The sequence below is a fragment of the Tardiphaga sp. 862_B3_N4_1 genome (assembly GCF_051811085.1).
Classification (GTDB): Bacteria; Pseudomonadota; Alphaproteobacteria; order Rhizobiales; family Xanthobacteraceae; genus Tardiphaga; species Tardiphaga robiniae.
On sequence record NZ_JBPWQB010000001.1, the window covers coordinates 115,344 to 230,686 of the forward strand.

109 protein-coding genes and 1 other RNA gene (1 of these 110 only partly in view) are annotated in these 115,343 nt (G+C 61.3%); 50 read left to right on the forward strand and 60 right to left on the reverse strand.

Features of this window, described 5'->3' with window-relative positions; translation table 11 throughout:
* The 6 genes in view from phnL to phnG are tightly spaced (at most 7 nt apart) and all read right to left on the reverse strand, a layout consistent with a single transcriptional unit that may run on beyond the window.
* Positions 1-472, reverse strand: the 5' portion of a protein-coding gene (gene phnL, locus AB8B02_RS00510) for a phosphonate C-P lyase system protein PhnL (RefSeq protein ID WP_320445165.1). It extends 230 nt beyond the left edge of the window; 472 of the gene's 702 nt are visible here — the first part of the coding sequence; the start codon lies at positions 470-472; the stop codon falls past the left edge of the window.
* Positions 473-479: 7 nt separating this feature from the next.
* Positions 480-1,304: a phosphonate C-P lyase system protein PhnK gene (gene phnK / locus AB8B02_RS00515; RefSeq protein ID WP_439062820.1), complete on the reverse strand. Its 825-nt coding sequence runs from the start codon at positions 1,302-1,304 to the stop codon at positions 480-482.
* Entirely contained in the window at positions 1,297-2,181 is an 885-nt protein-coding gene (locus tag AB8B02_RS00520) for an alpha-D-ribose 1-methylphosphonate 5-phosphate C-P-lyase PhnJ (RefSeq protein WP_439062821.1), read from the reverse strand. The genes phnK and AB8B02_RS00520 overlap by 8 nt, the downstream gene beginning before the upstream one ends.
* Positions 2,178-3,284, reverse strand: coding sequence for a carbon-phosphorus lyase complex subunit PhnI (locus AB8B02_RS00525; RefSeq protein ID WP_439062822.1), 1,107 nt, complete (start codon positions 3,282-3,284; stop codon positions 2,178-2,180). Before AB8B02_RS00525 ends, AB8B02_RS00520 begins: the two co-directional genes overlap by 4 nt.
* A gap of 2 nt (positions 3,285-3,286) precedes the next feature.
* Positions 3,287-3,895, reverse strand: coding sequence for a phosphonate C-P lyase system protein PhnH (phnH, locus tag AB8B02_RS00530; protein ID WP_439062823.1), 609 nt, complete (start codon positions 3,893-3,895; stop codon positions 3,287-3,289).
* Positions 3,896-3,897: 2 nt separating this feature from the next.
* Positions 3,898-4,359, reverse strand: coding sequence for a phosphonate C-P lyase system protein PhnG (phnG, locus tag AB8B02_RS00535; RefSeq protein WP_439062824.1), 462 nt, complete (start codon positions 4,357-4,359; stop codon positions 3,898-3,900).
* 125 nt (positions 4,360-4,484) lie between these two features.
* On the opposite strand from phnG, the gene phnF reads away from it, so the two are divergent.
* Positions 4,485-5,219: a phosphonate metabolism transcriptional regulator PhnF gene (gene phnF, locus AB8B02_RS00540; protein ID WP_068735417.1), complete on the forward strand. Its 735-nt coding sequence runs from the start codon at positions 4,485-4,487 to the stop codon at positions 5,217-5,219.
* Here the strand turns inward: phnF and AB8B02_RS00545 are convergent, their stop codons facing one another.
* The 3 genes from AB8B02_RS00545 to AB8B02_RS00555 all read right to left on the reverse strand — a co-directional run bounded on the left by AB8B02_RS00545 (position 5,220) and on the right by AB8B02_RS00555 (position 9,164).
* Positions 5,220-5,687: a DUF1348 family protein gene (locus AB8B02_RS00545; protein ID WP_439062825.1), complete on the reverse strand. Its 468-nt coding sequence runs from the start codon at positions 5,685-5,687 to the stop codon at positions 5,220-5,222.
* A gap of 81 nt (positions 5,688-5,768) precedes the next feature.
* Positions 5,769-6,215 (reverse strand): tol-pal system-associated acyl-CoA thioesterase, encoded by a 447-nt coding sequence (gene ybgC / locus AB8B02_RS00550; RefSeq protein WP_439062826.1) that lies wholly within the window; start codon positions 6,213-6,215, stop codon positions 5,769-5,771.
* A gap of 165 nt (positions 6,216-6,380) precedes the next feature.
* Entirely contained in the window at positions 6,381-9,164 is a 2,784-nt protein-coding gene (locus tag AB8B02_RS00555) for a UPF0182 family membrane protein (RefSeq protein WP_439062827.1), read from the reverse strand.
* Positions 9,165-9,403: 239 nt separating this feature from the next.
* On the opposite strand from AB8B02_RS00555, the gene rocD reads away from it, so the two are divergent.
* A complete protein-coding gene (gene rocD / locus AB8B02_RS00560) occupies positions 9,404-10,621 on the forward strand; it encodes an ornithine--oxo-acid transaminase (RefSeq protein WP_439062828.1) in 1,218 nt (405 codons plus the stop codon).
* Between the two features lie 204 nt (positions 10,622-10,825).
* Here rocD and AB8B02_RS00565 read toward each other — a convergent pair whose 3' ends face one another.
* The 7 genes from AB8B02_RS00565 to AB8B02_RS00595 all read right to left on the reverse strand — a co-directional run bounded on the left by AB8B02_RS00565 (position 10,826) and on the right by AB8B02_RS00595 (position 14,933).
* Positions 10,826-11,236, reverse strand: coding sequence for an NUDIX hydrolase (locus AB8B02_RS00565; RefSeq protein WP_439062829.1), 411 nt, complete (start codon positions 11,234-11,236; stop codon positions 10,826-10,828).
* 6 nt (positions 11,237-11,242) lie between these two features.
* The gene (gene ruvB / locus AB8B02_RS00570; RefSeq protein WP_439062830.1) at positions 11,243-12,292 is read right to left on the reverse strand and encodes a Holliday junction branch migration DNA helicase RuvB; all 1,050 of its coding nucleotides are present in this window, start codon (positions 12,290-12,292) and stop codon (positions 11,243-11,245) included.
* Positions 12,289-12,789, reverse strand: a complete 501-nt coding sequence (locus AB8B02_RS00575) for a hypothetical protein (protein ID WP_068735190.1) — start codon at positions 12,787-12,789, stop codon at positions 12,289-12,291. Before AB8B02_RS00575 ends, ruvB begins: the two co-directional genes overlap by 4 nt.
* Positions 12,786-13,403, reverse strand: a complete 618-nt coding sequence (gene ruvA, locus AB8B02_RS00580; RefSeq protein WP_089265378.1) for a Holliday junction branch migration protein RuvA — start codon at positions 13,401-13,403, stop codon at positions 12,786-12,788. The genes AB8B02_RS00575 and ruvA overlap by 4 nt, the downstream gene beginning before the upstream one ends.
* Positions 13,400-13,927, reverse strand: a complete 528-nt coding sequence (ruvC, locus tag AB8B02_RS00585; RefSeq protein ID WP_184519190.1) for a crossover junction endodeoxyribonuclease RuvC — start codon at positions 13,925-13,927, stop codon at positions 13,400-13,402. The genes ruvA and ruvC overlap by 4 nt, the downstream gene beginning before the upstream one ends.
* 85 nt (positions 13,928-14,012) lie before the next feature.
* Complete coding sequence (locus tag AB8B02_RS00590; RefSeq protein ID WP_439062831.1) at positions 14,013-14,759, reverse strand: YebC/PmpR family DNA-binding transcriptional regulator; 747 nt, start codon at positions 14,757-14,759, stop codon at positions 14,013-14,015.
* 27 nt (positions 14,760-14,786) lie between these two features.
* Positions 14,787-14,933: a hypothetical protein gene (locus AB8B02_RS00595; RefSeq protein ID WP_158596842.1), complete on the reverse strand. Its 147-nt coding sequence runs from the start codon at positions 14,931-14,933 to the stop codon at positions 14,787-14,789.
* 62 nt (positions 14,934-14,995) lie between these two features.
* On the opposite strand from AB8B02_RS00595, the gene AB8B02_RS00600 reads away from it, so the two are divergent.
* The gene (locus AB8B02_RS00600) at positions 14,996-16,696 is read left to right on the forward strand and encodes a methyl-accepting chemotaxis protein (protein WP_439064564.1); all 1,701 of its coding nucleotides are present in this window, start codon (positions 14,996-14,998) and stop codon (positions 16,694-16,696) included.
* A 94-nt stretch (positions 16,697-16,790) separates the two neighbouring features.
* On the opposite strand, the gene AB8B02_RS00605 is transcribed toward AB8B02_RS00600, so the two are convergent.
* Entirely contained in the window at positions 16,791-17,057 is a 267-nt protein-coding gene (locus tag AB8B02_RS00605) for a hypothetical protein (RefSeq protein WP_089265382.1), read from the reverse strand.
* Between the two features lie 237 nt (positions 17,058-17,294).
* Between AB8B02_RS00605 and ppk2 the strand changes: the two genes are divergently transcribed.
* The 4 genes from ppk2 to AB8B02_RS00625 all read left to right on the forward strand — a co-directional run bounded on the left by ppk2 (position 17,295) and on the right by AB8B02_RS00625 (position 22,535).
* Entirely contained in the window at positions 17,295-18,221 is a 927-nt protein-coding gene (gene ppk2 / locus AB8B02_RS00610) for a polyphosphate kinase 2 (protein ID WP_092144861.1), read from the forward strand.
* 295 nt (positions 18,222-18,516) lie between these two features.
* Positions 18,517-18,978, forward strand: coding sequence for a (2Fe-2S)-binding protein (locus tag AB8B02_RS00615; protein ID WP_439062832.1), 462 nt, complete (start codon positions 18,517-18,519; stop codon positions 18,976-18,978).
* A 9-nt stretch (positions 18,979-18,987) separates the two neighbouring features.
* On the forward strand, positions 18,988-21,192 hold the full coding sequence (locus AB8B02_RS00620) for a molybdopterin cofactor-binding domain-containing protein (RefSeq protein WP_439062833.1): 2,205 nt from the start codon (positions 18,988-18,990) through the stop codon (positions 21,190-21,192).
* Positions 21,189-22,535: a c-type cytochrome gene (locus AB8B02_RS00625; RefSeq protein WP_439062834.1), complete on the forward strand. Its 1,347-nt coding sequence runs from the start codon at positions 21,189-21,191 to the stop codon at positions 22,533-22,535. The genes AB8B02_RS00620 and AB8B02_RS00625 overlap by 4 nt, the downstream gene beginning before the upstream one ends.
* Before the next feature lie 6 nt (positions 22,536-22,541).
* Here AB8B02_RS00625 and AB8B02_RS00630 read toward each other — a convergent pair whose 3' ends face one another.
* The 5 genes from AB8B02_RS00630 to AB8B02_RS00650 all read right to left on the reverse strand — a co-directional run bounded on the left by AB8B02_RS00630 (position 22,542) and on the right by AB8B02_RS00650 (position 25,026).
* The gene (locus AB8B02_RS00630) at positions 22,542-23,366 is read right to left on the reverse strand and encodes a TIGR00282 family metallophosphoesterase (RefSeq protein WP_439062835.1); all 825 of its coding nucleotides are present in this window, start codon (positions 23,364-23,366) and stop codon (positions 22,542-22,544) included.
* Between the two features lies 1 nt (position 23,367).
* A complete protein-coding gene (locus tag AB8B02_RS00635; protein WP_439062836.1) occupies positions 23,368-23,955 on the reverse strand; it encodes a 5-formyltetrahydrofolate cyclo-ligase in 588 nt (195 codons plus the stop codon).
* 130 nt (positions 23,956-24,085) lie between these two features.
* Positions 24,086-24,245, reverse strand: a non-coding RNA gene (ssrS, locus tag AB8B02_RS00640) — 6S RNA.
* Between the two features lie 61 nt (positions 24,246-24,306).
* Positions 24,307-24,690 carry a cell division protein ZapA gene (locus AB8B02_RS00645; RefSeq protein WP_068735170.1) on the reverse strand — a complete coding sequence of 128 codons (384 nt, stop codon included), beginning with the start codon at positions 24,688-24,690 and terminating at the stop codon, positions 24,307-24,309.
* Positions 24,691-24,696: 6 nt separating this feature from the next.
* Entirely contained in the window at positions 24,697-25,026 is a 330-nt protein-coding gene (locus AB8B02_RS00650; RefSeq protein WP_120291703.1) for a DUF4164 domain-containing protein, read from the reverse strand.
* Between the two features lie 308 nt (positions 25,027-25,334).
* Here AB8B02_RS00650 and tkt point away from each other — a divergent pair, with 308 nt between their 5' ends.
* The 10 genes from tkt (at position 25,335) to AB8B02_RS00700 (ending at position 35,260) form a co-directional block, all read left to right on the forward strand.
* A complete protein-coding gene (gene tkt / locus AB8B02_RS00655) occupies positions 25,335-27,320 on the forward strand; it encodes a transketolase (RefSeq protein WP_439062837.1) in 1,986 nt (661 codons plus the stop codon).
* A 128-nt stretch (positions 27,321-27,448) separates the two neighbouring features.
* Complete coding sequence (gene gap, locus AB8B02_RS00660) at positions 27,449-28,459, forward strand: type I glyceraldehyde-3-phosphate dehydrogenase (RefSeq protein WP_068735164.1); 1,011 nt, start codon at positions 27,449-27,451, stop codon at positions 28,457-28,459.
* 30 nt (positions 28,460-28,489) lie between these two features.
* Entirely contained in the window at positions 28,490-28,627 is a 138-nt protein-coding gene (locus AB8B02_RS00665) for a hypothetical protein (protein WP_439062838.1), read from the forward strand.
* A 24-nt stretch (positions 28,628-28,651) separates the two neighbouring features.
* Positions 28,652-29,842: a phosphoglycerate kinase gene (locus tag AB8B02_RS00670; RefSeq protein WP_439062839.1), complete on the forward strand. Its 1,191-nt coding sequence runs from the start codon at positions 28,652-28,654 to the stop codon at positions 29,840-29,842.
* A gap of 62 nt (positions 29,843-29,904) precedes the next feature.
* Positions 29,905-30,162, forward strand: coding sequence for a hypothetical protein (locus AB8B02_RS00675; RefSeq protein ID WP_439062840.1), 258 nt, complete (start codon positions 29,905-29,907; stop codon positions 30,160-30,162).
* Between the two features lie 180 nt (positions 30,163-30,342).
* Positions 30,343-31,410, forward strand: coding sequence for a class II fructose-bisphosphate aldolase (fba, locus tag AB8B02_RS00680; protein ID WP_315843266.1), 1,068 nt, complete (start codon positions 30,343-30,345; stop codon positions 31,408-31,410).
* A 166-nt stretch (positions 31,411-31,576) separates the two neighbouring features.
* Positions 31,577-32,602, forward strand: a complete 1,026-nt coding sequence (locus AB8B02_RS00685; protein WP_231079729.1) for a class I fructose-bisphosphate aldolase — start codon at positions 31,577-31,579, stop codon at positions 32,600-32,602.
* Positions 32,603-32,604: 2 nt separating this feature from the next.
* A complete protein-coding gene (locus AB8B02_RS00690; RefSeq protein ID WP_231079728.1) occupies positions 32,605-33,288 on the forward strand; it encodes a thiamine phosphate synthase in 684 nt (227 codons plus the stop codon).
* A 7-nt stretch (positions 33,289-33,295) separates the two neighbouring features.
* Complete coding sequence (locus AB8B02_RS00695) at positions 33,296-34,366, forward strand: tetratricopeptide repeat protein (RefSeq protein ID WP_175368321.1); 1,071 nt, start codon at positions 33,296-33,298, stop codon at positions 34,364-34,366.
* 102 nt (positions 34,367-34,468) lie between these two features.
* Positions 34,469-35,260, forward strand: a complete 792-nt coding sequence (locus AB8B02_RS00700) for an inositol monophosphatase family protein (RefSeq protein ID WP_231079726.1) — start codon at positions 34,469-34,471, stop codon at positions 35,258-35,260.
* A gap of 66 nt (positions 35,261-35,326) precedes the next feature.
* On the opposite strand, the gene AB8B02_RS00705 is transcribed toward AB8B02_RS00700, so the two are convergent.
* Together AB8B02_RS00705 and AB8B02_RS00710 are read right to left on the reverse strand one after the other, a co-directional pair.
* Positions 35,327-38,482: a multidrug efflux RND transporter permease subunit gene (locus AB8B02_RS00705; protein ID WP_439062841.1), complete on the reverse strand. Its 3,156-nt coding sequence runs from the start codon at positions 38,480-38,482 to the stop codon at positions 35,327-35,329.
* Positions 38,483-38,492: 10 nt separating this feature from the next.
* A complete protein-coding gene (locus AB8B02_RS00710; protein ID WP_089265398.1) occupies positions 38,493-39,707 on the reverse strand; it encodes an efflux RND transporter periplasmic adaptor subunit in 1,215 nt (404 codons plus the stop codon).
* Between the two features lie 361 nt (positions 39,708-40,068).
* Here AB8B02_RS00710 and AB8B02_RS00715 point away from each other — a divergent pair, with 361 nt between their 5' ends.
* The 4 genes from AB8B02_RS00715 to AB8B02_RS00730 are packed head-to-tail and all read left to right on the forward strand — an operon-like array spanning position 40,069 to position 42,845.
* On the forward strand, positions 40,069-40,341 hold the full coding sequence (locus AB8B02_RS00715; protein WP_439062842.1) for a hypothetical protein: 273 nt from the start codon (positions 40,069-40,071) through the stop codon (positions 40,339-40,341).
* Positions 40,342-40,348: 7 nt separating this feature from the next.
* Positions 40,349-41,359: a flagellar motor protein MotA gene (locus tag AB8B02_RS00720; protein WP_089265399.1), complete on the forward strand. Its 1,011-nt coding sequence runs from the start codon at positions 40,349-40,351 to the stop codon at positions 41,357-41,359.
* A 3-nt stretch (positions 41,360-41,362) separates the two neighbouring features.
* A complete protein-coding gene (locus AB8B02_RS00725) occupies positions 41,363-42,394 on the forward strand; it encodes a peptidoglycan -binding protein (protein WP_089265400.1) in 1,032 nt (343 codons plus the stop codon).
* A gap of 4 nt (positions 42,395-42,398) precedes the next feature.
* Entirely contained in the window at positions 42,399-42,845 is a 447-nt protein-coding gene (locus tag AB8B02_RS00730; protein ID WP_439062843.1) for a GNAT family N-acetyltransferase, read from the forward strand.
* 21 nt (positions 42,846-42,866) lie between these two features.
* Here the strand turns inward: AB8B02_RS00730 and AB8B02_RS00735 are convergent, their stop codons facing one another.
* Complete coding sequence (locus AB8B02_RS00735; RefSeq protein WP_439062844.1) at positions 42,867-44,729, reverse strand: ABC transporter ATP-binding protein/permease; 1,863 nt, start codon at positions 44,727-44,729, stop codon at positions 42,867-42,869.
* A 192-nt stretch (positions 44,730-44,921) separates the two neighbouring features.
* On the opposite strand from AB8B02_RS00735, the gene rpmE reads away from it, so the two are divergent.
* Together rpmE and AB8B02_RS00745 are read left to right on the forward strand one after the other, a co-directional pair.
* A complete protein-coding gene (gene rpmE, locus AB8B02_RS00740) occupies positions 44,922-45,152 on the forward strand; it encodes a 50S ribosomal protein L31 (RefSeq protein WP_089265403.1) in 231 nt (76 codons plus the stop codon).
* A 179-nt stretch (positions 45,153-45,331) separates the two neighbouring features.
* Positions 45,332-45,955: a TetR/AcrR family transcriptional regulator gene (locus AB8B02_RS00745; protein WP_175368316.1), complete on the forward strand. Its 624-nt coding sequence runs from the start codon at positions 45,332-45,334 to the stop codon at positions 45,953-45,955.
* Positions 45,956-46,005: 50 nt separating this feature from the next.
* Here the strand turns inward: AB8B02_RS00745 and AB8B02_RS00750 are convergent, their stop codons facing one another.
* The 4 genes from AB8B02_RS00750 to AB8B02_RS00765 form a co-directional block, all read right to left on the reverse strand.
* Positions 46,006-46,839 carry a MipA/OmpV family protein gene (locus AB8B02_RS00750; protein WP_089265405.1) on the reverse strand — a complete coding sequence of 278 codons (834 nt, stop codon included), beginning with the start codon at positions 46,837-46,839 and terminating at the stop codon, positions 46,006-46,008.
* A 324-nt stretch (positions 46,840-47,163) separates the two neighbouring features.
* Positions 47,164-48,249 carry an acyltransferase family protein gene (locus AB8B02_RS00755; RefSeq protein ID WP_439062845.1) on the reverse strand — a complete coding sequence of 362 codons (1,086 nt, stop codon included), beginning with the start codon at positions 48,247-48,249 and terminating at the stop codon, positions 47,164-47,166.
* Positions 48,250-48,335: 86 nt separating this feature from the next.
* Positions 48,336-48,848 carry a protease adaptor protein RcdA gene (gene rcdA / locus AB8B02_RS00760; RefSeq protein WP_089265407.1) on the reverse strand — a complete coding sequence of 171 codons (513 nt, stop codon included), beginning with the start codon at positions 48,846-48,848 and terminating at the stop codon, positions 48,336-48,338.
* Positions 48,849-49,409: 561 nt separating this feature from the next.
* Complete coding sequence (locus AB8B02_RS00765; protein ID WP_089265408.1) at positions 49,410-49,601, reverse strand: DUF1192 domain-containing protein; 192 nt, start codon at positions 49,599-49,601, stop codon at positions 49,410-49,412.
* Positions 49,602-49,710: 109 nt separating this feature from the next.
* Between AB8B02_RS00765 and AB8B02_RS00770 the strand changes: the two genes are divergently transcribed.
* Complete coding sequence (locus AB8B02_RS00770) at positions 49,711-50,706, forward strand: NAD(P)H-quinone oxidoreductase (protein ID WP_120291731.1); 996 nt, start codon at positions 49,711-49,713, stop codon at positions 50,704-50,706.
* Between the two features lie 123 nt (positions 50,707-50,829).
* Positions 50,830-53,706, forward strand: coding sequence for an EAL domain-containing protein (locus tag AB8B02_RS00775; protein ID WP_309948672.1), 2,877 nt, complete (start codon positions 50,830-50,832; stop codon positions 53,704-53,706).
* Between the two features lie 38 nt (positions 53,707-53,744).
* Here the strand turns inward: AB8B02_RS00775 and AB8B02_RS00780 are convergent, their stop codons facing one another.
* Positions 53,745-54,383: a YqgE/AlgH family protein gene (locus AB8B02_RS00780; protein WP_439062846.1), complete on the reverse strand. Its 639-nt coding sequence runs from the start codon at positions 54,381-54,383 to the stop codon at positions 53,745-53,747.
* A 154-nt stretch (positions 54,384-54,537) separates the two neighbouring features.
* On the opposite strand from AB8B02_RS00780, the gene AB8B02_RS00785 reads away from it, so the two are divergent.
* Together AB8B02_RS00785 and AB8B02_RS00790 are read left to right on the forward strand one after the other, a co-directional pair.
* Complete coding sequence (locus AB8B02_RS00785) at positions 54,538-55,365, forward strand: protein-disulfide reductase DsbD domain-containing protein (RefSeq protein WP_089265411.1); 828 nt, start codon at positions 54,538-54,540, stop codon at positions 55,363-55,365.
* Between the two features lie 114 nt (positions 55,366-55,479).
* Positions 55,480-56,853, forward strand: coding sequence for a flippase (locus tag AB8B02_RS00790; RefSeq protein ID WP_439062847.1), 1,374 nt, complete (start codon positions 55,480-55,482; stop codon positions 56,851-56,853).
* Between the two features lie 41 nt (positions 56,854-56,894).
* Here the strand turns inward: AB8B02_RS00790 and AB8B02_RS00795 are convergent, their stop codons facing one another.
* The 11 genes from AB8B02_RS00795 to cysG form a co-directional block, all read right to left on the reverse strand.
* Positions 56,895-57,683: a 3-hydroxybutyrate dehydrogenase gene (locus AB8B02_RS00795; RefSeq protein WP_089265413.1), complete on the reverse strand. Its 789-nt coding sequence runs from the start codon at positions 57,681-57,683 to the stop codon at positions 56,895-56,897.
* Entirely contained in the window at positions 57,683-58,879 is a 1,197-nt protein-coding gene (locus tag AB8B02_RS00800) for a DUF3734 domain-containing protein (RefSeq protein ID WP_093756813.1), read from the reverse strand. Before AB8B02_RS00800 ends, AB8B02_RS00795 begins: the two co-directional genes overlap by 1 nt.
* Before the next feature lie 110 nt (positions 58,880-58,989).
* Positions 58,990-59,499 (reverse strand): CAP domain-containing protein, encoded by a 510-nt coding sequence (locus tag AB8B02_RS00805; RefSeq protein WP_439062848.1) that lies wholly within the window; start codon positions 59,497-59,499, stop codon positions 58,990-58,992.
* An 82-nt stretch (positions 59,500-59,581) separates the two neighbouring features.
* On the reverse strand, positions 59,582-60,622 hold the full coding sequence (locus AB8B02_RS00810) for a sulfate/molybdate ABC transporter ATP-binding protein (protein ID WP_089265416.1): 1,041 nt from the start codon (positions 60,620-60,622) through the stop codon (positions 59,582-59,584).
* Complete coding sequence (gene cysW, locus AB8B02_RS00815; RefSeq protein ID WP_089265417.1) at positions 60,612-61,505, reverse strand: sulfate ABC transporter permease subunit CysW; 894 nt, start codon at positions 61,503-61,505, stop codon at positions 60,612-60,614. The genes AB8B02_RS00810 and cysW (AB8B02_RS00815) overlap by 11 nt, the downstream gene beginning before the upstream one ends.
* Before the next feature lie 6 nt (positions 61,506-61,511).
* Positions 61,512-62,348: a sulfate ABC transporter permease subunit CysT gene (gene cysT, locus AB8B02_RS00820; protein WP_439062849.1), complete on the reverse strand. Its 837-nt coding sequence runs from the start codon at positions 62,346-62,348 to the stop codon at positions 61,512-61,514.
* A gap of 66 nt (positions 62,349-62,414) precedes the next feature.
* Entirely contained in the window at positions 62,415-63,404 is a 990-nt protein-coding gene (locus AB8B02_RS00825; RefSeq protein WP_089265721.1) for a sulfate ABC transporter substrate-binding protein, read from the reverse strand.
* A gap of 207 nt (positions 63,405-63,611) precedes the next feature.
* Complete coding sequence (locus tag AB8B02_RS00830) at positions 63,612-64,124, reverse strand: DUF934 domain-containing protein (RefSeq protein WP_439062850.1); 513 nt, start codon at positions 64,122-64,124, stop codon at positions 63,612-63,614.
* Entirely contained in the window at positions 64,111-65,766 is a 1,656-nt protein-coding gene (locus tag AB8B02_RS00835) for a nitrite/sulfite reductase (protein WP_439062851.1), read from the reverse strand. Before AB8B02_RS00835 ends, AB8B02_RS00830 begins: the two co-directional genes overlap by 14 nt.
* A 12-nt stretch (positions 65,767-65,778) precedes the next feature.
* Positions 65,779-66,093, reverse strand: a complete 315-nt coding sequence (locus tag AB8B02_RS00840) for a DUF2849 domain-containing protein (protein WP_089265421.1) — start codon at positions 66,091-66,093, stop codon at positions 65,779-65,781.
* Positions 66,090-67,526: a siroheme synthase CysG gene (gene cysG, locus AB8B02_RS00845; RefSeq protein WP_439062852.1), complete on the reverse strand. Its 1,437-nt coding sequence runs from the start codon at positions 67,524-67,526 to the stop codon at positions 66,090-66,092. The genes AB8B02_RS00840 and cysG overlap by 4 nt, the downstream gene beginning before the upstream one ends.
* A gap of 301 nt (positions 67,527-67,827) precedes the next feature.
* Between cysG and cysP the strand changes: the two genes are divergently transcribed.
* The 4 genes from cysP to AB8B02_RS00865 all read left to right on the forward strand — a co-directional run bounded on the left by cysP (position 67,828) and on the right by AB8B02_RS00865 (position 73,075).
* Complete coding sequence (gene cysP, locus AB8B02_RS00850) at positions 67,828-68,844, forward strand: thiosulfate ABC transporter substrate-binding protein CysP (RefSeq protein ID WP_089265423.1); 1,017 nt, start codon at positions 67,828-67,830, stop codon at positions 68,842-68,844.
* Between the two features lie 225 nt (positions 68,845-69,069).
* On the forward strand, positions 69,070-69,897 hold the full coding sequence (cysT, locus tag AB8B02_RS00855; protein WP_439062853.1) for a sulfate ABC transporter permease subunit CysT: 828 nt from the start codon (positions 69,070-69,072) through the stop codon (positions 69,895-69,897).
* On the forward strand, positions 69,897-70,784 hold the full coding sequence (gene cysW / locus AB8B02_RS00860) for a sulfate ABC transporter permease subunit CysW (RefSeq protein WP_439062854.1): 888 nt from the start codon (positions 69,897-69,899) through the stop codon (positions 70,782-70,784). The genes cysT (AB8B02_RS00855) and cysW (AB8B02_RS00860) overlap by 1 nt, the downstream gene beginning before the upstream one ends.
* Before the next feature lie 131 nt (positions 70,785-70,915).
* A complete protein-coding gene (locus AB8B02_RS00865) occupies positions 70,916-73,075 on the forward strand; it encodes a malate synthase G (RefSeq protein ID WP_439062855.1) in 2,160 nt (719 codons plus the stop codon).
* A gap of 69 nt (positions 73,076-73,144) precedes the next feature.
* On the opposite strand, the gene AB8B02_RS00870 is transcribed toward AB8B02_RS00865, so the two are convergent.
* Positions 73,145-73,300, reverse strand: a complete 156-nt coding sequence (locus AB8B02_RS00870; RefSeq protein WP_086937086.1) for a Thivi_2564 family membrane protein — start codon at positions 73,298-73,300, stop codon at positions 73,145-73,147.
* Between the two features lie 349 nt (positions 73,301-73,649).
* Here AB8B02_RS00870 and AB8B02_RS00875 point away from each other — a divergent pair, with 349 nt between their 5' ends.
* Together AB8B02_RS00875 and AB8B02_RS00880 are read left to right on the forward strand one after the other, a co-directional pair.
* Entirely contained in the window at positions 73,650-75,743 is a 2,094-nt protein-coding gene (locus AB8B02_RS00875; RefSeq protein WP_184511507.1) for a methyl-accepting chemotaxis protein, read from the forward strand.
* A gap of 207 nt (positions 75,744-75,950) precedes the next feature.
* Positions 75,951-78,044: a methyl-accepting chemotaxis protein gene (locus tag AB8B02_RS00880; RefSeq protein WP_439062856.1), complete on the forward strand. Its 2,094-nt coding sequence runs from the start codon at positions 75,951-75,953 to the stop codon at positions 78,042-78,044.
* Positions 78,045-78,068: 24 nt separating this feature from the next.
* Here the strand turns inward: AB8B02_RS00880 and AB8B02_RS00885 are convergent, their stop codons facing one another.
* Positions 78,069-78,701, reverse strand: coding sequence for a DUF2865 domain-containing protein (locus tag AB8B02_RS00885; RefSeq protein ID WP_439062857.1), 633 nt, complete (start codon positions 78,699-78,701; stop codon positions 78,069-78,071).
* Positions 78,702-78,738: 37 nt separating this feature from the next.
* Positions 78,739-79,530, reverse strand: a complete 792-nt coding sequence (locus AB8B02_RS00890) for a L,D-transpeptidase (RefSeq protein ID WP_439062858.1) — start codon at positions 79,528-79,530, stop codon at positions 78,739-78,741.
* A gap of 234 nt (positions 79,531-79,764) precedes the next feature.
* On the opposite strand from AB8B02_RS00890, the gene AB8B02_RS00895 reads away from it, so the two are divergent.
* From AB8B02_RS00895 to AB8B02_RS00905, 3 genes are all read left to right on the forward strand, one after another.
* A complete protein-coding gene (locus AB8B02_RS00895; RefSeq protein ID WP_439062859.1) occupies positions 79,765-80,877 on the forward strand; it encodes an AI-2E family transporter in 1,113 nt (370 codons plus the stop codon).
* A 75-nt stretch (positions 80,878-80,952) separates the two neighbouring features.
* Entirely contained in the window at positions 80,953-81,324 is a 372-nt protein-coding gene (locus AB8B02_RS00900) for a DUF883 family protein (RefSeq protein ID WP_175368300.1), read from the forward strand.
* 92 nt (positions 81,325-81,416) lie between these two features.
* Complete coding sequence (locus tag AB8B02_RS00905; RefSeq protein ID WP_439062860.1) at positions 81,417-81,896, forward strand: hypothetical protein; 480 nt, start codon at positions 81,417-81,419, stop codon at positions 81,894-81,896.
* Between the two features lie 21 nt (positions 81,897-81,917).
* Here the strand turns inward: AB8B02_RS00905 and AB8B02_RS00910 are convergent, their stop codons facing one another.
* The 4 genes from AB8B02_RS00910 to AB8B02_RS00925 form a co-directional block, all read right to left on the reverse strand.
* On the reverse strand, positions 81,918-82,277 hold the full coding sequence (locus AB8B02_RS00910; protein WP_244527934.1) for a hypothetical protein: 360 nt from the start codon (positions 82,275-82,277) through the stop codon (positions 81,918-81,920).
* Between the two features lie 376 nt (positions 82,278-82,653).
* Positions 82,654-83,880: an ABC transporter substrate-binding protein gene (locus tag AB8B02_RS00915; protein ID WP_089265434.1), complete on the reverse strand. Its 1,227-nt coding sequence runs from the start codon at positions 83,878-83,880 to the stop codon at positions 82,654-82,656.
* Between the two features lie 62 nt (positions 83,881-83,942).
* Positions 83,943-84,272 carry an AtuA-related protein gene (locus tag AB8B02_RS00920; protein ID WP_231079706.1) on the reverse strand — a complete coding sequence of 110 codons (330 nt, stop codon included), beginning with the start codon at positions 84,270-84,272 and terminating at the stop codon, positions 83,943-83,945.
* A gap of 2 nt (positions 84,273-84,274) precedes the next feature.
* Positions 84,275-85,609, reverse strand: coding sequence for an acyclic terpene utilization AtuA family protein (locus AB8B02_RS00925; protein WP_439062861.1), 1,335 nt, complete (start codon positions 85,607-85,609; stop codon positions 84,275-84,277).
* A gap of 202 nt (positions 85,610-85,811) precedes the next feature.
* Between AB8B02_RS00925 and AB8B02_RS00930 the strand changes: the two genes are divergently transcribed.
* Complete coding sequence (locus tag AB8B02_RS00930; protein ID WP_439062862.1) at positions 85,812-86,723, forward strand: LysR family transcriptional regulator; 912 nt, start codon at positions 85,812-85,814, stop codon at positions 86,721-86,723.
* Positions 86,724-86,730: 7 nt separating this feature from the next.
* Here the strand turns inward: AB8B02_RS00930 and AB8B02_RS00935 are convergent, their stop codons facing one another.
* From AB8B02_RS00935 to AB8B02_RS00955, 5 genes are all read right to left on the reverse strand, one after another.
* Positions 86,731-87,711, reverse strand: coding sequence for an ABC transporter substrate-binding protein (locus tag AB8B02_RS00935; RefSeq protein WP_439062863.1), 981 nt, complete (start codon positions 87,709-87,711; stop codon positions 86,731-86,733).
* A 31-nt stretch (positions 87,712-87,742) separates the two neighbouring features.
* Positions 87,743-88,873 (reverse strand): ABC transporter permease, encoded by a 1,131-nt coding sequence (locus AB8B02_RS00940; protein ID WP_439062864.1) that lies wholly within the window; start codon positions 88,871-88,873, stop codon positions 87,743-87,745.
* Positions 88,870-89,781, reverse strand: a complete 912-nt coding sequence (locus tag AB8B02_RS00945) for an ABC transporter permease (protein WP_439062865.1) — start codon at positions 89,779-89,781, stop codon at positions 88,870-88,872. Before AB8B02_RS00945 ends, AB8B02_RS00940 begins: the two co-directional genes overlap by 4 nt.
* Before the next feature lie 4 nt (positions 89,782-89,785).
* Entirely contained in the window at positions 89,786-90,616 is an 831-nt protein-coding gene (locus tag AB8B02_RS00950; RefSeq protein WP_120291931.1) for an ABC transporter ATP-binding protein, read from the reverse strand.
* A gap of 309 nt (positions 90,617-90,925) precedes the next feature.
* A complete protein-coding gene (locus AB8B02_RS00955) occupies positions 90,926-91,726 on the reverse strand; it encodes a response regulator (RefSeq protein WP_068735059.1) in 801 nt (266 codons plus the stop codon).
* Positions 91,727-91,963: 237 nt separating this feature from the next.
* On the opposite strand from AB8B02_RS00955, the gene AB8B02_RS00960 reads away from it, so the two are divergent.
* The 8 genes from AB8B02_RS00960 to AB8B02_RS00995 all read left to right on the forward strand — a co-directional run bounded on the left by AB8B02_RS00960 (position 91,964) and on the right by AB8B02_RS00995 (position 101,305).
* Positions 91,964-92,161, forward strand: coding sequence for a NepR family anti-sigma factor (locus AB8B02_RS00960; protein ID WP_068735402.1), 198 nt, complete (start codon positions 91,964-91,966; stop codon positions 92,159-92,161).
* The gene (locus AB8B02_RS00965) at positions 92,161-92,709 is read left to right on the forward strand and encodes a sigma-70 family RNA polymerase sigma factor (RefSeq protein ID WP_068735058.1); all 549 of its coding nucleotides are present in this window, start codon (positions 92,161-92,163) and stop codon (positions 92,707-92,709) included. The genes AB8B02_RS00960 and AB8B02_RS00965 overlap by 1 nt, the downstream gene beginning before the upstream one ends.
* 231 nt (positions 92,710-92,940) lie before the next feature.
* On the forward strand, positions 92,941-94,164 hold the full coding sequence (locus AB8B02_RS00970; RefSeq protein ID WP_439062866.1) for an ABC transporter substrate-binding protein: 1,224 nt from the start codon (positions 92,941-92,943) through the stop codon (positions 94,162-94,164).
* A 160-nt stretch (positions 94,165-94,324) separates the two neighbouring features.
* Positions 94,325-95,560 carry an ABC transporter substrate-binding protein gene (locus AB8B02_RS00975; protein ID WP_439059526.1) on the forward strand — a complete coding sequence of 412 codons (1,236 nt, stop codon included), beginning with the start codon at positions 94,325-94,327 and terminating at the stop codon, positions 95,558-95,560.
* Positions 95,561-95,716: 156 nt separating this feature from the next.
* Positions 95,717-96,952, forward strand: coding sequence for an ABC transporter substrate-binding protein (locus AB8B02_RS00980; protein WP_184511518.1), 1,236 nt, complete (start codon positions 95,717-95,719; stop codon positions 96,950-96,952).
* Positions 96,953-97,128: 176 nt separating this feature from the next.
* Positions 97,129-98,370, forward strand: a complete 1,242-nt coding sequence (locus AB8B02_RS00985; protein WP_439062867.1) for an ABC transporter substrate-binding protein — start codon at positions 97,129-97,131, stop codon at positions 98,368-98,370.
* Between the two features lie 182 nt (positions 98,371-98,552).
* Entirely contained in the window at positions 98,553-99,794 is a 1,242-nt protein-coding gene (locus tag AB8B02_RS00990; protein WP_439062868.1) for an ABC transporter substrate-binding protein, read from the forward strand.
* Positions 99,795-100,024: 230 nt separating this feature from the next.
* A complete protein-coding gene (locus AB8B02_RS00995; RefSeq protein ID WP_439062869.1) occupies positions 100,025-101,305 on the forward strand; it encodes a glycerate kinase type-2 family protein in 1,281 nt (426 codons plus the stop codon).
* 141 nt (positions 101,306-101,446) lie between these two features.
* Here AB8B02_RS00995 and AB8B02_RS01000 read toward each other — a convergent pair whose 3' ends face one another.
* Positions 101,447-101,953 carry a MarR family winged helix-turn-helix transcriptional regulator gene (locus tag AB8B02_RS01000; RefSeq protein WP_120291784.1) on the reverse strand — a complete coding sequence of 169 codons (507 nt, stop codon included), beginning with the start codon at positions 101,951-101,953 and terminating at the stop codon, positions 101,447-101,449.
* A 185-nt stretch (positions 101,954-102,138) separates the two neighbouring features.
* Here AB8B02_RS01000 and AB8B02_RS01005 point away from each other — a divergent pair, with 185 nt between their 5' ends.
* Genes AB8B02_RS01005 through AB8B02_RS01015 form a run of 3 tightly spaced genes read left to right on the forward strand, consistent with a single transcriptional unit; the run spans position 102,139 to position 105,688 of the window.
* Positions 102,139-103,179 (forward strand): branched-chain amino acid ABC transporter permease, encoded by a 1,041-nt coding sequence (locus AB8B02_RS01005; RefSeq protein WP_175368285.1) that lies wholly within the window; start codon positions 102,139-102,141, stop codon positions 103,177-103,179.
* A gap of 5 nt (positions 103,180-103,184) precedes the next feature.
* Positions 103,185-104,960: a branched-chain amino acid ABC transporter ATP-binding protein/permease gene (locus AB8B02_RS01010; RefSeq protein WP_439062870.1), complete on the forward strand. Its 1,776-nt coding sequence runs from the start codon at positions 103,185-103,187 to the stop codon at positions 104,958-104,960.
* Positions 104,957-105,688 (forward strand): ABC transporter ATP-binding protein, encoded by a 732-nt coding sequence (locus tag AB8B02_RS01015; RefSeq protein ID WP_439062871.1) that lies wholly within the window; start codon positions 104,957-104,959, stop codon positions 105,686-105,688. Before AB8B02_RS01010 ends, AB8B02_RS01015 begins: the two co-directional genes overlap by 4 nt.
* Before the next feature lie 18 nt (positions 105,689-105,706).
* Here the strand turns inward: AB8B02_RS01015 and AB8B02_RS01020 are convergent, their stop codons facing one another.
* A complete protein-coding gene (locus AB8B02_RS01020) occupies positions 105,707-106,462 on the reverse strand; it encodes a TetR/AcrR family transcriptional regulator (protein ID WP_439062872.1) in 756 nt (251 codons plus the stop codon).
* Positions 106,463-106,640: 178 nt separating this feature from the next.
* Between AB8B02_RS01020 and AB8B02_RS01025 the strand changes: the two genes are divergently transcribed.
* Complete coding sequence (locus AB8B02_RS01025) at positions 106,641-107,717, forward strand: aromatic ring-hydroxylating dioxygenase subunit alpha (protein ID WP_439062873.1); 1,077 nt, start codon at positions 106,641-106,643, stop codon at positions 107,715-107,717.
* A 64-nt stretch (positions 107,718-107,781) separates the two neighbouring features.
* Positions 107,782-108,981, forward strand: coding sequence for an ABC transporter substrate-binding protein (locus tag AB8B02_RS01030; RefSeq protein WP_439062874.1), 1,200 nt, complete (start codon positions 107,782-107,784; stop codon positions 108,979-108,981).
* 70 nt (positions 108,982-109,051) lie between these two features.
* Here the strand turns inward: AB8B02_RS01030 and AB8B02_RS01035 are convergent, their stop codons facing one another.
* From AB8B02_RS01035 to AB8B02_RS01055, 5 genes are all read right to left on the reverse strand, one after another.
* Positions 109,052-110,200 (reverse strand): ABC transporter substrate-binding protein, encoded by a 1,149-nt coding sequence (locus AB8B02_RS01035; protein ID WP_439062875.1) that lies wholly within the window; start codon positions 110,198-110,200, stop codon positions 109,052-109,054.
* 192 nt (positions 110,201-110,392) lie between these two features.
* Positions 110,393-111,541, reverse strand: a complete 1,149-nt coding sequence (locus AB8B02_RS01040) for an ABC transporter substrate-binding protein (RefSeq protein ID WP_093756840.1) — start codon at positions 111,539-111,541, stop codon at positions 110,393-110,395.
* A gap of 129 nt (positions 111,542-111,670) precedes the next feature.
* Positions 111,671-112,432, reverse strand: coding sequence for an SDR family NAD(P)-dependent oxidoreductase (locus tag AB8B02_RS01045; RefSeq protein ID WP_439062876.1), 762 nt, complete (start codon positions 112,430-112,432; stop codon positions 111,671-111,673).
* A 48-nt stretch (positions 112,433-112,480) separates the two neighbouring features.
* Positions 112,481-114,364, reverse strand: a complete 1,884-nt coding sequence (locus AB8B02_RS01050; RefSeq protein ID WP_439062877.1) for a feruloyl-CoA synthase — start codon at positions 114,362-114,364, stop codon at positions 112,481-112,483.
* Positions 114,365-114,427: 63 nt separating this feature from the next.
* On the reverse strand, positions 114,428-115,219 hold the full coding sequence (locus AB8B02_RS01055; RefSeq protein ID WP_439062878.1) for a crotonase/enoyl-CoA hydratase family protein: 792 nt from the start codon (positions 115,217-115,219) through the stop codon (positions 114,428-114,430).
* Positions 115,220-115,343 lie beyond the last annotated feature (124 nt).

Genomic DNA, 115,343 nt, shown 5'->3' on the forward strand with positions numbered 1-115,343 from the left:
GCTCGCCGCCGGAGAAGGTCGAGGGCGGCAGCTTCCACAGCCGCTCGGGAATGTTGAGACGTTTAAGCAACGCCCCCGCACGCGCACGCGCCTCCTCACGCGTTACGCCGGCAGCGAGCAGCGGCTCGGCCACGACATCGATGGCGGCGACACGCGGCACCGCGCGCAGGAACTGGCTGACATAGCCGATGGTGTCGCGGCGCACACCCAGGATCTCGCGCGGCTCGGCGGTGGCGATATCGATGACGTCACCGTTGTGGCGCACGCCGATGGTGCCGCCGTCGCAGCGATAATTGCCGAAGATCATCTTCAGGATCGACGACTTGCCCGCCCCCGAGGGACCGGACAGCACCACGCATTCGCCGGGCGCGACATGGAACGAGACGTTGCGCACCACCGGCAGGCGAATGCCGTCCTGCAGGTGCATCACGAAGGTCTTTTCGGCGTTGCGGATATCGATCATCGGAATCATGTGGACCTCACGCCGGCAGGATTGAGGAAACGAGCAATTGCGTATAGGGCTCTCTGGGATCGTCGAGCACCTGATCGGTGAGCCCCGTTTCGATCACGCGACCTCCCTGCATCACCATCACGCGATGCGACAGCAACCGCGCCACCGCGAGATCATGCGTCACAACGATCGCGCTAAGGCCGAGCTCGCTGACCAGCGTGCGCATCATATCTAGCAAACGCGCCTGCACCGATACGTCCAAGCCACCAGTCGGTTCGTCCATGAAGATGAGACGCGGTTCGGTGACGAGATTGCGCGCGATCTGCAGACGCTGCCGCATGCCGCCGGAATAGGTCCGCGGCGCATCGTCGATACGCTCGGGCGAAATTTCCACGCGTTCGAGCCACGACGTCGCGGTATCGCGAATCTTGCCATAATGGTTATGGCCAACGGCCATCAGCCGCTCACCGACATTGGCGCCGGCGGAGACGGCCATGCGCAGCCCCATCGCCGGGTCCTGATGCACAAAGCCCCAGTCGGTGCGAAACAGGAAGCGCCGCTCGGCTTCGCCCATCGCCGCGAGATCGCGGGTCACGCCGTCGCGCATCCGGTAGGAGACGCTGCCGGTGGTCGGCGCTAACTGGGCGGAGAGGATCTGCAGCAGTGTCGATTTGCCGGACCCGGACTCGCCGACGATAGCCAGCACCTCGCCGGAATAGAGTTCGAAGGACACGTCGCGGCATGCCGCAAGACGGCCATAAGATTTTCCCAGGTTTGCCGCAACGAGCAACGGCTCGTCACTCGCAGCCGCGCGCCCTCCCGGTGCAGTTGAATTAGCTGTCACATCAAGCATTTGCGCTCTCCGCATAGGGCGCAGCATTCTCGCAGCCGCGATGCCCCTGTGATTGCCGCGTTTCGCAATAATCGGTGTCGGAGCAGACGAACATCCGGCTGCCCTTGTTGTCGGTGACGATCTCGTCGAGATAGCTATCCTCGGCGTTGCACAGTGCACAGCAGGCCTTGTGCTTGTAGGGCTTGAATGGATGATCCTCGAAATCCAGCGACACCACCGACGTGTAAGGCGGGATCGCATAGATGCGCTTCTCGCGGCCGGCACCGAACAGTTGCAGCGCCGCGCAGTTGTCCATCTTCGGATTGTCGAATTTCGGCGTCGGCGATGGGTCCATCACGTAACGCGCATTGACCTTCACCGGATAGGCATAGGACGTGGCGATATGGCCGAAGCGGGCGATGTCTTCATAGAGCTTCACGTGCATCAGCCCGTACTCGGCGAGTGCATGCATGCGCCGTGTTTCGGTCTCACGCGGCTCGAGGAAGCGCAGCGGCTCGGGGATCGGCACCTGATAGACCAGCACCTGATGCGCCTGCAGCGTCGCTTCGGGAATGCGATGCCGTGTCTGGATCACAGTCGCATCGCCCGTGCTCGTGGTCACGGCAACGCCGGCAGTTTTCTCGAAGAATTTACGGATCGAGATCGCGTTGGTGGTGTCGTCAGAGCCCTGGTCGATCACCTTGAGCTTGTCGACGGGGCCGAGAATCGCCGCCGTGACCTGCACGCCGCCGGTGCCCCAGCCATAGGGCATCGGCATTTCCCTGCTGGCGAACGGCACCTGATAGCCGGGGATCGCGATCGCCTTGAGAATGGCGCGGCGGATCATTCGCTTGGTCTGCTCGTCCAGATAAGCGAAGTTATATGTCGGCGCGTTCATTCCGCGGCCTCCTGAAGAGCAACGGGCGTCTCGTTGGCGTCGGCGAATTCCTTGCGCAGCTTGCGGAGCAAGCCGAGCTCGGACTGGAAGTCGACATAATGCGGCAGCTTCAGATGCTCGACGAAGCCGGTCGCCTGCACATTGTCGGAATGCGACATGACGAATTCCTCGTCCTGTGCCGGCGCCTTGATGTCCTCGCCAAGCTCGCGCGCGCGCAGCGTGCGGTCGACCAACGCCATCGACATCACCTTGCGTTCGCTCTGGCCGAAAGCGAGGCCATAGCCGCGCGTGAAACACGGCGCCTCGGTATCTGAGCCCTTGAACTGATTGACCATCTGGCATTCGGTCAGCGTGATCGACCCCAGCGGCACCGCGAAGCCAACATCCTCGGCCATGAATTCAACCTCGACCTCGCCGAGGCGGATTTCACCGGCGAAAGGATGGTTGCGGCCATAGCCGCGCTGCGATGAATAGCCGAGCGACAGAAGAAACCCTTCATCGGCCCGTGCAAGATTCTGAAGGCGCAGATCGCGGTCTGCCGGGAAGCTCAGCGCATCGCGCGTGAGATCGCCGACCGGCTTCTCGGGATCTTCGATGGGCGACGTTTCAATCAGGCCGTCGCGGCCAAGAATATCGGTGACGCGCGGCATCACGCCCGGCTCTGCATCGGTCATGGCCGGCTGCTCGGGCGAGGATTCGCCGGTCAGCACCGGATCGAGCAAACGATGCGTATAGTCGAAGGTCGAGCCGAGCACCTGGCCGCCCGGCATGTCCTTGAAGGTCGAGGAGACGCGGCGACGCACCTGCATCTGCGACGTATCGACGGGCTCACTCGAACCGAACCGCGGCAGCGTCGCGCGGAAGGCGCGCAGCAGGAAGATCGCCTCGATCATGTCGCCGCGCGCCTGCTTGATGGCCAGCGCAGCGAGCTCGCGGTCATAGAGCGAGCCTTCGGTCATTACGCGATCGACCGCGAGGCCGAGCTGATTGGAAATCTGCGCCACCGATACTTCCGGCACGTCGCGATCGCCGCGGCGTTCATGAGCCAGCAGACGATGCGCATTCTCGATGGCGCGTTCGCCACCCTTGACGGCGACATACATGCTCAGCCCTCCTTCGCAACAAGGCGCGTGGCGCGCGGCAGCGCGACGATGGATTCGCCGGAGACCAGCACGAGATCGATGCCGCGGGGAAACAGCGAGGCATTCAGCGCGAGACGATCCAGCAGATCCGGCACGCCGATTGCGGCGCGCAGGATCGTGGCGCCGTCAATACCCGGACCGCGCAGCTCATAAGCCGGGCCTTCGGTCAGGCTCGCAACCTGCAGGATGATGGTGGTGGAGCGATCCGGATATTCGCCGGTGCCGAAGGCAAAGTGCTCGAAGGACGGTAGCGCGGCAGCATCAGCCACCACGGCGAAGGCACACACGGCGGGATCAGCGATGACCGGCGCGCTGGTGTGAAACTTAATCCACTTGGCAACATCCATCGTCGCCGCCAACTTGCTATCGAGCCAGACCGGCGTGTCCTGATCGAACAGCGTCAGCGCGATGGCCGCCGCGCCGCGCATCATTGGCGCGGGCACACCCGAAACAGCCTGAATGCGCTGCACGGTACCCGGACGCGCCATCGCATCCATCACCGAACGGAAGGTCGATTGCGCCGCGAGGACCTTATCCGCGAAACCGGCTGGCATTTCCGCAACTGTCGTCATGATCAGCCCTCCCCGCGCACGAGTGTGTAGAAATCGACCTTGGTCGCTGCCGTCTCTGCGGCCTTCCGCTTGACATCGGCGACGACGCGCGCACGCAGCGGCGTCAGCACTTTGGTCTCGATAGCATCCGAGAATTCACGGGTCTGGATGAGTGCGTCGCAAAGTGCGATCAGCTGCGCCTTCGCCCCGTCACGGCCCAGCGTGTAGCCGAAGCCAACCTCGCCTGATGCCAACCGTACAGCGGCACGCGACACGGTCGCCTCGCCGAGATTGAATGGCGCGCCATCGCCGCCGATCCGGCCACGCAGCATCACCAGGCCGTTTTCCGGCTGACGCAGATGTTCATGGGCGGGAACAGCCACAGCATCGAGATATCCGGCGATATCCGCCGTGGCGCAGTGCCCAAGCACCCCCATCGCCTCACGGCGCCGGGCCTGCTGGTGGTTCAGGGAGGATGAAGTCATGTCACCGTCACTCAACAAGTTGTATGATTTACTAGACAACTTTATAGGCGGAGGCAATGACCGTTTCGTGACAGCGGCACGATTTTTCGCTAATGCGTGGTCGACATCATTCCGGGACCGATTTTGTGACCATTCAGGACAAGCCAACAGGCGTGGCACTTTGGCGGCATGTGGCCGACGGCATCGAGCGCGGCATTGCAGATGGCCGCTATGGTGCTGGCGAAAAGCTGCCCGGCGAGACTGAACTGGCTGACATCTACCGCGTCAATCGCCACACCGTGCGCCGCGCCCTCGCGACCCTGGCCGAACGCGGCCTGGTGCGCGCCGAGCGCGGCAGCGGCACCTATGTGGAATCGCCAAAGCTTGCATATCCCCTGCGATCACGCACGCGCTTCTCGGAAATTGCCGGTGCCGGCGGGCGCGAGCCGCAAGCGCAATTGATCGGAGCCTGGGACGATGTGGCAACACGCGATCTCGCGAGGCAGCTTGGCCTCAAAGCCGGCGCTCCGCTGATCCGCATTGAAGCCTTGCGGTTGGCGGACAAGACGCCGATCTGCGTCGGCACCAACTGGCTGTCGGCCGAACGCTTTCCCGATTTCGGCAAGGTCTATGAGCGCGTGCGCTCGATGACCAAGGCCCTGGCGCATTACGGCATCAAGGACTATCGCCGCGCCTCGACCAAGGTCACCGCGGGGATCATCGACGCGACCGATGCGACACGGCTTGGTGTCGCCCTCGGGCGCCCGATCTTGATTGTCGACTCCATCGATGTGGATGCCGACGGCACGCCGCTAAGCGCTACGCATTCGCGCTTCGTCGCCGAGCGCGTCGAATTCGTGGTCGATAGCGGCTCGCTTTAGTTAGAACGGGTCGGTGCCGAGACCCGGCACATCGGCCGGACGCGGCCCCGGCGCCGGCCACAGGAAACGGCGATCCTTCTCGGCAATCGCAACGTCGTTGATGCTCGCCTCGCGGCGGCGCATCAGGCCGGCCTCGTCAAACTCCCATTGCTCATTGCCATAGGAGCGATGCCAGTTGCCGGCGTCGTCATGCCATTCATATTGAAAGCGCACGGCAATGTGATTGTCGTCGAACGCCCACAAATCCTTGATCAGCCGATATTCGTGCTCCTTCGCCCATTTACGGGTGAGGAATTCGACGATCGCCGGGCGCCCCTGAAAGAACTCGCCGCGATTGCGCCAGACGCTGTCCTCGGTATAGGCCAGCGACACTTTCACCGGATCGCGTGAATTCCAGGCGTCCTCGGCCATGCGGGCCTTCTGGGCGGCGGTTTCTCGGGTGAAGGGCGGAAACGGTGGACGCGACATGGGACCCTCAGCTTTGCGATATGCCGGGATTGTAGCCCTGCTGCATGCGGAGTCGATGCCGTTTCACCTATGGGGCGATTGCTAAATCTGATCGGCCTTCATGGCAATCCGCAGCGCTTTCGGGATCGGCTTGGCGCGGCCGCCGGACACGAAGGCCACCTTGACCTTGGCCTCAAGCAGCAACTCATCGCCGCGGCGCACTTCCTGACCCAGCATGATCGAGGCACCCCTCACCTCTTGTGGAACCGTGACGACGTCAAGCAGATCGTCCAGGACTGCCGGTTTTAGAAATTCAATTTTCATCGAACGAACAACGAAGGCAAAGCCGGGCGCATCCTCTCGCGCTTCTTTCAGCAGCTCTTGTTGACTCGTTCCGAGCAAACGCAAGTAATTCGTTCTGCCGCGCTCCATGAAGCGCAAAAAATTCGCGTGATAAACAATCTGGCCGGCGTCAGTATCTTCGAAATAAACGCGGACCCGCATATGATGACGACCATCGCGAATTTCGCCATCAAGAGAGGCTGTCACAGGGAGATTCCTCTTATCACACTTCGGAGAGTAACCGTCTTGCACAGAGGCACCTTCCCCAGCAAGTGCCAATCGCTTTGGGCTTGAACCTTGCTCGGGATGCACCTGGAATCTTGGTCGCGGGAACGCGCATCTCTTTGTCGAATGACAATCAGCCGGCGTTGGTCAGTGTCCGGCTGATTCCCGGCTCATTTTCTCCAAAAGACCGCGCATCGCGTCAATCTGCGTGCCGAAGCCTGCCCAATCCCCAGACCTCAACAGCTTCATTGCCTCGTTATAGCGATCAAGCGCCTCCTGCGCCCTGTTTTCCGCAGGGCTCGCACGTGGCATTTCCGTCGCAGCACTCAGCGATGTCGGCGACGCGTTAGTTTCGATGAAAAGCGCGGACAAGGCCTCGGCAAGCGTCTCTTTCATGACGACATGCTCGCCGTAGGCGGCGATCACGCGCTTGAGCTCCGGCAAGTGTCCGTGGACCGCGCGCAGGTACAGCGGCGATACGTACAGGATCGAATTCTCGATCGGGATCACCAGCAGGTTTCCGCGGATCACCCGTGAACCCATCTGGTTCCACAACGATATTTGCTGGGAGATCTCCGTGTTCTGATGAATGCGCGCCTCGATCTGGAACGGTCCGTAGACGAGCTTCTCCTTGGGAAATTCGTAGACGATCAATTTTCCATAGTCTGGAGCGTCGCAGCGCGCTGCCAGCCATGCGATCATGTTGTCGCGTCGGCTTGGCACCATGGGGATCATGATAAAGAACTCGGCCTGGGTTTCTCCGGGCAGCCGCATCACAATGTAGTAAGGGACCATCGGCGCGACGCCGTCGCCGGCCGGCTGGCGCGGAAACTGCCAAAGATCCTCCCGGTTATAGAAAACGTCGGCAGATGCCATGTGATAGGTCTGGTAAAGCTGCGCCTGAATCAGGAAGAGGTCCTCGGGATAGCGAATGTGCTTTTGCAGATCGGACGGCATTGCCGCAAACGGCTTGAATAGCCCCGGAAAGATTCGCTGGTAGGTGGCTACGATCGGGTCCGCCTGGTCCATCAGATAAAAGTCGACACTGCCGTTATAGGCGTCGATGACGGCCTTCACGGAATTGCGGATGTAGTTCAGATTGCGGCCGGGCGCGGGCTGCGCAGAGGGAAAATAGTTACTCGTTGTATAGGCATCCTGGATCCAGAACATCCGCCCCTCGCTGATGACCAGATAGGGATCGTGGTCGAGGCTGAGGAACGGGGCGATCGTGCGTAGCCGTTCCCCGATATTGCGCCGGATCATGATCCGGCTGTCGTCGGTGATGTAGCTGGAGAGCAGCAGGTTCATGTCGTTGAAGTGGTGAGCGAAGATGATTTTTCGCACCATACCCGTCAGCGGTACGCCACCGGCACCGTCGTAGACCGTGTATGCGTTTTCACTCCCCTTCGGATAGTCGAATTCCGGCGTGGTCGTCCTGACGACAACGTAGTGGCTCTCCTCTTGTCCATAATAAATGCGCGGTTCGCGGATTTCGGGGCCTCCGTCCGCAACGGGAGGAATATCCCGCAGGTAAAGCAGCGGAAGCCCTTCAGCGCTCTTGTGCATTACCGGGCTCATCACCGCTCCATTGCCGTGGGTGAACAGCAGGTGGAGGTTGACCCACGTCTGGGCGTTCGGCGGTAGCAGTGAGGATCTGAGCTCGCGTGCCGACAGCATCACGCTCTGGTAGGTGCCGCGAAGCCAGTAGCGGTCGACATCCAGGTCACTTAATTTGTAGTAAGTGCGTATCTCCTGCAGCTGGGCGTAGGTATCGGCTAGCGGCTGCCCGTCCCACAATCTGATGTTCTCGATGGTCGCCTTGTTGGCTTCGAGTGTCGCGAAGGTAAGGTCCTGTTCGGCAGGAAAGGGCTTGGCGGCGATCTTGTCGAGATTATAGGCTTCCCTGGTCAGACGGATGCTGCGCTCGATGTAGGGCCGCTCCAGTTCCAGTTCGTTCGGTTTCACGTAGAACCGCTGAAACAGCGTCGGGATCACGCCGGACAGCAGGAAGGCGCCCCCGAAGACGAGCAACATCGCGGCAGTGGGGAGCCAGTAGGTACGCGCCCACAGGTTCGCCCACGCGGCGCATGCCGCGACGATCGAAAGCCCGATCAGCAACCAGAGAACGGGTAGCTGAACGTGGACATCGGTGTAGCTCGCGCCAACCACTACGCCATTGTCTCCGTAGAGCAGCAAATAACGGTCGAGTCCGTAGGACCATGCCTTCACCGCAAAGAGCAAGCCGAGCAGCGCCGAGCCGTGAGCAACCGCTGTCGGTGATATCGACCACCGCTGGACCTGGTATTCGATCTGACCATGCAGCCAATAGATCACTGCGGCGAGAAGTGCGCTCATGAACAGCGTTAGCAATGCCCAATTCTTGATGGCGATATAGGCGGGCAGAGAGAACAGATAGAATCCAATATCTTTGTCATACAGCGGATCATTCGCGCCATATGGCACCTGATAGAGGAACTGCAGAATGATGCTCCAGTTGCCGACCTCCTCCCATGCAACAAGCAGAGCGAGGAATCCGGCGCCGCCAGCGATGGCAAGGCGCCATGGCAACCGATCGCGCATGAATTCGAACGGATCGGGCGGCACCGCAGTGGCCGCGAGCTTCCAGTCGAAGCCGACGGGAAGCCCGCCTCGCCGCCGTCGGACAAGAAAAAGTGCCAGCCGGGCGTTCGCCCACGCAATGACGGCAGTTGCCGCGAAGACGACGGAAAAGACGGCGGCTTTCGCGCCGATCGATGTCCAGAAAACCTGCGAATAGCCGACCGCGGAGAACCACATCCAGTCGACCAGGAAGTCGCCGACAATCGCGAGAAGGATCAGGCAAATTCCGGAGAAGATGGCAGTCACAATCACCCCGACCACGGCGTTTCGCCCTGGCGTCTTCCGTTCGGGCCCGGTAATCCCGATCGTCATGAACGGATTATAGCAGAACGGGAGAGGTGGCGGTGCCTGTCTTGAGCCCTCACACCTGTTTTTTCTGCGTCGGCCTTCCTACATCAGAACTAAGGTGCGCATCGCCTTACGCGCGCCCAATCGGGAGAGCGCGCCATGAGCGGTGATCTCACGATGTAGTTGTGCTTGTGCGCCCTCACCAACGGTCGGGATGGCATGCCGAACCGGTGCGGGGGAGGAACGCGGCAGGAGCGCTTGTCATGACTGATTTCGCCGGTCTCGAAGCCCGTTTTGGCGCAGGAAACTATGCACCGTTGCCGGTCACGATCGTCCGCGGGGCTGGTGTCTACGTGTGGGACGAGGCTGGCAGACGCTACATCGACATGATGGGCGCATATTCGGCGGCGAGCTTCGGCCATTGCCATCCGCGCCTCGTCAAGGCGCTGACAGAACAGGCACGACGCCTGGATACGATTTCGCGCGCTTATTTCAGCGATCGGCTGGGGCCTTTCCTCGCGAAGGCTTGTGCACTTACCGGTATGGACGCCGCGTTGCCGATGAACAGCGGCGCGGAAGCCGTCGAGACGGCGCTCAAGGCGGCACGTAAATGGGCCTACAGGGTCAAGGGAGTGCCGACTGACCGGGCCGAAATCATCGTCGCGGAAGGAAATTTCCACGGCCGCACCATCTCGATCGTCGGCTTTTCTTCGCAAGCCCAATATCGCGACGGCTTCGGGCCGTTCCCGCCCGGCTTCACGCGCGTGCCGTTCGGCGATGCGTCGGCGCTCGCCGCGGCCATTACCCCTGACACCGCGGCCTTTTTGGTCGAACCAATTCAAGGCGAAGGCGGGATCAATGTGCCGCCCCCTGGATATCTCGCTGAGGTCGCGCGCATTTGCAAGGCGAACAACGTGCTGCTGCTGTGCGACGAGATCCAGAGCGGTCTGGGACGCACCGGACGTCTGCTCGCGTGTCAGCATGAAGGAGTAACACCCGACGGTCTGATGCTCGGCAAGGCGCTCGGCGGCGGGATGTTGCCGGTTTCGCTTTTCCTCGCCCGTCGCGAGGTCATGCAGGTTTTCACTCCCGGTGACCACGGCAGCACGTTCGGAGGCAACCCGATTGCATCAGCGGTTGGATTAGCCGCCCTCGACACACTGATCGACGAGCGATTGATTGAACGCGCCGCGACTGTCGGCGCGCATCTCCTCGATCGGCTCTCCGCGATCAAAAATCCGATCATTCGCGAGGTGCGCGGTCGCGGTTTGTTTGCGGGGGTCGAGTTACACCGCAACATGGCTAGTGCCGGTACGGTGATCAGCCGCTTGCTTCAGGCGGGAGTGCTGACCAAAGATACTCACCGGAACACGATACGCTTTGCGCCGCCCTTGATTATCGACGAGTCACAAGTGGATTGGGCCGTAGACCGATTGACCGAAGTACTGGACGAGATCGCCGCATCGACGGTTCAGGCCTAGCGGCCGCCAATATTGGGCAAGCCTGCTATCTGAGAATTACCGAAGCCAAGCGAAAGATTTGCAATAGTCCGGTCTTTAGAATTGGGCGCGTTAAAGTCTCTTCCCCGAAAGACAATTACAAGCTTCCCGCCAAATCGGCGCCCTCGTAATAAACCCCCACCTGTATGCGATGCAGGCCGTCGAGATGGAAGGTCGTAGAACCTGTCATAACGAAAAGCCGTGAGCTGCGAGTGGCAGCACATAATCACGCGTCAATGGCGCCAAGACGATAGCCTCAGGCGCAGTTGGATTGATCCAAATCGCTTCGGCGATCTCGGCCTGGGGCGCGATCGCTCCATCCACCTTCACCGCATAAACACTGGCCTGCACCCGCCATCCCGGCTCATTCGCGGCGACGCTGGTGAATTGTCCGAGTGCTTGCGCGGAGCCCGGCACCATCCGGCAGCCGAGCTCCTCGCTGATCTCGCGCCCCAGCGCGGCCAGATCGTCCTCGCCAGCATCACGCTTGCCGCCCGGCTGCATGAAGGCCACGGTGCCGCGCTTGCGCACCACCAGCATGCGCCCTCTATCGTCACGGATTAGCGCGGCGACCACGCCGATCATCTTGTCGGTCATTGTGTGCTACTCTTCTTCGCTCGATCCGAACAAGCCGATCTGGCTCTCATCCCGTTTCGGCTCACTCAGTCCGAGATGCTTGAACGCATGCGAGGTGAGCAGCCGGCCGCGCGGGGTGCGCTGCAGATAGCCGCACTGGATCAGATAGGGCTCGATAATGTCCTCGATGGCATCACGCGGCTCGGACAGCGCGGCCGCCATGGTCTCGACGCCAACGGGACCACCGGCATAGTTCATGGCGATGGTGGTGAGATAGCGGCGATCCATGGCATCGAGACCCGCACTGTCAACTTCCAATGCGGACAGCGCGTGGTCGGCGATTTTGCGATCGATCGCTGACGCATCCGCAGCGGAGGCAAAGTCACGCACACGGCGCAACAGACGCCCGGCGATGCGCGGCGTGCCGCGGGCACGGCGCGCAATCTCGTTAGAGCCTTCAGGGGTCATGCCGATGTCCAGCACGCGAGCACCGCGCGTGACGATCTTTTCGAGCTCGTCGATCGTGTAGAAATTCAGCCGCAGCGGAATGCCGAAACGATCACGCAGCGGATTGGTCAGCAGACCCGCACGGGTGGTCGCGCCGACCAGCGTGAATTTCGACAGTTCGATTTTCACCGAGCGTGCGGCAGGACCTTCGCCGATGATGAGGTCGAGCTGAAAATCCTCCATCGCCGGATAGAGCACTTCTTCCACTGCGGGGCTGAGACGGTGGATCTCGTCGATGAAGAGGACATCGCGCTCTTCGAGATTGGTCAGCAATGCGGCGAGATCGCCGGCCTTGGCGATGACGGGACCGGATGTCGCGCGAAATCCGACACCGAGTTCGCGCGCCACGATCTGCGCCAGCGTGGTCTTGCCGAGACCGGGCGGGCCCACAAACAATGTGTGATCCAGCGCCTCGCCGCGCTTGCGGGCGGCATCGATAAAGATTTGCAGATTGGCGCGCGCCTGTGCCTGGCCGACGAAATCGGACAGCGACTGCGGGCGCAGCGTGGTGTCGCCGACATCGTCGGAACGGCGCTCGGGCGTGATGATGCGATCGGGTGGCGTATTCATGATGCGACGTTACCACGGTGCAACGGCCGCGCGAACCACCAGCACAGGCTGGCTGGAATCACGGCAATGCCCGCGAGCAATGCGGACAGTGACAGCGCCTGCGTGAGTGATCGAACGCCGGGCAAAATCACCGCCGACGATTCCGAGGGCTGAACGAACATTCCAAACCCGATGAAGCCGGCAATGCCGACGGCCGCAGCAAGCCACGCCATCCAGATCGCGTTTTGTCCGGCATAGACGGCCGACAGCGCGAAGACGACGCCGGCACCGAGCGACGGCAGCAGCGCCGCCAATGCAGCAACGAATGCCAGCAGCCACAGTGCAATCGAGACAAGCGATCTGAAACCATCGAGATCGGCGACAGAGAAGATCAATTGCAGGATCGACGCACCCAGACCGACGACGAGCAACGATACGAGCGCAGCCACGGATAGCGAACCGACAATACCGAAGATCGCGACAATGCCGATCACACGGGCGATTCTGGCCAGGCTCACTTCGCCAATTCCTTCAGCCCGAGCTTGATGAGTTGCGCCGTTTCCGCACCCTCGCCTGCGCTGCGCGACGCGGCTGCGACGGCGGCCGCCGCCTGTGGCTGGCCATAGCCGAGATTGACCAGCGCGGAGATCGCATCCCTGACGGCGCCTGGTGCGCGGTTGTCGTCCATCGCACCGGCGAGTTGCGCGACCACCGGATCGACGGACGCAAAGGCCGGCGCCTTGTCCTTCAATTCGCTGACGATGCGCTCGGCCACTTTAGGACCGACGCCCGGCGTGCGCGCCACGGCCGTCTTGTCGCGCAGCGCGATAGCGTTGGCGAGGTCGGCCGGCGGCAGCGTGCTGAGCACGGCGAGCGCGACCTTGGCACCAACGCCCTGCACGGTCTGCAGCAGGCGAAACCATTCGCGCTCCATATCGCTGCGGAATCCGAACAGCTTGATCTGGTCTTCGCGGACATAGGTTTCGATGGCGAGCACCGCAGCTTCGCCCGCCTGCGGCAGTGCCTGCAGCGTGCGAGCGGAACAATGCACCTGATAACCGACGCCCTGTACGTCGAGGATCACATAGTCCTCGCCATAGCTGTCGATCAGGCCTTTGAGCTTGCCGATCACGCGCCGACGACCTTGAGGCGCAGTGCCGTGCTCTGACGGTGATGCGCATGGGTGATGGCGATGGCCAGCGCGTCGGCCGCATCGGCGGATTTCGGCTCAGCCTTCGGCAGCAGGATCTTCAGCATCACCTGGATCTGGTTCTTGTCGGCGTGGCCCGCGCCGACCACGGTCTTCTTCACCTGATTGGGCGCGTATTCGGCGACGGCAATGCCGAACATCGCCGGCGTCATCATGGCGATGCCGCGCGCCTGGCCGAGCTTCAGCGTCGCGACGCCGTCCTTGTTGACGAAGGTCTGCTCCACCGCAGCTTCGGCCGGCTGGAAGTCGCCGAGGATCTTGGCGAGACCTTCATGAATGCCGAGCAGCCGGCTTGCCAACGGCAGATTGTCCGGCGGTTCCACCGAACCGCAGCCGATATAGGTCAGCCGGTTGCCGTCGATCTCGATCACGCCCCAGCCGGTGCGGCGCAGGCCCGGATCGATGCCGATGATACGGACAGGAGGGCGAATCGCAGGGTTTGTCATCCCACAGGGATAACGCCGGAGGGCAGGGAACGAAATAGAAACGCGAAGCCGTCCCAAAGGAAAGAGAGGGAAGCTGAGCCCCTGCTCAGCCGCCCATCTTGGCCATCAGTGCGTCGGACACCTCAAAGTTGGCATAGACGTTCTGCACGTCGTCATGCTCGTTCAACAGGTCCATCAGCTTGATCAGCTTTTCGCCGGTCTCGTCATCGACCGAGAGCGTATTCTGCGGCTTCCAGATCACCGCCGCCTTGCGGGCTTCGCCGAACTTGGCTTCCAGTCCCTTGGCAACCTCGCGGAACGTCTCCTGCGAGGCATAGACCTCATGGCCGCCCTCGCCCGACACCACGTCATCCGCGCCGGCGTCGATGGCAGCTTCGAGCATGTCGTCGGCAGAGGCCTTGTCGGCGTCATATTCGATCACGCCGACATGGTCGAACATGAAGGAAACTGAGCCGGTTTCGCCCAAATTGCCGCCAGATTTGGTGAAGTAAGAACGGATGTCGGAGGCGGCGCGATTGCGGTTGTCGGTCAGCGCCTCGACGATGACGGCGACGCCGCCGGGGCCGTAGCCCTCGTAGCGGATTTCATCGTAGTTCTCGCCATCGCTGCCGATCGCCTTCTTGATGGCACGCTCGATGTTGTCGCGCGGCATGTTCTCCTGCCGGGCGGCGATCACGGCGGAGCGCAGCCGGGCATTCATCGACGGGTCCGGCGTCCCCATCTTGGCAGCGACGGTGATTTCGCGCGCCAGCTTGCTGAACAGCTTGGACTTCTGGGCATCCTGCCGGCCCTTGCGGTGCATGATGTTCTTGAATTGGGAATGTCCGGCCATGCGGTCTCTCTTGAAGCGTCAGGGTAGTTAGGGCTGCGGCGCGGGGTTATAGGCCGCGAAATCGGCAAAATCAAAAATTTGCAGCCGAATCCGGCAGATCTTCGCAATACCGCGACCGACCTTAACCATCACTTCACGCCGAGGTGCAAGGTTACCCGCATAGATTGTATTCATTGGGGTCACCGATGGCGTTTGGACTGTTCCGCAAGCGGCAGCCGGAAGCGGCTGAAGTGGTGATGATTGCTGAAAACACAGCACCTTCCGTGGCACCGCAGCATCCTGAACCAGATACCGCTCGCGACATCCTGGAGTTGCTGGAACTCGAGCTGGGCGCGCTTATCCGCCAGCTCGAGCGCGCGGCAACTTCGGTGGCCGGCGGCGCCGAATCGACCGCCACTACCCTCTCCGCCATCCGCGCCCGCACCGACGTGCTGGCCGACCGCAGCAGCGCCGCGCAATCCACCGCCACCACCTTTGCGCAGGCCGCCGACAAATTCACCCATTCGGCCGAGGGCATCGGCACCCAGGTGCGCGATGCCAGCCGGCTCGCGGACGAGGCCGGCGCCGCCGCGCATGAAGCCAGCGCCAATGTGGATCGCCTGCGCGACTCCTCCGCTGCCATCAGCAATGTGTTGGAGTTGATCGCGCAGATTGCCCGGCAGACAACAATGCTGGCGCTGAACGCGACCATCGAGGCGGCACGCGCCGGCGCTGCAGGCCGCGGCTTCTCGGTCGTCGCCACCGAGGTCAAGGCGCTGGCAGTGCAGACTCAGAACGCCACCGAAGAGATCAGGAAGAAGATCGATACCCTGCAGCGCGACGCTGCGAGTTCGGTCGACGCCGTGCATCGCATCTCCACCGCCATCGACGCGATCCGCCCGGTCTTTGCCAATGTCAACGGCGCGGTCGCCGAACAGAACGCGACGACCAGCGAGATGTCGCATAACGCTGCCACTGCCTCGCAGTTCATCGTCTCGGTCGGCGACAGCGCCGCAGAAATCGATAGCGCTGCAAAGGAAGCGGCTGCGCACGGCGAGCATGTCGCGCAGGCCGGCCAGGCTGTGACGATGTTTGCCTCGCGGCTGAAGTCGCGTTGCGCGGTACTGCTCAAACAAAGCGAACGCGAAGACGAGCGACGACGCGAAAAGCTGCCATGTCACCTCAACGTCGATCTTCAGGCACGCGGCGGCCAGATCAGCGCGCCGGTCTATGAAATCTCGATGGACGGCATTCTCATCGGCGGACCGGACGCGAACCGGCTTCCGTTGCACGACATCGTTGCTGCTGAACTCAGCGAGGTCGGCCCCTGCCGCCTGCGCATTGCCGAACATTCCCCCGCCGGCGCACAGGCACTGTTCGTCGCGCCCGACGGGGCTCTCATCAGCCGGATCGAAGACCGGCTATGGGCTATTCATGACGAAAACACCGAATTCGTCACCCGCGCCATTGATGCCGGCGCCGCGCTCAACAAGATCTTTGCCGACGGTATTGCATCCGGCGCTATCAGCATCGACGACATGTTCGACGACAACTACGTCGAAATCCCTGGCTCCAGTCCGGTACAGTACCGGACAAAGATTCTCGGCTGGGCCGACCGCGCACTCCCCGAATTCCAGGATGCGTTTCTGGCAAAGGACTCCCGTATGGCGTTCTGCGCCATGATCGACCGCAACGGCTATCTGCCGGTGCATAACAGCATCTATTCGAAGCCGCAGCGCCCGGGTGATGTCGCCTGGAACACGGCCAACTGCCGCAATCGCCGCATCTTCAACGATCCGGCTGGATTGGCCGCCGGTCGCAACACCCGTTCCTATCTGATCCAGAGTTATGCCCGCGACATGGGCAACGGTCAGACCGTGATGATGCGCGAGATCGACGTGCCTGTGCGCATACAGGGACGCCATTGGGGCGGCTTCCGCACGGCGTACAAATTATGATTTGGGTTTGTAAACGGCGCTGCCACCTGAGACCTGGCGCAGCGCCGCCTATTCCGTCTGCGAGTGGGCTAGCAGCCGAAACTGCCAAGGCGTCCTAGCCGCCGCTCGTTCGGCCTTCCGCATTGTCATCTCCGCCGTATGAACCGCCGCCATATCCATATGGCGCGCTGTATCCATATGAACCGGGGCCGGCACCAAATCCGCGATAGACCGTTACGGGGGCGCTTCCCTCATACCGCGCGTGAGAGGACATGATCCGTCGATGCTTGCTGGCAGCGCTATGCCCGTCTTTGGCCTGCGCGGTCCAGCTCGAAGTGCCGGCGATCAGTAAAGCGGCGCCCAACAGAATGAATTTATTCATCACATTTTTCCTTGGTCAACGAGCCCCGCGACCTCAGATGCGCACGCTTGGCTCTCAAGGTAGCGCCAATCACGCGTAGTTGAATTTCGGCTTGCGGTACCCCGTCCTGCATGGACAGCGGCGGCGAGACCATTGGGGCCATTTGCCCATTCGCTCCGGGCATGGGAGGCAGTGTCACACCGCTGACATTTGCATCGGTCCATAACCGTGGACCCATTCGATACAAGCGGAGCTGCCATGACCGAACATTCCCTCGACGACGCGCAAGCAATCCACGACCGCATTCGTGCAGAGATGCTGGACGGCTTCGACGAAGAACTCGAGCTCGAGATCGATGACGATCGTCTCGACGCCCTGACCAACGAAATGTCCGACCACAGCCCGGCGGAGACCATCGAGCGACGCCTCTATTTCAAGGAACTGTTCCGCCTGCAGGGCGAATTGGTGAAGTTGCAGAGCTGGGTGCAGCAGAACAAGCTCAAGGTCGTGGTGATCTTCGAGGGTCGCGATTCCGCTGGCAAGGGTGGCGTCATCAAGCGGATCACCCAGCGGCTTAATCCACGCGTCTGCCGCGTTGCCGCACTCCCCGCGCCGAATGAGCGCGAACGCACCCAATGGTACTTCCAGCGTTACGTCTCGCACCTCCCCGCCGGCGGCGAGATCGTGCTGTTCGATCGTAGCTGGTACAACCGCGCCGGCGTCGAGCGCGTGATGGGTTTCTGCACCGAGGATGACGTGGAGGAATTCTTCCGCTCGGTGCCGGAATTCGAACGCATGCTGGTGCGCTCGGGCATCATCCTGGTCAAATACTGGTTCTCGATCACCGATGAAGCGCAGCACCTGCGCTTCTCGATGCGCATCGCCGATCCGCTCAAGCAGTGGAAGCTCAGCCCGATGGATGTCGAGGCGCGCACCCGCTGGGAGCAATACACCAAGGCAAAGGAAGCGATGCTCGAGCATACGCATATTCCGGAAGCCCCGTGGCATGTGGTGCAGGCCGTCGACAAGAAGAAGGCCCGCCTGAACTGTATCGCGCATCTGCTCGAACAGCTTCCCTATCAGGAAGTCGAGCATCCGCCTGTGGTCCTGCCTGCACGCGTACGCAATCCCGACTATCACCGCACGCCGGTGCCAGCCGAAATGTATGTGCCGGAGCGGTACTAGCCCCACAGTCGGCAGATCGCGTAACGTTTTTCGGGCAGGCCGAGCCTAACGCAACCGCAATATTCTTTTGAATAAAAGTCATCCGACGCCCACGAAGAGGGCGTCGGATGACGTCGCGCAGATTTTACCGCGATTTATCCGACAGACACGCTCGCGCGACATACAAACCAATGTATAGTCCTGCTGCATCTTATTGCTGCTTTTGAAATGATGACCGTACGCCTATAGTACCGTCGTTGGTCGATGACGAACCATTCGCCATTGCATCATCGAGTCGAGAAAACGGGGTCTCACTGTGGCAAATCTCAATATCAACGGCGAGCAGAAGTCCTTCGACGCACCAGACGACATGCCTCTGCTCTGGGTGCTGCGCGACATTCTCGGCATGACCGGCACGAAATTCGGCTGCGGCGTAGCGCTATGCGGAGCATGCACCGTGCATGTCGACGGCAAGGCCGTGCGCTCCTGTATGCTGCCGGTCAGTGCGGTGAGCGGACGCGCCATCACCACAATCGAAGGCGTCGGCACCACACCGGTCGGCGCCAAGGTGCAGAAAGCCTGGCTCGACCTCGAAGTCATTCAATGCGGTTACTGCCAGTCCGGGCAGATCATGTCAGCGGCGGCGCTCCTCGCTTCTACGCCAACCCCTGACGATTCTGACATCGATGCCGCCATGGCCGGAAATATCTGTCGCTGCGGCACCTATGTCCGGGTGCGTGAAGCCATCAAGCATGCTGCCTCCGAACGGCAAACCTAGGAGTCGGCCATGAAACTTGCAGACAACATGCTTGTTGCGACCAGTCCTGCAAACAAGCCTTCTGGCCTGTCACGGCGCAATCTGCTCGCTGGCGCCTTTGCCGGTGGCTTTATGTTCGCCTTCCAGCTTCCGGTCCGCGCGGCCAATGAGCCGACGCAACCTCCCGATACGACGGAGGGCAAATTCGCCCCCAACGCCTTCATCCGCATCGACACCACCGGCAAGACGACACTGGTGATGCCGCAAGTCGAGATGGGGCAAGGCATCTATACCGCCATCGCCATGATCCTCGCCGAAGAGCTCGACGCCGACTATGCGCAGATCACGCTGGAACATGCGCCGCCCAGCGACAAGCTTTACGGCAATCCAATTTTCATCATCCAGGCGACCGGCGGATCGACTTCGGTGCGCGCATTCTGGAAACCGCTGCGCAATGCCGGTGCAACCGCGCGTGCGATGCTGGTGCAAGCCGCAGCCGAACAGTGGCAGGTCGAACCTGCGAGCTGCACGGCGTCGAATGGGCAAGTGATGCATACGGCCAGCGGGCGCAAACTGTCCTATGGCAAGTTGTGCGACGCCGCCGGCAAACTCACACCGCCGAAGGAGGTCGCGCTCAAGGAGCCAAAAGACTTCTCGGTGATCGGCAAGCCGCTGAAGCGCTTCGACACACCGGACAAGGTCAACGGCAAGACGATCTACGGTATCGACGCGATGGTGCCGGGCATGACATTCGCGACGCTGGCACAATGCCCGGTGTTCGGCGGCAAAGTCGCCAAGGTCGATGACCGCGCGGCAAAGAAGATTCCGGGCGTGCGGCAGATCGTGGTGCTCGACGACCTCGTGGCCGTGGTCGGCGATCACATGTGGGCCGCCAGGTCCGGGCTCGAAGCGCTCGATATCACCTGGGATGAAGGTCCCAACGCCAAGATCAGTTCGAAGGACATCTGGACGCATTTGCGCGCGGCCAGCGAGACGGACGGCGTGATCGCCAAATCGGTCGGCGACATCGCCAAGGGTCTCGCCACCGGCGAACGGATCGACGCGTCCTACGAGATGCCGTTCCTTGCGCACGCGACCATGGAGCCCTTGAATTGCACGGTGCACTTCAAGGGTGATTCCTGCGAGGTCTGGACGGGCACGCAGATCATGTCGCGGGTGCAATCCGAAGCCGCCAAGGCCGCGGGCCTGCCGATCGACAAGGTCACAGTAAATCAGCACATGATTGGCGGCGGCTTCGGCCGCAGGCTTGAGCCCGACATGGTCGTGGCGGCGGTGCGCATCGCCAAACAGGTCAATGGACCGGTCAAGGTGGTGTGGACCCGCGAAGAGGACATCCAGCACGACATTTATCGCCCCGTCTATCGCGACAACATTTCGGCGACACTGTCCAACGGCAAAGCGGTCGGCTTCAAGTACAAGATCGCAGGCTCGGCCGTGATCGCGCGTTGGCTACCGCCTGCGTTCCAGAAGGGCATTGACATCGACGCCATCGATAGTGCCGCGGACCAGCCCTACGACTTCCCGCATTTCCAGTGTGAATATGTCCGTGTCGAACCACCGGCGGTGCCGACCGGCTTCTGGCGCGGCGTCGGCCCGAACAATAACGTGTTCGCGATCGAGAGCTTCATGGATGAGCTCGCTCGCAAGGCCGGCAAGGATCCCGTCGTGTTCCGGCGTGAATTGCTCGGCAAGGCACCACGGATGCTGGCGGCCCTCAATCTCGCGGCGGAGAAGGCCAACTGGGGTCAGCCGCTGCCAGCGCGCGTCGGACGCGGCGTGAGCATCCAGCCCACCTTCGATACTTCGATCGCGACTGTGGTCGAAGCGGAGGTGGATTCTCAGGGCGAGATCCGTCTGCGTCAGGTCAACGTGGCGGTCGACACCGGCATCGCTGTCAATCCCGACACCATCGTGGCGCAGATCGAAGGCGGCATCGTGTTCGGCCTCACCGCCGCGCTATATGGCGACATCACCATCGAGAAGGGGCGCGTGCAGCAGTCCAATTTCCATGACTACCGCATGCTTCGGATCGACCAGATGCCGAAAATCAATGTCCACCTCATCAAGAGCGGCGAAGCGCCCGGCGGCATAGGCGAGTGCGGCGTGATCGGCGGACCGCCGGCATTGCGCAATGCAATTTATGCTGCGACTGGCGTTGCGCTGCGGAGGATGCCGATCGACCGCGATGCGATCGCCGAAAGGAAGAAGTCATGACGCCCGCCGCACGTCGCATTCTCGGCAGCGTCATTGTGATCGGTGTCGTGGCTGCAGCCGGCGCCGCGCTCTATGTTCGCGGTCCCGGACCGATGGCCTTCTCGGGCGGCCCGAAGGTGGCGCTGGCCGATTACAAGGGTCCCAATCCCACGGGCGTTCCCGCCAACATGGCCAACGCCAGCCTGATCGAGCGCGGCGAATATCTTGCGCGTGAGGCGGATTGCATGGTCTGCCACACTGCGCCCGGGGGCAAGGAATATGCCGGCGGCTTCGCATTCAAGCTGCCGTTCGGCACGCTTTACTCGACCAACATCACACCGGACAAAGAGACAGGCATCGGCAACTACACCGATCAGCAGTTTCTCGACGCCGTTCGAAGCGGCAAGCGCCACGACGGCGCCCGGCTCTATCCCGCGATGCCCTATACGTCCTACACTTACATGACCGATGCGGACACGCTCGCGGTCAAGGCCTATCTGTTCAGCCTCGCACCGGTGCGCGCAGCACCGCCTGAGAATACGCTTGCCTTTCCGTTCAATCAGCGCTGGGCAATGACGTTCTGGTCGGCATTGTTCAATCCCGACACGCGCTTCGAACCCGATACGTCGCAAAGCCCGGAATGGAACAGGGGCGCCTATCTCGTCGAAGCGCTGGCACATTGCGGCGAATGCCACACGCCGCGCAATCTCGGCTTCGCGCTCGACAACCGCAAGAAGTTCGCTGGCGCCCTGACCGCCGGATGGCGGGCCTTCAATATCACCTCGGACAAGACGACAGGCCTTGGCAGCTGGAGCGACGACGATGTCGTTTCCTATCTGTCGATCGGACATGCCAAAGGTCACGGCACCGCTTCGGGGCCGATGGGCGAAGCCGTGGATCACAGTTTCAGCAAGATGGCGCCGACGGATATCAAGGCGATGGTCGCATTCCTGCGCACAGTGCCGGCGATGCCCTCGCCTGATCTGCCCGCGAAACTCGCGCCACCCGCACCGCCCTCGCACAGGGACGGCATGACAGCGAACGCGCTTGGCAAGACGGTCTTCCAGGGCGCCTGCGTGAGCTGCCATGGCTGGACAGGCGAGAGCGCACTCTCGCCCATGGCTACGCTAACTGGCGCGTGGGCCGTTAACGATCCCGGCGCGACGAACGTGGCGCAGATCGTGATCTCCGGCACCAAGCGGCATACGCCGCAAGGCGCACTCTCGATGCCAGCTTTCGGCAAGAGCCATTCAGATACGGAGATCGCGGCTGTCGCGAATTACGTGACCGCGCGCTTCGGCAGCAAGGGATCGCAGATCACGGCAAGCGATGTCGCGGATCTGCGCAAACAGACGGAGCAGTAGGCCGAACTAGTTCAGCCAGAACTCGGGCACGGCCTGCGACAAGCGGCCACCGAGTCGCACCGGCGCGATGCGTGATGCGAGGCCGGTCTTGTCATCGGTTTCGACCGCAACGCCCGACAAAGTCGCCGGGCCGAAGGCGGGCTCGAAACGGCCGGAGGGAATGCCGGTCGTGAAGCGCCTGACAGGCTCTTCCTTCTGCATGCCAATCACGGAATCATAGTCGCCGGTCATGCCGGCATCGGTCATGTAGGCGGTGCCGCCTGCGAGGATTTGATGATCGGCGGTCGGCACATGCGTATGCGTGCCGACGACGAGGCTCACGCGGCCATCGCAGAAGTAACCCATGCCCTGCTTTTCGCTCGAGGCTTCGCCATGGAAATCCACCACGATGGCGTCCGCGGCTTCCACCAGCGGACAGGCATCGATTTCCTTGCCGACAGCGCTGAACGGATCGTTGAGCGGCTCCATGAAGACGCGGCCCATGGCGTTGATCACCAGCGCACGCGCACCGTTCTTGGCGTCAATCAGCGCAGAACCGCGGCCGGGGGTGTGGCGCGGGAAATTCAACGGACGGATCAGACGCGGCGCGCGTTCGATGAAGACCAGCGCCTCTTTCTGATTCCAGGCGTGATTGCCGAGCGTCACCGCATCGGCGCCAGCGTCGACAAGATCATTATAGATCGTCTCGGTGATACCGAAGCCGCCGGCGGCGTTCTCGCCATTGATGATGACAAGATCGAGCTTCCAGTCGCGGATCAGGCCCGGCAGTTTTTCGAGGATCACCACGCGGCCGGTTTTGCCGACCACGTCGCCGATGAAGAGAATACGCAAGTCAGATGCTCCGAAAATCGATCGTCCGGGTTTCGGTTAGCACATAATCCAGCGCCACGTCGTGTGGTTGCATGGGAATGGCCTCGATTTCCTGGGTGTCGAAGGCCACGCCCACGGCGATAAATGGCTTGATGGCGTGCAGTTGCGCGAAGGTGCGATCGTAATGCCCCGCGCCATAGCCAATGCGGTGGCCGGCGTGGTCGAATGCCGCGAGTGGTACCAGCAGGATATCGGGAATCAGTGGTGGCGCTTCCGGTGCTGGTTCCGGAATGCCCAGTGAACCGCGCACCAGCGCATCGCTTGGGCTCCAGAGCCGGAACATCAGGGGCTCATCACGGGCGATGATCACCGGCAGCGCCAGTCGCGCACCCTGGGCGGCGAGATGCTGCATCAGAGGGATCGGATCGATCTCGCTGCGGATGGGAGAATAGCCGGCGACGATGCTACCGGCCCTGACAGGGAAAGGCAGCCCACGCGCTGCGATGGCTTGCGCGGCTGCCGACCGTTCGGCCTCGCTCAGCGCCGTGCGGCGTGCCAGCGCGGCGATGCGGAGCTCAATCTTTGTCGGAGGGGGCGGCTTGTCGGACATGCCGTACGATATGCTGTCCGCAAAGCCTGCGGAAGCGCAGGACCGGTCTTCGCGATCATCTTTGGCGAGCGAGGCCAAGATTGCACGGCAAACGCCACGCAAAGGGCCGCCCCCATCAAGAAAGTGAAAGTGCGAAGCCACGATGGCCGTTGAAGCACTCGATCCCGGAGCACCTACGAAAGTAGGTGGGCACCATGTGACCAGGTCCACGGACCTGGTCAGGGACAGTTCCCTGAAGGATCGATAAGGCCCCGGGGATATATGGCTCCTGACGCGCGACGCAGCCTCGCCCGAGCAATGTAGGGGTTATGAGACGGATGCGCCAGTGCCCGCTTGGCATCAAAGCCTGCGTTATCCAATAGCAACACCGCCGCCGATGGTGCGGTTGAGCACCTGCGTGGTCTTCTCGATCCGCTCTGCCGCAGCATTCAGGGCCGCGGCAACCGCCGTCTGCGTCGCCCGTGCGCGATCCGCGGCGACAACGCGCACATCGCGCAATGCGGCGAGTTCTTCCTGCAGGGCACGGATCTGCTGATTGGCATCGACCAGTTCGTCGGCAATGGTCAGCGCCGCCATCACCGTCAACCGCGCATCGCCGATCTCACCGAATTTGCCGCGCAGGTTTTCGACGCGGGATTCAAGACTTTCCGCCAGCCGCAGCAGGCGGGTCTCCTGCCCCTCCTCGCAGGCCATGCGATATTGCCGGCCATTGATTGTAACGTTGACGTGGCTCATCTCGCTTTACTCATGCGCATTGTCAGTCGCCAGCACCGCACGGATGGTGCCAATGGCGGTGTCGAGCTTGTCGGCGATCTCGCGGTTAGCACGCTCCAGCCGGCGCGATTTCACCAGCGTGCCATCAAGCTCATCCGCCAGCCGGGACCGGTCGGCGCCAAGCGCCTGAATGCGGGTGGCCAGCTCATCCTCGTCGCGATCCGCCTCACGACGGCGCTCGACCGCACTTTCCAGAGCATCCAGCGCCGCCATCAACCGCCGCGTGGCAGCGTCGATCTCGGCCGCAGCGCCATTGGCGGGATCGGAGGCTGTGAGATGGGCGGGGCGTTCGATCATACTGGGTTACGCGGACCTTGGGTGTGATGCGACCGGAGCTCAAAAACCACGGCTCCGCAAGCCTTTAGGCCCTGAAACTTAGGTTGCAAGCGAGCCAGACGCAACAAAGCTTAAAAGCTATGCACCGCAAAGCCGACAAAAACCGCCGGTAGATATCCACAGACCAGAACTGTCCGGGAGACCTTGGACTCCCAGGAACCCAGATGCTATCCACCAGTTTCTCCTAAGCGATCCCAACATCTCGCTGCAGACCGCCCCTCTCGCGGACGCAGAATATTCCATTCCCTTCAATTTAGACGGAAACCGACATGGCGCAGGTTGATCACTCGAAAATGGCCAACGCGATTCGTGCCCTCGCCATGGACGGCGTGGAAAAGGCCAAATCCGGTCACCCTGGGCTGCCGATGGGCGCCGCCGACGTCGCCACCGTGCTGTTCACACAGTTCCTTAAATTTGACGCAGCCGATCCGAAGTGGCCGGATCGCGATCGCTTCATCCTCTCGGCCGGTCACGGCTCGATGCTGCTCTATGCCCTGCTCTATCTGACGGGCAACAAGGAGATGACGCTCGACCAGCTGAAGAACTTCCGCCAGCTGCATTCCAAAACTCCAGGTCATCCCGAGAATTTCCACACCTCAGGCGTCGAGACCACCACGGGTCCGCTCGGTCAGGGCATCGCCACCTCCGTTGGCTTCGCACTCGCCGAGCGCATGCTGGCCGCCGAATACGGCGATATCGTCGATCACTACACTTACGTGCTGTGCTCCGATGGTGACCTGATGGAAGGTGTCAGCCACGAAGCTCTGGCCATGGCCGGTCATCTCAAGCTGTCGAAGCTGATCTTCCTCTATGACGACAACGGCATTTCCATCGACGGTCCGCTGTCGCTTGCCGACAGCGTCGATCAGGTCGCACGCTTCAAGGCCCATGGCTGGAATGCCGTGCATGTCGATGGCCACGACCAGGTCGCCATCGCCGCTGCGATCAAGCAAGCGCAGGCGTCCGACCGCCCATCGATGATCGCCTGCAAGACCAAGATTGGCTTTGGCGCACCAACCCGCGCCGGTACCTCGAAGGCCCACGGCGAACCGCTCGGCGCGGAAGAACTCGCAGGCGCCAAGAAGGCACTGGACTGGAATTACGGCCCGTTCGAGGTGCCCGATGATATCCTGCAGGCCTGGCGCAACGTCGGCAAGCAGGGCGCATCGGCGCATGCGGACTGGCAGAAGCGTTTCGATGCCCTTCCTGACGACAAGCGCAGCGAATTCACCCGCCGCAACGATCACGTTCGACCGACAGCCATGGCGGACGCGATCCTCACGCTGAAGAAGAAGCTGATCGCCGAGCCGCAGACCGTCGCGACCCGCAAGGCGAGCGAACTCGCGCTCGAAGCGCTGGTGCAGGTCGTGCCGGAAATGGTGATCGGTTCGGCCGATCTCACGCCATCGAACAACACCCGCACCAAGGGCGCCATCGAAGTGAAGCCCGGCGAATTCAAGGGTCGCTACATTCACTACGGCATTCGCGAAATGGGCATGGCCGCAGCCATGAACGGCATCGCGCTGCATGGCGGCTTCATCCCGGCCGGCGCGACCTTCATGTGCTTCACCGACTATGCGCGACCGGCGATGCGCATCTCGGCGCTGGCGCAGATCCCGGTCATCTACATCATGACCCATGACTCGATCGGTCTCGGCGAAGACGGCCCGACCCATCAGCCGGTGGAGCATCTGGCCGCGATGCGCGCGATGCCGAACATGCGCGTGTTCCGCCCCGCGGACACGGTCGAGACAGCCGAATGCTGGCAGCTCGCCATGGAGAAGACCAACGGCCCAACCATGCTGGCCCTGTCGCGCCAGAACCTGACGCCGGTGCGCACCACCCATCACGACGACAATCTCTGCGCCGCTGGCGGCTATGAGTTGATCGCGGCCAAGGGCAAAGCCGCCGTGTCGATCTTCGCCTCGGGTTCTGAAGTCGAGATCGCAGTCGCTGCGCAGAAGCAACTGGCCGACAAGGGCATCGCGACGCGGGTCGTATCGGTCCCCTCGCTCGAACTACTGCTGGAGCAGCCTGAAGAGCGCCAGAAGGCGATCATTGGCGACGCGCCGATCAAGATCGCCGTCGAAGCCGCGGTCCGGTTCGGCTGGGATGCCGTGATCGGACACGATGGCACCTTCATCGGCATGAAGGGCTTCGGCTCGAGCGCGCCGGCCAAGGAGCTTTACAAGCTGTTCGGCATCACGGCCGAGGCCGTGGTCGAGGCTGCAACCTGCAAGCACAACGCGGCTTAACTCTATCGGAACGCTGGTAAATTTGACACATTGCACCAGCGTTCCATTCAGGGCATGAAACGCCCGTCACACGTCACTATATGAAGGCCCTCACGCGAGGTTTGAGCCTAATAAAAGGGAGAAGTTGAATGGCAGTCCGGGTTTCGATCAACGGTTTTGGCCGCATCGGCCGCAACGTCCTGCGGGCGATCTACGAGTCCAAGCGCACCGACATCGAAGTCGTCGCCATCAACGATCTGGGGCCGGTTGAAACCAACGCCCACCTGCTGCGCTTCGACAGCGTGCATGGCCGCTTCCCCGGCGAAGTCACCGTCGACGGCGACAGCATCCAGCTTGGCAATGGTAACAAGATCAAGGTCACTGCGGTGCGCGATCCGAACACGTTGCCGTGGAAGGATCTCGGCATCGATATCGCGCTCGAATGCACCGGTATCTTCAGCGCCAAGGCGAAGGCGACGTCGCATCTGACCGCAGGCGCCAAGCGCGTGCTGGTTTCGGCTCCGTCCGATGGTGCTGATGCCACGATCGTCTACGGCGTCAACCACAAGACCCTGACCAAGGAGCATCTGGTCGTTTCCAACGGTTCGTGCACCACCAACTGCCTGGCGCCTGTCGCCAAGGTGCTGAACGAGACCGTCGGCATCGAAACCGGCTTCATGACCACGATCCACGCTTACACCGGCGACCAGCCCACGCTGGACACGCTGCATAGCGATCTCTATCGCGGCCGCGCCGCTGCGATGTCGATGATTCCGACCTCGACCGGCGCCGCGAAGGCCATCGGCCTCGTGATGCCCGAACTGGCCGGCAAGCTCGACGGCGTTTCGATCCGCGTACCGACCCCGAACGTCTCCGTGGTCGATCTCAAGATCATCGCCAAAAGGAGCACCACAAAAGAAGAGATCAACGAAGCGATCAAGAAGGCTGCGGCCGGCGAGCTGAAGGGCGTGCTTGGCACCACTTCGCATCCGAACGTGTCGATCGACTTCAATCACGATCCGCATTCGTCGACCTTCGCCTTCGACCAGACCAAGGTGCAGAACGGCACGCTGGTGCGGGTACTCTCCTGGTACGACAACGAGTGGGGCTTCTCCAACCGCATGGCCGACACCGCCGTCGCGATGGGCAAGCTGCTCTAAAATATACTTGGCAACGAACAGGAGACTGGAATGGCACTTCCGTGGTGGATTGTTATTCCAGTCGGCGTCCTTTTCGTTGCCTTTATCGTTTTTGCGCTCCGCCAAGGCGCGACGGTGAATACCGACCCTGAAAGTACACCGCCGAGCTATCCGGGCGAGCAACCTTAAACTTCAAGAACGGCCCAATCTCGCATGGCAACATTTCGCACCCTCGACGACGTCGATGTGAAGTCCAAGCACGTTCTCGTGCGCGTCGATCTCAATGTCCCCATGGACAGTGGCAAGGTTACCGACGCAACGCGGCTTGAACGCATCGCGCCAACCATCACCGAAATTTCGGACAAGGGCGGCAAGGTCATCCTGCTCGCGCATTTCGGCCGCCCCAAGGGCCGCGACGACAAGAACTCACTGAAGCCCGTGGCTGCGGCACTTGCCGATGTGATCAAGAAGCCGGTCGCCTTTGCCGACGACTGCGTTGGCGACGTCGCAGCCAAGGCCGTTGGCGCCATGAAGGACGGCGACATTCTCTGCCTTGAGAACACGCGCTTCCATTCCGCTGAGGAGAAGAACGATCCGGCTTTCGTCGCCGAACTCGCCAAGCTTGGCGATATCTGGGTCAACGATGCATTCTCGGCTGCACATCGCGCCCACGCCTCCACGGAAGGCCTCGGCCACAAGCTGCCCGCTTATGCCGGCCGCACCATGCAGGCCGAGTTGGACGCCCTCGGCAAGGCGCTGGACGCGCCGACCAAGCCGGTGATCGCCATCGTCGGCGGCGCCAAGGTGTCGTCGAAGATCGATCTCCTCGAAAATCTCGTCACCAAGGTCGATGCGCTCGTGATCGGCGGCGGCATGGCCAACACCTTCCTGCATGCGCAGGGTGTCAAGGTCGGCAAGTCGCTGTGCGAGAAAGATCTCGCCGCCACCGCGCTGCGGATCATCGACAAAGCTGAAGCCTCCGGCTGCGCCATCATCCTGCCGGTGGACGCCATCGTCGCATTCCACTTCGCCGCCAATACGCCGTCTCACGCCTACGGCCTCGATGCGATCCCAGATGAGGGCATGATCCTCGATGTCGGTCCGCAGTCGATCGAACGCATCAACGCAGCGATCGACGATGCCGCCACGCTGGTCTGGAATGGCCCGGTCGGCGCATTTGAAATGACACCGTTCGACCGCGGCACGGTTGCCGGCGCCAAACACGCAGCGGCGCGCACCAAGGCGAAGAAGCTGATTTCAGTCGCCGGCGGCGGCGACACGGTGGCCGCGCTCAATCACGCCGGCGTCGCCGATGACTTCTCCTACATCTCGACCGCCGGCGGCGCTTTCCTCGAATGGATGGAAGGCAAGCCGCTGCCGGGTGTGGAAGTGTTGAAGAAGTAGCAGCGGTACATTTTTGCCCGCAAGACTTGTGGGTGCCGCAATGTTTATGGTATGTTCTTTCCATGAGCGAGAATGTGCAAACAGCAATGTTCGAGATCCTGAAGAAAATTCAGGGTGATGTTGCTGCGTTTCGCGGGGCGGCCGATAAACGTTTCGAGCAAGTCGATAGCCGTCTGGAGCGCGTCGAGACATTAGTGCGCAAACAACGCCGTGATGGCGCTGCGATGCTGGTCATGATGCGTTCAGCAGCCGGTGATTTCGAAGAGCGGCTTGCAGCCGTAGAGCAGCAGATCGCTTTGCAGGACGCCAGCGAGCACTGACGTTCGGAAATACTAACGCGTTGGGAATTCCATTAGCTGGAACGCTGGGCCATCGTGGCGATTAACGTTGGCTGTATGCGCGACTGATGGCGTCTTGGATTCGCCGTCTCCTCGCGCTAAGAGCCATATATCCCTCGGCGCGGCGTTTGCGCCTGTCCCAATTTACAAGGAGCTTCCTGCATGGCCCGTATTACGTTGCGTCAACTGCTCGATCACGCGGCAGAACACGATTACGGAGTGCCGGCCTTCAATATCAACAATATGGAACAGGCGCTGGCGATCATGGAAGCCGCATCGGGTGTCGATGCACCGGTCATCATCCAGGCCTCGCGCGGCGCCCGCTCCTACGCCAACGACATCATGCTCAAGCACATGATGGACGCGGTCACCGAAATCTATCCGCACATTCCCGTCTGCGTGCATCTCGATCACGGCAACGAAGCTGCAACCTGCATGACCGCAATCCAGGCCGGATTCACCTCGGTGATGATGGACGGTTCGCTGAAAGCGGACGGCAAGACGGCGGCGGACTGGGACTACAATGTCGGCGTGACCAAGACCGTCACTGATATGGCGCATCTCGGCGGCATATCAGTGGAAGGCGAACTCGGCGTGCTCGGCTCGCTGGAGAGCGGCATGGGCGAGGCCGAAGACGGCCATGGCGCCGAAGGCCAACTCAGCCATGACCAGTTGCTGACCAATCCCGATGAGGCCGTGAAGTTCGTCAAAGAAACTCAGGTCGACGCGCTGGCGATTGCCATGGGCACTTCGCACGGCGCCTACAAGTTCACCCGCAAGCCGGACGGCGATATTCTCGCCATGAACGTGATCGAGGAAATCCACCGCAAGCTGCCGAACACCCATCTGGTGATGCACGGCTCATCCTCGGTCCCGCAGGACCTGCAGGATATCATCAACAAGTTCGGCGGCCAGATGAAGCCGACCTGGGGCGTCCCGGTGTCGGAAATCCAGCGCGGCATCAAGCACGGCGTGCGCAAGATCAACATCGACACCGACAACCGGATGGCCATGACCGGCCAGATCCGCAAGGTGCTGAGCGAGAACCCCAGCGAATTCGACCCGCGCAAATATCTGAAGCCGGCGATGGAAGCGATGGTCAAGCTCTGCAAGCAGCGCCTGCAGGAATTCAATACCGCCGGCCAGGCCAGCAAGATCAAAAAGGTGCTGACCACGGCCGAAATGGCCAAGCGTTACGCATCGGGCGAGCTGAACGCGAAGATCGCCTGAGCCCAAACTGCCAATTGACTGTGTTTCAGCCTGCCATACAGCCTATGGCAGGCTGAATTTTTGCCGGAATCGGATGCGGACGGGCTCATTGGCCAGCCAGATGCTCGGATTTTGCCCGAGAACGGTCTAGATTGACCTGCAGGACTAGCCCGCTCAGGACATGCCCATGAATCTCGCCGAACTCAACAAAATCGCCCGCGCCATGACCGCGCCGGGCAAGGGCTTGCTTGCCGCAGATGAATCGTCAGGCACGATCAAGAAGCGCTTCGATGCGATCAGCGTCGAGTCGACCGAGGACAACCGCCGCGATTACCGTGAAATGCTGTTTCGCTCGCGCGAGGCGATGAGCAGCTACATTTCCGGCGTGATCCTCTACGACGAGACCATCTGGCAAAACGCCAAGGATGGCACGCCGCTGGTGCGGCTTATCGAGGAAGCCGGCGCCATTCCCGGCATCAAGGTCGATGAGGGCACGCAGGCCTTGCCGAACTGTCCCGGTGAGCTCGTCACAGCGGGCCTCGACAAGCTCGCCGAGCGTCTTGCCAAATATTACGCGCGCGGCGCGCGCTTCGCAAAGTGGCGCGCGGTGATCGATATCGGTGCCGGGATTCCCTCGATGACCGCAATCTCCGTCAACGCGCACGCGCTCGCTCGCTATGCAGCACTATGCCAAGCAGCTCAGATCGTCCCGATCGTCGAGCCCGAAGTGCTGATGGACGGCGATCACGACATCGACCGCTGCGTTGAGGTGACGCAGCGCGTACTCAACAAGACGTTCCAGGAATTGCGGGTCCAGCGGGTCGCGCTGGAAGGCATGATCCTGAAGCCGAACATGGCCGTCTCTGGCAAGAAGTCGAAGACGCAGGCTGGTGTGGCTGAAGTGGCCGAGAAGACCGTGCGCATGCTGAAGAACTGCGTGCCCGCATCGGTGCCCGGCATCGCATTCCTCTCCGGCGGCCAATCTGACGAAGATGCGACCGCGCATCTCGACGCCATGAACAGGATCGGCAGCCTGCCCTGGCCACTGACATTCTCCTATGGCCGCGCGCTCCAGGCAGCGCCGCAAAGGGCATGGTCCGGCAAAGCCAACAATGTGCCCGCCGGTCAGCAGGCCTTCACCCATCGTGCACACATGAATTCACTCGCCAGCAAGGGCGAGTGGACGACTGATCAAGAACAGAAGGCACTATAATCTTGGCTTCCAAACCCGTCCCGCCACCGCCGATGCCGCGCCTCTATCTCGCGACGCCCGTCGTCGAGGATCCGTCAGTGCTGGCGGCGAACCTACCTGCTCTTCTTGAGAGAGCAGATGTCGCTGCCGTCCTGGTGCGACTGGCGACGACCGACCAGCGCACCATGATCACGCGCATCAAGGCGCTGGCGCCTGTCATCCAGACCAACGGCGCCGCGATGCTGGTCGAAGGCAATGTCGAGCTCGTCGCACGCGGCGGCGCCGATGGCGCGCATCTGCCCGGTCTCGCTCCCCTGCAGGATGCACTCCCCTCGCTGAAGCCTGATCGCATTGCAGGCTGCGGCGGATTGTCGACGCGCCATAATGCGATGGCAGCGGGCGAGGCCGGTGCCGATTACGTGCTATTCGGCGAACCCGACCCGAACGGCCAGCGCCCATCGGCTGACGCCATTGTCGAGCGCCTTCAGTGGTGGGCCGAATTGTTCGAACCGCCTTGCGTAGGCTTTGCCACAACGCTCGATGAGGCCAGGGAATTCGCAGCTGCCGGCGCTGACTTCGTGCTGGTCGGCGACGTCATCTGGAACGACGCGCGCGGTGCTGCTGCAGCCTTGATGGACGCAGAGAAGGCAATCCAGCAGGGATACGCGACGCTCGTCTCGGGGCAGTCCAAGGTCGAACAGGAATAACGCCGGAATGAAAATTCTGCGTTCCCTCACTGTAATTGCCGGCTGCCTGACCTGGGCAGCCAGCGCGACCGCGCAGATTTCGCTGACACCGCCGGGGGTGCAAACGCCACCACCGGCTGCAAGCAAGGCAGCTCCAAAAAAGGCGCCGGCACCGGCGAAAGCGCCAACAGCAGCGAAGAAAGCTCCTACGCCGCCTGCTGAAAAGCCCGCGCAGCCTGCAGAAGCCGCACCAACCGACCCCAATGCCGACCTGGTCTATGGCGCCTATCAACGCGGTCAGTACAAGACCGCTTTCGACCTCGCGAGCAAACGCGCGCAGGAGAACAACGATCCGAAGGCGATGACCATGCTTGGCGAACTCTACGCCAATGCACTGGGGGTAAAACGCGACTATGCGAAAGCTGCAGAATGGTATCAGCGCGCGTCGGAACGCGGCGACCGCGAGGCCATGTTCGCACTGGCGATGCTGCGACTGTCGGATCGCGGCAATGTCGGCAAACGCGATGAGGCCGTGAAGCTGCTGGCATCCTCCGCCAAGCTCGGTAATCCGAAGGCCGCCTACAATCTGGCGCTGCTCTATCTCGACGGACAGACGCTGCCGCAGGACGTCAAGCGTTCGGCCGAATTGCTCCGCGTCGCCGCCGATGCCGGTAACCCCGAAGCGCAATACGCGCTGGCGACGTTCTACAAGGAAGGGACCGGGGTCGAGAAAAGCATCGACAAGGCGGTCCGTCTGCTCCAGGCGGCATCCTTGGCCGACAATGTCGACGCCGAGGTCGAATATGCCATTGCGCTCTATAACGGCACGGGAACCCCCAAGAACGAGGCTGCGGCCATCGCCCTGCTTCGCAAGGCCTCCAAACAGAACAGCCCGATCGCCCAGAACCGCCTCGCCCGGGTGCTGGCGCTCCGCACCAATACAGACGACCGGCTGGAAGGTCTGAAATGGCACATCGTCGCCAAAACCGCCGGAAAGGGGGACCTGATGCTCGACGAGCTTCTGGCCCAAGCCACCCCCGAGGAAAAGACCAAGGCCCAGGAAGCCGCCAAGAAGTGGCTGGGCACGACCCAGAAATGACCCCTGTAGCGATCTTGCCTTGACGAGATGCCGCCCGCAGGGCACCCATCGCCTCAGCAACCCCCAATCAGACCTGCCGTCAGGTCGTCGTGAGACGAACGCATGATCAATTCAGCCCTTATGAACGTGATGGTGAAAGCCGCGCGCCGCGCCGGCCGTAGCCTGAAGCGCGACCTCGGCGAGATCGAGAACCTGCAGGTCTCGATGAAGGGCCCCGCCAATTTCGTCAGCCTCGCCGACAAGCGGGCCGAGGAGATGCTCTATACGGACCTCAACAAGGCCCGCCCGGGCTATGGCTTCCTCGGTGAGGAGGGTGGCAACCGTGACGGCACCGACAAGAGCCACACCTGGATTGTCGATCCGCTCGATGGCACCACCAACTTCCTGCACGGCATCCCGCAATTCGCAGTCTCGATCGGTCTGGCGCGCGAAGGTCAGGTGATTGCCGGCCTGATCTACAATCCGGCCAATGACGAACTCTATATGGCCGAGAAGGGCTCGGGCGCGTTCCTCAACGACACCCGCCTGCGCGTCGCCGGCCGCAAGCAACTCAACGAATGCGTCATCGCCTGCGGCCTGCCGCATATCGGCCGCGGCGACTTCGAATTGTCACGCAACGAAATGGCCGCGTTGCAGCCAAAGGTCGCGGGCCTGCGCCGCTTCGGCGCGGCCTCGCTCGATCTGGCTTTCGTGGCAGCCGGTCGCCTCGATGGCTATTGGGAGCGCAACCTGCAGCCTTGGGACATCGCTGCCGGCCTGATCCTGATCAAGGAAGCCGGCGGTACTGTTGGCGATATCAATGGCGGTGATGTGCTGACGACCGGCAACATCGTTGCCGGCAACGAGTTCGTCCACGGCGCTCTAACGAAGATCCTGCGGCCGCTGACGAAGTAAGATTGATCGCTCGAATACAAAAAGCCCGGATGGCGTTGCGCCATTCGGGCTTTTTGTATGATTGCCTTAGCTGTGCGACACGGACGGCGATGCGCTCGGCTCCTGCTTTGCCTCTTCCGTCTTCGGCGCCTTGTCCGGCGAGAACAGCCTCTGCACCGACACGAAGAACACCGGCACCATCAGCAGCGCCAGGATCACCACCGCGATCATGCCGCCGGTGACCGATGTACCTAGCGCCTGCTGGCTGGCACCGCCGGCGCCCGATGCAACGACCATTGGCAACACACCGCAGATAAAGGCGAGACCGGTCATCACGATCGGCCGGAACCGCAGGAAGCACGCTTCCATCGTGGCATCCACCAGCGACTTGCCCTGCGCGCGCAGGTCCTTGGCGAATTCGATAATCAGAATCGCGTTCTTGGCCGCGAGACCGATGATCGTAATCAGACCCACCGTGAAATACACGTCGTTCGGCAGGCCCCGCAAATTCGCCGCCAGCACGGCGCCAACGATGCCGAGCGGCACCGTCATCAGCACGGCCACCGGGATCGTCCAGCTCTCATAAAGCGCTGCGAGCACCAGGAACACCACCAGCGCTGACAGCGCGAGCAGGAACGGCGCCTGCGAGCCGGACAGCTTCTCCTGCAGCGACTGGCCGGTCCACTCGAAGCCGAAACCGCGCGGCAACAGGCCAGCCAGACGCTCCATCTCCTTGATGGCGTCGCCCGAGGTGAAACCGGGCCGTGCCTCGCCGGAGATTCGCACCGCCGGATAGAAGTTGAAGCCGGCAATCTGGGTCGGACCCTTCGCCCATTCCACAGTGGCAAAGGACGAGAACGGCACCAGCTGCCCGCGGCTATTCTTGACATTGTAGTTCAGAATGTCGGCGGCGTTCATCCGGTTGGCGGCCTCGGACTGCACCACGACGCGCTGCATACGGCCGCGGTTCGGGAAGTCGTTGATGTAGTTCGAACCGAGATTGGTCGAGATCGTGCTGTTGATATCCTCGAAGGTGACGCCGAAGGCGCCTGCCTTTTCGCGGTCGATCATCAGATTGACCAATGGCGCTGGTGGCAGACCTTCGACGAACACCTTCTGCAACACCGGGCTGGCATTGGCGTCTGCAATCAGCTTGTCGGATGCAGCATTAAGCGCGACGAACCCCTTCTGGCCGCGGTCCTGGAGGCGGAAGCTGAAGCCTGAAGAGTTGCCGAGGTTATCGATCGGCGGCGGCTGCAAAGCGGAGATCTTGGCGTCGCGGATCGACGACAATTCCCGATTGATATCGTTGACAAGCGCCGCGGCGGAATCGCCGGGCGGGCGTTCAGCCCAGTCCTTCAGGGTGATAAAGGCCTGCGCGGTGTTCATACCCTGTCCGAGGAAGCTGAAGCCGGTGAGGAACACGACGCTCTCGATGCCGGAACGCTTCTTCAGATATGCCTCGACCTTCTCGATGGCGCCCTCGGTGCGAGCGAACGAGGAGTCCGACGGCGTCTGCACGTCAGTGGTGATGAAGCCCTGATCGTCGATCGGCAGAAAGCCGCCGGGCATCCGCATGAAGCCCCAGGTCAGTCCGACGAGCAGCGCGACATAGACGATCAGCAAGCGTCCGGTGCGCTGAATCGACCAGCCCACCGTCCTCGAATAGCCGTCGCGGGTAGCGTCGAGCTTGCGGTTGAACCAGCCGAACACGCCCTTCTTGGCATGGCCGTGTCCTTCCTTGATCGGCTTTAGGAAGGTTGCGCAAAGCGCCGGCGTCAGCGACAGCGCCAGCAGCGCGGAGAACGCAATCGAGGCGACCATGGTGACCGAGAACTGGCGGTAGATGATGCCCACTGAGCCGGGGAAGAACGCCATCGGCACGAACACGCCGATCATCACCAGCGTGACACCGATGATGGCGCCAGAGATCTGGCCCATCGCCTTCTTGGTGGCTTCCTTCGGCGGAAGCCCCTCCTCGCTCATAATGCGCTCGACGTTCTCGACCACGACGATGGCATCGTCGACGAGGATGCCGACAGCCAGCACCATGCCGAACATGGTCAGCATGTTGATCGAATAGCCGGCCAACAACAGCATCGTGCAGGTGCCGAGCAGCGCGATGGGCACGACGATGGTCGGGATCAGCGTGTAGCGGAAATTCTGCAAGAAGATGAACATCACGATGAAGACGAGGACAACCGCCTCGATCAGCGTCATCACCACCTTCATAATCGATGCTTTGACCACCGGCGTGACGTTGTACGGAATGTCGTAAGCGATGTTGGCAGGGAAGAAGTTCGACAGCTCCTTCATCTTGGCTTCGATAGCCGAGGCCGTCGCCAGCGCGTTGCCCTTCGGGGACATCAGCACCGACAGGCCGGCCGTCGGCTGGCCGTTCAGGCGCGTGGTAAATTGGTAGCTGAGGCCGCCGATCTCGATACGGGCGACGTCGCGGAGCCGCACGGTCGAGCCATCGGAATTGGCGCGTAGCACGATGGCGCCGAATTCTTCCGGCGTGGAGAGCTGGCCTTTGACGAGCACCAGTGACGACGTCTTGGTGGTCGCTGTCGAGGGCTCGGCACCGACGCTGCCGGAGGCAACCTGGGCGTTCTGTGCGGTGATGGCCTTGTTGACGTCGTCGGAGGTCAGATTGTAGCCAACCAGCTTGGCGGGATCGACCCAGACGCGCAGCGAGCGCTCGGTGGAATAAAGCGAGGCACGGCCGACGCCGGGAATACGACGAATTTCACCAAGGATGTTGCGGATCATGAAGTCGCCGAGGCCGACTTCATCCAGGCTGTTATCGGTGGAGCGCAGCGTGATGATGTTCAGCACCGCGGCAGAGGCTTCCTCGACCAGGATACCCTGCTGGATCACAGCACGCGGCAGACGCGCTTCCACGCGCTTCAGGCGGTTCTGCACTTCGACTGACGCCTGGCTGGTATCGGTACCGGGCTGGAAGTTCGCGATGATCTCGACGGCGCCCAGCGAGTCGCTCGTCGATTCGAAGTTCAGGATGCCCGCAGCGCCGTTGAGTTCCTCTTCAATCAGCCGCGTCACGCTGTTGTAGAGATTCTCCGGCGACGCGCCCGGATAGCTGGTCGAGATCGAAATCGACGGCGGCGCGATGATCGGATACTGCGCAATCGGCAGCTGCGGAATCGCAATGGCGCCGAAAAGACAAATGAAAAGCGCGACGACCCAGGCAAAAATCGGCCTGTCGATGAAAAAACTAGCCATGTCGATTTACTCAGGGACGCGCTTGAGTGGTTTTCTGCCCCTCGGGCGGAAGGCCCGCAGTGGCATTCGCGTCAGTCCAGGCGGTCGCCTTGACCTTGTCGCCAGCAGCGAATTTCTGGAAGCCCTCGACCACGACGCGCTCGCCGCCCTTCAGGCCTTCGGTCACGAACCACTGACCATCCTGCACGGCACCTGTTCGTACCATCTGGACCGCAACATGACCGTCATCCTTGACAACGAATACTTCAGCTCCGCCGCCACCATTGCGCTGCACTGCCTGCTGCGGAACCGCAATGGCATCGGTGTCGATGCCCTGCTCAATCTGCACGCGGACATACATGCCCGGTAACAGCTCACGCTTCGGGTTCGGAAATTCGCCGCGCAGCGTTACCTGACCCGTGAAGGTGTCGACCTTGGCTTCGGAGAACAGCAGCTTGCCCGGCAGCGAATAGAGCGTGCCGTCGTCAAGCATCAGTCTCACCTTGGCCGCGCCAGGCGCGATCCGCTCGAGATCGCCGGTCTCGAAAGAGCGGCGCAAGTTATTCAATTCGGACACCGACTGCGTGAAATCGGCATAGATCGGATCGAGCTGCTGAATGGTGGCGAGATTCGTATTGTCGTTCTGCGCAAGCAGCGCACCTTCGGTCACCAGAGCGGCTCCGACAATGCCGTCGATCGGCGCGCGGATGGTTGCATAGTCCAGATTGAGGCGCGCACGCGCGACGTCGGCTTTCTTGGATGCAATCTCGGCTTCAGCCTGACGCTGCGCACCGACTGCTTTCTCGGCTTCCGCTTCGGAGACTGCTTTCTGCAGTGCAAGACCCGACACGCGCTTGGCCTGCATCGACGCGAGATCATAGGCAGCTTCCGCCTTGTGAAGCGACGCCTTTGCGGACTGCAATTCCACCTCGAACGGCTTCGGATCGATGCGATACAGCGTGTCGCCCGCCTTCACCTCGGTGCCCTGATGAAACGCGCGCTCGATGATAATACCCGACACACGCGAACGCACATCGGCAACGCGCGTCGGCGCAATACGTCCGGGCAATTCGCGAACCAGCGCACGTCGCTGTTGCGTGACGGAAATGATGCTGACTTCAGGCTCGCTCACCTGAGGCGGCGCAGACGCCACCGCGTCCTTGGGTTCGTTGCATCCTGCGAGCACGGGCGCGAGTCCCGCCAGCAGAAGCGCGAAGCCTGCAGAGCGTGCGTTCAACATCGTCATTTACTTTGATATCCCAAGTTGCGAATTCGAACATGCATCAACGGATACGCCGGACCTCTGTGGTCTTCATGCGCGTAGCCGGATTTATCGAACTTCTTTGATAGCCTAGAATAAAAACCGCGGTGCTGCGGCGCAATACATATCGAGGCGGCGCATTGCCACACGGCCTATCGTATTGAACTCACAAAGGCTTTCGAGGCTCACGCGAACGTGAATCGGATGGAACCGGCATACGTTTAGTTAACAGCAGCCATTCGATAGTGGCTCACGCCACTATTCGCTTCCATTCGCATAGACAAACAAGCCTGCGGTCGCAGAAAGAACCGGCGCCAGCACCGCATCCATATGCGGAGTTGCGTCCATGGACCAGACGCAGGATGCGTTCGATCTCGTCGCGATGGCAATCGAAATTGTCGAGCCAGTCATTCGCCGTGCGTGCGTAGCGCGTGCCGCTCCAGCGCCACTCTTCTCCACAAACGGCTCAACAAAAAGGTCTTTTCTAAATACGCGGCAGATCGAGCCGGGTTTCAACTGGAAGTTCCCGGTGACATCGCTGATTCCGGCGGTATCCGATCTTTTTTTGTCGCGGGGCTGTGCCATATTGCGCGTCGAACCTTTCCTCGCATGCAGATGATCAGCACATGGCGCCTGGCTCCTCCTCCCGCTCCGCGATGGAAATCGAACTGACCAAGCTCTCATCGCCCCGGATCTTCCTGGTCCGAATGCTGGTGTTTCTGGTGCTCTGCGGTCTGATCATGACCGTGCTCTACAAGCAGATCGTTCTCGCTTTCTTTGCCAATCCCGGGCTCAACGCGCTGATCGGCGCGGTATTGGCGATCGGCATTATCCTGTCGTTCCGGCAGGTCATCCGGCTCTATCCGGAAGTCTCGTGGGTCAACAGCTTTCGGATTTCCGATCCTGGCCTCGCGCTGGACCGACGCCCGACCCTGCTGGCTCCGATGGCTGCGATCCTCGGCGGTGAGCGTACCGGCCGTATGACCATCTCGCAGCAGACCATGCGGCATCTGCTCGATTCGATCGCGACGCGCCTCGACGAATCCCGTGACATCTCGCGCTATATGACCGGCCTCCTCGTATTTCTCGGGCTGCTCGGCACCTTCTGGGGCCTGATCGAGACCGTTGGCTCCGTCGGCAAGGTGATCGAAGGCCTCAAGGTCGGCGGCGATGCCGGCTCGCTGTTCGACACGCTGAAGGAAGGCCTCGCCGCGCCGCTCGCCGGCATGGGCATCTCGTTCTCGTCATCGCTGTTCGGCCTCGCCGGCTCACTGATCCTCGGCTTCCTCGACCTGCAATCCAGCCAGGCGCAGAACCGGTTCTATACGGATCTGGAAGACTGGCTCGCCTCCACCGTGAAGGAATATTCCGGCGAGACAGCCCCCGTTACCTCATCTGGCACCCCGGCCGAGTTACAGGATGCCATCGAGCGCCTGCGTCGCTCCATCGAGGACGGCAACAACAACCGTGGCACCACGACCGCCATGGCCAATCTCGCCGATGCGATCCAGAGCCTTGTGGCGCATATGCGCAGCGAGCAGGAGATGATCCGCGAATGGGCCGATGGCCAGGGCGAACAGAGCCGCGAGATCAAGAAGCTGCTGGAACACATCGCTCGCCAACCTGAGAAGAACTGATCCATGGCATTGGCACGCAATCGCCGCGGCTCTTCCGAATTCAATTACTGGCCGGGCTTCGTCGACGCGCTGTCGACGCTGGTACTCGCGATCGTCTTCCTGCTGTCGATCTTCCTCGTCGTGCAATTCTATCTGTCGCAGGAAGTCACCGGCAAGGACAAGGCGCTGGAACAGCTCACCGCCAAACTGGCACAGCTGAACGATCTGCTGTCGCTGGAGAAGCTCGGCAAGCTCAATCTCGACGAACAGCTTTCTCAGATGCGCGCCGGGCTGTCCGCCGCGGAATCGGAGCGCGACCGGATCAAGGGCCTGTATGACGGCCTCGCCGGTGCGGGCTCTGATGCCGCAGGCCGCAACACCGAGCTCAACAAGGCGCTGGATTCCGAGAAGCAGCTCTCCGCCCGTGCGCTGGCGCAGGTCGAGGTGCTGAACCAGCAGATCTCCGCGCTGCGCCGCCAGCTCGCGGCACTCGAAGAAGCGCTGGAAGCGTCCGAGAAACGAGATAAGGAATCGCAGGGCCGCATCGTCGATCTTGGCCAGCGCCTCAACGTCGCACTCGCGCAGCGCGTTCAGGAGCTGTCGCGCTATCGCTCCGAATTCTTCGGACGCCTGCGCGCCATTCTCGGCAACCGGCCTGACATTCGGGTGGTCGGCGATCGCTTCGTGTTTCAGTCCGAAGTATTCTTCGATGTCGGCCAAGCGGCTTTGCTTCCCGAAGGCCGCGCCGAACTGGACAAAGTCGCAAGCGCTCTGATTGAGCTCGACAAGCAAATCCCGGCCGAAATCGCCTGGGTGATGCGCGTCGACGGCCACACCGACTCGCGGCCGATCCTCAACAGCCCGCTGTTCAAATCGAACTGGGAACTGTCATCGGCGCGCGCGATCTCGGTGGTGCAGTATCTGATTTCGCTCGGCGTCCCCGCACAACGCCTCGTCGCCGCCGGCTTCGCCGAAAATCAACCGCTGGATACGGCCCAGACCGAGGAAGCCTACAAGCGCAACCGCCGCATCGAACTCAAGCTCACCGAGCGCTGAGGACATGTCCGAGGCATTCCAGCTGCGGTCCTATCGCGAGAGCGATGAAGACTCATCTATAGCCCTGTGGCTGGAGACATGGCGACAGGCCTATCCCTCGATCAATTTCGACGCCCGCGTCGACTGGTGGCGCGAGCGATGGCGCGACGAACTGGTACCCGTAGCGCAGATCGTGGTCGCCGAGCAAAACGGTGCGATGGTCGGTTTCGTCACCATCGACCGCACCGGATATCTCGACCAACTGGTGGTGAGTCCAACCAAATGGGGATCGGATGTTGCTCGCCTACTCGTCGATGACGCCAAGCGGCTATCGCCGGGCGGCGTGACGCTCAAGGTCAATGCCGATAATGCCCGCGCTATCAAATTCTATGCACGCAACGGCTTCGTCAAAACGGGCGATGAAGTGAACACGTCAGGCCGCGCCGTCGACCTGATGGAATGGAAGCCGTAGCAAGCCTCCGATCGTCGACACTCACACCCCGAACTGCAACCTTGCCAGCCTGGCATAAAGCCCGTTCGCGGCAACCAGCGAGGCGTGCGTGCCCTGCTCGACGATGCGGCCATGATCCATGACGAGGATGCGATCGCAGGACAGCACGGTGGCGAGGCGATGGGCGATCACCAGCGTGGTGCGGTGCTTCATCAGCTCTTCCAGAGCAGTCTGCACCAGCGTCTCGGATTCGGCATCGAGTGCAGACGTTGCTTCATCGAGCAGCAGCAGCGGTGCATCGCGCAGGATGGCGCGTGCGATGGCGATGCGCTGACGCTGGCCGCCGGAGAGCGTGACGCCGCGTTCGCCCAACTGCGCCTCGAATCCATCAGGCAGGCGGCGAATGAATTCCGTGGCATGCGCCAGCGATGCCGCATGCTCGACTTCAGCGTCCGTCGCATCGGGACGACCGAAGCGGATGTTCTCGCGGGCGGTTGTAGCGAACACGACGGAGTCTTGCGGCACCAGTGCGATACGCTTGCGGAGCTCGCGCGGATCGGCATCACGGATTGGCACGCCATCGACCGAGATGGCGCCGCCCTTGGGATCGTAAAAGCGCAGCAGCAGATGAAACAGCGTGCTCTTGCCGGCGCCGGACGGGCCGACGATGGCGACCTTTTCGCCAGCCTTCACCGATAGCGATACGCCAGCGGCCGACAGGATCTCCGGACGCGTCGGATAGGCAAAGGAGACATTGTCGAACACGACGTCGCCGCGCGCGGGCTGCGGCAAGGCCCGCGGCACTGCCGGAGCAACGACGGCGGACTTCACGTTGAGGATTTCGAACAGTCGTTCCGCCGCGCCCGACGCCGCCGAAATCTCGCCCCAGACTTCGCTGAGCTGGCCGAGGCTGGAGGCCGCGAAGGCCGCATAGAGCACGAACTGGCCGAGCCGGCCCGGTGTCAGTGCGCCCGTCAACACGTCATGCGAGCCGACCCAGAGAATGCCCACGACACTGGAGAACACGATGAAGATGATAACCGCGGTCAGCACGGCGCGCGCGCGCGTGGAGCCGCGCGCAGCGTCATAGGCCTGCTCGACCTCCTTACCGAAGCGCGCGTTCGCCAGCTGCTCGTTGGTATAGGCCTGCACGGTACGGATCGAACCGACGAGTTCGCCGGCATAGGCCGAGGCTTCCGCCAGCGTATCCTGTGCGTTGCGCGACAGACGCCGCACCCAGCGCCCGAAGGCCACCAGCGGGATCACGATCAGCGGGATCGCCGCGAGCACGAAGCCGGAGAGTTTCGGGCTGGAAACGACCATCATGGCTGCCGCGCCGAGAAACAGCACAAGGTTGCGCAACGCGATGGATACGGACGCGCCGACCGCTGACTTGATCTGCGTAGTATCGGCCGTGAGCCGCGACACCAGTTCGCCGGAGCGCGACGTATCGAAGAACGACGGCGACAGCGCGGTGAGATGCTGGAACACGTCGCGGCGCAGATCGGCGACGATGCGCTCGCCGATAGTCATGACGAGGTAGTAACGGGCCGCGCTGGCCAGCGCGAGCACGACCACCACAGCGATCATGACGCTGAAATAGTTGTTGATCATCGCGATGCCTTCGGGGCTGAAGCCGAAGTCGATCATCCGCCGTGCCGCCACAGGCACGACGAGGGTGGTCACAGCCGCAACGGTCAACGACACCAGCGCCAGCAGCGCCCGGCCGCGATACCGCGCCACATAGGGCGCCAACGCCAGGAGCGGCCGCAATTTGGCTCGGCTGGGTGGTATCTGGGGCTCCACAACGGTATCCGCCAGCGACGGCTCCGGAAGCACCGGATCGGGCTGCGGAAGCGTCGGCTTGGCCGCGCGGGGGATCTCAAGCCGTTCGACTGCACTCATGATTTATAACCGTTCTTGTCGTTGCCCTGAGATAGGCCGGAGCGGGCCCCGAGGCAAATGACCTAGGTCAATTGCAGAGGCAATGATCCACGACGGGAGTCCTTGTCTCCCGCACGTTCCTGCGATATAGAGCGGCCAAATCCGCCATCGAAATCACAGAGATTCAGGCGCCGGCGCGCCGAAGGAACCGTCATGAAAGCCGAAATTCACCCGGATTATCATAACATTACGGTCGTTATGACCGATGGTACGGAGTATCAGACCCGTTCCACCTGGGGCAAGGAAGGCGACAAGCTGAACCTCGACATCGATCCGAGGTCGCACCCAGCCTGGACCGGTGGCACCACCCAGCTTCTCGACCGCGGTGGCCGCGTGTCGCGCTTCCAGAAGAAGTTCTCGGGCTTCCTCAAGAAGGAAGATTGATCTTCACAAGGAAGATCGGCCTTTCAGGCTTATCCGATTGCCTTTCAAAACGCCTCTGCAGCCAGCAGGGGCGTTTTTCGTTGCTGGCCGACATTGGCCATCGCGGTACCTTAAAACCGCCTCCGTTGCCCTCCCTATAAGGTGCGCCACATCATCTTGCGCGGGGGCGCAACGAGACCATGCCGACCAATACCGGGCACCACCGCAAGAAGCCGCGTCAGGCCCGCTCCGTTGCGACCGTGGGCATCCTCCTGGACGCCGCTGCCCTCGTGCTGGTGGACGAAGGCTACGAACGCGCCACCACCAACAGAATCGCCGAACGCGCCGGCGTCAGCATCGGCTCCCTCTATCAGTATTTTCCAAACCGGGACGCGCTGTTCGGGGCCCTCCATGGCCGGACGGAAGCCCAAATGTCAGAAAATATCTGGCAGACCATTTCAGGATTCGAAGGGCTGGATCTGCGTGGATTCGTCCGCTCCGGTCTGAACACCGCGATCAGCCAGCATGCCCGCGTGCTGCCGCTGCTGAAGGTCTTGATGGAGACCGCCTCCGGCCGTCCCCCTGTTCAGTGGCCATTCGACCCCTTTCCGCAGCGGCAAGGCCTCTTGCGTGGCATGTTTGACAGCCATGCCGACGAGCTACGCCCTGGCTTCAATCGCGAAGCCGGAAGTTTCTTCATTCCGAGAATGGTCGGCTCGGCACTCGATGCGGCGATCGCATTCCGTCCGGATGCCTTCGCCAATGGCGAGCTGGAACAGGAGCTGGATACGATGTTGTCGTACTATCTGATCGGGGAGCGCTAGAAGCGTGAGCTAGCGTGCGCCGTATTGGCCACGCTGTGCAATCGCACGTGCTATCGCACGCCGACGTCGAACGAATAGGCCACGCCGACGCCGTAGGTGACCTGATTGGTCGACCCACGGAATTTCACCAGCGGACTGTCGGCGATGCTGCCGAGCAGCTTGTCATATTCGACATAGCCGCGCACTTCCCATTGCGGATCGAGCTTGTAGCGCAATTGCGCGCCCGCACCGACCGAACTCGAACCGCCCTTGGCGTCATAAACCGGCAAACCTGACGCAAGCGCCTCGATATTGTTGACGCTGAAGTAAGTCTCCGCATATTTCGCATCCGTCACCCGGTAGCGTGGGCCGGCAGCAAAGGTCATCCGCTCGTTGATCGGCACAATCACGTCAGCCGAGAAATCCGCGACGATACCTTCGTGGCCACCGAGACCGCGGCGCAGTTCGGAGCGTAGGCGCAGCCAGTCGAAGGCGTAGTATTCGGCGAAACCACCGAGTTCGACCGCGAAATCAACGTCCCTCAGGCCACGCAGCTCGCTGTGATCGGCGGCCTTGCGCGCTGCTTTATAGTTGCCGACGGGACCGGCGCGAAAGCCGCCCACGTCGATCAGGGCGAAGCTTGCATTGTCGCGCATGCTCTTGAAACGGGCCGGCGTGCCGGCACGGCGAATCGAGATGATCGGCTTTGGCGCAAGTTCAGAACTCCCGGCGCCTTCATAGGATGGCTGCATCTCGCCGCCTATCCCGACGGTCACGGTCCAGCCACCGGAGGCCGAGGGCACGAAGGGCACCGATGGCAGCATCACCACCGGATCAGCCGCAACCGCAACCGCCGGACAAGCCAACACACCAATGAGACCGAACAGACGAGGAGACAAAGACATCAGATTCCTACTTGGATCGGCGCGGACTTTCGGTGTGGCCGCGCTTCAATGCCACATCGTTGCGATTGCTCCCGTGCGACATGGAGTCACCGCAACAATGCGAAGATAGCTGGCGCGACGCCTCCTCCAAACTCGCGTTGGCTCGGCATCAGAAGTGTAGCTCTCTGGCGAGAAACCCTATTCAGGCAAGGCTTTGCGATAAATGACGCTATGCCTGCGGCGTCATCGCTCACATTTCCGGGCAGCGTGGCAGTAATATCTGAAAGAATGGATCGCCGCCGTCTGCGGCATCGCGCCGCACTACCGACTTGATAGCCCCGATGCCTACGCCTTCACCGGCGCGTCGCTTCTCCGCGGGATGAATCGCTGCGTGATCCAGTTGCGGCCGGGCATTTCGACGAAGCGATAGCTCACTTCCGCCAGCGCCCAGATGATGGCGAAACAGACCAGCGATGCAGCGATATAGACAACCTCAGTCTGGCCTAAATGCCGCCAGGTCCTGATAGCGAAACTGACGAACAGCGGATGGATCAGATAGATCGAGTACGAGATGATGCCGAGCCGGTAGACCAGCGCGTTGCCGAACAGCAGTTGCGCCATCCGGCCATCACGCGAGAGCACCGCGACCAGCGGGATGTACAGCAGATACATCAATCGATCGCTGGCATCGGCGAGACCGACCGCGATGATGGCCAGCGGCAGCGCGACCACCAAAATGTCCTGCACGCCCGCCGACAGTCGATCGACCACATCCCCAAAGCGAAAAATCGCGAGGCCCAGCGTGAAGCCTCCCACCGCGCGCAGCAGCGGATAGAGCGAATTGCCGTTGACCACATCGAGCGGTCCGCCCGACCCGCGGCCGCTGATGCTGACGGCATAGATGCCGAGCAACGCCACGATCACGGCGAGACCCGCGATCCATTTACTGCCGCGCTGAGTGAAGGGCATCAGGATCGGCAGCAGCAGATAGGAGCCCATTTCGGCGCTCGCCGCCCAGGCTACGCCGATGATCGGGAAAATGTAGAGACCCCAGCCGGTCATCATCAGCAGGTTGCCGGTCCAGTCCCAGGCCGAATACATCTCCAGCTTCTCGCCGGACAGACCGGCTGCGATCTTGGCCACATAGAACAGTCCGATAATGAAATAGGCCGGGTACAGCCGCGCGACCCGCTTCAGCATGAAATGCGCAAAGGCCTTGCCGGTGAGATGCAGGAACGCGTCGCGATAGGTCAGCGCCATCACATAGCCTGACAGCATGAAGAACAGGTCAACGAGCAAATAGCCGTAGGGAATGCGGAAGAACGAGCCCGTGCCACCGGTTGCGAGCTGCACGTCACCGAAATGATACACGACGATGACAGCGGCTGCGACGCCGCGCACCCCGGTCAATGCCCTGATATCGTCTGCCATCGCAAATGCCCCCGCTGCGCCTAGCTCATGTTTAGCGCATGAGCGGCGAGCGAGGAACAGCGTTCAGGAATGTGAGGGACGCGCGATTAGCGTTCGAACGCAGCCTTTAGGCGATTGAGCTGCGGCACCAGCGGATTGCCGATCGGCGCATGCGTGGTGGTCGCGGCATGGATCGAGATGTCGAGGCGACGAACCTTGGTCTGCAGCACCATGGAACGCGTGATCAGGATCTGCAGCTGCTCGGGCAGCTTGAGCAGCATTTCTTCCGGACTCGGATCGGCGGCGCTGAGCTTGACCTTGGTCTTTTCACGATTGGCCTGGGTCAACGTCATCTCGCCTTCCTTCACCGCACGGTGCAGCAGCAACCATGAGGCAAGCTGCATGAGGCGGGTGGTGAGGCGCATGCTTTCGGTGGCGTAAGTCAGGCTGACGGAGCGATCCAGTGCCTTGGCCTCGCTACGGCCGACGCCGTCGAGATAGGCCGCGGTCTCTTCGACCAGATCCATCCCCTCGCGAAACAAGGCGCCGAAGGCAGCAGAATTGGTCAGCCGCTCGCTAAACTGAACGAGAGCGGGTTCGCTGTGCAAACGATCCGACATAGTTAACGCCTCACGCAAATGGTTTCGCAGCCAGCTCTGAACGGCGGGCTTATGATGAACAAATCATTACGCGTGCGTGCGTGAGAGTCCAGCGGCGTAAAATTAAAGAAGTATTTATGGTTTCCAACGCGATTTAACGATCGCCCCGAAAGAAGACATGAGTACCAAAAAAAAGAGCCGCCGTTTCCGGCGGCTTTAAAGTTGATAACAGGGAGGCGTCAAACAGAGTGGACAGGAGCCACTCGGTGTCCAAACAAGGACAATTTAAGTAATATGCGAGAAAGCTTAATTGCGCGTAAATACGCGGGCTTTCTTCACGATCCGTTTGCCATGCGACGCCTCGCAAACTGTATCGGAATGAGACAATGTCGGGATCGCGACTGAGGAAGCGTCGGCGGTATTGCACAGGCCTCTCGTCCGTCATTGCGAGCAGAGCGAAGCAATCCAGTTTTCTTCGCGTATGGCTTGCCGCGTTGCTTCGCTAAGAGGAAAGCTGCAGCACAGCTTTCCTTCACCTCGCAATGACGGCAGAGAGCCGGGAGAGCGCCGTTCAATAGCCCGTCACGATTTGAAAAAGCGATCTGCCGCATCGCGCGTCGCGCGCTTCAAGGTCATGCTCGATTGCAGCCGCGCGATCTCGCCATTGAGCAGCGCGATCCGCTCGGCGAGTTCCTCGACCGATAGCAGCGAGAGGTCCTGCCCGACCTCATGGCTGACCTTCTTCTTCGGTTTGTCGTCGTCGTCGATCGCCATTTGGGGCCCTCCCCGTCTCAAATTCGAATATGCACCGGATGTTGCCAGCATTGATCCGGCTGTTTAATCAGATGGCCAACCGACATCCCGTACGCCGCAAGGACAAATCATGGAAAAGCTGCCCACGCAAATGACCGTCGTTGGTATCAGCAAACCGGGCGGCCCCGAGGTGCTGATTCCCGAAACGCGCCCCGTTCCAAAGCCGGGTCCCGGCGAAATCCTGGTGAAGGTCGCAGCCGCCGGTGTGAACCGTCCGGACGTCGCACAGCGCTCCGGCGCCTATCCGCCGCCGCCTGGCGCCAGCGATCTGCCCGGCCTCGAAATCTCCGGTGAAGTCGTCGCCCTCGGCGAAGGCGCCACCAAACACAAGCTCGGTGACAAGGTGATGTCGCTGGTCGCCGGCGGCGGCTACGCGCAATATTGCATCGCACAGGATGCGCAGGCGATGACGGTCCCCGAAGGCTTCTCGATGACCGAGGCCGGCGCCACCGCCGAAACCCTGATGACCGTCTGGCATAACGTGTTCGAACGTGGCGGCTTGCAGCCCGGCGAAACCGTGCTGATCCATGGCGGCTCTTCCGGCATCGGCACCATGGCGATCCAGCTCGCCAAGGCGCTAGGTTCCAAGGTGATCGTCACCGTCGGCTCCCAAGACAAGGTCGATGCCTGCCTCAAGCTCGGCGCCGATCACGCCATCAACTACAAGACCGAGGATTTCGTTGAACGCGTCAAGGAAATCACCAAGACCGGCGTCGAGCTGATCCTCGACATGGTGGGCGCGGACTATGTGGAGAAAAACTTCGATGCCGCCGCCGTCGATGGCCGCATCGTGCAGATTGCGGTGCTGAACGGCCCGAAAGCCACCATCAACGCCGCCAAGATCATGGTGAAGCGGCTGCACTATACCGGCTCGACTCTGCGGCCCCGCACTAATGCCGACAAGGCCGCCATGGTCAGGGCGATCGAGGCCAATGTTCTGCCGCTACTCAAGGCCGGCAAGGTTAAGCCCCTGATGGACAGCACTTTCCCGCTGGAAAAGGCTGCAGACGCGCACAAACGCATGGAAACCAGCGCACATATTGGCAAAATTGTGTTGGTCGTTTAGGGCTGGAGAACAGCCGGAAACCCTTTGATTTATCTCGCTTTCATGTCATTTATCGCGCGTCGGGAAATGGCCCTGCTTCTGCGTGACGCAGGGTCGATGTTTTGTTGATCGCGGAGAATGACATTGCGTTTGATCAGGTGGCTCGCGCCGCTCGCGCTCGGCCTGATGATTGTTGTTGCCGCAGCACCGGCACAGGCTGTTGACGCTGTTAGCGTCCGCGGTGACGCGCCTGCGATCGATCTCACCGGCATCCTCGAATATCAGCATAGCGACACCGACCGCATCCAGGTCTCCACCGCACCCGGCACCGACGGCATCGTTCGCCGCATCGAGGTGCGTGGCCGCGAAGCCGGTCAGAACTGGGTGGTGTTCGCGCTCGCCAACAACACCGACGATCAGCTCGATCGTCTGATCGTCGCACCGCATTATCGCATCGTGTCGTCCGGCCTCTTGTGGCCCGATCTCGGCCTGTCGCGCATTGCGACCATCACACCGTCGACCGGCGACCGTCCGGAACGTCAGGATAGTGCCACTGCAGATATCTTCCGCGTCACCCTCGATCCCGGTGCCGTTATCACCTTCGTCGCCGAACTGCGCACCAACAAGCTGCCGCAGCTCTATCTGTGGGAGCCGGAAGCCTACAAGGACAAGGTCAACTCATTCACACTGTACCAAGGCATCGTCATCGGCATCTCCGGCCTGCTGGCGCTGGTGCTGACGATCCTGTTCGTCGTGAAGGGCAGCATCATGTTCCCGGCCGCCGCGGCCCTGGCCTGGGCCGTGCTGGTCTATATCGGTGTCGACTTCGGCTTCTGGGGCAAGGTGCTCGACATGTCCCAGGGCGCCGAGCGCGTCTGGCGCGCCTCGGGGGAAGCGATCCTGGCGGCGACGCTGCTGGTGTTCCTGTTTGCTTATCTCAATCTCAGTCGATGGCATGTCCGCTACTCGCACATCACGCTAGGCTGGCTGGCTTTCCTTGGCTCTCTCGTAGGTCTGGCGCTGTTCGATCCTGCTGTCGCCTCAGGTATCGCGCGCATCTCACTGGTGCTCATCGCCTTCGCCGGCTTTGCGCTGATCGTCTATCTCTCCACCCATGGCTTCGACCGCGCGGTGTTGCTGATCCCCACTTGGTTCCTGCTCGTGGTGTGGGTTGTGGCCGCGGGCATGACCGTCGCCGGCAGTGTCACCAATGACATCGTCGGGCCTGCGCTGCTCGGCGGCCTCGTGCTGATCGTGATGCTGATCGGCTTCACGGTCATGCAGCACGCCTTCGCGGGCGGCGGCGCCACCAATGGCATCGTGTCGGACGTCGAGCGCCGCGCGCTGGCGCTGACCGGCTCCGGCGATCTGATCTGGGACTGGGACGTCTCCGCCGACAAAGTGTTCACCTCGCCCGAGACCGAAGCGCTGCTTGGCCTCAAGCGCGGCACACTGGAAGGCCCTGCCGCAAGCTGGCTCGAAGTGCTCCACCCGCTCGATCAGGATCGCTTCCGGGCGGCGCTGGACAGCGTGCTCGACCAGCGTCGCGGCCGCCTCGTGCAGGACTTCCGCCTGCGCACCCCCGACGGTCACTTCATGTGGTTCGCGCTGAAAGCACGCCCGGTGGTTGGCTCCGACGGCGAAGTGTCACGCGTGGTCGGCACCCTCACCGACGTCACCGAGATCAAGAACGCCGAAGAACGCATGCTGCACGACTCGGTGCACGACAATCTCACCGGTCTGCCGAACCGCAAGCTGTTCATCGACCGCCTCAACGCCGTCGCGAATTTCTCCAAGACTGTGCCGACCATGCGGCCAACCATCATGGTGATCGATCTCGATCGCTTCAAACAGGTCAACGATTCCGTTGGCATAGCCGTCGGCGACTCGATCCTGCTGACGCTGGCCCGTCGTCTCACCCGCATCCTGAAGCCGCAGGACACGCTGGCCCGCCTCGCCGGCGACCAGTTCGGCCTGATCCTGATGTCCGAACAGGACGCCGCCAAGATCACGGCTTTCGCCGAAACCATTCGCAAGACCATCCGCGCCCCGATTGCCTTCAATGACCGCGAAATTTTCCTGACGGCCTCGATAGGCCTGGCGCTTTCTGATCCAGCTGTGCCGCTGACCGACGAGCTCATCAAGGACGCCGAGCTCGCGATGTATCATTCGAAGCGGATCGGTGGCGACCGTATCGACGTCTACAAACCGGCAATGCGCGCGCGCAAGACCGACCGCCTGACGCTCGAATCCGAACTACGCCGCGCCATCGAGCGCCAGGAAATCACCATCCTGTATCAGCCCATCGTTCGGCTGGAAGATCGCTCCATCGCCGGCTTCGAAGCGCTGGCCCGTTGGGATCATCCGAAGCTCGGCCGGATGTCGCCGTCGGAATTCATTGCGATCGCGGAAGAGATCGGCCTGATCATCGATCTCGGCATGTTCGTGATGGATCAGACTGCACGCCAGCTCGCGATCTGGCAGCGCGCGATGCGCTCGCGCGAACCGATCTTCGCCAGCGTCAACGTCTCCTCGCGGCAACTGCTGCGCCACGACCTCCTGCATGACATCCGCACCGTGCTGTCACGCTCGTCAGTCGCGCGCGGCACGCTGAAGCTCGAACTCACGGAATCGCTGGTGATGGAAAATCCGGAACATGCAGCGCAGATGCTGCACCGGATCCGCGAACTCGGTACGGGCCTTTCGCTCGACGATTTCGGCACTGGCCACTCGTCGCTATCCTATCTGCAGCGCTTCCCGTTCGACACGCTGAAGATCGACCAGTCCTTCGTTCGCACCACCTCGCGCGGCACCCGCCCGGTGATCCTCAAATCCATCATCGCGATGGCCCACGATCTCGGCATGGACGTCGTCGCTGAAGGCGTCGAGACAGATTCGGATGCGGTGGAGATGTATCAGCTCGGCTGCGAATACGCCCAGGGCTTTGCCTTCGGCGAGCCGATGGATGCGGATGCGGCGATGCGCATGCTAACGGAAGAGCGATTGGAAGCGGCGAGCTGAGTAGGGCCGTCGCTGATAGCTGGAAGTCTAGCGGACGCTCACGCGTGCCCGGCCTCGGCCGACAACATCCCCGGGGCGATCCCGATCTTCTGCAGCGCGCGAAGATACTTCTCCTCAACATCACCGCCGAAGATGAGATCCTCATCAGCTGCGCAATGCAGCCAACCGTTGCCCTGGATTTCGTCTTCCAACTGGCCCGGCGCCCAGCCGGCATAGCCCAGCGCGAGAATCGCGTGCTTGGGTCCACCGCCATTGGCGATGGCGCGCAGGATATCCACGGTCGCGGTGAGGCAGACGCCATCGTCGATCGGCAATGTCGCGTCCTTGATGAAGAAATCGCTGGAATGCAGCACGAAACCTCGGCCGGTCTCGACCGGACCGCCCTTCAGCACTTTCATGCTTTCGGCGCTTTCCGGGAGCTTGATGCTGTCGGACTTTTCAATGATGTCCAGTTGAACCAGCAATTCGGGAAAATCGATGCTCCCCGCAGGCCGATTGACGATGATGCCCATGGCACCTTCCGACGAATGCGCGCAGACGTAAATCACCGAACGGGCGAAGCGCTCGTCTTCCATCACAGGCATGGCGATCAGCAACTGCCCGTCGAGGTAGTTGCCAGTGTCGCCGGCGCCGGATTTCGCGCGGCTTCTCCGGGGGCGCTTGCGAGTGGGTTCCATCAGCAAACCGCTCTCATTTCGTTGCCTATCCTGATATTGGGTCTGGGTTCTGTCAATCAGCCTTCCGCAACGCATACGAAAACCGGATCACAAGCAGTTCAATAGCTTAAGACAGGTTTGGCTTTATGACAGGCCCACCCTGTAAGGACGCCCGATGACCGCATCTGTTCCGCACCACATTGTCGCTGTCTGCGCCGCGGGCCTGCTCCTCACCTGCAGCGCGCAGGCGGAGGACACCTCACCTTGGCAGATAGACAGTCATTCGCAGATCAGGCTTGTGGCAGGCTCGCGTAGCGGGCCGGTAATGCTGGGAGGCATCGCGATCCAGCTGCAGCCCGGCTGGCACACCTATTGGCGGAATCCCGGTGATTCCGGGGTACCGCCCCGCTTCGATTTTTCCAAATCGGAGAACCTGGATACCGTCACCATCCTGTGGCCGGCGCCGAAAAAATTCGAGGATGGAGCTGGTGGCCTGTCGCTGGGCTATGTGAAACAGGTGGTGCTACCGATGCGGGTGATCGCCAAAGACCCCGGCAAGCCGGTGATTCTCCGTGCGGCGATCAATTATGCGGTCTGCGACAAGCTATGCATTCCGGTCGACGCCAATGCCGAACTCGCTTTTACCAGCGTGGCCAGCACTGAAGACGGCGCGCTGACCGCGGCGCTCGATACCGTGCCTAAGCCGGCAACCATGGGCGACACCAGTCCGCTGACGGTGCGCGACCTCAAGCGCGAGGGCAAGAATGTGTTCGTTGACGTCGTGGCGCCCGAAGGCAGCGAACCCAACCTGTTCGTCGAGGGCCCGACGCCGGAATGGGCGCTGCCGATCCCCAAACTCGAGGCCAAGAGCCCGCCGGGCGTGAAGCGCTTCAGCTTCGAACTCGACGGCGTGCCGCCCGGCGCCACGACCGATGGCGCGGCCCTGAAACTGACGCTGGTCGGCAGCGACCGCGCCTATGAATTCAACGTCAACCTGCCCTGATACCGCTGGCGCGTGACCTGTTGCGCGCAACCTGTATATCTCCGCCCAACCGGATGTTAACGACTACTTGCTACGCCAGACCGCTGCCGCACGCCTGCGGCTGAGGACCTTGTCGTGGCCGTGATGGACGCAAACTCCGCACCCGCAACCGCGCCCACCGGCCTCAAGGCTAGGCTGGGCGCGCTGTTCACCGGCTCAGGCGAAGCGCTGACGCGCCGCCTCGCCGGCACCATCTTCCTCATCCGCGTGATCTCGGCCGGCCTCGCTTACTTCTCCCAGATCCTGCTGGCGCGCTGGATGGGCACGTCGGATTACGGCATCTATGTCTATGTCTGGACATGGGTACTGCTGCTCGGCTCGATGATGGATTTCGGCATCGCCGCTTCAGCCCAGAAGATCATCCCGGAGTATCGCGCCAGCGGCGACCACGCGCGGCTGCGCGGCTTTCTCTCTGGCAGCCGCTGGATGACCGGTATCGTCTCGGTGATGGTCTCGCTGCTGCTCGCTGGCCTCGTCAAACTCATCTCGCCGTGGATCGACGCCGACACGGTGGTGCCGCTCTATCTCGGCTGCCTGACGCTGCCGGCCTTCGTCGTCGCCAACACGCAGGATGGTATCGCGCGCTCGCATGACTGGATGCGCCTCGGCCTGATGCCGCAATTCATCATCCGCCAGGCGCTCATCATCGGCTTCACCGCCGGCGCCTTCGCACTGGGCTTTAAGCTTGGTGCGACCATCGCAATGCTAGCCAGCGTGGCGGCCGTCTGGGTCGCGATGATCGGCCAGATGATCGTGCTCAATCGCCGGCTCGCGGCGCATATCGAACCCGGCCCGAAAGCCTATGACTATCGCGGCTGGCTCGCAGTGTCGTTGCCGATCCTGCTGGTTGAGAGCTTCTATCTGCTGCTGTCCTACACCGACGTGCTGGTGCTGCAGCAGTTCGTCTCATCGGACGAAGTCGGCGTGTACTTCGCTGTGGTGAAGACCCTGGCGCTGGTGTCGTTCATTCATTACGCGATGTCGGCGACAACAGCGCATCGCTTTACCGAATATCACGCGGCCGGCGACAAGGACCGCCTCGCCGCTTATGTCACCCACGCGATCAAATGGACATTCTGGCCCTCGCTCGCAGCTACGCTGATCCTGCTCGCTCTGGGCAAGCCGCTGCTATGGCTGTTCGGTCCGCAATTCACCAGCGGTTACGACATCATGTTCATCGCGGCCATCGGCCTCGTGGTGCGCGCCGCAATCGGTCCCGTCGAGCGGCTGCTCAACATGCTCGGTCACCAACATATTTGCGCCGTGGCCTACGCGTCGGCTTTCGTGATGAACCTGGTGCTGTGTCTCGTGCTGGTGCCGAAATTCGGCGGCCATGGCGCCGCCGCGGCAACGTCGATTGCGCTTACCTTCGAGACGATCCTGCTGTTCTGGATTGTGCGGCAGCGGCTTGGACTGCACGTGCTCGCCTTCGGAAAGCAACGCGCCTAACAACCTCCCCCGGCAAAGCAGGAGGAGGTCAGGAAGCAAACTTATTCAGCCGTCCAGCCACCATCGATCGACAGGTTTGTTCCAGTGATCTGTGCGGCATCGTCACCGCACAGGAACAGCGCCAATGCCGCAACCTGTTCGGAGGTCACGAATTCCTTGGTCGGCTGCGCTTCCAGCAGGACGTCGTTGATGACCTGCTCTTTGGTCAGTCCGCGCGCCTTCATGGTATCGGGGATCTGTTTCTCCACCAGCGGCGTCCAGACATAGCCGGGCGAGATACAGTTGCAGGTGATCTTGTGGGTCGCGACTTCCAGCGCCACGGTCTTGGTCAGGCCGGCGATGCCGTGCTTGGCAGAGACATAAGCCGACTTGAATGGCGAAGCGACCAGCGAATGCGCCGACGCGGTGTTGATGATGCGGCCCCAGCCGCGCTTCTTCATGCCGGGCACGGCGGCGCGGATGCCGTGGAAGGCGGAGGAGAGATTGATGGCGATGATCGCATCCCACTTCTCGATCGGGAATTCCTCGATCGGAGACACAAACTGGATACCCGCATTGTTGACGAGAATATCTACCGATCCATAGGTCTTCTCGCCGAGCGCGATCATTTCGGCAATTTCGGCCGGCTTGGTCATGTCCGCTGGCGAATGGATCGCCTTGACCTTGAAATCGCTCTCGATAGCCGCGCGTTCCTTCTCGATGTCAGCAGGCGCGCCCATGCCGTTGATGACGATATTGGCGCCAGCGCTTGCGAAAGCGCGCGCATAAGCGAGGCCGATGCCGCTGGTCGAACCGGTGACGACGGCGGTCTTGCCTGTGAGATTAGCCATTACTTGCTCCTGTTGGACGTCAAATGCTGCGGGAGGTCATTGTAATCGTCTGCGGTGAGCGCATGGGTCACCATCGATTCATCGGATTGCGGCCGCTCGAACCAATCCTTGTGGCGCATCGAGAGGAACACATCGCGCTCGCCGGCGCCCCAGTGTTCGACCATGCCAATGCGCGAGAAATTGTAGTCCTTCGACGACGACTCGTAATTCTTGCTCGTATAGATCAGATGCACCACCGTGACGGTATTTTCCTTCGCAGCTTCCGACAGCAGGGCCACTCCGGGATCCTGCTTCAGTTCTGCCGGCAATTTGCCAATCAGATCACGCAGCGCCTTGCGGATGTTGTGGATCTTCTTGTTCTTGTCGGTATTCATGCGGGTACGGCTGGAATAGCGAATGTCCTTTTCACGCTCCTGCGCTTCCAGGATCGATTGCGGCAATGGCCCGCGCGCGCTGAACAGATCGACCTGAAAGATCAGCAGATCGCTGGTGACGTCATCCAGTACGAAATCCAGCGGCGTGTTTGAGGCGATGCCGCCATCCCAGAAATGCTCGCCATCGATGACGATCGAGGGAAACCCCGGCGGCAACGCACCGGAGGCCATGATGTGCTCGGGCTCGATCCTTTTGCGATCTTTCTTGAAGAGCGTGTTGTCGAAATAAGTGAAGTTGCCGGTGGTCACGCTCACGGCGCCAACGCTTAGCCGGGTCTTGCAATCGTTGAGACGATCAAAGTCAACCAGCCGTTCCAGCGTCGCTTTCAGCGGCGCGGTGTCGTAAAAGCTCTGCGACTGCGGACTGCCGGGCGGCCACAGCGGAGCTGGCGGAATCCGCGGCACGAAAAAGCCTGGCACACCGAATGTAGCAATGACAGCGGCGCCTGCCTCGTAGAAATAAGAGCGCGCGCGGTCATCCGTCAGCATCGGGCTCCAAGGGACCGGCGATGCCGCCATCTCCCAGAATTCCTTGAGCTTGCCGATCCGCTTGTCGCGCTCGTTGCCCGCGATGATCGCCGCATTGATGGCACCGATGGAGATGCCAGCCACCCATTCCGGCTCGAAATCATGATGACACAGCGCCTCATAGGCGCCGGCCTGATAGGAGCCAAGCGCGCCGCCCCCTTGCAGCACCAGGACGCGCTTGGCTTCGGCGGGTTTGCTGGCAGCGCTGGATTGAGGCTGATCGGACATATCCATGAGACCACTCGATCCTGTCGGCGACGGGAACCGTACCGTGGCGTCCCCTTGCGGCGGCGTCAATCTCGGATGGTGCGGAGCACCATCACGCTTCGGCTATCTGGAAAGGCTTATTTGGAATCCGTCGAAGCCAGGATCATGGTCCAGAACACCTTGTATTTGGTGTTGGGAGCGTAGGTCGCGGCGATGCCCAGTTTTGTGACACCGGATTTCAGCATATTAGCGCGATGCGGCGGCGAGTCCCGCCAGCCAGAAAAGGCCTCGGCCATCGTATGGTAGCCCGCAGAGACGTTCTCGACGGCCAAGCTCGCCGGATAACCGCCGGCATTCAGACGCTTGGCCAGCGGCGCCTTCACGTCGTGATCGAGCTTGTTCCGTTTCGCCATGGCGGTGGACTGGTCTTCCGCCAGCGCCATCAATGCGGGATCGACCACTACCGGACCGAGGCCGTTGTTCTGCCGGTACAGCGAGATCATCGAGGCTGCGGCCACCGGATCGAGCTTGGCGCCACCATTGGCCATGCTGAGATACATGGTGGGCTGGTCCGGCACGGTATCGACGGTCCCCGCGCACCCTGCCAGCAACAGAACTCCCAGACTGGCCAGAGCCACCCGCTTCATCGGCAATCCCCCAAATCAAGGGGCCGTTGTTGCACACCAACCGTGGCTGAAAGGTGAACGGACGGGATTTTTAGAAGCGCAGTCACTCCTGCCCGGCAAAGATCCGGTAGCGCCGCGGCTGCAGGCTGATCGCATCGCCCGTGGTGAGCGGACGGTCGCGCGGGGCATCGATCTCCACCAGCGTATCATCGCCGGACAACGCGATGTCGGCGCGCTGGATCGGGCCGAAGGTGCGGACGCGGCGCACGGTGCCTTCGAGGGCTCCCTCGCCGAGCGGACCGATCTGCATGTCGTGACGACGAACAAACAATTTCGACGGTCCGCTTGCGCTGCCCGCATCGATGTTGAGCGGGCGATGGCCGAGCTTCACCTGGCCGTCGCTTACATCGACCGGGAGCACGATCGATTCACCTATGAATGAGTGCACGAAAGCCGTCGCCGGGTTATCGTAAACGTCGCCAGGCGTGCCGATCTGTTCGATCTTGCCCTTGTCCATCACCACGACGCGATTGGCGACTTCGAGCGCCTCCTCCTGGTCATGCGTGACGAAGATCGAGGTAACATGGATTTCCTCGTGCAACGTGCGCAGCCACTGCCGCAACTCCTTGCGGACCTTGGCATCGAGCGCGCCGAACGGCTCGTCGAGCAGCAGAATGCGCGGCTCGATGGCGAGCGCACGCGCCAGCGCAATACGCTGCCGCTGGCCGCCCGAGAGCTGGCTGGGATAGCGATTGGCGAGCCAGTCGAGCTGCACGAGATCGAGAAGCTCCTTCACCCGCGCGCGGATCTGCGCTTCGCTCTTGCGCACGGCGCGCGGCTGCACGCGCAGGCCGAAGGCCACATTCTCGAACACGCTCATGTGGCGGAACAACGCATAGTGCTGGAACACGAAACCGACGTGGCGCTCGCCGGCGCCCCGCGCCAATGCGTTTTCGCCATCGAACGAGACTTCGCCGGAATCCGGCCAATCGAGCCCTGCGATAATTCGCAGCAATGACGTCTTGCCGGAACCGGACGGTCCGAGCAGCGCGAGCAGCTCACCATCAGCAACCCTGAGGTCGACATTATCCAGCGCCTTGAAGGCACCGTACTGCTTTACGATATTCCGAACTTCAATCGTCACGGGGCAGCTGTCCTTCTTCAATCTGGCCTTCGAGGATGGTCTTTGCGATCAGCGTCAAGAGCGCCAGCAGAGCCAGCAATGACGCGATCGCGAACGACGCCACCAGTTGATATTCATTATACAGGATTTCCACCAGCAGCGGCATGGTGTTGGTCTCGCCGCGAATGTGGCCCGACACCACCGAAACTGCGCCAAACTCACCCATCGCCCGTGCATTACACAACAGTACGCCGTAGAGCAGGCCCCATTTGATGTTGGGGAGCGTCACCACAATGAAGGTACGCCAACCACTCGCTCCCAGCGAAATCGCAGCCTCTTCCTCCTGCGACCCCTGTTCCTGCATTAGCGGTATCAGCTCCCGGGCGACGAATGGGAAGGTGACGAAGGTTGTCGCCAGCACGATCGCTGGCACGGCAAACAGAATGTTGATGCCATGCGACATCAGCCATGGCCCAAAGAAACCCTGGGCACCAAACAGCAGCACGAATACCAGACCGGAGATAACGGGGCTGACCGAGAACGGCAGATCGATCAGGGTGACCAGCAAGGTCTTGCCCCTGAATTCGAATTTGGCCACCGCCCAAGCGGCGGCAACGCCGAATACCAGATTGAGGCTGACCGAGATCACTGCTGTGATCAGCGTCAGCCAGATGGCCGAGAGCGCCTCGGAATCTGCCAAGGCCGACAGATAGAACCCAACGCCCTTGGACAATGCCTCCGAGAATACCAAAATCAGCGGCAGGACCACGAACACTGTCAGGAACATCACTGCGACACCGATAATGATGCCGCGCACGAGCCATGGCTCGGTATGCAGGTCCTGTCGTGCCACGGACTGGGCGCGCTCCACGGTGACTGGCGAATTGATAATTGTAATGGTCATGTCAGGTCAACTCACGGCCAGCGCGCGTGTCTGCGCCCAGCGCTGCAGCCGATTGAGCACGAAGATGATCAGGAATGAGAAGACCAGCATGACCACCGCGATCGCCGTCGCATCGGCATAGCGGAATTCCGACAGCCGGATGACGATCAAGAGCGGCGCAATCTCCGACACATTTGGAAGGTTGCCAGCGATGAAGATCACGGAGCCATATTCGCCAACGGCGCGGGCGAAGGCCAGGGCGAAGCCGGTGAGAATGGCCGGCGTGAGGCTGGGAATGATGACGCGGGTGATGGTTTGCCAGCGGGAGGCACCGAGACAGGCCGCGGCCTCTTCGATCTCGACATCGAGGTCGATCAGCACCGGCTGCACCGTCCGCACCACGAACGGAATGCCAATGAAGACCATCGCCAGGAAAATTCCGAGCGGCGTAAACGCCACCTTGATGCCGAGCGACGCCAGCGGCGCGCCGAGCCATCCGTTCTGCGCAAACAACGTCGTCAGTGCTATGCCTGCCACTGCAGTGGGCAGGGCGAACGGGATATCGACAATGGCATCAAACATCCGGCGACCGGGAAACCGGTAACGGACCAGGGCCCAGACGATAATCAGGCCAGCGACCAGATTGACCAGCGCAGCCGCGAAGGCCAATCCGAACGAAATCCTGAGCGCGTGTAGGGTGCGGTTGCTGGTGACGGTATCGATGAACTGCGAGAGACTGAGATCGGCTGTCTTGACGAACAACCCGGCCAACGGGATCAGAATCAAAAGCGACAGCCATGTCAGGGTCAGGCCCATGCTCAGGCCGAACCCCGGCAACGAACTTCGTTTAGGTGCCGCGCTCACAATGTCCCCTTGCTTTGGTAAAAGCCCCAGACCGGCATACCGGTCTGGATGTTTCGCTGCGAACGATCAGTTCTTGTAGATCTTGTCGAACACGCCGCCGTCGGTAAAGTGCTCGCTCTGCGCCTTGGTCCAACCTCCGAACACGTCGTCGATCGTAAACAGATCAACCTTGGCGAAGGAAGCCTCGTACTTTTTGGCAATATCGGCATCACGCGGACGATAGAAATTGCGCGCGGCGATCTCCTGACCTTCCTTGGTGTACCAGTATTTCAGATAGGCCTCGGCAGCGGCTTTGGTACCCTTTTTATCAGTGACGGTATCAACGACGGCGACCGGCGGCTCGGCGAGAATTGAAAGCGACGGCGCGACGATCTCGAACTTGTCCTTGCCGAATTCCTGGATTGCCAGATACGCCTCGTTTTCCCAGGCCAGCAAGACATCGCCGACGCCGCGCTGGACGAAGGTGATGGTCGAGCCACGCGCGCCGGTATCGAGAACCGGAACGTTCTTGAAGATGTTACCGACGAATTCCTTTGCCTTGTCCTGCGATCCATATTTCTTCAGAGCATAGCCCCAGGCGCCGAGATAGTTCCAGCGCGCGCCGCCAGAAGTCTTCGGATTTGGCGTGATGACGCTGACGCCGCTCTTGATCAGATCGTCCCAGTCCTTGATGGCCTTGGGGTTACCCTTGCGCACCAGGAACACGATGGTCGACGTATAGGGTGATGAATTCTGCGCCAGGCGCTTCTGCCAGTCCTTCGCCAGCAGGCCCTTATTGGCGATTGCGTCGATATCGTAGGCGAGCGCGAGGGTGACCACATCGGCTTGCAGACCATCGATCACAGAGCGCGCCTGCGCCCCCGAGCCGCCATGCGACTGCTTGATCTCGACGCTCTTGCCGGTTTCCTTCTGATACGCAGCAGCGAATGATTTGTTGAAATCGACATACAGCTCGCGCGTCGGGTCATACGACACGTTGAGCAGCGAAATGTCGGCCGCGTGCGCCGATGTTGCAATTAAGAGACCCGCAATGACGGGAAGAATACGACGGACCATTTTGATCTCCATCCAACCTCACAACACGATCGTCATGAGGTGGGGGCAAAATCTTGAAGAAGCACCGCTAAGTCAACGAAACCAGATTCCAATGTTGGCGGCATGACGGCAGCAATGTGCTATGAATATGCCTTCGTATGGAGACCGTATCGCGCGCTGGTCATTTGTCATCAACCAACGCTGCGAAAGCTGTCGACATGCGGCGAATTAGCGCGCGTTCTCCGCATGACGCAACTGCATGCGCTGATGCAGCGCCGTGATGCGACCATCGCCCGTCGGCTGATAGAACACCGTGTAGCGTTTCGCCGTAGCCGCGAACGCTTCCGCATCGGCATCCTTCTTCACTTCGAATGAATCAAAACCGGCCCGCAGCATGATGACGAACTGATCGCGTAACACCTGGCCGGTTGCCCTTAATTCGCCCTTGTATTTGTAGCGTTCACGCAGCAGGCGCGCCTGGCTGTAGGCTCGGCCGTCGCGGAACGACGGGAAGACCAGCGCGACCACCGCGAGCCTGTCGAGATAAGGCACCAGCTCTTCCGGATCGCGGTTATTCGGCCAGATCACACCGGTCGGGCTGCTGCGCTTCAGCAGCGCCTCCGGATCGGAGAGAAAACGCGCAGCCGGCACCAACGCCGCTCCGTCGACCGGAATCTCCGCATCGTCGGCCACGTGAATATAGCCGTCGGCAACGATCTTGCCTTGCTTAACGAGTGGCATAAACGCGCTCCTTGAACGGCTCGACGCCGAGGCGTTCGACAGTCTGGACAAACAATTCATCCGGCCGAGCACGCAGTGCCAGATAGGCTTCAACGATATCCTCGATGACGTCGGCAACCTCGGCAAAAGGCACCGCCGGACCGATCAGGGTGCCGACCACGGCATGTTCGTCGGCACGGCCGCCGATTGTGATCTGGAAGAATTCCTCGCCGTTCTTCTCGACGCCGAGAATACCGATATGGCCGACATGGTGATGGCCGCAGGCATTGATGCAGCCGGAGATGTTGATATGCAGCCGACCGATCAGCTCCGCGAGATCGTTATTGGCGAAACGCCGCGTTAGTTCCTGCGCGATCGGGATCGAACGCGTATTAGCCAGCGAGCAGTAGTCCAGGCCAGGGCATGCGATGATGTCGGTGACCAGATTGACGTTCGGCGTGGCGAGGCCGAGCTTGTCGAGCTGCCGCCACAGTGCGGGCAGATCACGCCTGGCCACGCTCGGCAGCGCTAGATTTTGCTCATGGCCCACGCGGATTTCGCCGAACGAGTATTTGTCGGCAAGATCGGCAACCGCATCCATCTGGTCGGCCGTGGCATCGCCGGGCGGGCCGCCCACCGGCTTCAACGACAATGTCACGATGGCGTAGCCGGTCCGCTGATGCGGCGCGACCGAGTTCTTGAGCCAGCGCGCAAAATGCGGATCGGCCGACGCGGCCGCCAACTCGTCCGGCGTGTCGGAGAGCTTCTGATAGTGCGGATAGCTGAAGCGCGAGCGGATATCCTCGACAACCTCGTTGTCCAGCGTCAGCGCACTCTCGCGCGTCGCCAGCCACTCATCCTCAACTTCGCCGGCGAATTTCTCGATGCCCAGCTCATGAACCAGAATCTTGATGCGCGCCTTGTAGATATTGTCGCGGCGGCCATACTGGTTGTAGACGCGCAGGATGGACTCGACGTAGCTCAGAATGTCGCGGCCGTGCACGAACGGCTTGATCACCTTTCCGATGAATGGCGTGCGACCGAGGCCACCGCCGACCAGCACTTCGAAGCCAGTTTCGCCGGCCTCGTTCTTGTGAATTCGTAGACCGATGTCATGCACCTTGATCGCCGCGCGATCATGGGCCGACGCAGTGATCGCAATCTTGAACTTGCGTGGCAGGAACGAGAATTCCGGATGCATGGTCGAATACTGCCGCAGCAATTCCGCCCAGATGCGTGGATCCTCGACCTCGCCCGGCGCGACACCCGCCCATTGATCGGTGGTGACATTGCGTGTGCAATTGCCCGAGGTCTGCATCGCGTGGATGCCGACCGAAGCGAGATCTTCCAGCGCATCCGGCAGATCGGCGAGCTTGATCCAATTGAACTGGATGTTCTGCCGTGTGGTGAAGTGGCCATAGCCGCGGTCATAGCGTCGCGCCACATGCGCCATCTTGCGCAGTTGCGGCGATGACAGCGTGCCATAGGGAATGGCGACGCGGAACATATAGGCGTGAAGCTGAAGATAGACGCCGTTCATCAACCGCAGCATCTTGAACTCATCTTCGGTGAGTTCACCTGCGAGACGGCGCTTCACCTGATCGCGGAATTCCGAGACACGCTCGTTGATCAGCGTGCGGTCGATTTCATCATAAGCATACATAATTCAGGTACCTTAAGCCGAAGCCGGAAGGTCGATGGTGACGCCCTTGCGGCGAATCTGTTCACGGAGATTGCCGGGCTCGACGGTGCCGTTGTCGTTCACGGCGACCGGCGCGATATAGGGACCGATGGCGCCAACGTCATCGGCTGTGGATTCAGCAAGCAGCGCACGCGCATCATCGGCAGTGCGCACGATGGCAGCCTCTGCGAGGTCGGTGGTCCAGCCTTTATGGGCATCGCGATAAATCACGACGCCGTCCCAGGTACGGTTGGCAGTCACCACCGACGGGCCGGTGATCTTGATTTTCTGTTGCAGCGGAGAGGTCATTCGGCAGCCACCAATAAATCTGAAACGAGCTTGTTGATCTGAGCGGCCCGCCACGGCGCGGAATGCGCCACGACATCGCCAATGATGAGAACCGCCGGACCGCCATCGATCTGGTCGACCAGCGCCGGGAGATCGTCGAGCATACCCACCGCCGCTTGCGCGTCCGGACGCGTCACGCGCGCAAACACGCCAACCGGCGTTTGTGGCGAGCGCCCGGCAGCGAGCAATCCAGCGCGGATCGTGGGGGCAGCGGTCATACCCATATAAACAACGACGGTCATCTTCTCGTCGGTGAGCGTCGACCAGTCGACCTTGTCGGCGTCCTTTTCCTTGTGAGCCGTCAGGAAGGTGATGCGCAGCGCTTCGCGGCGATAGGTCAGCGGCGCCTCGAACATAGCCGCAGCGCCAAGGCCTGCGGTGATGCCGGGAATAACGGAGTAAGCAACACCCGCTTCGCGCAGCGCTTCGATCTCCTCGCCACCGCGCCCGAAAATGAAGGGATCACCGCCCTTCAAGCGCACGGCGCGTTGCCCAGCTTTCGCGGCTTCGATCAGCAATTTGTGGATCGCATCCTGACCGATACCGGGCTTGCCGACCCGGCGACCCACGGGAATGCGCGATGCATCCCGGCGGATGCGGTCGAGGACTTCGGGTGACACCAGTTCGTCGTAAAATACAACGTCGGCGTCCTGCAGCGCGCGCAACGCCTTGATGGTCAGGAGATCCGGATCGCCCGGCCCTGCTCCCACCAGCGTGACGCGACCTTCGACAACGCCGGCCTGCGCTGCACCCGCATAGATCGAGAGATCGGCGATTTCCGTCAGCGCCTTCTCGGCCTCGGTACCACGCCCCGCCAGCACCAGCGCGCCGATCGGACCATCGACGATGCGTTCCCAGAACCTGCGACGCAACGGAGCCTCGGCGATCTTGTCGTTGATCGGTTTGCGCCAGCGCCCGATGAAGCCGGCAAGATCGCCGATCCGCGCCGGCAGCATCGCCTCGATCTTTTCGCGCACACGCCGCGCCACTACCGGCGACGCACCGCCGGTTCCGACAGCGACGACCACATCGCCGCGGTCGACGATGGCCGGAAAGATGAAAGTGGAGTGCGCAAGCTCATCCATTACATTGACGGGCACGCCGCTCGCTTTGGCGCGGGCAGCCACCGCGTGACCGAGTTCACCGGCGCCGGCGCAGAGCACCGCGATGCACCCCGAAAGATCGGCGGTCACCGGATCGCCCTCGACATGCTCAATGCGCGCCACGCCCTCAGCATCGAGCCCGGACGTGTCACGATTGCCGTCCGTCGCGTACCAGCGAATCCGCGCACCGGCCGCCAGCAGCAGCCTCAGCTTGGCGCGCACGAGTTCGCCCTGGCCGACAAGAATGATCGGCCCGGTCTGCAAATCGAGGAAGACAGGCAGAAACCGCATACATACTCCGCTGCCCCGAATTCGGGGGTTGACTGGAATTATATTCTATATATCTCTCGATAACGAGGCGCAAAGAGAAGATTTTATCTTCTTCGAGGCGTTCTAACTATAGAATTTTTGTCCTCAAACACCAAGCGTCGTAGATGCTTCTTCTCAATAACGGTCGGCCGATGCAGGAGTTGCGCGAAATCGCACCCGTGCCCGCCCCCGTTGCGCAGCAAATTCCGGACCGTTTGCCGGGCAAAACGCCGCAGCCGCCGCTCCCGGCCATCCGATCGCTCTCACTCACAGGGGACTACACGTGAACCGCTTCATTATCGCTCTCGCCGCCGGACTCGGCATTCTCGCGACTGCACCCGCCCAGGCGCAGACGCCGAACACGCTGCTCAATGTCTCCTACGACATCTCGCGCGAGCTCTATGCCGAGATCAACGTTGCTTTCGCCAAGCAGTGGAAGGCCAAAACCGGCCAGGACGTTACCATCAACCAGTCGCATAACGGCTCGTCGCGCCAGGCACGCTCGATCCTCGAAGGCCTCGAGGCCGATGTGGTGACCTTCAACCAGGTCACCGACGTGCAGGTACTGTATGATCGCGGCAAGCTCATTCCGGCCGATTGGGCCAAGCGGCTGCCGAATAATTCCTCGCCTTATTACTCGCTGCCGGCCTTCCTGGTGCGCGCCGGAAATCCAAAGGGGATCAAGGATTGGGACGATCTGGTGAAGCCGGGCGTGCAGGTGATTTTCCCGAATCCGAAGACCTCCGGCAATGCGCGCTACACCTATCTAGCCGCCTATGCCTTCGCGAAGAACAAGTATGGTGCCGACAAGGCTGACGACTTCATCAAGAAGCTGTTCGCCAATGTCCCGGTGTTTGACACCGGCGGCCGCGCCGCCACCACGACCTTCGTCGAGCGCGGTACCGGCGATGTGCTGATCACCTTCGAGGCCGAGACCTCGTCGATCCGCGACCTCGCGGGCAAAGATGCCGGCGGCAAGGACAAGTATGAAGTGGTGGTGCCACCGACCAGCGTGCTCGCCGAATTCCCGGTGACCGTCGTCGACAAATATGCCGACAAGCACGGCACCAAGGCCCTCGCGACCGCCTATCTTGAATTCCTGTATTCGCCGGAAGGCCAGGACATCGAAGCCAAGGGCTATAACCGCGTCACCGACAAGACCGTGATGGCAAAATACAAGGACAAATTCCCGGAAGTGAAGCTGTACCGCGTCGAGGACGAATTCGGCGGCTGGGACAAGCTGAATGCCGAACACCTCAATCCCGGCGCAAAGCTGGACACACTGTTCGGCGGGAAGTGAGCCACAAACTCCATCATGCCCGGGCTTGACCGGGGCATCCACGTCTTGGCTGCAAATGGGCTAAGGACGTGGATGGCCGGGAACATCTAGCGAAGCGGCGCTTCGCGCTTTGCCCGGCCATGACATGGGAGAGGACGGGCGCCTGCATTAGACGACCTCGCCGCATTCCCTTTCCGCGCAAATCGTCTAAGAGAAGCCCCAACGGCTTCACACACGGACCTTCCCTTGCGACGTAGCGTCATTCCAGGTTTCGGGTTCTCGCTCGGCATTACGCTCTTTTATCTCGGAGCGATCGTGCTGTTGCCGCTCTGCGCGCTGATCCTGAAAGCCTCGGACGTCGGGCTTGCGCAATTGTGGGACATCCTGTCGTCGCCGCGCACACTGTCGGCCATCCGCGTCACGGTGACGATGGCGCTGGCGGCCACCGCATTCAACGCCATCTACGGCCTGCTGCTCGCCTGGGTGCTGGCGCGCTATCAATTTCCCGGCAAGCGCATTCTCGACGCGCTGGTCGACGTGCCCTTCGCGCTGCCGACCGCCGTGGCTGGCCTCGCGCTGACGGCGCTGTTTTCCAAGAAAGGCTGGTTCGGCGCACCGCTCGATGCACTTGGCATCCAGGTCGCTTACGCACCGCTCGGCATCGCCATCGCGATGGCCTTTACCAGCATTCCCTTCGTGGTGCGCACGGTGCAGCCGGTGATCGAGGATCTCGGCTCCGATGTCGAGGAAGCCGGCCGCTCGCTCGGCGCCAATGATCTGCAGATTCTCTGGCGCGTAATCTTCCCCGCGATCTTTCCGGCGTTCCTCGCCGGCTGCTCGCTGTCCTTCGCACGCAGCCTCGGCGAATTCGGCGCGGTGATTTTCATCGCCGGCAACCAGCCGATGAAGACCGAGATCGTTGCCCTGCTGACCTATATTCGGCTCGAGGAATACAACTACCAGGCCGCCGCCGCGATTGCCGTGGTAATGCTGGCGATGGCTTTCGCCATGCTGATTGTCACCAACGCGGTGCAGGCCTGGAACCTGCGTTATCTCGGCCGGGGAGACGTGTGATGTCGCATCCGACGAGTGAACGCGCCCATACCGAATGGATGGTGACGCCCGTCGGTGCCGGCCCGGTGACGCGCCGCGTGGTACTTGGCATCGTCGCGATCCTCACATTGCTGTTCCTGATCGCACCGCTGGCTTTGATCTTCAGTTCAGCGCTGTCGCACGGCATCGGCACGTTCTTCAACAGCCTCACCGAGCCCGGCACGCAGCATGCCATTCTGTTGACAGTCACCACCGCGCTGATCGCTGTGCCGATCAACATCGTGTTCGGCCTCGCCGCGGCGTGGACGGTGACCAAGTTCGTCTTCCCAGGCCGCACGCTACTCATTTCGCTGATCGAACTGCCCTATTCTATCTCGCCGATCGTCGCCGGCGTCGCCTATATCTTCGTCTATGGCTCGCAGGGCCTGTTCGGCCCGCTGATCGAGGCCATGGGCATCAAGGTGATGTTCGCACTGCCGGCGATCGTGCTCGCCAGCATGTTCGTGACCGCGCCCTTCGTGGCGCGTGAGTTGATCCCGCTCATGCAGGTGCAGGGCACGGATGAGGAAGAGGCCGCCGTCACACTCGGCGCTTCCGGCTTTGCGACCTTCATGCGGGTCACGCTGCCGAATGTGCGCTGGGCGGTGCTCTATGGCGCGATCCTGTGCAACGCGCGCGTGATGGGCGAATTTGGCGCCGTCTCCGTCGTCTCCGGCAACATCCGCGGCCAGACCACGACGTTGCCGTTGCAGATCGAACTTCTGTATCAGGACTACAATGTCGCCGGCGCCTTCGCCGCGGCGACGGTGCTGACGGCCGTGGCACTGCTCACCATCGTGATCAAGGTGGCGCTGGAGCGGATCTCGCCAGATCACGCGCAGGCCCCGGTCCGGCCGCCCGGCCACTGATCCCTTTAGGGGACTTCTCACCGGGTAGCGTTTGGCGTTAAAAGGTCCCATGGGCGCCGCGGTTTGGCGCCGTTTATGCTTATACTCCCTGAAATTAGAGCAGAATTGCCGCTTCTCGCGAGAAAGACACCATGAAACGCATCGACGCCCACGGACTGCAGATCGCCCCCGTCCTGTTCGACTTCATCGCCAAGGAAGCCGCCCCCGGGACCGGCATCCAGCCGGATGCGTTCTGGGCCGGCGTCGCCGCTCTCATCAAAGACCAGGGCCCGAAGAACCGCGAACTGCTCAAGGTGCGCGATACGCTGCAGGCCAAGATCGATGCCTGGCATCTGGCCAACAAGGGCGCCTTCGACATGAACGCCTATACGGCGTTCCTCAAGGAAATCGGCTACCTCCTCCCGGAGCCCGCAACCAAGCAGGTCGAGACTGCCAATGTCGATATCGAGATCGGCCAGATCTGCGGCCCGCAGCTCGTGGTACCGCTGACCAATGCGCGCTATGCGCTGAATGCCGCAAATGCGCGCTGGGGCAGTCTCTACGATGCCTTCTACGGCACCGATGCGATCCCGCACGATCCGTCTGAAGGTGGCAAAGGCTACAATAAGGCACGCGGCGACAAAGTCATCGCCAAGGCAAAAGCCTTCCTCGATCAGGCCGCGCCGCTCGCTACCGGCAGCCACACCGATGTCACGGCCTACAGCATCATTGCGGGCCAGCTCTCGGCCAAGCTCAAGAGCGGCAACCTCACCGCGCTGAAGAACGAATCCCAGCTCGCTGGCTATCTCGGCGAGCTCGCCACCCCGACCTCGATCCTGCTGGTCAATAACGGCCTGCATATCGAAGTGAAGATCGATCGAACCAACACCATTGGCAAGGACGACTCCGCTGGTGTTGCCGACATGATCATGGAGTCGGCCGTCTCGACCATTCTCGACATGGAAGACAGCGTCGCCACCGTGGACGCTGACGACAAGGTGCTGGTCTATCGCAACACGCTGGGCCTGATGAACGGCACGCTCTCGGCCGATTTCGAAAAGGGCGGCAAGACGCTAAAGCGTTCGCTCAATGAAGACCGTGTCTATAAGACGATCGACGGCAAGAACCTGACCCTGCATGGCCGCAGCCTGATGCTGATGCGCAATGTCGGCCATCACATGTTTACGGATGCGGTGCTCGACAGCGCCGGCGAGGAAATTCCGGAAGGCCTGCTTGATGCCGCCGTTGCTGGCCTGATCGCAATCCACGACCTCAAGAGCAAGGGTCCGATCCGCAACAGCCGCACCGGCTCGATCTATATCGTCAAGCCGAAGATGCACGGCCCCGATGAAGTGGCGCTGACCTGCGAAATCTTTGCGCACGTTGAGAAACTGCTGTCGCTGCCCGAGAACACCATGAAGGTCGGCATCATGGATGAGGAACGCCGCACCACGGTGAACCTCAAGGCCTGTATCCAGAATGCATCCAAGCGCATCATGTTCATCAACACAGGCTTCCTCGACCGCACCGGCGACGAGATCCACACGTCGATGGAAGCGGGTCCGATGATCCGCAAGAACGACATGAAGGCGACGCCGTGGATCAAGGCTTATGAAGAGTGGAACGTGGATGTCGGCCTGATCGATGGCCTGCCGGGCCATGCCCAGATCGGCAAGGGCATGTGGGCCGCGCCCGACAAGATGGCGGACATGCTCACGCAGAAGCTCGGCCATCCGCAGGCCGGCGCCACCACCGCATGGGTGCCCTCGCCCACCGCCGCGACGCTGCACGCGTTGCACTATCATCAGATCGATGTCGCCACGCGCCAGAAGGATCTCGCCAAGGGCGGGCCGCGCGGCAAGCTCACCGACATCCTCACCATTCCGGTGTCGCAGTCGAACTGGGCGCCGGATGATGTGAAGCAGGAGATCGACAACAACTGCCAGGGTATCCTCGGCTATGTCGTACGCTGGATCGACCAGGGCGTCGGCTGTTCCAAGGTGCCAGACATTCATGGCGTCGGCCTGATGGAAGATCGGGCCACGCTGCGCATCTCCGCCCAGCACCTTGCCAACTGGCTGCATCAGGGCGTCATTACCAGGGATCAGGTGATGGAATCGCTGAAGCGCATGGCTATGGTGGTGGACGAGCAGAACAAGGGCGACGCGCTGTATCAGAACATGGCGCCCTCGTTCGACGGCGTCGCCTTCAAGGCCGCCTGCGACCTGATCTTCGAGGGACGCACACAGCCGAACGGCTATACTGAATACATCCTCACGGCGCGCCGCCGCGAGGCGAAGGCGCTGGCTTGATCGCAAGCGGCACTATCAATAGCAAAAAGCCCCGGCAAACCGCCGGGGCTTTTTCGTTAGTCCATCTCGCTAGAAAACCGCGATGTATTTCAGCAGCGAGATCACACCGAGAATGATCACGACGACGCGGCAAATCTGCTTCGCGCGGCCGTCGATCGGCAACAGATTGATCAAGTACAGAATGAGAATGACGACGAGAAAAGTGATCAAGACGCCGACGAGCATGTGCGTATCCCCCCAGACTCAATGGAAACGAATAGCAGCCCCGGCCATCGCAGCTGCTCAACAGTGATCCAACGTGGGCGAGAGCATTGGGTTCCCGGATCGGAACAAAAGAACCTCGCCAAACTAGGCACGCAAGCTGGCCCTCAGGTCACCGACGGTCACGTAAAATCCGCGCCACCAGCGGAGTGCCGAACCCGCGCGGAGAAGCAGAACCGATCGCCGTGCCGCAAGAACGCTTACGCACGAACCACCTAAAGTAGCCGTATTCAAGCCTACTTCACGATACGTGTGCAATCGGAAATATTTACCATTTGAAGCCTTACTAAATCAAATATTTGGGGGATTCATGATGTTCAATCGATTGACCGTTTCCGCATTGCTTCAATCTGTCATCGTGGTCATGGCGCTCTGTGTGGTCGCCGTTCTGGCAACGACAGCCTGGGACTCCTACGGGCGGCTACGTTCAGCCAGCCGCATCTCGGTAATTGCGGACGCCTCCGCGAATGCCTTCAAGGCGATGCACAATCTGCGCACCGACCGTGCATCGACGAACCGAAACCTGAACAACGAGACAGTCATTCAGCCGGACGGAGAAAAATATCTCCGCTCCATTCGCGATTCCGAGATGCCGGCGATGCGAGCAGCGGCTGACCTCATTGCCACCATCGAATTCGCCGATCAAAAGACGCTGCACCCGACGCTGGTCCAGCTGGTCGACAAGTTGACCGCTCTGCAAACCGAATCCTGGGACGCGATGAGCAAGCCGAAGGCGTCGCGCCGTGCAGCCCTCGGCAAGGAGTATATGGAGACCACGCAAGCTCTGCTTGAAACACTGGAAAAGGTGTCGGCCCAGCTCGCCGCCGCGGTGAACCACAACGATCCCATGATCGATCAATTACTGTCGATCAAACAGGCGGCCTGGCTGTTGCGCAACACCGCCGGCGAAGGATCCCTCCTCGTCGCGAACGGCCTTGCTGTCGGGCGCGCCACACCTGAGAATAAGCTCGCCTACACCAAGTTTGTTGGCGGCATCGACGCTGCCTGGAATGCGCTGGAATTGTCCGCGTCTGGAATGCAGCTGCCGCCCAACCTGGCTGCAACCATGGCTGCTGCGAAGGTGGCTTATTTCGACCCGCAATATATGGCTCTTCGTGACCGTGTCATGAATGCACTCGTGAGCGGCGAAAAGCCCGAAATCACCGCGAGCGAATGGACTCCAATCACCGTTGATCGCATGGCCAGTGCGGTTACAGTCGCCGAACGAGCGCTGAATGAAGCCAAAAGCCACACCTTGACGCAGTGGACTGCCGCGCAGCACGCGTTGATCCTGCAACTGGCGCTGCTCGCAGCCGCGCTCGGCATAGCATTCGGCAGCATGGTTGCCGTCACCCGCCGCGTCATCACCCCGCTGCACACCATCCGCGATGCGATGCTGAAAGTCGCCGCAGGCGATCTCGTCGTCGATGCCGGCTATTCCGAACGGAAGGACGAAATCGGCGCGCTCGCCGGCGCTCTGGAGACCTTCAAGCAACAGGCCAAGGAGAAAGCACAGATCGAACAGCAGGAGCGCAATCGCAACGCCGACGCGACCCAGCGGCAGCAGGCGATTGAACAGCACATCGGGACCTTCGAGGTCCAGATGCGCGATGCGCTCAACGCACTCGGCAACGCGTCCGATCAGATGAACACCACATCGGATGGCATGGCGGTCGTGTCCAGCCAGACCAATGCCCGCGTGCAGGTCGCAGCAAAAGCTTCGGGCGAAGCCTCCCTGAACGTGCAGAATGTCGCCTCGGCCGCCGAACAGCTGAGCTCGTCGATCAACGATATCAGCCGGCAGGCCGCGCACGCCGCGGGAATCGCCAGTCGCGCCGTCAATCAGGCGCAGGAAACCGACGGCACCGTCCAAGGCCTCGCCAAGACCGCCAACCGGATCGGCGAGGTGGTCGGGTTGATCAACGATATCGCCTCGCAGACCAACCTGCTGGCGCTCAACGCCACTATCGAAGCCGCGCGCGCTGGCGAGGCCGGACGCGGCTTTGCGGTCGTCGCGTCGGAAGTGAAGTCACTGGCCAGCCAGACCGCCAAGGCAACCGACGATATTTCCGAGCAGATCGCAGATATCCAGAAGGTCGCCAACGAGGCCATCGAGGCAATCAAGTCGATCGGCGGCATCATCGGCGAAGTCAATGAAGTAGCAACCGCCATCGCCGCAGCCGTCGAAGAACAGGGAGCCGCGACACAAGAGATCACCCGAAGTACGCAGCAGGCCGCCGATGGCACCCGCAATGTGTCGGACAACATCGCTGGTGTGAGCGCCGATGCGGACGCCGCTGGCGCTGCCGCGCAGGATGTGAAGGTAGCCTCGGAAACGCTAGCCACGCAGACGCGCCAGCTCGGCACTCAGGTGACGGACTTTCTCGGCAAGATCCGGGCTGCCTAGGCAGGCCTCATCAGTCACGTCATCGAGCCCTGACAAGTATCAAAAGCCCCGGCATTGTCGGGGCTTTTTTTTGTTGAAGCATCGCCGGGCACGACAATCTTCTACCTTAAGTGGCGATATTAGAAACTAATTTATCAGAACGAGCATGAGCGTGAATATTTACCAATTGCAGCCTTAAATACCGAAATATTTTTTGGGGGATTCATTGTGCTTCATCGATTGACCGTTTCCGCATTGCTCAAGTCCGTGATCGCCATCATGGCGGTCTGTGTCGTCACATTCCTCGTTCTCAGCGCGTGGGAATCATATGGGCGCCTCAACGTCGCGGGGCGCATGTCGACGATCGCCGAGGCATCCGGCCATGTGTTCAAGGCAATGCACAATCTGCGCACCGACCGGTCCACGACGTTCCGCACGTTGAACGCCGATGTCGTGATCCAGCCCGATACCGAGGCCTATCTGCGCCGTATCCGCGGCGCTGAAATGCCGGCAATGAAAGCAGCAGGAGAATTGCTGGTCACCGCCGACTTCCCCGGCAAGGCAACGCTGGTGCCCGAGTTTAACCGGCTGATGCAGGCCTTGATCGCGCTGCAGACAGAATCCTGGGACCAGATGAGCAAGCCGAAGGCCTCGCGCCGCGCCGGCCTTGCCAAGGAATTCCAGGACAATGTCGATTCCGTTCTGGCCATGCTCGAAAAAGTCTCGTCAGCCCTCACCGCCGCCGTAACCCACAACGATCCGGTGATCGATCAATTGCTGTCGATCAAGCAGATGGCCTGGCTGATGCGCAACACATCGGGCGACGCCTCCGTCATTGTGTCGAACGCGCTCGCGGTCAACAAGATCTCGCCGGAGCTGCAGCGAAGCTATGTGAAGCTGACGGGCGGCATCGAAACTGGATGGAATGCGCTGGACATCGCATCGTCGGGAACTGAACTGCCGCAAGGTCTCATCACGGCCCTTGCCGCAGCGAAAGCATCCTATTTCGATCCTCAATACTTGGCACTGCGCGACCGCCTGATTCAGGCTGTCGCAACCGGCGAGAAGCCCGAAATGCCGGCGACGGCCTGGACACCGCTCACCGTCGACAAGATGAGCACAGCCGTGGTCGTAGCCGAACGCGCGCTGGACGAGGCCAAGAACCACAGCCTTGTGCAGTGGTCTGCTGCGCAACGCTCATTGATACTGCAACTGGTGCTACTGGGGGCCGCCATCATGCTCGTCGTTGGCGCCATAGTCACTATCACGCGCCGTGTCACCACGCCGCTGCTCACCATCCGCGACGCGATGCTGAAAGTGGCGGGCGGCGATCTCACCGTCGATGCCGGCTATGCCGATCGCCAGGATGAAATCGGCGGGCTGGCCGGTGCGCTGGAGACCTTCAAAAAGCAGGCGATGGAAAAAGCCGAGATCGAGGCGCAGGAACGCCATCGCAATGCCAATGCGAGCCAGCGCCAGCAGGCCGTCGAGCAGTATATCGGCATGTTCGAGATCCAGATGCGCGACACGCTGGGCGCCCTTGGCAGCGCCTCTGACCAAATGAATACGACATCTGACGGCATGGCCACTGTGTCCAGCCAGACCAATGCCCGCGTGCAAGATGCTGCGCGCGCCTCCGGCGAAGCCTCAGCGAATGTGCAGAACGTTGCCGCTGCGGCGGAGGAGCTGAGTGCCTCGATCAACGACATCAGCCGCCAGGCATCGCATGCAGCCGGCATCGCCAGCCGCGCCGTCAGCCAGGCACAGCAGACCGACAATACCGTTCAGGGCCTCGCCCAGACTGCGAACCGGATTGGCGAAGTGGTCGGGCTGATCAACGACATCGCCTCGCAGACCAACCTGCTGGCACTCAATGCCACCATCGAAGCGGCACGCGCCGGCGAGGCCGGACGTGGCTTTGCGGTCGTCGCGTCGGAAGTGAAGTCGCTGGCCAGCCAGACCGCCAAGGCGACCGAGGATATTTCCGAACAGATCGCGGATATCCAGAAGGTCGCCAATGAGGCCATCGAAGCCATCAAGTCGATCGGCGGCATTATCGGCGAAGTGAATGAAGTCGCCACCGCGATTGCGGCTGCAGTCGAAGAACAGGGCGCGGCGACGCAGGAAATCACCCGCAGCACCCAGCAGGCGGCCGATGGCACCCGCAACGTGTCGGACAATATCAGCGGAGTCAGTGCCGACGCCGACGCAGCCGGTGCAGCCGCTCAGGATGTGAAGGTGGCATCAGAGACCCTGGCGACGCAGACACGCCAGCTCGGTACTCAGGTAACGGACTTCCTCGGGAAGATCCGCGCGGCTTAAGCGCAATCGATCACGTGGCGCGGATTATTCCCGCGCCACCACCGGCATGCGCTCATACTTCGCCTGCACCGACGGCGACACCGGCGACATGTTCAGCGATGCACCGCGTTTGTCAGCGCCGCGACCCGTGACCATCAATCCGTCGGCACCGGCGACGATGTCGCCCTTGCGCAAGGTCGGATCGTTCTCGAGCTTCACCGGCGCCAGACCGATCTGGTCCTTACCGTTACAGGTGCAACCGGCCACCAGTTCGGTGCGGTACTTGAATGCATTCGGCAGCTCGGAATAGGGCTTGCCGCTCTCGGTCGCAGCCGTGTCGATACTGCTGCCGTAAACAACCTTGGTATCGCTCGCCGGACAGAAATTATTGCACGACGCCGCACGGCTCTGACTGTCGGTGGCTGATATCGGGAAGTAACGTCCATCGCACGTGCGCACACAAAAAGCCTGACGCCCGCCGCTTGCTGCACGAGGGCGCAGCTCCTGCACCGGCGGACCTTCATTGACGAAAGGCAGCGAGATATCCGGGCCACGACCACGCGCTATCCCGCCGAACAATGCCGAGAAGAAATCCTGCGCCTGCGCTGGGGCGGCACCGAGTATGACAATCGCCGCCACCGCGCCGAGGGCCATCCGTTGTCCTGGAAATCGGGTCATGGGGCCTCCAACGCGGCATCAAAGCAGAATGATCGACTCAGTAGAGCGACGACGCGGAAAGGTTCATCGCCTGACGGCCCGGAGCCTGCTGCACGCCGGCAGGACGAACCGAGATCGATGTGACGCTGCGCGGCGCCGGAGCCGAGCGCGCCTCATAGTGTGGGGCAACCGACTTCGGCAGCACCACAACCCTGGTCCCAACGCTGACGCGACTGAAAAGGTCCTGCACATCTTCATTGGTCAGGCGGATACAACCCGACGACACGAACTTGCCGATGGTTGACGGATCATTGGTGCCATGGATGCGATAAGCGCTGGAGCCGAGATACATCGCGCGGGCACCGAGCGGGTTGCCGGGGCCGCCAGCCATGAAGCGCGGCAGATAGGGCTGGCGCGCAATCATTTCCTGCGGCGGATGCCAATCCGGCCATTCCGCCTTGCGCGTGACAGTCTGCGTTCCGGACCAGGTGAATCCTTCGCGGCCAACACCGACGCCGTAGCGGATCGCGCGGTTGTTGCCGAGCACATAATAAAGCTGGGTATTGCCAGTATCGATGATCACTGTGCCCGGCGCTTCGCGGGTCATATAGTTGACTTCAGCGCGGCGCAGGCGCTCGGGGAGAGCGGCATCCATATTTTCCCGCACCCGCGGTGCAGCCATCACGTCGTCGTCCGGTGGAAACGCGCTTTGCGCAGCCGGTGCATAGTTCATCACCTGCGCCGATGCGCTGGAGATGAACGGCGGAACAACGATCAGAGCGGCTGCCACAACGAGCGCGCTTGTGAGACGCAGCGAAAGCTTGCGGTTTCCAGATGATGCCTGTGACATGTGACTGCCCCGTTTGGCGACGCGTCATCGTCGTGATGACCGCAACCAACTGCGCCGAAGCCTCACGGTTCCCTCCCCGCCGGCGTTCACCGAATGATTTGTCAACCAAGGAACCATCACGAAATCGCGACGGAACTTTTGCGGTATGGTCGTGTTGTAGAGCCCGATCGCAGTTGGCGATCTGACGCGCGAACGCGGTTTGCGCGAACAAGTGGCGGCATGTCGGGACAGCTCATGAGTGAAGTACGCGCTCTCCCCGAAAAGCAGCCTGCAGGCACGCCGGTGCCCGAGAGCAAGATCGAGCAGCCGCCGGTGATCCGCCGTGCCGAGGTTGTCGCCTTTGCGTTGATATCGCTGTTGGTGATCACCGTGGTTGCGGTGCTTTACGTCGCCAAGGCATTCTTCCTGCCAATCGTGACAGCCTTCATCATTGGCACCATGTTGTCGCCCGCAGCGAGCTTTCTCGAAAAGCGCCGCATTCCGCGATCCGTCTCGGCAGTTCTGATCGTTATCTTGGTCTGCGCCGGGCTCGCCTTCATCGTGGGGCTTATTTCATCCCCGCTGATGGAATGGACGACGCGGCTCCCCGAACTAGGTACGCTGCTCAAGAACAAGCTGCATGTATTTGACCGACCGCTGGCGCTCTGGCACCAGATACAGAGCATGTTCGGCAGCACCGAAACGCTTTCGACAACGAAGTTCGAATTGCCCAAGATCGACTGGGTGCAGCCAACCGTCGAATTCCTGTCACCAACCTTCACCGAATTCCTGCTGTTCTTCGCCACGCTGGTGCTGTTCATCGCAAGCTGGAAAGATCTGCGCCGCGCTCTGGTGATGAACTTCGCCGATCACGAGTGGCGGCTGCGGACGCTGCGCATTCTCAATGCCATAGAGACCAGTCTTGGCGAATATCTGCTGATGGTCACCATGATCAATTTCGGAGTCGGCATTGCCACCGGCGTGATCTGCGCGGCCACCGGCATGCCCAACCCGGCCGGCCTCGGCGCACTGGCAGCCACGCTCAACTTCTTCCCGATCATCGGCCCCGTAGCCATGTTCGTCATCCTGGTCGCGGTAGGCATCATTTCGTCGGAAACGATCGCAGCGGGCATGATCGCGCCGCTGCTGTTCGTCGGCCTCACCTTCATGGAAGGCCACTTCATCACGCCCACGATCATTGGACGCAAATTGCAACTCAACGCGCTGGCGGTGTTCATCGGGCTGGCGTTCTGGACCTGGCTTTGGGGCCCGATGGGCGGCTTCCTGGCGGCGCCGATCCTGATCGTCGGGCTGATCCTGAAAGAGCATTTGATGCCGATCAATTCGCCGCAGTTGCCGCCGGATTAATCCAGCTCTACTGATGGAACCTACGGTCTAACCGGGCGTTTTTGCATTGCATTTTCAGTATCAGGGGAGCTTCGCATGGCGGATATCGATGGCCTGGATGAACTCAAGAAACTGACCGACAAAGCAACCTATAGCCGCCTTCAGAAGGATCTCACCGCCGTGAAAAACGATGTTGCCGCCCTGACCGAACAGATCACCGACGCGCTTAATGCCTTTACCGGTCAAGCTACTAAACAAGCCCGCCGCGGCGTCAAGCAAGCCCGTGCGGACGCCGAAGACATGATGTCCGACATGCGTGAGCGCGGCAGCGCGGCCTATGATGCTGCGCATGACGCAGCCTATTCACTGGAGGAGACGCTGGAGGACAGCATCACCCAGCGCCCATTGGCCGCAGTCGGCCTGGCGCTCGGCCTCGGAGTGCTGATCGGGATGGCCTGGCGCCGCTGAGCACATGCGCAGAATTGAGATGTGATGACTGGCGGTGCCCGAGGGTGCCGTCAGTTTTCTTTGTATTTTAGAGTTCGGGTTCGGAGGCTTCCATGCTGAAGGGTATCATCGACGATCTGAAGAACAGCACAGGCAACAGCCTGCGCATGACATCGCTCATGGCACTGGCGGGCTTCGCTGGTTTCGTGGCGCTGTGCTTCCTGTGTGTTGCGGCTTTCATCGCGGTGATGCAGCGCTACGGCGTCATTGAGGCCTGCCTCACCATCGCCAGCATTTTTTTGGTCATCGCGGCGATCTTCGCACAAGTCTATGCGACCAAGCAAAAACAGGCTCGCGAGCGTGCAGCAGCCGCGGCGCGCGCAGCGGCCAGAGCTGCTGCGAATGCGCCGCTGATCGATCCGATGCTGGTGGCGACCGGCATTCAGATCGCGCGCACGCTCGGCCTCAAGAAGGTTATTCCGCTGCTAGCGCTGGTCGGCGTCGCACTTGGCTATATGGCCAATCGCAGCAGCACTGCGGCAGATGATGGTACGAATGAAACCGGCGACCCCGATGAGGTCGCCGACGATTGATTTAAATTGTCATCGTGAAGATCAGGTCACACAGCGACCCGGCTGCAGCATCTTTGCCATCTCGCTGAGCACACTCACGGGCGGTTCGCAGCCCACCGCCGCACGCTGCGGTTTCGCATTCATGGGGAGGGGCCGGATATTGACGGCTTCATTCTTGGTTGGAGCCACCACGGGCGCGACGCCCATCCGCAGAAGGACGGACGTATCCGACAGCCCCTGAACGCGGAACGAGAGAGTCTGGCTCTGCTCGTTCTGTGTGGTAATTAGTGATGCCCGGTCGCCCTTGGCAGCCCGGTTGACGCCGCTGGACGCAGCCTTGTCTGAATCGGTCAGCGTGCCCCGCAGATCATTGCCGGAAGCATACTGGATGGCGCCGAACATGGTCGCTCCGGCGACCATTCCCAAGACCAAGCTGGATACCTTTGACATGTGAGCCTCGCCTGCCCTGCGCCGCGTCGTTGCGTGGCGCTCATAATAGGAACGTGCGTCAAGGCTCTAGGTTCAAGAACGGCGATCACTTAACCGTGTGTTAAATAATTTGACGCGCGCGGGAACGCTTTTCACCCTCGCGCGTCTTCCCGGAAGCCGGTCGTCCCCTGCCCCAATTGACCGGCGACGCGGGGTGGAGCTGTGGTGATGCCAGCTGCACCCCGCATTCTTTTGAGGAATAGGTAAGGCTCTCTCACCCTTCGAAAGAATCGCGGGTAAAGGTATTTCCCTGCCCGCGACGCTCGGTTCATAGAGTTATCTGTTCGGCTTACTTCTTGCTCATCACCATTGGGCATGCACTCGCCGAGAGCGGCGAGAACGCGTCTTCGCCCTTCACCGTGGCGAGGATTCTGAACACGTCATAGCTATCGGTGACCTCGGAAGGCTTCTTGACCTCGGCGAGATACATGTCGTGGACCATCAGATTGTCCGGACGCAGCTTGCCGTTGCGCAGAAAGGCATCGTCAAAGGTACGACCCTGCAGATCCTTGACCACGGCGGCAGGATCCTTGGTATTCGCGGCCTCCACCGACTTGATGTAGTTCAGCGTCGAGGAATAGACACCGGCCTGCATCATGCTCGGCGGCTTGCCCATCTTGGCAGCGTAGCGCTTGGAGAATGCACGCGTGCGGTCGTCCATGTTCCAGTAGAAGCCGGATGTCACCAGCAGGCCTTGCGCGCTCTTCAATCCGACGCTGCGGATGTCATTCACGTCGATCAAGAGCGCAATCATCTTCTGATCACCGCCCATCAAGCCGAACTCTTCTGCCTGCTTGATGGCGTTCTGCGTGTCACTGCCGGCATTGGCGATGGCGATGACCTTGGCGCCCGACGACTTGGCCGTCAGAAGCTGCGAGGAGAAATCCGCCGTGTTGATCGGATGCGGCGCACGGCCAAGCGCCTTGCCGCCGCCCTTCACGGCAACTTCTGTCACGTCACGCTCGAGCGCCTGACCAAAGGCATAGTCCGCAACAACGAAGAACCATGTGTCGCCACCGCGCTGTAGCATCGCCTTGCCGGCGACATTGGCCAGCGCGTAAGTATTGTAGGTCCACTGAATGAAGTTCGGCGAGCAGAACTTGCCGCTGAGATCCGCCGAACCGCCGGCCGACGTGATGAACATCTTGTTGCGGTCCTTGGCGAAGGTTTGCACGGCGATGCAAACAGACGACACCGGCACGTCGAGAATGACGTCGACGCCTTCCTGATCATACCACTGGCGCGCAATATTGCCGCCAACATCGGGCTTGTTGAGATGGTCGGCCTGGATCAGTTCTATCGCCTTGCCGAGCACCTTGCCGCCGCATTCCTCGATCGCGAGCTGCGCTGCAGCCACCGAGCCCTGCCCGCCATTGTCAGCGAACAGACCCGTCATGTCGGACAGCACACCGAACTTCAGTGGTGTATCCGCAGCGGCACGAACGATCGCTGGAGAAAAAACTGCAGCGCTGACGCCAGTTGCACCGAGGCCAGCTAGGAATGTACGTCGCTTCATCAATAGTCCTCCCGTTTTTGGTTTTTTGGTATGAAAGTATCGTCGTCCTATTGTGACGAAGATCATGGTGAGCCGGATGACGCTCCTTTGGCCGGCAGTTCGAATTCAAGCAGCGCAGAGCTGAATGATTTCCCGTGCGTATCCAGCGCGAGCGATCGCACAACACCGCCACCGAGCGCGCCCGTCAGCACGAAGTTTAGCGCGCCGAGCGCCGGCAATTCATAGCGCGTGACGGTGCCGGTGATGGTGTCGCCGAAATGGTCCGCGACGCAATCGGCGGTCACATGCTCGGCCAGAAACGCGAAGTCCCCCATATCGAAAGCGATGACAGAAATGTTGGACGTGTCACCCTTGTCGCCGCTGCGTGAATGCGCGATCTCACGGAGTTTCATGGTCAGGCCTCCATGAATGTGACTGATGACGTCACGACAGTTTCGGGCAGCAAAGCCGAAGCGACGCCGACGATTTCGCGTGCCGATTTCCAGGCCCCGCCGCCGCCGGCGGGTCCATTGGTGTAGAGCGTTTCGACCTCGTTGCCGATCTTCACGGCCTCTGCGAGCGAGTCGGTACGCCCGGCGACGCGGATGCGGACTTCATAGGGATCACGGCCTTCGGCCAGGGCGTCACCATGCAGCGCATTGACGCCGATCAGGTCGAACCGGCTCTCCGTCATCTTCACGCCGGTGATCGCAAGGCGTTCGCGCACAATTTCAAGCGCCAGACGCCCGCGCGCGACAGCATTGGCACCGGCATAGGAGATCTCGCCCTCGCCGATATAGCTGTCGAGATAGCCGACGGATGTTTTCAGAAGGCCCGTCTTAGGCGCCCCGCTCCCGCCGGTGACATGGATGCGGTCCGGACCAACCTCCTCGACACGCACCTGCGAGAAATCGGCAACCACATCCGGCTGGTAATAGCGGGTCGGATCATGAATTTCGTAGAGCAGTTGTTCGGTCACCGTCGCGCGCGTGATCTGGCCGCCCGAGCCCGCGACCTTGGTGACGACGAGATCGCCGTCTTCGCGCACCTCGCCGATCGGGAAACCAAGCCGCGCGAGACCCTGCACGTCCTTGACGCCGGGATCGGCGAAATAGCCGCCGGTGATCTGGCCGGCGCATTCGAGGAGATGGCCGACCATGGTGCCCTTGCCGAGCAAATCCCAGTCCTCCATCGCCCAGCCGAATTCATGCACCAGCGGCCCGAGAAACAGCGCCGGATCGGCCGCCCGCCCTGTGATGACGACATCCGCACCGCCGGCCAGCGCCTCGGCGATGGGGGCTGCGCCTGTGTAGGCATTAGCTGAGATCACGCGGTTACCGAGAGCTTTGACGGAACCGCCTTCGTCCAGCGCAACGTCGGAATTTCGCGCCTGGTCCAGCACATCGTCGCCAGTCACTGCCGCGACTTTCAATCCGGTCAGACCGAGCGCCCTGGCGATGTCACGCGTCGCCTGGGCCGCAGCGACGGGATTCGCCGCGCCCATATTGGTGACGATCTTGACGCCATTCTTCCTGCAGATCGGGAGCACCGCCTTCATGCGGTCGGCAAGCAACGGGTCGAAACCGCCTTGCGGATCTTTCAGCCGGTCCTGCTGGGCAAGCGCAATGGTGCGTTCGGCAAGGCACTCGAAGACGAGATAATCGAGGTTGCCGCTTTCGGCGAGTTCGATTGCCGGTTCGATCCGGTCACCCGAATAGCCGGCACCAGATCCGATCCTGATGGTGCGCACGAGCAGTTCTCCCTGGATCAAACTTGCCTGCAGTCACATCGCGAATAACGCGATCGCCGCATGCCCATCTCCCGATCGCTTTTTGACGGACACGCCACAGGCCCGAGCAGGCGATCACGCGCATGTCGCTTTGGGGGCATTGAAGCCAGAAGCTTCCCTCTATTCAATTGAATTAATTCTATCCCATTGATAGAAATCATCTATGGATGTGAATCTCCGGCAGATCCGGTCTTTCGTCGTCGTTGCCCAAGCCGGCAGCTTCACCCGCGCCGCGGAGTTGCTGCATCTGGCGCAGCCGACGCTGACGGTTCAGATCAGGCGCCTCGAAGAAACCCTCGAGGTGAAACTGTTCGATCGCAACACCCGCTCCGTCGAACTGACGCGGGTCGGCCGCGAACTGCTGCCGGTGTTTCAGCGCATGATCCGCGATCTCGATGCCGTCGTCGTGGATACTCGCGATATCGCGGCCAAGCGCCGGGGCGTCGTCCGGATCGCGGCGCTTCCCTCGGTCGCCGCGGGTGCCCTGCCCGAGGCCATCAAGTCGTTTCGCGAGTTGCAGCCCGGCGCATCTTTCGTCCTGAAGGACGTGATCGCCAACCGCGTCCTGGACCTCGTCCGCTCAGAAGAGGTCGATCTCGGCATCATGGGCGGCAGCGTCACCGACCACGACGTGGAAGTGCTGCTCGAAGTGCGCGACCGCATGCATGTGGTGTTTCCGGCGAAGCACCCGATCGGCGGCATCCGCAAGGTCACCATCGACGATCTGATGAAATATCCGCTGGTGCTGATGGATCCCGCGACCAGCGTCCGCGCGGTCGTTGACAGCGCCTTCCTGACCGCGGGACACATCGCGCAGCCGACCTGCGAAGCGACCTATATGATGACGGCCATCGCCATGGTCCGCGCCGGCCTGGGCATCACCATCCTGCCAGGCTCCGCACGCGAGATCGGCGCTGAGCCGGACCTGCGCTCGCGGCAGATCGACGTCGCGGATTTCTCGCGGGCCATCACCATCATCAAGAAGGCCGGCCGCACGCTGCCGCCGATCAGTGAAGCCTTTGGCGATCACCTCGCCAAATCAATCGGCGCTCAGCCGTTATTCGCGCGCCGCTGATGCGCAATTACTTCATCGCCTCATAGACCGCGAAGCTGTAGGCACCTTCCGGCTTCTTGGTAATCACGGGATCCGAACCGCCAGACATCAGCGTCGCAACGGTGCGATCATAGTCCTTGACGTCGAGCTTGCCATTGGCATCGCCGAGCAACTTGCTGACCTCGGTCATCATGCGCTTCTGGTCTTTGGCAGTCTTGGCGCCCGTGGAGTCGCCAGCCAGAATGATCTTCACGGCTTCGTCGGGATTGGTCTTGGCATAGTCCCAGCCCTTCATCGACGCCTTCACGAACTTCGCCATCTTGGCAACGAAGGCTGGATCCTTGAGATTCTTGTCGAGCACCCAGAGACCGTCCTCCAGCGTCGCGACGCCCTCGTCCTCATATTTGAACACGGTAAGCTGGCTCGGCTTGTAGCCGCCATCGATCACCTGCCAGTATTCATTGTAGGCCATCGTCGATACACAATCGGCCTGCTTCTGCAGCAGCGGATCAACATTGAAGCCCTGCTTGATGATCTTGACGCCGGCCGGCGAACCATCGGTCTTGTAGCCCAGCTTCGACATCCAGGAGAGGAACGGATATTCGTTGCCGCCATACCAGACGCCGGTGACCTTGCCCTTCAGATCGGTCGGCTTCTTGATGCCGGTCTCGGCGCGGCAGGTGAGTTCGAGCCCGGACTTCTTGAAGGTCTGCGAAATATTCACCAGCGGCACGCCCTTCTCGCGCGAGGCCAGCGCCGACGGCATCCAGTCCACCACCACATCGGCACCGCCGCCCGCGATCACTTGCGGTGGGGCGACATCGGGACCGCCCGGCTTGATCGTCACGTCGAGCCCGGCGTCCTTGTAGAAGCCCTTCTCCTTGGCGACGAAGTAGCCGGCGAACTGGGCCTGTGCGACCCATTTGAGCTGGATGGTGACCTTGTCCGCCGCTTGCGCGGAGCCGAGCGAGAGAGCCATCGCTGCGCCGAATGCCATGATCTTCTTCATGCTCAACTCCAGAATTGGCGAACCTGCCGAACTAGGTCCGCATCAATGGATGCCAAAACGTCGTCACGCGCTCGGCGAGCGCAACAAGTCCATAAAATGCCATTCCCGCGATCGCGGCCAGCGCGATCTCCGCCCACACCATATCGAGCGCCATGCGCCCGGCTTCGGTGGAAATTCGAAAGCCGATGCCTTGCGTCGGCGTGCCGAAGAATTCCGCGACAATGGCACCGATCAGGGCCAGTGTGGCATTGATCTTCAGTGCATTGAAGATGAAAGGTAGAGCAGCGGGAAGATACAACTTGATGAGAGTCTGGGCATAGCTCGCGCCGTAGGAGCGCATCAGATCACGCTCGATATCGCCGGCAGCTTGCAGACCGGCCAACGCATTCACCAGCATCGGGAAGAATGTCACCAGCGCCACGACCGCGGCCTTCGACGGCCAGTCGAAGCCGAACCACATGACCATGATCGGCGCGACGCCAACCAGCGGCAGTGCCGAGAAGAAGTTACCCAAGGGTAGCAGCCCGCGGCCGAGAAATTCAAAGCGATGCGCGAGGATCGCCACCAGAAGCCCAGCGCCGCAGCCGATGGCATAGCCGATCAGCACACCACGGATGAAGGTCTGCACGAAATCCGCGCCCAATATCGGCAGCGACGCCATGAATTTCACAGCGGCAGCGCTCGGCGACGGCAGCAGCACTGGCGGCACGCCGGCCCCGCGCACCACGACCTCCCAGAGATAGAACACGGCCGCACCGAACAGCAGCGGAATGGCGAGATCGATGATCTTCCGAAATGCGCTGTTGCGCGGTTTCAGCCCCGCGAGCGCGACGACGCAGATCCAAGATGCCAGCCAGACTCCGATCACGACCATCCAGAAGCCTGATGCCGCATCGCCGGCGATCAAGGGATCGCGGAGCAGCATCAGTGTCATATCCGCAGTGATGCCTGCCCCGACAAGCCCGATCACGATGGCAGGCAGGCCACGGAAGCCGGCAGCGAAAGCGAACACAAGCACGATGACGCCGGTCAGCAGAAACGTCAGCGGGCGCGCCATCAGCGCGGCGACAGGCACACCCGAGAGCGGCAATGGCAGCATCAGTGTAATCAGCACGCACACTGCCGACATGATGAAGCCCAGGCGGATCTGGCGACGATTCATGCCCGCGCCCCCATCCGCTGCGCGACCTTGCGTTCGGCATAGCTCACAATCGCAATCAGGCCCGAGGCTAGCACGGCGGCGGCAACCAGTGCCGACCAGATCTGGATGGTCTGGCCGTAATAGGAGCCGGCCAGCAGGCGTGCACCGATGCCGGCTTCCGCGCCGGTCGGCAATTCCGCGACGATGGCGCCGATCAGCGAGATGGTGATGGCGACCTTGAGGCTGGCAAAGAGATACGGCACGGCCGATGGCCAGCGCAATTTCGACAGCACCTGTCTAGATGTCGCCGACCATGTGCGCATCAGGTCCATCTGCATCGGATCGGGCGAGGTAAAGCCTTTCACCATGCCGATGGTGATGGGAAAGAAGCTCAGATAGGCCGAGATGATCGATTTCGGCAGCAGGCCCTGTAGGCCGACGGCACCGAGCACCACAATGAAGATCGGCGCCAGCGCCAATATGGGCACCATCTGCGAGCAGATGATCCACGGCATCAGGCTACGCTCCAGCACGCGGCTGTGCACGATGGCGAGCGCCAGCACGATGCCGAGCAGCGCGCCCAGCGCGAAGCCGAGCAGCGTCGCCGACAGCGTCACCATGGAATGATAGACGAGGCTACGCGGCGCCGTCGGCGCATAGCCGAACACGCCGTCGATGAAAGCACCGACCACCTGATGCGGCGCCGGCAGCGGCGGCCGTTCCGCGCTCATGGTGCCTTCCAGCAATTCCATCGTCGTGTAAGGCGCTTCCTCGCGCTCGAAGCCGCCGCGCACAAGCGACAGGTTCATCAGCACGGCGCCGATGTACCAGACGATGATCAGCACTGCGACAATGGTCACCAGCGGCGCACTACGCTTGACCAACGGATGCGTGCGCCGTGCCGCGCGCGCGACCGGTATCGTATCCACCGTACTACTCGTCATAGGAATGCCCGGCACGCAGCCCCGTGCGCACGCGCTGCGCGATCGCCATGAATTCCGGCGTCTCGCGAATTTCCAGCGTGCGGTCGCGCCGGAAATTGCAGTCGATGATATCAGTGATACGGCCCGGCCGCGGCGACATCACCACGATCTTGGTGGAAAGAAACACCGCTTCGGGAATCGAATGCGTCACGAACAACACGGTCTTGCGGGTCTTGGCCCAGAGCTGCAGGAGCTGTTCGTTGAGATGATCGCGCACGATCTCATCCAGTGCTCCGAACGGCTCGTCCATCAGCAGCAATTCGGGATCGAACGACAGCGCCCGTGCGATGGAAACCCGCTGCTGCATGCCGCCGGAGAGCTGCCAGGGAAACTTGCGTTCGAAGCCGGTGAGATTGACGAGGTCGAGGTAGCGCGCGGCGCGCTGTTTCTGTTCGGTCGGCGAGAACCCCATCAATTCCAGCGGCAGCTTGAGGTTGGCCTCGATGCTGCGCCAGGGAAACAATGCCGGCGCCTGAAACACATAGCCGTAATTGCGCCCCAGCCGCGCCTGCTCGGCACTCATGCCATTGACAGTGACGCTCCCAGAGCTTGGTTGCTGCAGGTCCGCGATCACACGCAGCAGCGTGGTCTTGCCGCAGCCGGAGGGACCGATGAAGGAGACGAACTCCCCACCACTGATTTGCAGATCGACATTGGATAGCGCTTCGACCTTGCCGTCGGCCGTATCGAAAGTGAGCGACACCTTGCTGACATCGACCGCAACGGGGCGTGTCACTGTGGATTGATAGATATGAGGTTCAGCGTCGGCAGTTGAGTTCATGCGCACCGGTTCGACCAGAAGGGTCACGCAGCCGCGCCAGCCCGTCAAAGCCTATGAGCCCTGCGGGACGTGGCAATTTGCCGCTTATCGAGGGATGATATCGGCATTGATCGCTGCATCAACACAATACTGTCAGCCCCCTCCTTCTGCCCGCTGATAGTTTGCGCAAGCGAAGAGGACTTATTGAGCAGGTATCATCCAGCGCGATGGCTTCTGGCCAAACGAAAGCGACCGGGCACATGGCCCAGCCGCTTCGATATCAATCAATACCAGCGAGATCAGGACGCCCGAAGTTAGGGCGCCTTGAAATCAGGATGCCTTGGCTGTCTTGTTCTTTGAGTTGCGCTGGAAGAACAGCGCCTGGCTGGCGACGGCCGAGACCATCGCGGGCTGGAACGGCTTCGAGATCAGGAAGGCCGGCTCCGGACGTTCGCCAGTCAGGAAACGCTCCGGATAGGCGGTGATGAAGACTACCGGCACTTCGAAGATGCGCAGCAACTCGTTCACCGCATCGAGACCCGAGCTGCCATCGGCGAGCTGGATATCGGCGAGGATCAGGCCGGGCTTCTTGTTCTTTGCGAGCGCAACCGCATCTGCATGGGTGCGTGCAACGCCGATGACGTTATGACCGAGATTCTTCACGAGGCTTTCGAGATCCATCGCGATGAAGGTCTCGTCCTCGATGATAAGAACGTCGGTGGCGATTTCGGCGGCCATTTCTCGGCCGGCCGTATCGGCCAGCGTACGCACTTCCGCCACATCAGCGTCGAGTACGAAGGCGACTTCCTCTTCCGAGAAGCCTTCGAGCGACAGCAACAGGAAGGCCTGTCGTGGCAGCGGGGTGATGTTGGAAATGCGCTTCTCGGAGGCGGCCTGCAGCGGCGCGACGTCCGGATTGTCGTTCAAGGCGACAGAGTTCCAAATCTGGGTGAACAGGCGAAACAAGCCGGCACGGGCTCCGTGTTGCTCGTCGAGCAACGACTGGTCCTGCAGCAACGCTTCCAGCATGGCGCCTACATAGGCATCGCCTGAGGCCTGGTTACCTGTGAGGGCGCGGGCATAGCGCCGCAACAGCGGCAAGTGTTCAGCTACGAGCTGTGATCGGGACATCCCCACTCCATCCTGTCTGGTCAAAGACGACTCTACGTCAAAGTCGAAGGGGTATTCGGATACAATCCGGCTCCCTCGTTGTGCTTGTTTACGCCCCAGCCAGACAAAAGTTCCATCGGGTCGGAACTTTCGGCCACGCTCCGCATTAGATCGCCGACAGACGCCGCAAAGGCTTCAAAAATCAAGAAAATTTCTCAAATTCCAGGGACATGTCTTCTGGGGAATGTGGAACGGGTCATGAAAGATGTGAAGCCAAAGGGCGGATTAAACGCCGAAATCCAGTCACGGATCGGGCATCAGTTGCGCGCCATGTACGACGATGTCGTGCGACAGGGCGTGCCGGACCGATTTGCGGAGCTGATCCGCAAGCTGGACGGGGCTGAGGCTCAAGCCCAGATCGCTGGCGATCCCGGCAAAAATGAAGGAGGGGAATAATGCCTCTCACAGACTCACTCCGCGACGACATTCTGGCGTCGGTGCCTAGCCTGCGCGCCTTCGCGATCTCGCTCTCCGGCAACGGCGACCGGGCAGATGACCTCGTTCAGGAAACGCTGTTGCGCGCTCTCGCCAATATCGACTCCTTCCAGGTCGGCTCGAATCTCCCTGCGTGGTTGTTCACCATTCTGCGCAACCTGTTCCGGTCGGACTATCGCAAGCGGCGACGGGAAGTCGAGGATGCGGACGGCAGCTATGCCAAGACTCTGAAGACCCAGCCGGCACAAAACGCCCATCTGGAATTTGAGGAGTTTCGCGCGGCGCTTGAGAAGCTTCCGCAGGATCAGCGCGAAGCGCTTATTCTCGTCGGCGCATCGGGCTTCTCCTATGAGGACGCGGCCACGATCTGCGGCTGCGCCGTCGGCACCATCAAGAGCCGCGTCAACCGCGCGCGTTCGAAGCTCAGCGCTCTTCTCTATGTGGATGGCGCGGAAGACTTCGGCCCGGACGATACCGTCCGCGCAGTGATCGGCGGATCGGGCGGTTAGTTCGATCCGACAATTGAGGCAAGACAAGCGGTCACTTCGGTGGCCGCTTTTTTTGCGCGAGTTGGTATGAGTGTATCAGCAGCGCGCCAACTTCTTCCGCAATCGTGGCGAAGGAACCGCCACCATCTTTCCGCCACACAGAAAGTGCCCCTCGCGCTCACATCGCCGGGGATTTTTGTTGATGCACATGCCATTAACGCCTCGCGACTGCTGTACGAGGACCAACCCGGGATGCCTGCCTTTCGACCACGAACAATCTCGCTTGCCGCCGCACTGAGCATCGCCTGCGCCGGCCATGCCCTCGCGCAGAAGCGATACGATCCCGGCGCATCCGACACCGAGATCAAGATCGGCAACATCATGCCCTATAGCGGGCCGGCTTCGGCCTATGGCATCGCGGGCATCATCGAGGCCGCTTATTTCCGGATGATCAACGATCAGGGCGGCATCAACGGCCGCAAGATCAATTTCATCAGCTATGACGATGCCTATAATCCGTCCAAGGCGGTCGAGCAGGCCCGCAAGCTGGTCGAATCCGACGAGGTGCTCGTCGTGTTCAATCCACTCGGCACACCGTCCAATGCGGCGATCCAGAAATATCTCAACATCAAGAAAGTGCCGCAACTGTTCGTCGCCGCCGGCGCGACCTATTTCGGAAATCACAAGGCTTTCCCGTGGACCATAGCGTGGCAGCCGCCCTATGAGAGCGAGGGCCGCATCTATGCGAAATATCTGCTGAACGAAAAGCCCGACGCGAAGATCGCGATGCTCTATCAGAACGACGACCTCGGCAAGGACGTGCTGAAGGGCCTGAAAGATGGTCTCGGCGACAAAGCTGGAGGCATGCTGATCGCCGCCGAAAGCTATGAGGTCACCGAGCCGACCATCGATAGCCACATCATCAATCTGAAAGCCTCTGGCGCCGATACGTTCATCAGCGTCACGACACCGAAGTCGGCGGTCCAGAGTATCCGCAAGATCTCCGAACTCGGCTGGAAGCCGCTCTACATCCAGGGCTATGCCAGCGCGTCGATCAGTTCCGTGCTGAAACCGGCGGGACAGGAGATTTCGCAAGGCATCCTGTCGGCCTATTACGCCAAGGACGGCTCAGATCCACAATGGGACAATGAGCCCGGCATGCAGCGCTTCTACGCGTTTCTCGCCAAATACGCGCCGGACGCCCGCCGCAACGACATCTCCGTGGTCTATGGCTACGGCGCAGCTCAGACCATGGTTCAGGTGCTGAAGCAGGCAGGCGACGATCTCACCCGTGCCAATGTGATGAAGCAAGCCGCCAGCCTGAAGGACTTCGCGCCGGACACGATGCTGCCGGGCATCAAGCTCAACACGTCCGCGACTGATTTCTACCCGATCGAACAGTTGCAGATGATGCGCTTCAAGGGCGACAAATGGGAGTTATTTGGCCCTGTGATTTCGGGCGAGATCAGCCGCTGAATTATACCGGGGGACGGCATATCCATTGCCCAATAAAGCAGCCCTTCGCGGTGTCGTCGCGAGGGGCTTTTTGTTGCCGCATACACGCGAACGGTGTTCAATCCGGCCGGAGCCGCAAAGGCCCGCAAAACAAGACGAATAAAAATCAGGGAGTTCTGAAATGCCTTCGATCCGATCGCGCGCACTGGCTTTGTCGGTTGCCGCGGCCCTCAGCGTCGCAGCCAGCGGCAGCGCGCTGGCCCAGAAGAAATACGACACCGGCGCCACTGACACCGAAATCACGATCGGCAACATTATGCCGTATAGCGGCCCTGCCTCATCCTACGGACTGATCGGCAAGACTGAAACCGCCTATTTCAAAATGATCAACGACCAGGGCGGCATCAACGGCCGCAAGATCAATTTCATCAGCTACGACGACGCCTATTCGCCGCCCAAGGCGGTCGAACAGGCCCGCAAGCTGGTCGAAAGCGACGAGGCACTGTTCATCTTCAATTCGCTCGGCACGCCGTCGAATACCGCGTTCCAGAAATACATGAATGCCAAGAAGGTGCCGCAACTCTTCGTCGCCACCGGCGCCAGCAAGTGGAACGATCCGAAGCACTTCCCGTGGACGATGGGCTGGCAGCCGAGCTACGCGGTCGAAGCACAAATCTACGCAAAATATCTGATGAAGGAGAAGCCGGACGCCAAGGTCGCGGTGATCTATCAGAACGACGATTTCGGCAAGGACTACCAGAAGGCGTTCAAAGAAGCGCTGGGTGCCAAGGCTGCCACGATGCTGGTCACGGAAGAGAGCTATGAGATTTCCGAGCCGACCATCGATTCCCACATCGTGAAAGTGAAGTCGCTCAATCCTGATGTTGTCGTCCATTTCGTAACGCCGAAATTCGCGGCTCAAGGCATCAAGAAGATCGGTGAACTCGGCTGGAAGCCGCTGCAGCTCGTGACCAATGTCAGCGTCTCCGTCGGAGCAGTGATGCAGCCGGCAGGCTTTGCCAATGCAGAGGGCGTCCTGTCGGCCGACTACCGCAAGGACGGCGCGGATTCGCAATGGAAAGACGATGCGGGCATGAAGAAATGGTCGGCCTTCATCGACAAATACATGCCGGGCGCCGATCGCACCGACAACAGCCTCGTCTACGGTTATGGCGCCGCGCAGACGCTGGTGAAGGTGCTGGAGATGTGCGGTGACAACCTGACCCGCGAGAATGTCATGAAGCAGGCGGCAAGCCTGAAGGACTTCGCGCCAGACACGCTGCTGCCGGGCATCACCATCTCCACCTCGGCCACCGACTATGCGCCGATCGCGCAGTTGCGGATGATGCGCTTCAAGGGCGACAAGTGGGAGCTGTTCGGCGAGGTGATCAATGCCGACACGACTGCGCCGGACTAGTACCGCAGCACTTTGCACTGCACCACCAAAACAATGGGGCCCCTGCGATTTGGTCGCAGGGGCTTATTCTTGTGACCGGCGCATCAGGGGTATTCAATGCGAACAGGAGTCGCAGAACTCCAACAAAGACCTGGGAAGAAATGATCAAGGAGATCCATGATGCTCGCACGATCCATGCGCCTTGCAGCACTGCCTGCTGCTATGGCGCTTCTGGCCGCCAGTGTATCCAGCGCGCTCGCGCAGAAGAAATACGACACCGGCGCCACCGATACTGAAATCAAGATCGGCAACATCATTCCTTACAGCGGCCCCGCATCTGCCTATGGAACGATCGGCAAAACCGAGACCGCCTATTTCAATATGATCAACGCACAGGGCGGCATCAACGGACGCAAGATCAATTTCATCAGTTACGACGACGCCTACTCGCCGCCGAAAGCCGTGGAGCAGGTGCGAAGGCTGGTCGAATCCGACGAGGTGCTGGTGGTGTTCAATCCACTGGGTACGCCCTCGAACACCGCGATCCAGAAATATCTGAACGGCAAGAAAGTGCCGCAGCTTTTCGTTGCCACCGGCGCCACCAAGTGGAACGATCCGAAGAACTTCCCGTGGACGATCGGCTGGCAGCCCTCCTATCAGAGCGAAGCACAGATCTATGCGAAGTATCTTCTGAAGGAGAAGCCGAACGCGAAAATCGGCGTACTTTACCAGAACGACGATTTCGGCAAGGACTATCTGAAGGGCTTCAAGGACGGCCTCGGCGACAAGGCAGCATCGATGATCACTATCGAGGACAGTTACGAGATCGCCGAACCGACCATTGACACCCATGTGGTGAAGCTGAAAGCTGCGAACCCCGACGTGCTGATGATCTTCACCACGCCAAAATTCGCGGCACAGACTATCAAGAAGACCGCCGAGCTTGGCTGGAAGCCGTTGCAGATTCTCGCCAATGTCAGCGTCTCCGTGGGAGCGGTGATGCAGCCTGCCGGCTTCGACAATGCGCAAGGCGTGCTGTCGGCCTCCTACACCAAGGACGGCACCGACTCCCAGTGGAAGGACGATCCCGGCATGAAGAAGTGGAACGCGTTCCTCGACAAATACATGCCGGACGCCAACAAGGCGGATTCGAGCACGGTCTATGGCTATGGTGCTGCGCAGACGCTGGTCAAGGTGCTGCAGATGTGCGGCGACGACCTGACCCGGGCGAATGTCATGAAGCAGACCGCCAGCCTGAAGGACTTTACCCCCGACACGCTGCTGCCGGGCATCACCATCAATACCTCGCCCACCGATTTCGCGCCGATCTCGCAATTGCAGATGCAGCGTTTCAAGGGCGACAAGTGGGAGCGCTTCGGCGAGATCTTCAGCGCCGACGCCGTCACGCAATAGCTCGGCTGCGGCAGCAGCTCTGCTGCATCAGCGAACACGAATTATACCGCTCTCGCGACCACGTCGCGGGGGCTTTTTCTTGCTGGCGATCCCGCGCGGGTGTTGAATGTCGTCAGGAGCCGCAGAGCTCCACGTCAAGAAACATGACACATCACAATTGATCAGGGAGATCCGAAATGCCTGCAATGCACTTGCGTTTGGCCACGTTTTCAGCCGCCTATTTGGCTGGCTTGGCTTTGCTCGCCGCATCCGCCACCGGGGCGCTCGCCCAGAAAAAATACGACACCGGCGCCTCCGATACCGAAATCAAGATCGGCAACATCATGCCCTACAGCGGACCCGCCTCCGCCTATGGCGTGATCGGAAAAACCGAGGAAGCCTACTTCAAGAAGATCAATGCCGCTGGCGGCATCAACGGTCGCAAGATCAACTTCATCAGTTATGACGATGCCTATTCGCCGCCAAAGACCGTCGAGCAGGCGCGCAAGCTGGTGGAATCGGACGAAGTTCTGCTGGTGTTCAACTCGCTCGGCACACCGCCGAACTCGGCGATCCAGAAATACATGAACAGTAAGAAGGTGCCGCAACTGTTCGTGGCCACCGGCGCCACCAAGTGGAACGACCCGAAGGACTTCCCCTGGACCATGGGCTGGCAGCCCAACTACCAGAGCGAGACGCAAATCTATGCAAAATATCTTTTGAAGGAAAAGCCCGGCGCGAAGATTGCCGTCCTTTACCAGAACGATGACTACGGCAAGGACTATCTCAAAGGTCTGAAGGACGGCCTTGGCGCAAAGGCCGCCTCGATGATCGTAGTGGAGGAGAGCTACGAGACCTCCGAGCCGACCATCGACAATCACATCGTCAAGCTGAAGTCGTTGAACGCCGACGTATTCGTCAACATCACGACGCCGAAATTTGCGGCGCAGGCTATCAAGAAGGCGGCCGAGATCGGCTGGAAACCGATGCACTTCCTCAACAACGTGTCCAACTCGATCGGCAGCGTGATGAAGCCGGCCGGCTTCGAAAACTCGCAGGACATTATTTCCGCAGCGTATCTGAAGGACGTCGCGGATACCCAGTGGAACAACGACCCCGGCATGAAGGAATTTCTCGCCTTCCTCGACAAGGATTTTCCGGAAGGCAACAAGCTCGATGGATTGATCGTTACCGGTTATGGGGTCGCCCAGACGCTGGTTGAGGTTCTCAAGAAGTGCGGTGACAACCTCACCCGCGAAAACGTCATGAAGCAGGCGGCCAGCCTGAAGGACTTCCGAACGGAGGTGCTGCTGCCCGGCATCAAGATCAACACATCTGCGACCGACTTTGCGCCGATCAGCCAGCTTCAGCTGATGCGCTTCAAGGGCGATAAATGGGAGCTGTTCGGCGAGGTCATTAGCGCTGACGTGGGTGGCTGATCGCCTTCATTCCACATAACGGAAAATACTAAGGCCCGCGTCAAAAACAGCGCGGGCCTTGTTGCGTTTTTGGTCGCTTTCCATTTGAGCCATTGTGCAATCGCGGTATGACTTATCTCGCAGGCGCAAAAGAGCCTGCAGAACAAGAAAATCTCGCCTTGCAAGCAAGGGAAGGAACTCAAATGTCTGCCACGTCCGCGCGGCTGTTGTCGCTCTCGGCCGCGATCATGTTGCTCGCCATTTCCTCGACCCACGTCCTCGCCCAAAAGAAATACGACACTGGCGCCAGCGACACCGAAATCAAGCTCGGCAACATCGTGCCCTATAGCGGACCGGCCTCGGCCTATGGCGCCGTCGGCAAGGCACAGGCCGGCTATTTCAAGATGATCAACGACAAGGGCGGCATCAACGGCCGCATGATCAACTACATCTCCTACGATGACGCCTATTCGCCACCGAAGGCTGTCGAGCAGACCCGCAAGCTCGTCGAGTCCGACGAAGTGCTCTTGATGTTCTCGGCGCTCGGCACGCCGTCCAATACGGCGATCCAGAAATATCTCAACGCCAAGAAGGTGCCGCAACTGTTCCTGGCCACTGGCGCCACCAAATGGGCCGATCCGAAGAACTTCCCCTGGACCATGGGCTGGCTGCCCAGCTACCAGAGCGAAGGCCGCATCTATGCCAAGTACCTCTTGAAGGAAAAGGCCGGCGCGAAGATCGGCGTGCTCTTTCAGAATGACGACTTCGGTAAGGATTATCTCAAGGGCGTCAAGGACGGCCTCGGCGACAAGGCTTCCTCCATCGTCATCGAGGAGAGCTATGAGCTGACCGAGCCGACCGTGGATTCCCACATCGTCAAGATGAAGTCGCTCAATCCCGACGTTGTCATCATCTTCGCGACGCCGAAGTTTGCCGCACAGACCATCAAGAAGATCGCTGAACTGGGCTGGAAGCCGACCATGATCGTTCCGGGCGTCAGCGTATCGATCGGCCAGGTGCTGCGTCCCGCAGGCTTCGAGAACGCGCAGGGCTTGCTCTCCGCGCACTACTCCAAGGACGCCACCGACCCGCAGTGGAAGGACGATCCGGGCATCAAGGCCTATCGCGAATTTCTCGCCAAATACGTGCCGGACGGCAACCCGTCGGATTCGTCGCTGATGTCCGGCTACAATATCGCCGAGACTATGGCGGTCCTGCTCAAGCAGTGCGGTGACGACCTCACCCGCGCCAATGTGATGAAGCAGGCGGCGAACCTGAAAGACGTCCAGCAGTCGACGCTGCTGCCGGGCGTCAAGGTCAACACCTCGCCCACAGACTTCTCGCCCATTGAGCAGATGCAGCTGATGCGGTTCGAGGGTGAGAACTGGAAACTGTTCGGCGACGTGCTGACCGGTGAACTCGGCGAAAGCGGCAAGGGCGGTTAGCTCTTACTTCCCCTCTCCCCCAGCGCAGCGAAGCTGCGCGCCGCGGGAGAGGGTGCCTGAGCGAAGCGAAGGCGGGAGAGGGCTCCTTGCTTCTTAAGCGAAGCCCCCCTCTCCCGTCTCGAACCGCTCCGCGGTTCGATCCACCCTCTCCCACCAGTCGCGACTGCGCCGCGTCCGGGGGCGAGGGGAAGCGCTTGCCGTCCCTGCCGTAGAGCGGCATAACCCCGAGCATGACCGACAAACGCCCCCTGCTCCGCGCAATTTTCGATGCCGCAGTTGCTGCGGCCCATCCCGATGTCATCCTCAGCGCCCACCTGCCGGCGCCGCCGAAAGGCCGCATCATCTGCCTCGCCGCCGGCAAGGGCGCCGCGGCCATGGCCGCTGCCGCAGAGGCGCATTATCTCGACACGCTGAAGCTCGATCCCGCGCGCCTCACCGGCATCGCCACCACGCGCCATGGCCATGGGGTGCCGACACGGCGCATTCGTGTGGTCGAGGCCGGCCATCCCGTGCCCGATGAAGCAGGCCTCAAGGGTGCCGATGACAGCCTCAAGCTCGCGGCGGAAGCCACTGCCGACGACCTGCTGCTGGTGCTGATTTCCGGCGGCGGCTCCGCCAACTGGACCGCGCCAGTGGCGGGCATCACCTTCCAGCAGAAGCAGCAGCTCAACCGCGCGCTACTTCGCTCCGGTGCGGTGATCGGCGAGATCAACACCGTGCGCAAACATCTGTCGCGTATCAAGGGCGGCCGCCTTGCCCGCGCTGGGCAGAAGGCCGAGATCGTATCGCTGGCGATTTCCGACGTGCCGCATGACGATCCCGCCGTGATCGCATCGGGACCGACGGTGCCGGATACAACAACGCTGGCCGATGCCCGTGCCATCATCGCGAAATTCAATCTCGCCATCGATGACGCCGTACGGGCGGCGCTCAGCGATGAGGCCAATGAAAGCGTGAAGCCGGATGACGCGGCATTCGCGCGCGCACGGTTCGAGCTGATCGCACGACCGCGCGAGTCACTCGATGCCGCAATCAAGGTGGCCAGTGATGCCGGCTATGAGATTGTCGATCTCGGCGCCGATCTCGAAGGCGAAGCGCGCGAGGTTGCCGCCGAGCATGCGAAGCTGGCGCTTAAGGCCAAGGCCGACGGCAAGAAGCTCGCGATCCTCTCCGGCGGCGAACTCACTGTGACCGTCACGGGCAACGGCCGCGGCGGCCCGAACCAGGAATACGCGCTGGCGCTGGTCGATGCTTTCAAGGATACCACCGGCATCGTCGCGCTCGCCGGTGACACCGACGGCGCCGATGGCGGCGCCGGCAGCGCCAGCGATCCCGCCGGCGCGGTCATCGATGCACGTACGTTCGAGGCCATGCGTGCGCAGAAGCTGGACGCGAAGGCGGCGCTGGCAAATAACGATGCGACGACGTTCTTCACCGCGACAGGCGATCTGCTGCAGACCGGGCCGACGCTGACCAATGTGAATGATGTCAGGGTAATTTTAGTGGATTGAGACTATCTCGTCATTCCGGGCCGCGAGCGCCACTTGGCGGTCGCGAACCCGGAATCCCGATATGAGTGTCACATGTCGAGGTTCCGGGCTCGGTCCCGTCGCCTGCGGCGCCGGTCCCGCCCCGGAATGACGGGTGTTTGGCTAAAAGTCCCTAGCAATCTTCGCCATCATCCCGAGCAGCGCCTTGTGCTCGGCCGGCCCCAGCACCTCGATCAGCCGCGCTTCATGCCGCGTCGCCACCAGCTTCTTGGCGCGGGCCAGCGTGGCACGCCCCTTGTCGGTGAGCATCAGCACATGGGAGCGGCGATCGCTCGGCGAGCGCATCCGCGTCAGCAAGTCGCGACTCTCCAGAGCGTCGAGCAGCGAAACGAAATTCGGACGGAGAATGCCGAGCGTATTGGCGATTTCGGTCTGGTTGCGGCCCGGGTTCTTGTCCAGCAGCAGCAGCACTGAGAATTGCGCCGGCGTCAGCTGCAACGGCGCCATGCAGCGCAGGAAGTCTTCAAACACCTTCAACTGCGCACGTTTCAGCGAATAGCCTAGCAGTTCGGACAGTTCGCCGAGCTGCAGCGCACCGCCCTCCTCGTCGAACCCGACGGGCGCGACCTGCTTGGCTTGATCCTGAGACGTCATCTTTGAAACAGTCATCGCTCGCTTTCCGCGATACCCGGCGGCTTGAATGAAACACCCGGTCGACGTGCGACAGGCCTTGAGATTATGTTCAATAATCGTTATAAAGTATATCAAATAGACGGCGGGTTTCAACCGCCATTGTTGATCGTCCCGCGCCTGTGGTATCCGGCGCGCCAGACAGTGTGGGGGAGCGCGCGGCTTTGAATACGACGATTTTGCTGTTCCTTTTGCAGGACGGCATCACCAATGGCGCGATCTACGCGCTGCTCGGGCTGGCCCTGGTGCTGGTCTTTGCGGTTACACGCATCATCCTGATCCCCCAGGGCGAATTCATCACTTTTGGTGCGCTGACCTATGCCAGCCTCTCGGCCGGCCAGATGCCGGGCACCATCAAGCTCGCCGTCGCCATGGGCGTCGTGGCCTTTGCCTTCGATCTCTTCACCTTCCGCAAGGCGCTCCATGCCAGGCGCGTACTGCGCTCGATTGCGGTCAACATCGTGTTCCCGCTGGCGATCTGGGGCGTGATGTGGGCGCTGGGTGGACGGCCGGGGAATATCGCCCTCAACATCGCCCTGTCGCTGCTGATCGTTGCCGCCATCGGCCTTTATCTCTATCGCATCGCGTTCCAGCCGATCGCCCACACATCGGTTCTGGTGCTACTGATTGCGTCGGTGGGCTGCCACCTGGCGCTGCAGGGCTTCGGCCTCGTCTTCTTCGGCGCCGAAGGCCAGCGCGGCCCAGCGATCTCCTCCGACGCTATCACCATCGGCGCACTGCGCTTCACCGGCCAGAGCATCGCCGTCTATGGCATCACCATCGCGCTGATCGTCGGGTTGTGGCTGTTCTTCGGCTACACGCTTTATGGCAAAGCGCTGCGCGCCACGGCGGTAAACCGCCTCGGTGCTCGCCTCGCCGGCATCCGCACCTCACTGTCGGGTCAGATCGCATTCCTGCTGGCCTCGGTCATCGGCGCCATCTCGGGCATCCTGATCGTCCCGATCACCACGCTCTATTACGACACCGGCTTCCTGATCGGCCTGAAGGGCTTCGTCGCCGCGATCATCGGCGGCCTCGTCAGCTATCCGCTCACCGCCGCGGCCGCGATCCTGGTCGGCTGCGTCGAGGCATTCTCGTCCTTCTATGCGAGCAACTACAAAGAGGTCATCGTCTTCACGCTGATCCTTCCGGTTCTGGTGCTGCGCTCGCTCGCCGCACCTGAAGTCGAAGAAGAGAAGGATTAAGCGCCATGGAACAGCGTCTCCTTCCCATTCTCGTTTTCGCGCTGGTGATGGCTGCGATCCCCTTCGTGCCGGGCGTGCCGCCATTCTGGATCGTGCTGCTCGACAATATCGGCCTCGCCGCGCTCGTCGCCATGGGCCTCGTGCTGCTCACCGGCGTCGGCGGCCTGACCTCATTCGGCCAGGCGGCGTTCTGCGGTTTCGGCGCTTATACGACGGCCTATCTCACCACCGCCTATGGAATGTCGCCGTGGCTGACGCTGCCGATGTCACTGATCGTCTCGGGCCTCGCCGCGGTGCTGCTCGGCATCATCACCATGCGTCTGTCGGGCCACTATCTCCCGCTCGGCACCATCGCCTGGGGCATCAGCCTGTTCTATCTGTTCAGCAAGCTGGAATTCCTCGGCCGTAACGATGGCATTTCGGGCATCCCGCCACTGTCGATCGGCACGTGGAAGATGCTGGATCCCGGCTCGATCTATTTCCCGATCTGGATCGCGGTCATCATCTGCGCGCTGTTGTCCATGAACCTTCTGGACTCGCGGACCGGCCGCGCCATCCGCGCGCTGCGTCGTGGCCATATCGCAGCCGAAGCATTCGGCGTGCAGACGGCGCGCGCGAAGCTCCTGGTCTTCATTTACGCAGCAGTACTCGCCGGCCTGTCCGGCTGGCTCTATGCGCATTTCCAGCGCGCTGCGAATCCGACGCCGTTCGGACCGCATCTCGGTATCGAATATCTGTTCATCGCGGTGGTCGGCGGCGCCGGCTATGTCTGGGGCGGTGTGCTCGGCGCCGCCGTGGTCGTGATCCTCAAGGAAGTCCTGCAGAGCTATCTGCCGCTGATCTTCGGCGGCGGCGGTGGCCAGCTCGAAACGATCGTGTTCGGCATCCTGCTCGTGGCGCTGCTGCAGCTCGCACCCACCGGCATGTGGCCGTGGCTGACCGCGTGGCTGCCGTCTGGCGACAGCCGCAAGCGCCCCGTGCCAGCCGATGCACTGCCCGCCCGCAACGACCACCGTCCGGACACCGGCGTCTTGCTGCAGGTCGACAAGGCGCGCAAGCAGTTCGGCGGCGTCGTCGCCGTCAACGACGTGTCGTTCAATGTGCAAGCGCGCGAGATCGTCGCTTTGATCGGCCCCAACGGCGCCGGCAAGAGCACGACCTTCAACCTCATCACCGGCGTACTGGCCGCGACCGCCGGCAAGGTCACGGTACTCGGCAAGAGTGTGTCCGGAGCGCCGCCGCAGGAGATCGTCAAGCTCGGCATTGCCCGCACCTTCCAGCATGTGAAGCTGGTGCCCGACATGACCGTGCTGGAAAACGTCGCCCTCGGTGCGCATCTGCGCGGACGTTCGGGCGCCATCGCCAGCATGCTGAGGCTTGACCGCGCCGACGAAGCGAAGCTGCTCGCGGAAGCTGCCAAGCAGATCGAACGTGTCGGTCTCGGCGACCAGATGAACCAGCTCGCAGGATCCTTGTCGCTCGGCCAGCAGCGCATCGTCGAGATCGCCCGCGCACTCTGCGTCGATCCGATGCTGCTGCTGCTCGACGAGCCTGCCGCCGGCCTGCGCCACATGGAAAAGCAACAGCTCGCGACGCTGCTGCGCCAGCTCCGCGACGGCGGCATGTCGGTGCTGTTGGTCGAACACGATATGGGCTTCGTCATGAATCTCGCCAATCGCATCGTAGTGCTCGATTTCGGCACCAAGATCGCCGAGGGCACGCCTGCCGACATCAAGACCAATCCCGACGTCATCAAGGCCTATCTGGGAGCGGTCGCATGAGCGCATTGCTGCAAGTCACCGATGCGCATGTCGCCTATGGCAAGGTCGAGGCCGTGCGTGCGGTCAATCTCGAGGTTCGCGCCGACGAGATCGTCACGATCATTGGCGCCAACGGCGCCGGCAAAACCACGCTGCTCAATGCGGTGATGGGTATCCTGCCGCTGAAAGGCGGCGTGACATTCGCCGGACAGGACGTCTCCAAGATCGACATCGAAGACCGCGTCGCTGCCGGCCTCAGCCTCGTGCCCGAACATCGCGAATTGTTCGCCACGATGAATGTGGAAGACAACCTGCTGCTCGGCGCCTTCCGTATCGACAAGGCCACTGCCGCGCGATCTTTCGAGCACGTCTACACCCTGTTCCCGCGCCTCAAGGAACGCCGCAAGCAGCTCGCTGGCACACTCTCGGGCGGCGAACAGCAGATGCTGGCCATGGGCCGTGCGCTGATGGGTGCACCGAAACTCCTAATGCTCGACGAACCAAGCCTCGGCCTCGCCCCGATTATCGTTGCCGACATCTTCCGCATCGTCAGTGAACTCAGAGCGGCCGGCGTCTCGGTGCTGCTGGTCGAGCAGAATGCGCAGGCGGCACTGAAGATCGCTGACCGCGCTTATGTGATGGAGCTCGGCGAGTTCATCCTGGATGGCGCCGCCAGCGACATCGCCAGCAACCAACGCGTAGTAGCGAGCTATCTGGGTTTCCAGCACGAAGGCGAGAGCGCGATCTAGTCGGGATGCGCGCGCCTTCTAGCGTGCGACGGACCGCTCTAGCATCTTCCAGACCCAGTCCTGCCAGCGCGAGAGCTCGCCCGCGTCCATCAGGTCGCGGCCGAGAAACGCCGTCAGCGTCCAGCGATTAGAGACGTAGAAATAATTCAGCGACATGATCGCGATGTAGAGCTGCAGCGGCTCGACATCGGCGCGGAACACACGCTGGGAGATACCGCGGCTGACGATCTTCTCGACCATTTCCAGTGCCGGCGATGAAAGCCGCTTAAGGCTCTTGGCTTTCGAGACGTGCCGGCCGCGATGCAGGTTCTCGTTGTTGAGTACCGTGATCATCTCGGGATGTTCGATATAGTGTCGCATGGTGAAAACCGCGAGCCGGCGTAGCGCATCCATCGGATCAGTCAGATCGAGCGCCAGTTCGCGCTCCGCATCCGTCATGTTGACGTACAGTGTTTCCAGCACCGCGATATACAGCTTCTCCTTGCTGCCGAAGTAGTAATAGATCATCCGGTCGTTGGATTTCGCCAGCTTCGAGATCGACGCGATGCGCGCCCCACTGAGTCCGCGTTCGGCGAAAATCCGGATCGCGGCGTCCAGGATATTCTTGCGAATGATCCCGCCATCAACGAGTTTCGGCCGCCCCCGTGGCGCGAGTTTGGGCACGGCTGCCTTGCGCCCTGGCATCCCATCGTCCAGCTGACTGACTGACCGGGCCGTCGTCGTTGGTGCGCCGCGCGTGGCGGTTCGCGCGGCCACGGCGCGTTTTTCAGCCATTTAAAGCGATTCCCTTGCTCTCATCGGCACATTCTATGCGCCGCCGCAACGGCTGCCACAAGCCTGCGCAGCTTCGAATAAATCTTAAGCTGGACGTCTGATTTAGATCGGATCTATATTCGTTAAGTGCTTACTTCAATAAATCGGACAACGTTCTTCCCTTACCGGAGTAATGGCGATGATCGAACGAGACCAGCAGCAGCCAGCCTCCTATGTCCGCGACACCTGGTATCCCGCGACATGGTCGCGCGACGTCACCGACAAGCCGGTGCAGCGACGTATCCTCGGTGAACTCGTCGCGCTGTACCGCGGCGAAGACGGCAATATCCACGCATTGGAAGACGCCTGCCCGCATCGACTGGCGCCGCTGTCGATGGGGCGGATCAGGGGCTCCATGCTGGAGTGCGGCTATCATGGCCTCACCTTTGATGGCACGACCGGCCGCTGCGTGCGTATCCCTGGCCAGCACAACATCCCCGCTAACGCTCAGGTGCGTAGCTTCCCTGTCTTCGAGAAAATGGGCCTGATCTGGATCTGGATGGGCGATGCGACGCTGGCAGATCCCGCAACAATCTATGACCTGCCACAGTTTACCGACTCTGAATGGAGTGCGGTGGAAGGCGATGCACTGCACATCAGCTGCAACTATCTCAATCTCGCCGACAATCTGTGCGACCCTGCCCATGTCAGCTTCGTGCACCTCTCGACGCTGGGTAATTCAGCCGGCGAGGAAGTGCCGGTCGAAACCGAGAAGCGCGGCGACGATTATCTCGTCACCTGGCGCTGGATCATCGATGCACCGGCCATCCCGCTGTTCCAGAAATTCGGCAGCTTCACCGGCCATGTCGATCGCTGGCATTATTACCACTATCACGCGCCAAGCATCGCGGTGATCGACTTCGGCAGTGCCGCCACCGGCACGGGCGCGCCCGAAGGCAAGCGCGACGACTGCATCCAGATCTTCGCATGCCACTTCATCACGCCAGTCGATGAGAACAACTGTATCGACCACTGGCTACACGTGAAAAACTTCAAGGCCGACGACGACGCCAACAAGCGTCTGTCGGACCAATTCCGCATCGCCTTCCAGGAGGACAAGGACATCCTCGAAGCGATCCACCAGAACGAGCGCGAACCGCGTACGCGGCGCCCGCTACGGATCGCCATCGATGGCGCACCGATCCGCATGCGTCAAATGGTCGAGCGCATGATCGAAGCCGAGCGCAAGGATGTTGCGATAGCCGCCATCGCCTGAATCGACGCCGTGCCGCGCGGCGGATACCCGCCCCACTCTTCCAGATCAACACAAGGAGACAGAAATGGCCTTTCGGGTAAAAACGTTACTGACGCTCCTGTTGCTGGGATCAGCATCCACGGCTGCGCAGGCAGGCGATACGATCAAGATCGGCGATCTCAACAGCTACAAGGCAATGGTCGCCAATACGCAGCCCTATCGCAATGGCCTCGACCTTGCGATCGCAGAAGCCAATGCTGCGGGCGGCGTAATCGGCAAGAGGCTCGAAATGGTCTATCGCGACGACGGCGCCAATCCCAATGAAGCCGTGCGGGCGGCCGACGAACTGATCTTGCGTGAGAATGTTGATATCCTGACCGGCACCATCCTCAGCCATGTCGGCCTTGCCGTTGCCGACTTCGCCAAGCAGCGCAAGATGTTCTTCCTTGCCTCGGCGCCGCTCACCGACAAGCTGATCTGGGAAAATGGCAACCGCTATACTTACCGGCTGCGGCCCTCGACCTACACGCACGCCGCCGCGCTGGTTCCCGACGCGGTGAAGCTCAAGAAGAAGCGCTGGGCAATGGTCTATCCCAACTACGAATACGGCCAGTCTGCCGTCGCGACCTTCAAGACCCTGCTGAAACAACAGCAGCCCGGCGTTGAATTCGTCGCCGATCTGGCGCCGCCGCTCGGCAAGATCGAAGCCGGTGCAGTTGCGCAGGCGCTCGACGATGCCAAGCCTGATGCGATATTCAACGTGCTGTTCGGGCCAGATCTCGCCAAGTTCGTCCGCGAAGGCAACACCCGCGGCGTGTTCGAGAAGCGGGACGTCGTCAGCCTGCTGACCGGCGAACCTGAATATCTCGATCCACTGAAAGACGACGCTCCCAAGAACTGGATCGTCACAGGTTATCCCTGGTACCTGATCAAAACGCCCGCACATGAGATCTTCGTGAAAGACTACCAGGCCAAGTACAAGGACTATCCGCGAATGGCGTCGCTGGTCGGCTATGTGACCGGCAAGGCGCTGGCTGCAGGCATCGTGAAAGCCGGGTCCACAGAGTCCGAGAAGCTGGTCACGGCATTCGCCGACCTGACATTCGACAGCCCCGCCGGACCGATCGCCTTCCGCGGCATCGATCATCAGGCGACGCTCGGCCTCTATGTCGGACACACCGGGGTCAAGGACGGCAAGGGCGTGATGACCGACATGGTCTACAAGGATGGTGCAGCATTCCAGCCATCCGATGCAGACGTACGAAAATGGCGTCCGCTGGACTGACAGCTCGTTACGCACCACCAAAAGCCGGCTGCCTCGCGACAGCCGGCCTTTGTTTGAACTGTGCTCCGGTTTACTTCGCCGGAACGTACTTCCCGTCCTTGACCGTCAGCAGGATCCGCGAGCGATCATCGACGCCGTTGCGGTCCTTTTCGGTGTAGTTGTAGACGCCCTGCGTCGCGGCGATTTCCTTCTCGCTCATCAGCGCCTGGCGGATGGCCTCGCGGAATTCCGGGGTGCCGGGCTTAGCGGTCTTCAACGCCACGGGCACGACGCGCTTCAGCACTTCGAACACGTCATAGGCGTGACCGGCGAACTGGCTGCGGCTGTTGGCGCCGTATTTGGCTTCATAGGCTGCGTTGAGTTCAAGGCCGGGCTTCTTGGTCAGCGCCGAGTCCGGCTGGCCTTCCGGATACATCACGGGACCCGCAGCCATCAGCACGTTTTCGGCAGATTTTCCGGCGATGCGGATGAAGTCTGATGAGGCGGCGCCATGGGTCTGATAGATCAGGCCCTTGTAGCCGCGGTCACGCAGTTCGGACTGCGGCATGCCGGCACCGGTGCCGGCGGCGCCGATCAGGATGGCATCGGGATTAGCTGCAATCAGCTTCAGCGCCTGGCCGGTGATCGACGTATCCGGACGCGCGAAGCGCTCATCATCGACGATGGACATACCCATCGCTGATGTCTGCGCCTTGAGGTCGTTGAACCACAGGTCGCCATAGCTGTCCGAATAGCCGACATAGCCGATGGTCTTCACGCCGTGGACCTTCATGTGGTCGTACATGACCTTGCCGACGATCTCGACTGGCTGCGGCATGTCCACCGACCACTTCACACGCGCTGGCGTAAACGGCATCGGCGACAGGCTGAAATGCGGCACACCGGCTTCGTTGGCGACCGCCGACATGGCGACCGAGGACGGTACGATCGACGAGCCGACCATGATGTCGGCCTTGGATTCCGACACGAACCGGCGCGCGTTGGTGGTGGCGATGGACGGATCGCCGCCGTCGTCGAGCACAATCAGCTTCAACGGCACGCCGCCGATGTCCTTGGGCACGAATTCCAGCGCGTTGCGCTCGGGCACGCCCAGCGCGGCCGCGGGGCCCGTGGTGGAAATGCTGATGCCGACGGTGATCTCTGCGGTCTGGGTTTCGGCGGAGGTGGCAATCGCCAGCGAGACGGCAACAGCCGCGATCGCCAGATGAAGCTTAGACATGTCTTATCTTTCTCGTGTGGAAGCGGAGAGCGCCGAAAGCGGCAGCGATACCGGCAGACGTGGCGCTGGTTGTGGCCGCGCGAAGGCTCGCGCACAGCAAAAAGCCGACCCTCTGGCGAGGGCCGGCCTTGTTATCGAAAAATGCCGGCGAAGCAAAGACGCTTCGCGCCACTGCCCTCCGTCAGATCTGCATTACTGGGCGAGAACGTATTTGCCGTCTTTCACCGTCAGCAGGATGCGCGAACGCTCATCCAGACCATACCGATCCTTTTCCGTGAAGTTGTAGACGCCCTGGGTGGCGGCAATCTCACGCTCGGTGAGCAGCGCCTGCCGGATCGCCTCGCGGAACTCCGGAGTGCCAGGCTTGGCGGTCTTCAGCGCCGTCGGGATCACTCGCTTCAGCACCTCGAAGGCGTCATAGGAGTGGCCGGCGAACTGGCTGCGGCTGTTCGGGCCGTATTTGGCCTCATAGGCGGTGTTGAGCGTCATGCCGGGCTTCTTGGTCAGGGCCGTATCGGCCTGGCCTTCCGGATACATCACGGGGCCGGAGGCCATCAGCACGCCTTCGGCGGCCTTGCCGGCGATACGGATGAAGTCCATCGAGGCGGCGCCGTGGGTCTGGTAGATCAGGCCCTTGTAGCCCTTGTCGCGCAATTCGGTCTGCGGCAGCGCGGCCGCGGTGCCGGAGGCGCCGACCAGGATCGCGTCAGGATTGGCAGCAAGCAGTTTCAGTACCTGACCGGTGACCGACGTATCCGGACGGGCAAAACGCTCTTCCGCCGCGATGTTGATGCCCATCGGCACCGCCTGGGTCTTGAGATCGTTGAACCACAGATCGCCGTAGCTATCGGAATAGCCGATATAGCCGATGGTCTTGATGCCCTTGGACTTCATGTGGTCGTACATCACCTTGCCGACGATTGGCACGGGCTGGGGCATGGCCACCGACCACTTGGCGCGTTCCGGCGTGATCGGCAGCGGCGACAGGGCGAAATGCGGGATGCCAGCTTCGTTGGCCACGTTGGACACCGCAATGCTGGTTGGCGTCACCGCCGAACCCATGATGATGTCGGCCTTGGATTCGGTCATGAAACGGCGGGCATTGGTGGTCGCGGTGGTCGGATCGCCGCCATCGTCGAGCACGATGATCTTGAGCGGCACGCCGCCGATTTCCTTCGGCACGAATTCCAGCGCGTTGCGTTCGGGAATGCCCAGCGCCGCCGCGGGGCCCGTGGTTGACGTGGTGATGCCGATAGTGATGTCGGAGGTTTGGGCAAAAGCCGGTGCAGCGAGTGCCAGCGATGCGGCAACAGCCGCGATCGCCAAGTGATGCTTGGTCATGGGTCTCTCCCTCAGAGTCATTTTTTATGGCTTCAGCTAAATCAAAGTTCGGCTGGCTTATCAGCCCCTTCTTTAGGTCAGTGCGCCCGTACCGGTAAAGGGCTGGCGCACTGATGCTTTGCCGCAGGCTTAACGTGGCGCCATGCGCAGCGAGGCGTCGAGCCGGACCACCTCGCCGTTCAGATACGGATTGTCGATCATGTGCAGTGCGAGAGACGCGAATTCGTCGGCATGGCCGAGCCGGCGTGGGAATGGGATCGCTGCGGCGAGACTGTCCTGTGCCTCCTGCGGCAGGCCCGCCAAAAGCGGCGTCATGAACAGGCCCGGCGCGATGGTCAGCACGCGGATGCCGAACTGGGCCATCTCGCGGGCAATGGGCAGCGTCATGCCGACGATGCCGCCCTTGGACGCCGAATAGGCGGACTGGCCGATCTGGCCGTCATAGGCCGCCACCGAGGCTGTCGAGATCACCACGCCGCGCTCGCCGGTCTCCAGCGGCTCCAGCTTGGACATCGGGTCCGTTGCCAGGCGGATCATATTGAACGAGCCAATCAGGTTGACGCGAATGACCTTGTCGAAATCGCCGAGCGCCATCGGACCATCGCGGCCGATCACGCGCTTGGCGACGCCGATGCCAGCGCAGTTCACCAGCACACGCGCCGGGCCGTGCGCATTGGCGGCGGCGGCGACCGCGGCTTCGGCGGAGGCGGCGTCGGACACGTCGCAGGAAATGGCAACACCGCCGATTTCCTTGGCGACGGCTTCGGCGAGGGCGATGTTGAGATCGAGCAGCGCGACTTTCGCGCCCTGCGCGGCGAGCCCGCGGGCGGTCGCAGCGCCGAGACCGGAAGCGCCACCCGTGACGATAGCGGCCTGGTTCTTCAATTGCATGATGTCCTCCCCTGTTCGATTTCTCTGCCGTTCATTGGCGGCCTTCAACTAGATCGCGATCACTTTCGCGACTTCCGGATTCCCATAGATATCGTCGATCAACCTGGCGCGATGCTCCAGCACCGCGCGCTGATTGACCGAGCCCTTGTCCGTGACCTCGCCGCGATCGATGGACAGTGGTGTGTCGAGCAGCACCGCCTTGGCAATCCGCGTGGAGGACCCCGTCGCGCCAGCCATGAAACGTGCGAGGCGCTCACGGAACGCGTCGCGGACGATCGGATCATTGGCTGCCGCAGCGAGGTCGCCCGCAGGAAGATCGGGATTGATCACACGACAGCCATCGAGATCGAGAATAACGAGAGCTGCGAGTTCGTCGCGGTTGATGCCCGCAATCACCACGTCGCGCACCAGCGGCGCGCAGGTGCCGACGAAGCGCGCGCGCAGCGGGCCGACGCTGACCCAGGTGCCGCTGCCGAGCTTGAAATCCTCGGAGATGCGGCCGTCGAAATCAAAACCGGCGGAGAGATCATCGGGATCGACGGCCTTCAGCGCATCGCCGAAGATGTAATAGCCTTCGTCGTCGAACGCCTTCGCGGTCAGTTCCGGCTCGCGCCAATAGCCCGGCGTGATGTTCGGCCCCTTGGCGCGGACTTCCATCTTGCCATTGTTCGGCACCAGCTTAGCGTCATTGCCGGGCACCGGAAGGCCGACATGGCCTGAGCGACTGGTCACCGGGTTGACGCACATGAAGAAAGGGGATGTCTCGGTAGCACCGAGGCCGGTGAGCATGGGCACACGCACACCCGTTGTCTGCACCGACAGCTCATCGAGGCTGTCCCAGACATAGGCCGACAGCGCCGCGCCGGAAAAGAACATTGCGTGCAGCCGCGCGAAGAATTTTTCGCGCAACGCAGCGTCTTCACGCAAATACGGCAACAACGATTCATACCCTTTGGGGACGTTGAAATAGACCGTCGGCGAGATCTCGCGGAGATTACGAATTGTCTGTTCGATACCCGCGGGCGTCGGCTTGCCGTCGTCGAGATACATCGAACCGCCATTGAACAGCGTCAGCCCGATATTATGATTACCGCCAAAGGTGTGATTCCATGGCAGCCAGTCGATGATCACCGGCGGCTCGTCCTTCAGGAAGGCCAGCGTATCGCGCAGCATGATCTGGTTGGCGCACATCATGCGCTGGGTGTTGATCACAGCCTTCGGATTGCCGGTGGAGCCGGAGGTCAGCAAAAACTTCGCGATGGAATCGGGACCGATGGCTGCGTTCGCTGCGTCGAGATTGGCGGCCTCCGGCGTCACGAGCAGATCGGAGAGTTTGGTCACGCGCCGGTCCGGCAGAGCGCCGGTGGAAACGACGACTTCGGTGTTGGCCGGTACATTGAAGTGAATGGCGTTCGTGAACGCATTGGCGTCATCGACGAAGACCAGCCCCGGCGTCAGCAGCTTCATGAGATAGCCGAGCTTGCCGTAATCCTTCGACACCAGCGAATAGGCCGGCGACACCGGCGCGTAGGGAATGCCAGCATAGAGCGCGCCGAAGGCGATCAGTGCATGATCGACCGAATTGCCGGAGAGAATGACGATGGGCTTGTCGGCGGACAGCTCGCGCGACAGCAGCGCCGAGGCGATGTGGCGCGCCGCATCCAGCATCTGCGCGTATGTGATTTCGCGCCAGCCGCCGCCTTCGGCGCGCTCGGCCATGAAGACGCGATCCGGCGCTTCCCTGGCCCAGTGATGCAGATAGTCGGTGACACGGTCCGGATAGTCGCCGATGGCATTGGTCGGACGCAGATAGATGGTGCCGTCATCGCGCCGATCGATGCTGACCGCGGGATCGCCATAGGAAATCGGCCGCAGCGGATGCGCCGTCGTCGCACGCTTTGTCTGATCGATCTTGTCGGCACTTGCAGACATTGGGTCCCGCCCTGTGTATTTCGTCCCGATTTTTTTGTTTTTATTGGTTGTCGTTCTCGCGGATCAGCCGGGCTTCACCTTGCCGGCCTTGCGCTCCAGAAAATCCCTGATGCGATTTTTCGCCTCCTGATCGCTCTGCGCCACCGACGCCATCAGTGCTTCCAGCATCAGCCCGGTCTGCGGACTGGCTTCGGCGATCAGCGGCAAGGCCTGCAGCACGGCGAAATTTGTCAACGGTGCGTTCTGCGCGACGCGCTCGGCAAGCTCTATGGCCTTGGGCAAGGCGCCGCCGGCTTCCGTCAGATACTGGGCGAAGCCGAGCGCCATGCCTTCCTCCGCCTTGTAAACACGGCCGGTGAGCATCATGTCGGCCATCCGGTGCACACCGATCAGGCGCGGCAGACGCATCGAGCCGCCACCACCGACGAAGATACCGCGACTGCCTTCCGGCAGCGCGTAATAGGCCGAGGGATCGGCAACGCGAATATGCGCGGAGCAAGCCAGTTCAAGGCCGCCACCGATGACGGCACCCTGCAGCGCTGCAATCACCGGCACGCGGCAATGCTGGATGATATCGAACACCCGGTGCCACATCCGCGAATGCATCAAGCCGGCTGTCGCGTCGCGATCGGTGAGTTCGGACAGATCGAGACCCGCGGAAAAATGCCCGCCGATGCCGTGGACGACGACGGCACCGATTTCCTCGGGCAGCGACGCGAAGCAACGCTCGATGTCCAGGATCAGTCCATCGTTCAGCGCGTTGCGCTTGGCAGGACGGTTCAGGCCCACGATCAGCACGCGGCCTTGGGTTTCGATCTGGAGCATGGCAGCGGTAGCGGCGACGGCTTGGTTCATGAGCGCGATTAGGTCCTGGCTAGAATAATTATATCTTATAACGAATAGCGCATGAGTCAATCTTGCGGTGCAATAGGCTGATCTCGTCCTGCATAAAGTCAGGTATTCCGGTGCGACAGCGATC

Coding starts and splice junctions, on each gene's coding strand:
- phnK (WP_439062820.1), bottom strand. CDS start 1,304: ATGCTTGATGTGACAGCTAATTCAACTGCACCGGGAGGGCGCGCGGCT.
- AB8B02_RS00520 (WP_439062821.1), bottom strand. CDS start 2,181: ATGAACGCGCCGACATATAACTTCGCTTATCTGGACGAGCAGACCAAG.
- AB8B02_RS00525 (WP_439062822.1), bottom strand. CDS start 3,284: ATGTATGTCGCCGTCAAGGGTGGCGAACGCGCCATCGAGAATGCGCAT.
- phnH (WP_439062823.1), bottom strand. CDS start 3,895: ATGACGACAGTTGCGGAAATGCCAGCCGGTTTCGCGGATAAGGTCCTC.
- phnG (WP_439062824.1), bottom strand. CDS start 4,359: ATGACTTCATCCTCCCTGAACCACCAGCAGGCCCGGCGCCGTGAGGCG.
- AB8B02_RS00545 (WP_439062825.1), bottom strand. CDS start 5,687: ATGTCGCGTCCACCGTTTCCGCCCTTCACCCGAGAAACCGCCGCCCAG.
- AB8B02_RS00555 (WP_439062827.1), bottom strand. CDS start 9,164: ATGACGATCGGGATTACCGGGCCCGAACGGAAGACGCCAGGGCGAAAC.
- rocD (WP_439062828.1), top strand. CDS start 9,404: ATGACTGATTTCGCCGGTCTCGAAGCCCGTTTTGGCGCAGGAAACTAT.
- AB8B02_RS00565 (WP_439062829.1), bottom strand. CDS start 11,236: ATGACCGACAAGATGATCGGCGTGGTCGCCGCGCTAATCCGTGACGAT.
- ruvB (WP_439062830.1), bottom strand. CDS start 12,292: ATGAATACGCCACCCGATCGCATCATCACGCCCGAGCGCCGTTCCGAC.
- ruvC (WP_184519190.1), bottom strand. CDS start 13,927: ATGACAAACCCTGCGATTCGCCCTCCTGTCCGTATCATCGGCATCGAT.
- AB8B02_RS00590 (WP_439062831.1), bottom strand. CDS start 14,759: ATGGCCGGACATTCCCAATTCAAGAACATCATGCACCGCAAGGGCCGG.
- AB8B02_RS00595 (WP_158596842.1), bottom strand. CDS start 14,933: ATGAATACAATCTATGCGGGTAACCTTGCACCTCGGCGTGAAGTGATG.
- AB8B02_RS00600 (WP_439064564.1), top strand. CDS start 14,996: ATGATTGCTGAAAACACAGCACCTTCCGTGGCACCGCAGCATCCTGAA.
- AB8B02_RS00605 (WP_089265382.1), bottom strand. CDS start 17,057: ATGAATAAATTCATTCTGTTGGGCGCCGCTTTACTGATCGCCGGCACT.
- ppk2 (WP_092144861.1), top strand. CDS start 17,295: ATGACCGAACATTCCCTCGACGACGCGCAAGCAATCCACGACCGCATT.
- AB8B02_RS00620 (WP_439062833.1), top strand. CDS start 18,988: ATGAAACTTGCAGACAACATGCTTGTTGCGACCAGTCCTGCAAACAAG.
- AB8B02_RS00625 (WP_439062834.1), top strand. CDS start 21,189: ATGACGCCCGCCGCACGTCGCATTCTCGGCAGCGTCATTGTGATCGGT.
- AB8B02_RS00635 (WP_439062836.1), bottom strand. CDS start 23,955: ATGTCCGACAAGCCGCCCCCTCCGACAAAGATTGAGCTCCGCATCGCC.
- AB8B02_RS00645 (WP_068735170.1), bottom strand. CDS start 24,690: ATGAGCCACGTCAACGTTACAATCAATGGCCGGCAATATCGCATGGCC.
- AB8B02_RS00650 (WP_120291703.1), bottom strand. CDS start 25,026: ATGATCGAACGCCCCGCCCATCTCACAGCCTCCGATCCCGCCAATGGC.
- tkt (WP_439062837.1), top strand. CDS start 25,335: ATGGCGCAGGTTGATCACTCGAAAATGGCCAACGCGATTCGTGCCCTC.
- gap (WP_068735164.1), top strand. CDS start 27,449: ATGGCAGTCCGGGTTTCGATCAACGGTTTTGGCCGCATCGGCCGCAAC.
- AB8B02_RS00665 (WP_439062838.1), top strand. CDS start 28,490: ATGGCACTTCCGTGGTGGATTGTTATTCCAGTCGGCGTCCTTTTCGTT.
- AB8B02_RS00670 (WP_439062839.1), top strand. CDS start 28,652: ATGGCAACATTTCGCACCCTCGACGACGTCGATGTGAAGTCCAAGCAC.
- AB8B02_RS00675 (WP_439062840.1), top strand. CDS start 29,905: ATGAGCGAGAATGTGCAAACAGCAATGTTCGAGATCCTGAAGAAAATT.
- fba (WP_315843266.1), top strand. CDS start 30,343: ATGGCCCGTATTACGTTGCGTCAACTGCTCGATCACGCGGCAGAACAC.
- AB8B02_RS00685 (WP_231079729.1), top strand. CDS start 31,577: ATGAATCTCGCCGAACTCAACAAAATCGCCCGCGCCATGACCGCGCCG.
- AB8B02_RS00695 (WP_175368321.1), top strand. CDS start 33,296: ATGAAAATTCTGCGTTCCCTCACTGTAATTGCCGGCTGCCTGACCTGG.
- AB8B02_RS00700 (WP_231079726.1), top strand. CDS start 34,469: ATGATCAATTCAGCCCTTATGAACGTGATGGTGAAAGCCGCGCGCCGC.
- AB8B02_RS00705 (WP_439062841.1), bottom strand. CDS start 38,482: ATGGCTAGTTTTTTCATCGACAGGCCGATTTTTGCCTGGGTCGTCGCG.
- AB8B02_RS00710 (WP_089265398.1), bottom strand. CDS start 39,707: ATGACGATGTTGAACGCACGCTCTGCAGGCTTCGCGCTTCTGCTGGCG.
- AB8B02_RS00715 (WP_439062842.1), top strand. CDS start 40,069: ATGGACCAGACGCAGGATGCGTTCGATCTCGTCGCGATGGCAATCGAA.
- AB8B02_RS00720 (WP_089265399.1), top strand. CDS start 40,349: ATGGCGCCTGGCTCCTCCTCCCGCTCCGCGATGGAAATCGAACTGACC.
- AB8B02_RS00725 (WP_089265400.1), top strand. CDS start 41,363: ATGGCATTGGCACGCAATCGCCGCGGCTCTTCCGAATTCAATTACTGG.
- AB8B02_RS00730 (WP_439062843.1), top strand. CDS start 42,399: ATGTCCGAGGCATTCCAGCTGCGGTCCTATCGCGAGAGCGATGAAGAC.
- AB8B02_RS00735 (WP_439062844.1), bottom strand. CDS start 44,729: ATGAGTGCAGTCGAACGGCTTGAGATCCCCCGCGCGGCCAAGCCGACG.
- rpmE (WP_089265403.1), top strand. CDS start 44,922: ATGAAAGCCGAAATTCACCCGGATTATCATAACATTACGGTCGTTATG.
- AB8B02_RS00745 (WP_175368316.1), top strand. CDS start 45,332: ATGCCGACCAATACCGGGCACCACCGCAAGAAGCCGCGTCAGGCCCGC.
- AB8B02_RS00750 (WP_089265405.1), bottom strand. CDS start 46,839: ATGTCTTTGTCTCCTCGTCTGTTCGGTCTCATTGGTGTGTTGGCTTGT.
- AB8B02_RS00755 (WP_439062845.1), bottom strand. CDS start 48,249: ATGGCAGACGATATCAGGGCATTGACCGGGGTGCGCGGCGTCGCAGCC.
- rcdA (WP_089265407.1), bottom strand. CDS start 48,848: ATGTCGGATCGTTTGCACAGCGAACCCGCTCTCGTTCAGTTTAGCGAG.
- AB8B02_RS00765 (WP_089265408.1), bottom strand. CDS start 49,601: ATGGCGATCGACGACGACGACAAACCGAAGAAGAAGGTCAGCCATGAG.
- AB8B02_RS00770 (WP_120291731.1), top strand. CDS start 49,711: ATGGAAAAGCTGCCCACGCAAATGACCGTCGTTGGTATCAGCAAACCG.
- AB8B02_RS00780 (WP_439062846.1), bottom strand. CDS start 54,383: ATGGAACCCACTCGCAAGCGCCCCCGGAGAAGCCGCGCGAAATCCGGC.
- AB8B02_RS00785 (WP_089265411.1), top strand. CDS start 54,538: ATGACCGCATCTGTTCCGCACCACATTGTCGCTGTCTGCGCCGCGGGC.
- AB8B02_RS00795 (WP_089265413.1), bottom strand. CDS start 57,683: ATGGCTAATCTCACAGGCAAGACCGCCGTCGTCACCGGTTCGACCAGC.
- AB8B02_RS00800 (WP_093756813.1), bottom strand. CDS start 58,879: ATGGATATGTCCGATCAGCCTCAATCCAGCGCTGCCAGCAAACCCGCC.
- AB8B02_RS00805 (WP_439062848.1), bottom strand. CDS start 59,499: ATGAAGCGGGTGGCTCTGGCCAGTCTGGGAGTTCTGTTGCTGGCAGGG.
- cysW (WP_089265417.1), bottom strand. CDS start 61,505: ATGACCATTACAATTATCAATTCGCCAGTCACCGTGGAGCGCGCCCAG.
- AB8B02_RS00825 (WP_089265721.1), bottom strand. CDS start 63,404: ATGGTCCGTCGTATTCTTCCCGTCATTGCGGGTCTCTTAATTGCAACA.
- AB8B02_RS00830 (WP_439062850.1), bottom strand. CDS start 64,124: ATGCCACTCGTTAAGCAAGGCAAGATCGTTGCCGACGGCTATATTCAC.
- AB8B02_RS00835 (WP_439062851.1), bottom strand. CDS start 65,766: ATGTATGCTTATGATGAAATCGACCGCACGCTGATCAACGAGCGTGTC.
- AB8B02_RS00840 (WP_089265421.1), bottom strand. CDS start 66,093: ATGACCTCTCCGCTGCAACAGAAAATCAAGATCACCGGCCCGTCGGTG.
- cysG (WP_439062852.1), bottom strand. CDS start 67,526: ATGCGGTTTCTGCCTGTCTTCCTCGATTTGCAGACCGGGCCGATCATT.
- cysW (WP_439062854.1), top strand. CDS start 69,897: ATGTCGCATCCGACGAGTGAACGCGCCCATACCGAATGGATGGTGACG.
- AB8B02_RS00865 (WP_439062855.1), top strand. CDS start 70,916: ATGAAACGCATCGACGCCCACGGACTGCAGATCGCCCCCGTCCTGTTC.
- AB8B02_RS00870 (WP_086937086.1), bottom strand. CDS start 73,300: ATGCTCGTCGGCGTCTTGATCACTTTTCTCGTCGTCATTCTCATTCTG.
- AB8B02_RS00875 (WP_184511507.1), top strand. CDS start 73,650: ATGTTCAATCGATTGACCGTTTCCGCATTGCTTCAATCTGTCATCGTG.
- AB8B02_RS00885 (WP_439062857.1), bottom strand. CDS start 78,701: ATGACCCGATTTCCAGGACAACGGATGGCCCTCGGCGCGGTGGCGGCG.
- AB8B02_RS00890 (WP_439062858.1), bottom strand. CDS start 79,530: ATGTCACAGGCATCATCTGGAAACCGCAAGCTTTCGCTGCGTCTCACA.
- AB8B02_RS00895 (WP_439062859.1), top strand. CDS start 79,765: ATGAGTGAAGTACGCGCTCTCCCCGAAAAGCAGCCTGCAGGCACGCCG.
- AB8B02_RS00900 (WP_175368300.1), top strand. CDS start 80,953: ATGGCGGATATCGATGGCCTGGATGAACTCAAGAAACTGACCGACAAA.
- AB8B02_RS00905 (WP_439062860.1), top strand. CDS start 81,417: ATGCTGAAGGGTATCATCGACGATCTGAAGAACAGCACAGGCAACAGC.
- AB8B02_RS00910 (WP_244527934.1), bottom strand. CDS start 82,277: ATGTTCGGCGCCATCCAGTATGCTTCCGGCAATGATCTGCGGGGCACG.
- AB8B02_RS00915 (WP_089265434.1), bottom strand. CDS start 83,880: ATGAAGCGACGTACATTCCTAGCTGGCCTCGGTGCAACTGGCGTCAGC.
- AB8B02_RS00920 (WP_231079706.1), bottom strand. CDS start 84,272: ATGAAACTCCGTGAGATCGCGCATTCACGCAGCGGCGACAAGGGTGAC.
- AB8B02_RS00930 (WP_439062862.1), top strand. CDS start 85,812: ATGGATGTGAATCTCCGGCAGATCCGGTCTTTCGTCGTCGTTGCCCAA.
- AB8B02_RS00935 (WP_439062863.1), bottom strand. CDS start 87,711: ATGAAGAAGATCATGGCATTCGGCGCAGCGATGGCTCTCTCGCTCGGC.
- AB8B02_RS00940 (WP_439062864.1), bottom strand. CDS start 88,873: ATGAATCGTCGCCAGATCCGCCTGGGCTTCATCATGTCGGCAGTGTGC.
- AB8B02_RS00950 (WP_120291931.1), bottom strand. CDS start 90,616: ATGAACTCAACTGCCGACGCTGAACCTCATATCTATCAATCCACAGTG.
- AB8B02_RS00955 (WP_068735059.1), bottom strand. CDS start 91,726: ATGTCCCGATCACAGCTCGTAGCTGAACACTTGCCGCTGTTGCGGCGC.
- AB8B02_RS00960 (WP_068735402.1), top strand. CDS start 91,964: ATGAAAGATGTGAAGCCAAAGGGCGGATTAAACGCCGAAATCCAGTCA.
- AB8B02_RS00965 (WP_068735058.1), top strand. CDS start 92,161: ATGCCTCTCACAGACTCACTCCGCGACGACATTCTGGCGTCGGTGCCT.
- AB8B02_RS00970 (WP_439062866.1), top strand. CDS start 92,941: ATGCCTGCCTTTCGACCACGAACAATCTCGCTTGCCGCCGCACTGAGC.
- AB8B02_RS00975 (WP_439059526.1), top strand. CDS start 94,325: ATGCCTTCGATCCGATCGCGCGCACTGGCTTTGTCGGTTGCCGCGGCC.
- AB8B02_RS00980 (WP_184511518.1), top strand. CDS start 95,717: ATGATGCTCGCACGATCCATGCGCCTTGCAGCACTGCCTGCTGCTATG.
- AB8B02_RS00985 (WP_439062867.1), top strand. CDS start 97,129: ATGCCTGCAATGCACTTGCGTTTGGCCACGTTTTCAGCCGCCTATTTG.
- AB8B02_RS00990 (WP_439062868.1), top strand. CDS start 98,553: ATGTCTGCCACGTCCGCGCGGCTGTTGTCGCTCTCGGCCGCGATCATG.
- AB8B02_RS00995 (WP_439062869.1), top strand. CDS start 100,025: ATGACCGACAAACGCCCCCTGCTCCGCGCAATTTTCGATGCCGCAGTT.
- AB8B02_RS01000 (WP_120291784.1), bottom strand. CDS start 101,953: ATGACTGTTTCAAAGATGACGTCTCAGGATCAAGCCAAGCAGGTCGCG.
- AB8B02_RS01010 (WP_439062870.1), top strand. CDS start 103,185: ATGGAACAGCGTCTCCTTCCCATTCTCGTTTTCGCGCTGGTGATGGCT.
- AB8B02_RS01015 (WP_439062871.1), top strand. CDS start 104,957: ATGAGCGCATTGCTGCAAGTCACCGATGCGCATGTCGCCTATGGCAAG.
- AB8B02_RS01020 (WP_439062872.1), bottom strand. CDS start 106,462: ATGGCTGAAAAACGCGCCGTGGCCGCGCGAACCGCCACGCGCGGCGCA.
- AB8B02_RS01025 (WP_439062873.1), top strand. CDS start 106,641: ATGATCGAACGAGACCAGCAGCAGCCAGCCTCCTATGTCCGCGACACC.
- AB8B02_RS01030 (WP_439062874.1), top strand. CDS start 107,782: ATGGCCTTTCGGGTAAAAACGTTACTGACGCTCCTGTTGCTGGGATCA.
- AB8B02_RS01035 (WP_439062875.1), bottom strand. CDS start 110,200: ATGTCTAAGCTTCATCTGGCGATCGCGGCTGTTGCCGTCTCGCTGGCG.
- AB8B02_RS01040 (WP_093756840.1), bottom strand. CDS start 111,541: ATGACCAAGCATCACTTGGCGATCGCGGCTGTTGCCGCATCGCTGGCA.
- AB8B02_RS01045 (WP_439062876.1), bottom strand. CDS start 112,432: ATGCAATTGAAGAACCAGGCCGCTATCGTCACGGGTGGCGCTTCCGGT.
- AB8B02_RS01050 (WP_439062877.1), bottom strand. CDS start 114,364: ATGTCTGCAAGTGCCGACAAGATCGATCAGACAAAGCGTGCGACGACG.
- AB8B02_RS01055 (WP_439062878.1), bottom strand. CDS start 115,219: ATGAACCAAGCCGTCGCCGCTACCGCTGCCATGCTCCAGATCGAAACC.